This is a genomic window from Mesorhizobium sp. M0676 (assembly GCF_040320535.1).
In the GTDB taxonomy this organism is placed as follows: Bacteria; Pseudomonadota; Alphaproteobacteria; order Rhizobiales; family Rhizobiaceae; genus Mesorhizobium.
The window spans coordinates 1-115,343 of sequence record NZ_JAMYPU010000011.1; the positions used below are offsets into that span (position 1 = coordinate 1).

The window sequence follows — 115,343 nt, forward strand, 5'->3', positions numbered from 1 at the left end:
GTAAACGCACTGTGGGGTTTTTTGTTTTGTGGGGATTACATACCGTTTTACCCCCCCCATGGGGGGGTGGGGCTACCGGCTACGGTTAGGGGGGGGGGGGTTCTCGTAGTACGCAGTCCCCCACCCCGGCGCTTCGCGCCGACCCTCCCCACAAGGGGGAGGGTAAAGGAAGGCGACGGTAAGCTCTCAGAACGTCACCGCGATAAGCACCGCCGACAGCAACCCGAACAGCCCAATCAGCAGATAGTCCGCCACCTGGTACAATTTCAGCGCCTGCCTGATGTCCTGGCTTTCCGCCGCGCGCCTACCGCCTTCGCCCATATAGGCGTCCTCGATGATGACGCCGCCATAGCTGCGCGGGCCGGCGAGCGCCAGGCCGAGTGCGCCGGCCATTGCCGCTTCCGGCCAGCCGGCATTGGGCGAGCGGTGCTTTTTGGCGTCGCGCCGCACTGCTTGCCAGGCGTTGCGGGGATCGGCGCCGTCAACGAGAAAGGCGGCGGCAACGATCAGCAACGCGGTCAGCCGGGACGCCGGCAGGTTGATCCAGTCGTCGAAGAGTGCTGCCGCGCGGCCGAAGGCCTCGTGGTGCGGGGTGCGGTGGCCGATCATCGAATCGGCGGTGTTGGCGGCCTTGTAGGCCACGCCGCCGGCCAGACCGCAGACACCTGTCCAGAAGGCGGGCGCAACGATGCCGTCGGAGAAATTCTCGGCCAGGCTTTCGATGGCGGCGCGGCTGACGCCGGCATGGTCGAGCTTCTCTGGATCGCGACCGACGATGCGCGCAACCGCAATGCGGCCGAGCGCCAGCCCGCCGGTATCCAGCGAATCGGCCACCGCCTCGACATGTTCGGTAAGGCTCTTTTGCGACAGCAGCGACGAGGCCAGGATTGCCGTGATGATCATGCCGGCAGGAAAGAGCTGCCAGAGCAGGATTTGCACGATGAAGGCGATTGCCGCCGGCACCAGCACGATCACCAGCAGCGCCTGCACGCTGCGGCGGCGACGCAGCGCGTCGGAATCAGTGTCGCGGTTGAGCCTGAGGTCGAGAAAGGCTATCAGCCTGCCGAACCAGGTGACGGGATGGCCGACGGCACGGAACAGCCAGTCCGGGTAACCCAGGATGCGTTCGATGGCCAGCGACAGGAAAGCGATCAGGATCGACATGAAGCTTTCTGATGGAGCGATTACTGTGGTGGATCACGGTGGATCCCTTGGCCGGGCGAGGGCGCTCTTCCCTCACGCGCCACAACCTTTCGTCGATCTCTCGACAGGTATCAATCCGCACTCCTACCCGCTTTTCGAGCTGCCCGCCACCGCCCTGTCACGATTGCCGGAGGCCGCGCGCCTGTGTGAGCTGGCCAGGGTCGCGGCCGGCGCCTATGGCGCGCCTTCGGCCGAGAATGTGGCGGTCGCCCCGGGCACGCAGATCCTGCTGCCGCGCGTCGCCTCGCTGGTCAGCCCCGGCAAGGCGCTGGTGCTCGGGCCGACCTATGCCGAGCATGCCAGGGCCGCCGCGATTGCCGGCCATGCGGTGGCGGAGGTCGACGATTTCGAGGCGCTTGCGGGAGCCGAAATTGCCATCGTCGTCAATCCCAACAATCCCGACGGGCGCGTCGTGTCGCGGGAGAGGCTGCTTCGGCTTGCCGAGACATTGCGCGCCATAGGCGGTCTGCTGGTCGTCGACGAAGCCTTCATGGATGTCGGCCCGCACGCGGAAAGCCTGGCCGGCGATGTCGGGCGGGGCGGCATCGTCGTGCTGCGCTCGTTTGGCAAGTTCTTCGGTCTCGCCGGCCTGCGGCTCGGCTTCGCACTTTCCGATGCGGTGACGGTCGAAAGGCTTGAAACGCAATTCGGCCCTTGGGCGGTCGCCGGCCCAGCGCTCGAATACGGCATCCGCGCGCTTGCCGACAGCGGCTGGCAGGCCGGCATGCGGCGGCGGCTGGCGCAGGATGCGGCGCGGCTCGATGCACTGCTTTCGCGCTTTGGCGTTGCTGTCGCCGGCGGCACGACGCTGTTTCGCTATCTCCGGCTTGCCGATGCACCGGGGCTGTTTTCGACGCTCGGTGAGCGCGGCATATTGCTCAGGCATTTTTCCGAGCGTCCCCAGGTGCTCCGCGCGGGGCTGCCTGGAAGTCAGGAGGAATGGCAGCGGCTCGAATCGGCGCTTGCCGACTGGCACGCACGGCGCGACGATGGGTCGAAGGAGATCGCGCCATGATCCATATCTGTTCGCTGGCAAAGCTTGAGGAGACGGTGGCCAAAAGCGGCGCCGAGCGCGTGCTGTCGCTGCTCGCTGCCGGCACCGAGGTGACGCGGCCGGCCTCAATCGCGAGGGAAAACCACCTGCATCTGGTCATGCACGACATCGCGGTGGCGCAGGACGGCATGACCATGCCCGGCGAAGACCATGTGCGCAATCTGCTCGATTTCGCCCGGAAATGGGACCGCGCCAAACCCATGGTCGTCCATTGCTATGCCGGCATCAGCCGCTCGACCGCCTCGGCCTGTATCATTGCGGCGGCGCTCGCCCCGAAGCGCGACGAAGTCGAACTTGCGCAGACATTGCGGAAGCTTTCGCCCTCGGCGACACCCAATCCACGGTTGATCGCCGTCGCGGATGCTCTGCTCTCACGACAAGGCCGCATGATCGAAGCGATCGAGGCGATCGGACGCGGCGCCGATGCTTTTGAGGGTACGCCTTTCGTGTTGAAGATCGACGGCTAAGGCGGCCCGCTATGCCAGCCAGTCGGCAAGCTTCGCCTTGCGCACATCCTTCAACAGGGTGATGAAGCCGTTGGCCTGATGCTCCGCCGTCAGTCGGCCTTTCTCGGCCGTGGCAATGCTGGCATCGCCGACCACGCCGTTGGGGTTGAGATCCCCAGCGATCCAGGCGAAAGCGTGCGTTCCGGTGTGGCGCAGCAGCGCAAATTCGGTTTCGGCGCGGGCGACCTTGGAGGCGAAATTGTCGGCCTTGGCCATGTCGACTAACTCCGGGCGAAAATGCAGCATCAACGAGGTCTCGACGTCGCCGCCATGGATGCCATGGCGGTCTTCCAGCTCGGTGTACATGCCGGCGGGGCGGCCGAAGCGCTGCCAGCTGGTCTTCACCGCCAGCATCCTCTCACGCACGCGCAGCTCGCGCGTGACGATGCCCATGATCTCTTCATTGCCGCCATGCGAGTTGACGACGATCAGTTTCCTTACGCCTGCGCGGGCAACGGACAGGCCAAGCTCGGTCCAGGCATCGACCAGGGTGGCCGCCGGCAGGGTGAGCGTGCCCGGCGCCTGCAGATGCTCGTTCGACTTGCCGACCGTTTGGACCGGCAGGATGCGGATGTCGAGATCGCCGGGCAGGCGGGCGATGACCGTCTCCAGCATGCCGTTCATGATCGAGGTATCGGTTGATACAGGCAGATGCGGGCCGTGCTGCTCGATCGCCGCCACCGGCAGCACGGCAATCGTCGCCTCCGGATCGATCGCGGCGTATTCGGTGGTCCGGTAGTCGCCCCACCAAACGCGTCTGTTTGCAACGGTCATGTCATGCCTCTTGACTGTGAGGGAGACCTAGCGCGCCAAACGTCGCCTGTCGATCACCCAGCCGCAATCGCCTCGACCTCGACCTTGAACTCCGGCCGCGCAAAGCCTGACACGATCATCAGCGTCGAGGCGGGCGCGGGGCTGGCAAACAAGCGGTCGCGGACGTCCATATAGGGCCGCAGAAAGGCGCGGTCGGTGACGTAGGCGTTTATGCGCACGATGTCGCCTAGCCCCAGCCCGGCTTCAGCCAGAATCGCCGCTATGTTTTGAAAGCAGAGCTCGGCCTGCGCGCCGGCATCCTCGGGGATCTGGTCGTCCGCCGTGATCGCGACCTGGCCGGAGCACAGAACCAGCCGCTTGCCTGGCGGCACCTCGACGCCGTGGCTGTAGCGGGCGAAAGGCGGCTTGATCGACTTCGGCGCGAGGTATCTGAACATGGCAATCTCCTGTCTGCGAGACCAGCCTAAGACGTGACCGATAGTACGTTCAAGATGTGGTGCATGGCACAAGGGCGATTGTGGACAGGCGTCCAAAAAATAGGCACGATGCCTCCCGCACAGCATGACCCGTCCGGTGTTGGCAGTGACTGCCGCGCAAGCAGGCGGCCCGGGCGGTGGCATGTGTCTTGCTTCTTGGATCAATGGTGTCGAGCCCGGCGCGTGACGCTCCGGAGCCAACAAAGGGTGGTGTCGATGTACGGAAAACAGAAGATTTCAGCGCTTGCGGTCGCGCTGCTTGGAGCCGGCACGTTCGGCGCGGCAGCAAACGAGAAGGTCACCTTCGGCACCAACTGGCTGGCCGAGCCCGAGCATGGCGGCTACTACCAGGCCGTCGCCGACGGCACCTACGCTGCATGTGGCCTCGACGTGACGATTTCGCAGGGAGGTCCGCAGGTCAGCGGGCGGCCGCTGCTGCTGGCCGGCAAGCTCGATTTCTACATGGGCGGCAATCTGCTGTCGGCTTTCGACGCCGTCCAGCAGGGCATCCCGATGCGCGTCGTCGCCGCCGATTTCCAGAAGGACCCTCAAGTCATCATGTCCCACCCGGGGCAGGGGCTGGACAAGTGGGAGGATTTGAAGAACGCCGACCAGTACATTCTCGGCGACGAGGGCGTCCAGACCTTCTTCCAGTGGATGGTCATCGAACTCGGTTTCGATGCCGCCAAGCGCGTGCCCTACACCTACAACACCGCTCCATTCCTGGCCAACAAGAAGTCGATCCAGCAGGGTTACGTCACCTCGGAACCTTTTGCGGTCAAGAAGGAAGGCGGCTTCGTGCCCAACCAGTTCCTGCTCGCCGACTATGGCTGGGACACCTATTCGACGACGATCGAGGTGATGCAGGACACGATCGACAAGCGGCCGGAGGTGGTCCAGTGCTTCGTCGATGGCTCGGCCAAGGGCTGGTACAACTACCTCTACGGCGACAACAAGGCCGCCAACGAGATGATCAAGAAAGACAATCCCGACATGAGCGACGAGCAGATTGCCTTCTCGATCGAGCAGATGAAGAAGTTCGGCCTGGCCGATTCCGGCGACACCGAAAAGCTCGGCATCGGCGCCATGAACGAAGACCGGATCAAGAGCTTTTATGACAAGATGGTCAAGGCCAAGGTCACGCCCGAGGGCATCGATATCAAGAAGGCCTATACGCTGGCCTTCATCAACAAAGGTGTCGGAATCGAGCTGAAGAAGTAATCGTGAAGCTGGAAAAGATGGCGCAGGCGCCCATGACGGCATCGGGTGAAGGCCCGATGCTGCTGACGCTGCGCCATGTCGGCAAGGTGTTTTCCAATGGCGTGACTGCATTGAGCGACGTCGATCTCGCCATCCGCGAGGGCGATTTTGTCAGCCTGCTCGGGCCGTCCGGCTGCGGCAAGTCGACGGCGTTGAGGCTGATCGCGGGCCTGTCGACGCCGACATCCGGTCAACTCGACTGGGGCGGTTCGATCGACCGCGCCAATATCGGCTTCGTCTTCCAGGAACCGACGCTGCTGCCTTGGGCCGATGTCTTCGACAATGTCTGGCTGCCGCTCAGGCTGAAAGGCGTGTCGCGTGCCAAGGCGGCGCCGGTGGTGATGGAGATGCTGGAGCGGGTGCACCTGACCGGTTTCGAAAACGCCGTGCCGCGCGAACTTTCCGGCGGCATGAAGATGCGCGTCTCGATCGCACGCGCGATGGTGACGAAGCCGCGCATTCTGTTGATGGACGAGCCGTTCGCCGCCCTCGACGAGATCACCCGCTTCAAGCTCAACAACGACCTTCTGGAGCTGTGGCAGGAAGAGCGCTTCACCGTCGTCTTCGTCACCCACAGCGTCTTCGAAAGCGTGTTCCTGTCCAACCGCGTCGTCGTCATGGCGGCGCGGCCGGGCCGCGTCCATGCCGAGTTGGCAATCGATGCCGCCTATCCACGCGACGAGGTGTTTCGCACCTCGCCCGACTATGCCGCGCTCTGCCGCCAGGCCTCGGACATCCTGGTCAACGCCATCAACACATCAGCCGGACCGCACCATGACGGCCATTGACCAGAATGCCGCAACGCTCGACGCGGAGGAGGCCGGCCGCGTACGTCAGGAGCGGCTGGAGCGGATCGGCCGGTGGGTCTTGCCGCTGGCGATCATGATCCTGGCGATCTGGCTGTGGGACCGCATCTGCGTGTGGAACGCGATCCCGCAATATATTCTGCCGCGCCCCGGCGTGGTGCTGTGGACGCTCTATAGCGATGCCGGGCTCCTGTTCTCCGCGCTGCTGGTCACGTTGCGCATAACCTTCCTCAGTCTGCTGCTTGCAGTGGTCGGCGGCGTCGGACTGGCGGTGCTGTTTGCGCAATCGAAATGGGTGGAGATGTCGTTCTTTCCCTTCGCCATCGTGCTGCAGGTAACGCCGATCGTGGCGGTCTTCCCGCTCATCAACATCTATGTGGACAACCAGACGGTGAAGCTTTTGCTTTGCGCCTGGATCGTTGCGTTCTTCCCGATCCTGTCCAACACCACGCTCGGCCTCAATTCGGTCGACCGCAATCTGCGCGACATGTTCAAGCTCAACGGCGCGACGCGCTGGCAGCAATTGCGCTATCTCAGACTGCCGGCGGCCATGCCGTATTTTCTAGGAGGCTTGAAGATAGCCGGCGGCCTGTCGCTGATCGGCGCCGTGGTGGCCGAGTTCGTCGCCGGCGCGCAGGGGCAGTCGTCGGGGCTGGCGTCGCGCATCATCGAGGCCGGCTACCGCCTCAACGCGCCAAGGCTGTTCGCGGCGCTGATCCTGATCTCGCTCACCGGCATATTGATCTTCCTGGTGCTGTCGCTGGTGTCGCATCTCATCCTGCGCCGCTGGCACGAGAGCGCGCTGAAGCAGGAGCGGTAGGGGGTTGGGTGACGTGATTGAGATGCTGGCGCGAAACACCCCCCTCTGGCCTGCCGGCCATCTCCCCCTCAAGGGGGGAGATTGGACGTCATCCGGGATTTCGCCAATTATCGACGTTGGAAGACGGGTGCTGTCGGAAAAGCTGCCAATCTCCCCCCTTGAGGGGGAGATGCCCGGCAGGGCAGAGGGGGGCGGTCCTTGATACCGACCTCTGGCTCGTACCATCTCACCAACGTCCGCCTTCACCGGTCGCTGACATCAGGTCTTGCCGCCACTTACGACAGCGACGGCTTCGCCCTGGCCTACATAACGGTCGCCGATGGCAAGATCTCAGCCATCGCCGCGCACAAGAAATCAAAAGCGCCAGCCACCGCCATCGACCTTGCCGGCCGCATCATGCTGCCGTGCTTCGTCGATTGCCACACCCACATCGACAAGGGCCATATCTGGCCGCGCAAACCCAATCCCGACGGCAGTTTCATGGGCGCGCTCAATGCCACCGGCGCCGACCGTGCAGCGCGCTGGAGCGCCGAGGATGTGGCGCGGCGCATGGATTTCTCTTTGCGCTCGGCCTACGCGCACGGCACCAAGGCGCTGCGCACGCATCTCGACAGCGTGCCGCCGCAGGAGGAGACCTCCTGGCCGGTGTTCGAGGCGATGCGGGACAAATGGCGCGGCCGCATCGAATTGCAGGCAGCCTGCCTGCTCGGCATCGAAGGCGTGCGCGACAGAAAGTGGTTCGAGAGGCTGGCCAAGCGTGTGGCTGCGGCCAAGGGCGTGCTCGGCGTCGTCACCTATATGGTGCCGGATCTCGAAGAGCTTCTCGACAAGGTGTTCGCCGAGGCGAACAGGCACGGGCTCGATCTCGATTTCCATGCCGACGAGACCGACGATATCGCGGCGATCTCGCTGAAGAAGATTGCCGAGGCCGCACTCTGGAACGGTTTTGAGGGCAACATACTGGTGGGACATTGCTGCTCTCTGGCGCGCCAGCCGGACCTCGACGTGCTCGACACGCTGGACAAGGTCGCCAAGGCCAAGCTTGCCGTGGTGTCGCTGCCGATGTGCAATCTCTATCTGCAGGACCGGCGCGCCGACCAGACCACGCCTCGCTGGCGCGGCGTGACGCTGCTGCACGAGATGAAGGCGAGGGGCATTGCGGTCGCGGTCGCCTCCGACAACACCCGCGATCCGTTCTATGCCTATGGCGATCTCGACATGCTGGAGGTCTACCGCATGGCGACGCGCATCCTGCATTTCGACCATCCGGTCGGCGACTGGCCGCAGACGGTGGCGGCGACGCCGGCCAAGGTGATGCGGCTCGACGGTGTCGGGACACTGGCAGCCGGTGGCAGCGCCGATTTCATCGTCTTCAAAGGGCGGAGCTGGACGGAATTGCTGTCGCGGCCCGAATCGGATCGCATCGTCGTGCGCAACGGCCGAGCGATCGACAGGCAAGTGCCCGACTATGCCGAGCTCGACGAACTGATGGTGGAATGATGGATGTTTCGGCGCTCAAACGCGATCTCGACGGGATAAAGCTCGACGACAATCCGGCCATCGTCCAGCAGAAGAGCCGCGACTTCTACTGGTACAGCCCGGTGCTGAAGCAGCAGCTCGACCACGTCACCGGCGACCTGATCGTGACGCCCAGGAACGAGGCCGAACTGATCCGCGTGCTTGCCGCTTGCCACCGTCATGGCGTTCCGGTGACGCCGCGCGGCAGCGGCACCGGCAATTACGGTCAGGCGATGCCGCTGTCGGGCGGCGTGGTTTTGAACCTTGCCGAGATGAACGAGATCAAGGCCATAGCGCCGGGCCGCGTCGTCACCGGGCCGGGCGCGATCCTCGCCGACATCGACAGAGCGACGCGCGCGCATTCCGGGCAGGAACTGCGGCTGTCGCCGTCGACCTACAACACCGCCTCGATCGGCGGCTTCATCGCCGGCGGCTCGGGCGGCGTCGGTTCGATCAATTTCGGCGGTCTGCGTGATTTCGGCAATGTGCTGCGCCTGCGCGTCGTCACTATGGAGGCGGAGCCGAAGGCGCTCGAACTCACCGGCGAGGACCTGCACAAGGTCACCCACGCCTATGGCACGAACGGCATCATCACCGAGGTCGAGATGCCGCTGACTGCAGCCTATGAATGGATCGACGTGATCGTCGGCTTCGACGCTTTCATGCCGGCAGCCCGCTACGGCAACGCGCTGGCACGCCAGGACGGCATCCTGACCAAGCTGATCACGCCGATCGCCGCGCCCGTGCCGCAGCTCTATTTCAAGCGCCACCAGAAGTTCTTCCGGGACGGGCAAAGCATCTGCGTCGTCATGGTTGCCCGGCATGGGCTAGACGCGTTCCTCGCCTTCACCCGCCGCGCCGGCGGCGAGGTCATCTTCAATGCCGCGACGGCCACGGACGAAGAGAAAAAGGGCCTGCCGCCGGGCTTCGAGCTGGCGTGGAACCACACCACGCTCAGGGCACTGCGGGTCGATCCCGCGATCACCTATCTGCAATCGCTCTATCCGTTCCCCAACCAGCTGGCGCTGGTGGAGAAGATGGACGCGATGTTTCCGGGCGAAGTCTTTTCGCATCTCGAATTCGTGCGCCTCGACGGCAACATCACCTGCTTCGGCCTGCCGCTGGTGAAATTCACCACCGAGGCGCGGCTCAACGAAATCATCCGGCTGCATGAGGAGAACGGCTGCCCGATCTTCAACCCGCACCGCTACACGCTGGAAGAGGGCGGCATGAAGCAGACGGATGAAATCCAGCTGGCCTTCAAGCGCGAGACCGATCCGCAAGGCCTGCTCAATCCCGGCAAGATGATCGCCTGGGAAAATCCGGATTACGACTATCGCTCGGGCCGGACTTTTTTGTTCAAGGGTTTGCAGAAAGCAGAATGAGCAGAGGTTTGAGCTTGAGCACCCCCCTCTGTCCTGCCGGCACAGGCCCTACGCTGCCGCTTCGGGCGTTCGTCGTTTGGAAAGCCAAGCAATTGGCTTCCCATCGGCTTCGCCGACCACTTCTCACCCCCCGCAAGGGGGGAGATTGGCAGCCTGAACGCCGCAGCCAATCTGACACGCTGACAATTAGTGAAAGCGATGCGGCAGTCCGATCTCCCCCCTTGCGGGGGAGATGCCCGGCAGGGCAGACGGGGGTGCCTCGCGCCGACCCCAGCAATTTCCCATGAAAGTCCTCGTCCTTTACGCACACCCGGTGGAGACCAGCTTCAATGCCAGCCTGCACCGCACGATCGTCGAGCGGCTGACGGCGGCCGGCCATGAGGTCGACGATTGCGATCTCTATGCCGAGGATTTCGACCCCAGGCTGACGCGCGGGGAGAGGCTGGATTATCACAACCAACGCAGCCCTGCGGACCCGGCCGCGCCCTATGTCGAGCGGCTGCTCAAGGCCGAGGCGCTGGTGCTGTCATATCCCGTCTGGAACTACGGCTTTCCGGCTATCCTGAAAGGCTTTTTCGACCGCGTGTTTCTGCCCGGCGTGTCGTTCAAATTGGTCGACGGCAAGGCGCAGCCTTCGCTCCACAACATCCGCAAGCTGACCGCCGTCACCACCTATGGCGGCAGCCGCTTGCGCGCCATGCTGATGGGCGATCCGCCGCGCCGGCTGGTCAAACGGATGCTGCGCGCGACGATCAGGCCCGGCGCCTCGGTGTCCTACCTCGCGCATTATTCGATGAACCTGTCGACCGACGAGACGCGGGCAGCCTTCATCGCCAAGGTCGCGGCCGGGATGGATGAATTCTGATGCGCGTGCTGGTGGTCTATTGCCATCCGGTGCCCGAAAGTTTTTGCGCCGCGATCAGAGATACCGCCGTCGACGTGCTGAAGGCGCGGGGTTGGGAGGTACGGCTGCTCGACCTCTATGCCGAAAAATTCGACCCGGTGATGGGTAGCGAGGAGCGGCGCGCCTACAATGAGCGGGCGCCGGAGGATCCGGCCCTAAAACCGCATTTCGAGCATCTCGCCTGGGCTGAGGCGATCCTGTTCATCTATCCGACCTGGTGGTACGGGCTGCCGGCCATGCTGAAGGGCTGGCTCGACCGGGTCTGGGCGACCGGTGTCGCCTTCAAGCTGGGCAAGGGGCGCATCACGTCGCTGATGACACATGTCACCAGGGTCGGCGTCATCACCACCTGCGGCGCGCCGACCTGGTGGAGCGTCGTCGTCGGCCAGCCCGGCCGCAAGACCTTGCTGCGCGGTATGCGCGCGCTGTGCGCCCGCCGCTGCCGGACGCTTTTCCTGGCGCACTACCTGATGGACGCCTCCACGCCAAGGACGAGGGCGGCGTTTCTGGTGAAGGTGCGGGCGAAGCTGGAGCGGTTTTGAGCTTCTTCACCCTCCCCCTTGTGGGGAGGGTCGCGCAGCAAATGCCGCAAGGCGGCTTTTGCGAAGCGGGGTGGGGGGTCTCGTAGGGCGCACCCCCCCACCCCGTCTCGCAATCGCCGCTTCGCTCCGACTGCGAGCCGACCCTCCCCACAAGGGGAGGGTAAAAAGGTGCTACATCCTCGTCCGTTCCGCCTTGGGATCGTACATCGGTTTCAGCGATGCTTCCGCCGGAAAGCGCTCGCCGGCGATCTCGATCTCATAGGAAGAGGCCAGCACATCCGCCTCGCTCTCGCCCTGGCAGGGCACATAGCCCAGCCCGATCGCGCCGCCGAGATGGTGGCCGTAGTTGCCTGATGTGATCGGGCCGACGATCTTGCCGTCGCGAAGGATCGCCTCGTTGTGGAAGAGCAGAGGCTGCGGGTCCTTCAGCCGGAACTGCACCAGCCGGCGCGACAGGCCGGCTTCTTTTTTCTTCAGCACCGCATCGCGGCCGATGAACTCGCCCTTGGCGGTTTTGACCGCAAAGCCGAGGCCGGCCTCCAGCACATTGTCCTCGTCGGTGATGTCGTGGCCGAAATGCCGAAACGCCTTTTCGATGCGGCAGGAATCCAGCGTATGCAGGCCGCAAAGTTTCAGGCCGACATCGCCGCCGGCCTCGTCGATCGCCTCGAAGACATGAGCCGCCTGGTCGGTCGAGACATAAAGTTCCCAGCCGAGTTCGCCGACATAGGTGACGCGGTGGGCACGGGCGAGGCCCATGCCGATCTCGATCTCCTGGAAGGTGCCGAATGGATTGTTGTTGTTGGAGAAATCGTTGGGGCTGACTTTCTGGATCAGCTTTCGCGCATCCGGACCCATCAGGCAGAGCACGGCCTCAGCTGCCGTGACATCGGTGATGACTACGAATTCATCCCCGACATGCCGGCGCAGCCAGGCGAGGTCGCGTTGCAGCGTCGCGCCCGGCACGACGAGGAAGTAGGCGGTCTCAGATAGCCGCGACACCGTGAGGTCGCTTTCGATACCGCCGCGCTGGTTGAGCATCTGGGTGTAGACGATCTTGCCCGGCGCCACGTCCATATCGTTGGCGCACAGCCTTTGCAGGAAGGCACAGGCGTCGCGGCCTTCGACACGGATCTTGCCGAACGAGGTCATGTCGAACAGGGCGACCTTGTTGCGGACCGCCAGGTGCTCCTCGCGCTGGTTGTCGAACCAGTTCTGCCGCTTCCAGGAATAGCGGTATTCGCGCTCCTGTCCCTTGCGGGCGAACCAGTTGGCGCGCTCCCAGCCGGCGACTTCGCCAAACACGGCGCCGCGCGCCTTCAGGTGTTCGTGCAGGGGCGAGCGCCTGACATTTCTGGACGTTGCCATCTGCCGGTAGGGGAAGTGATCCGCATAGAGCAGGCCGAGTGTTTCGGAGACACGCTCCTTGAGATACCTACGGTTCTTCTGGAATGGCTGGGCGCGGCGGATGTCGACTTCCCAGAGGTCGAAGGGCGCTTCGCCATCGTTGATCCATTGCGCCAGTGCCATGCCGGCGCCGCCGGACGAGACGATGCCGATGGAATTGTAGCCGGTCGCCATCCAGTAGCCACGGAGTTCCGGGGCCTCGCCGAGATAATAGCGGTCGTCGGGGGTAAAGCTTTCGGGGCCGTTGAAGAAGGTGTGAATGCCGGCGGTTGCCAGCATCGGCATGCGGTTGACGCCCATTTCGAGGATCGGCTCGAAATGCTCCATGTCCTCCGGCAACTGGTCGAAGCAGAAATCCTCGCTTATGCCGTCCATGCCCCAGGGCTTGGCCACAGGCTCGAAAGCGCCGAGCATCATCTTGCCGGCATCTTCCTTGTAGTAGGCGCATTCATCGGGAACGCGCAGCACCGGTAGACGACCGAGCCCGGGGATCGGCTCGGTGACGAGATAAAAATGTTCGCAGGCATGCAGCGGGATGGTGACGCCGTTCTGGGCGCCGAGCTCGCGCGCCCACATGCCGGCGCAGTTGACGACGATGTCGGCCTCGATCGTTCCCTGATCCTCGCCTTGCGCCCACGACACACCGGTGACGCGACCGGCCTTGGTGTGGACCTTGGTGACCTTCACATTCTCGACGATGGCGGCGCCACGCTGGCGGGCGCCCTTGGCCAGCGCCATGGCGATGTTGGCGGGATCGCACTGGCCGTCGAGCGGCAGATGCACGGCGCCGACCACGTCGGACACGTTGAGATGCGGGTACATCTCCTTGACTTCACCAGGCGAAATCTCGCGCACATCGACATCGAAGGCGCGGGCGAGCGAGGCCTGCCGGTAAATCTCGTGCTTGCGCTCCTCGGTCAGCGCCACGGTGATCGAGCCGACCTGGCGCATGCCGGTGCCGACTTCCGTTTCGGCTTCCAGCTTGACGTAGAGGTCGGCCGAATATTTCGCCAGCCGCGTCATGTTCTGCGAGCCGCGCAGCTGGCCGATCAGGCCGGCGGCGTGCCAGGTCGTACCCGAGGTCAGCTGCTTGCGTTCGAGCAGCACGATGTCGGTCCAGCCGAGCTTGGCCAGGTGGTGGGCGACCGAACAGCCGGAGACACCGCCGCCGATAATAACCGCGCGGGCCTTGGTGGGAATGCTTCTGGTCATGCGGCCTCGCGGCGATAGCCGGATGCGAAGCGGCGCAGGCGTTTTGCGGCTTCCTGAAGCACCGGCTCCGGTTGGCAGAGGCTGATGCGGATGTGGCCGGCAGCGGCCTTGCCGAAGCTGGAACCCGGCATTACGCCGACACTCTCCTGGTCGAGAAAGGCCCAGGCGAATTTCTCGTCGTCGGGCTCGACGGCGGAGATGTCGAGCATGACATACATGCCGCCCTCCGAGCCGTGCACGCTGATATTGTTCATGCCGCGCACGGCGCCGAGCAGGACGGTGCGGCGCGCCGCATAGCGCTCGGCGATCTCCTTGACGCCATAGCGGTTCTCCAGCGCCTCGGCGCAGGCGATCGAGATGAAGGCCGGCAGGCCGTAGGTCGTCACCAGATTGAGATTGGTCAACAGCGTGATCATCTGCGCCGGGCCGGTCAGCCAGCCCATGCGCCAGCCGGTCATGCCATGGCTCTTGGACATCGAATTGATGACCAGCGTGCGCTCCGCCATGCCGGGCAGGCCGCGCGGCGAGATGTGCTCGCCGCCGCCGAGCGTCCAGTAGACCTCGTCCGACAGCAGCCAGAGATCGTGCTCGCGGCAGATCTCGGCCAGCTCTTCCAGACGCTCACGCGAATAGACGGCGCCGGTCGGGTTGTTCGGCGTGTTGATCAAAATGGCGCGCGTGTTGGGCTTGAGCGCAGCGCGGATCATCTCGGCGTGCGGCTGGAAACCGTCTTCGGCCGGCGTCTCGACGACGGTGAAGCTGGCGCCGGCGGCGCTGAACGTGTTGGGATAAGTCGCGTAGTAGGGCGCCACCACGATGGCGTGGTCGCCCTGGTCGAGAACGGCCTGCACGGCCGCGTAAAGGGCAGCCTGGCCGCCCGGCGTGGCGATGACTTGGTCAGGTGCCGTCTCGACCCCGGTGCAAGCGGTCGAGGCCGCCGCCATCGCCCTGCGCAGGCGCGGAACGCCGGGAAGCGGGGTGTAGTGATGGTTGCTGCCGCGAACCGCCGTCACGCAGGCTTCGATCGTCTGGCTCGGCGTATCGAAATCATGGTCGCCGACCGACAGCATGATGATGTCCTGGCCGGCCTCCTTGCGGGCCCATGCCTCGGTGTGGACCTCCCAGCCATCCTTGCCCGAAGGCACGATGCCGGAAATGCGCGATGACGGTCTGGGCATCAGGATACTCCCGAGATTTCGTGGCCGGCCTGTTCGAGCCGGTCGCGCAAGGCAGCGATGTGGGCAGGGCCGACTTCGCAGCAGCCGCCGACGATGGTGGCGCCAGCGGCGACCCAGCCGAGCGCCTGGTCGGCATAGGGATCCGGATCAAGGTCGTGGCGTGCGTGCAGCACTTCGACCGTTCCGCCATGCTTGAGCGCTTCGACAGAGGTGAAGCCGTTGGCATAGGCGCCGACCGGGCCGCCGAGAGCAATCAATTCGGGCAGTGCCGCGGCGATCGCTTCTGGCCGGCAGCAATTGACCAGGCGCGCTGCAACCGTCAGGCCGTCGAGGGCGCCCGCCGCTGCCGCTATTGTTTCGCCGCTGCGCAGGCGCGGCGCGCCGTGATCGGCGAGAGTCCAAGACACCCAGACAGGTTTGCCGCTTTCCGACGCAGCGGTGACGGCCGCACGGCCTTCCTCGGCTGAGGCCATGGTCTCGCACAGGAACAGGTCGACGCCATCGGCCTGCTCGGCGACGATGCGGCGATAGATGTCCAGCGTCTCCTGGAACGATATGGTCAGCGCCGGCGCATAGCTGCCGAACAGCGGTGACAGGCAGCCGGCGATCGCTGCATCGCCTGCCTCGTCGCGTGCCTGTCTTGCCAATTCGATGCCGCGCTTCTGCAAGGGCTTGAAGAGGTCTTCTGCTCCTTCCCGCGCGAGCCGCTCCGGCGTTGCCGAATAGGTGTTGATGGTGATGACGCGAGCGCCGGCCCGGATGAATTCGGCATGCAGGTCACGCACCAGATCCGGCTCGTCGATCAGCACCCTGGCCGACCAGAGCGGCGTCGGCTCGGAGCTGCTGCGGCGGACCAGTTCCTGGCCCATGCCGCCATCGGTGAGAATGACTTTCTTCATGCTCTCAGTCTTTCGTTTTTCGGATCCCACAGCGGCTCGTCTTTCTGCACGACTGCCTTGAAACGATCGCCAAAAATTTCAATCTCGATCGCGGTATCGGGTTCAGCCAGGTCGGCGCGCAGCATGCCGAGCGCGATCGATTTGTCGATGCGATGCCCCCAGCCGCCGGACGTCGTCTCGCCGACGATCTTGCCGTCATGCCAGAGCGTCGACACGGACGGCGCGTCGCAATCGCCTGGGTTTTCGACCACCAGCGTGACGAAGCGCTTCTTCACGCCTTGCTGCTTTTCGTTCTGCAGGGCTGCCTTGCCGCGGAAGTCGGGCTTGTCCCATTTGACGAAGCGCTCGAGCCCGCCCTGCAGGACCGTATAGTCGGTCGACAGGTCGCCCTTCCAGGTCCGGTAGCCCTTTTCGAGGCGCAGCGAATCCAGCGCATACATGCCGAACGGTTTCAGACCGTGTTTTTGTCCCGCCGCCCAGATGGCGTCGAAGATGGCGGCGGTGTCTCCCACCTTGGTGTGGATTTCCCAGCCGAGTTCGCCGGCGAAGGATACCCGCACCAGCTTCGCCCAGCGGCCGGCGATGGTGGTTTCCTGATGCGTCAGCCAGGGCAGCGAGAGATCCGCGCCACAGACCTCGGCCAGGATCTTGCGCGAATTGGGACCGGCGAGAATTTGCGTCGAATAGTCTTCGGTCCTGTCGGTGAGGGTGAAAGCTGCGTCTTTCGGCAGGCGCGACTTCAGCCATTCGAAATCGTGCCACTGCGCTACCGCCGCGGTGATCAGCGTCATCTGCTCTTCGCCATGGCGCACCACCGACATCTCGGTGACGATGCGGCCCTTGTCGTCGGCGAAATAGGCGAGGCCGATGCGGCCCGGCTTGGGCACCAGGCCGGTGACCTGCAGCGCCAGCCATTCGGCTGCGCCAGGACCTTCGAGGTTGAAGCGCGAGAAGCCGGGCAGGTCCAGAATGCCGGCGGCGTCGCGCACCGCCAGGCATTCTTCGCGCACGCGGTGCTGCCACGGCCCGTCGCGGCGGAAGGTGAGTGTTGCTTCTTCCGACGTGTCGTCACCGGGTTGCGCATACCAGGTGGCACGCTCCCAGCCATTATAGGCGTCGAACTGGGCGCCGAGGGCCTTGATGCGATCGTGGATCGGCGACAGCTTGCGGTCGCGCCCGGCCGGCCAGGCATGCCGCGGAAACTGGATGGCGTATTCGTTGCCGTAGATCTCCGTGCCCTTGGCAACGCTATAGTCGGGGGCGGCCGCAAAGCTGGTGAAGCGGCGCGGATCGCAGGACCACATGTCCCATTCGGTCTGGCCCTCGGTGATCCACTCGGCCAGCACCTTGCCGGCGCCGCCGCCCTGGGCGATGCCGAAGGTGAAGACACAGGCCTCGAACGCGTTGGGAACGCCGGGCATCGGACCGATCAGCGGATTGCCGTCCGGCGCGTAAGGGATCGGCCCGTTGATCACCTTGGACAGGCCGGCAGTGCCCAGGATCGGCACGCGGGCTACGGCATCGGCAAGGTAGTGCTCGAGACGGTCGAGATCGTCGGGGAAGAGCTGGAAGGAAAAGTCCTCCGGCATCGGGTCGTTGTGGGTTGCCCAATGCGCGCGGCAATTGCGCTCATAGGGACCGAGATTCATGCCGTTCTTTTCCTGGCGCAGATAGTAGGAGGTGTCGACGTCGCGCAGCAGCGGCAGCTTCTTGCCCTGCTCCTTCGACCACGCCACCAGTTCGGGGATTTCCTCGAACAAGATGTACTGATGGCTCATCACCATCATCGGGACGTCGCGGCCGAACATTTTGCCGACTTCCGCGGCTCGGTAGCCGGCGGCGTTGACGACGATCTCGCAACGGATCTCGCCTTGCGGCGTCTCGACAACCCATTCGTCGTTCTCGCGGCGCACACCTGACACCGGACAGAAGCGGACGATCCTGGCGCCTATGTCGCGCGCACCCTTGGCCAGTGCCTGCGTCAGCTGCGCGGGGTCGATGTCGCCGTCGTTTGGATCGTAGAGCGCACCTTTGAGGTCATGCGTCTCGATGAAGGGATAGCGGCGCTTGATCTCATCAGGGCCGACAATGGCGATGTCCATGCCCTGGTAGCGGCCCATGCCCTTGGCGCGCTGGAACTCCTGCATGCGCTCCTTGGTGTGGGCGAGGCGGAGCGAGCCGGTAACGTGGTAGTTCATGGGATAGTCTACGGCATCAGCCAAGCCGCGATAGAGCTCGGTCGAATAGCGCTGCATGTTCATCAGCGACCAGGACGACGAGAAGGTCGGCACGTTGCCGGCGGCATGCCAGGTCGAGCCCGATGTCAGCTCGTTCTTTTCAAGCAGCACGCAGTCGGTCCAGCCCGCCTTGCACAGATGGTAGAGCGAGGAGGCGCCGACGACACCGCCTCCGATGATTACCACGCGCGCCGTGGTCGGCAAACCGGCCATATTCTTCTCCCAAACCGGAAGCGCGCTGCGCTTCTATCTTTTTGCTTGACGCATGTCGTTTCCCAAAACCGCTGCACACTTTGGGCGACATGCATTCAATAAACAGGCGGCGAAACCACCCAGATGATTACGGCCGGCTCGGTGCCGGGATTGCGCCAGCGGTATGGCTTGCGCTCGAAGCGGAAGGAATCGCCTTCGCCGAGCCGGTGCCAGACGCCTGCTATCTCGATCTCGAAAACGCCAGAGGCGATGTAGCCGGCTTCCTCGGTCGGCCGCAGCTGCTCGCTCTTCATCTCGGCGCCCGGCGCGAAGATCGAACGCACCATCTCGAAACTACCGCCGAGATCGGGCGACAGAAGCTCCTCCACCAGGCCGGATTCGCTTGTGCCAAGCGTGCGCCGGCTGCCGGCGCGCACGACAACGCCGCGCTCCTTTTCGATCGGCACGTCGTGGCTGAAGAACAGGCTGAGCGGCACGCCGAACAGATCGGCGAAGGCCCTGAGGTCGCCGAGCGAAGGAATCGACAGGCCGCGCTCGACCTGGCTGACCCAGCCGACAGAGCGGCCAAGCTTCAGCGCGATCTCAGCAAGCGTCAGCCCACGCGTCTTGCGGAGCGCACGGATGTCGCTCGCCAGCAGGCGCTCGTCGGGTCCCTGCAATGTTTTGGGGATAGCTGGGGGCAAAAACGCTCACTTGATGAAAACCTGGAAACGAATTTCATGAGAGCTCATGTCCGTGAAAAAATCAAGCGAATTTTCATGGACACACAAGATTTGCTTGCGCGATTTTGGCGGTTCATGCAAAGGCTCTGGCACGAGTGGCGGTGTAGGAATGCGGGTCGGCGACCAAGGATTGAAATCTGCGCAAGGTCTTCTCCGATAGCCGGTTCGGCTTTCGAAGTGTGCGCAAAGGGACGGCCCATGCTGGAAAAAAACGGCCTGGCAGCGCATAACGCCGCTGTTGTCGACGAGGCGATCATCTCGCGCCGTTCAGTGCGCGCCTTCCTGCCCGACATGGTCGATGACGAGACGATCCGAGCCATTCTCGGCGTCGCCGCGCGCGCGCCTTCGGGCACCAATATGCAGCCTTGGCGGGTCTATGTCGTCAAGGGCGAGGTCAAGCAGCAGATCACCGATGCCATCCTGAATTCCGGTATCCGCGCCGAAAAGGCCGATTGGGACGAGTATCGCTATTACCCCACCCAGTTCTTCGAGCCGTATCTCACCCGCCGCCGCGCCAACGGTTTCGGGCTCTATGGGGCACTCGGCATCGGCCGCCGCGAGGTCGACAAGATGCGCGCCCAGCACGACCGCAACTTCGTCTTCTTCGACGCGCCGGTCGGCATGATCTTCACCATCGACCGGCGGCTGAACCAGGGCTCGTGGATCGACTACGGAATGTTCCTGCAGAACATCATGGTGGCGGCGCGAGGCAGGGGCCTGCACACCTGCCCGCAGGCCGCCTTCGCGCCCTATCACCGGCAGATCCGGCCGGTGCTCAACATCCCCGACGAGGAGATCGTCGTCTGCGGCATGGCGCTCGGCCTCGAGGATACGTCGAAACCCGAAAACGACTTCCGCACCGACCGCGTGCCGCTGGAAGAGTGGGTGACGTTCAGCGGCTAGGCCTCGGCTACCGGGGCCTTATTCCACGTTCATCTGCGGGCCATAGCCGCTGACATGGGCGCCGTCCTGCGGTGTCAGTCTGAGATAGGCGATCAGCGCGCACAGCGTGATGACGCCCTCGACCACGAACAGGATGCGGAAATCGTTGGTCACCGCCGGCCCGCCGCCAGCCAGGAACGACAACAGCGCCGCCGCCAGGCCGACGCTGATCGCCACCCCCAACTGCCACAGTATGTAGAAGAGCGCGCTGAAGCGGGCGAGCTGGTCGGGCGCGATGTCGGAATAGGCGAGGTTGCCGGTCGAAGCCCACTGCGCCGAGCGCAGAACGCCGAAGGCGAAGATATAGGCTAGCACAATCCAGACCGGCGTTGTCGCCTCAATCAAGGCGAAGCCCGCTACCATGGCAGCAACGATCGGCGTGTTGACGACCAGCACGCGGCGAAAGCCGAAACGGTTGAGCAGGCGCGGCATGAAGACACGCATGATCAGCGAGCCGATTGCGGCGACGAAAGTCAGCGATCCCGCCTGCACCGCGCTCATGCCGAAGCCGAGCTGGAACATCAGCGGCAAAAGGAATACGACCGAGCTCAGGCCGATCGTGTCCAGCCCACCACCGGTGAGGAAGGAGATGCGAAAGGTGCGGATGCGCAGGAGTTTCAGGTCAAGCAAGGGGTTGCGGGCGCGCAGGCAGTAGAAGGAGGCAAGCGTCAGGATGACGATCGCCAGCGCCAGCTCGGCCGCGATCATGCTGCCGGCGGCGTCTTTGGCCGCAAGCGAATCCATGCCGAAGACCAGCAGGACCATGCCGCCGCCGACCAGCAGGAAGCCCGGAAAATCGAACGGCGTGCGCACCGGCTTGGTGACCGTCGGAAACAGCGAGGCGGCAAGGACGGCGGCCGCCAGCGCGAACGGCACGTTGATGAAGAAGATCCAGCGCCATGAAATGTAAGTCGTCAGCGCGCCGCCGACGAGCGGGCCGACCAGCGGTCCGGACTGGCCGGCCAGTGAGATATACATGTTGATCTTCAGCGTGCGGCTGCGCGGGAAGGTCGACAGGATGACGACCTGGCCGAGCGTCCCGATCAAGGCGCCGCCGAAGCCTTGCAGCGCGCGGGCGCCGACCAGCGTCCAGATGTCGTTGGACAATCCGCACAGCGCCGATGACGCGGCGAACACCAGCAAGGCGAAGCAGTAAACGTTGCGCAAGCCGAAGCGGTCGGCGGCCCAGCCGCCGAGCGGCATCGAGATGATCAGGCTGGCGACATAGACGGTGATCAACAGGCCGAGCTGGCTCGGCGGCCGGCCGAGGCTGTCGCTGATACCGGGCAGGGCGGTGACCACGACATTCTGGTCGAGGCTGGTCATGAACACGCCGCAGGCGACCGTCAGCGGCAGCAGGAGCAAGGCTCTGGCCGACACATCGGCGCGATCCGTGGCGCCGGCGGATAGTGATGCGGTCATGGGGATGTTCGAACCAAACGAGGATGCCGACTCTAAAGAAGGGGTTTTCAGACCCCCTTTGGACCGTTGGGCGGCCACGTTTATCCATCATGAGCGTCTAGCGCGGGATTCTCTAGCGGCAGAGCCGGCTGGCCTTGATGCCAGTGGCGGAAGGCGGGACGGCTACTGCACCTCGTAGCCGACTTCCTCGCTGGCATGGCAGAGCGCCTTCCAGAACGAGCGGGCGAAGGAGCGGAAGACATAGATGTCGAACTGGTCGGCGCCGGTGCGCTGGATCTGCGCAAAGACGTCGTGATGGGTGGTCGAACGGCCGGCGCCGATCGGGAAGGCGGGCAGCGCAAAGTCGATGGCGAAGAATTTCGCCAGCACCCATTCGGCCTTAGGACCGGCGATGCGGATAGCGGTGCGGCCATGCGACAGGTCGGTGATCGTGCCGATTACCGGGGTTACGTCCCCGGCAAAACTCGCCGCCAGGCCCTCGGCATCGTCGACGACGGTGAATTTTCCAGGCGCGAAACCGAACACGGCCTTGCCGTCCTTGGCGAGACCGCCGCCCGCGCCATCGGGCAAATCGAGGCCGGTGACCTTCCGGATCGCTTCGATCAGCTGCTTTTCCGCGCCCGGCCATGCGGCCAGCTGCAGGATCGAGCCCGGCCTGGTCTCGGTCAGGATGACATCGACGCCATGCTCGAAATTGCCGTGCGAACCCGGATGGAACACCGGCTCGAGCGGCGAGAGGCGCTCGGGTGATTGGCGTTCGGGTGATTGGCGCTCAGCCATGCATGCGGCTCCCGTCCGGGTCGTAGAAATGGTTGGAGACGATCTCGACGGGCCCGAACCGCTTGCGCAGCGGATCGGAGACGAATGCCCGGGTACCATGGCGCGCCTTGCCGCCTTCGACCAGGGCCAGCGCGATGTGCTTGCCCAGCGCCGGCGAATAGCAGCAGGCGGTGATGTGGCCGATGGAATCGTGCGGATTGGCTTCGTCCAGTTCCTCGACGAGGTGGGCTCCGCCATTGAACGGCCGATTGTCGAGCGAGACCAGGCCGACCAGCTGCAGCCGCTCGGGCGCGATCAGGCCTTCGCGGTCCATCATCGCCGAGCCGATGAACGGCTTCTTCTTCGACAGCATCCAGTCGAGATGCAGGTCGCGCGCCGTAGTGCGCCCGTCGATCTCCGCGCCGGTGACATGGCCCTTTTCGATGCGCATCGTGCCCAACGCCTCCAGCCCGTAGGTGACCAGGCCGAACGGCTTGCCGGCTTCGACAAGGGCTTGCCAGACATGGGTGCCGTAGCCGGCGCCGCAATAGACCTCGAAGGCCATTTCTCCGGAGAAGGACAGCCGGCAAATCATCACCGGCACGCCTGATATCTCGCCGCGCACGATGCCCATGAAGGGCAGGGCCGTGTTGTCGACGGCGGTGCCGGTGACACAGGCGGCGAGGATGGCCCGCGCCTTCGGCCCGCCGATGGCCGCGCCCGCCCATTCGTCGGATACCGAGGTGACATGCACTTTGAGTTCCGGCCAGATGACGTCGAGGAAATATTCCAGATGCTGCATCACCTTGCCGGCGTTGGCCGTGGTGGTCGTCATCAGGAAATCCTGTTCGCCAAGCCGCCAGGTGGTGCCGTCGTCGAAGGCCAGCCCGTCCTCGCGCAGCATCAGGCCGTAGCGGGCCTTGCCGACGGGGAGGGTAGAAAACATGTTGGTGTAGACGCGGTCGAGGAATTCACCGGCATCCGGTCCCTGCACGGCAATCTTGCCCAGCGTCGAGACGTCGACAATGCCGGCACTTTCGCGCGTCGCCCTGGCTTCACGGACATAAGCCTGCTCGACCGTCTCGCCGGCAAGGCCGTAGATCATTGGTCGATACCAGAGCCCGGCGGAATACATGGTCGCACCATTGGCGAGGTGCCAGTCATGCATCGGCGTCAGCCGCTCGGGTTTCAGATCGCCGAAACGCTCGGCAGCGAGCGAGCCAATCGACACCGCGGAGTAGGGAGGGCGGAAGCGGGTCGTGCCGACTTCGGGGATCGGTTTGCCCAACGCCTCGGCCATGATGGCGAGGCCCGGAACGTTGGAGTTCTTGCCCTGGTCGGTCGCCATGCCGAGCGTGGTGTAGCGCTTCAGATGCTCGACGGAGACAAAACCTTCGCGATGCGCCAGCCGCACGTCTTCGGCAGTCACGTCATGCTGGAAGTCGACGAAGCTTTTTCCCTTGGCTTTGATCTCGAACACCGGCGCCGGATCGGGGTTTCCCGGGGCTGCTTCGACATCCGGCAAAGCTGCCGGCGCAGCCGCTCCGCCCGCGGCGGACAGGCCGGCTGCGCGGCCCTCGGCAATGGCTTCGACGGTGGAAAAGCCGCCGTTGAAGGCGCCCGCACCAATCCATTGCTGATTTGGCCAGCGATGTTGCGTCGGTTTCGGCGGCAGGAAGGCCTGGCGGGCAGGGTTCCACTCGGCTCTGGCGCCGGCCTGGCTGGCGAGGTGGATGGTCGGCGACCAGCCGCCCGACATCAGCAGGCTATCGGCGTGGATGCTGCGGGCGTCACCGCTGAGCGCGCCCGAGTTCATGTCGAAGCGCTGCACCTTCAGGCCGGAGAGCGCCTTGCCGCCCTCGGTGGCGACCACGGCATGGCCGGAGAGGATTTCGGCTTCGGCCTCGGTGGCGAGGCTGCGCATTTCGGCCGAAAGCTCGGGGCGCACATCGATGATGGCGACAATACCCGCGCCGGCCTTCTTCAGCGCCAGCGCCGAGCGATAGGCGCTGTCATTGTTGGTGAACAGCGCGATCCTGTCGCCGGGCAGCACGCCATAATCGTTGGCATAGCGCTCGGCGGCATGCGCCAGCATGACGCCTGGCCGGTCATTGCCGGGGAACACAAGCGGCCGCTCGAAAGAGCCGGTGGCCAGCACCACCGTTTTGGCGCGGATCGCCCAGTAGCGATGGCGCGGCTCGCCCTTGCCAGGCGTTTCCTTGTGGTCGGTGACGCGCTCGAGTGCCGCCAGCGTGTTGCCGTCGTAATAGCCCCACACCGTGGTGCGCGGCAGCAGGCGGACCGTGTCATGGCCTTCGAGTTGGCTGACGGTGCGCGCCGCCCAGTCGGCGGCCGGCGCGCCGTCGATGGCCTCGCCGGACCAGTTGGCCGAGCCGCCGAAACGCGGCTCGAGTTCGGCCAGGATGACCCGCGCGCCCTGGTCGGCAGCGGCCTTGGCGGCCGACAGGCCGGCCGGGCCGGAGCCGACCACCAGCACGTCGCAAAACGCGTTCATGCGCTCGTAGCGCGAGGTGTCGGCCGCAATACCGGCGCGGCCCAGGCCGGCGGCGCGGCGGATGAAATGCTCGCAGAACATCCAGAATCTGGTGCCCTTCAGCGGGCCGAAGACCGGACCCATGAAGGTCTTGTAGTAGAAGCCGGCGGCCAGGATCTTGCCGCCGAGCTGGTTGACGGCGTTGATGTCCCAGGCGAGCGAGGGAAAGCGGTTCTGGCTGACGGCCACCAGCCCGTCATAGATCTCGACCATGGTTGCGGCGATGTTGGGCTCGCGCACTTCGCCGCGCAGCACCGTCACCAGCGCGTTCGGTTCCTCGACGCCGGCCGAGAGCAGGCCGCGCGGGCGGTGGTATTTGAACGAGCGGCCGAAAAGCGTGACGCCGTTGGCAAGCAGCGCCGAGGCCAGCGTGTCGCCGCCATGGCCGGTGTAAGGCGTGCCGTCGAAGGTGAAGCGGATGGTGCGCATGCGGTCGACGCGGCCGCCGGTCTCGGTGCGGCGCGGGCTCACGACTTGCCTCCGGCCTTGTGCCGGGCGGCGGCATTGTGGTCGCCGCGGGCGAAACCGGTGCTGGAAATCTCATGCGTGACCGTGTTGCGCACCATCCTCAGATGGGTGCGGCAGCCGCCCGAATGCTGCCAGATCTCATTGTGGTCGCCGGCCGGGTTCAGCCGATCGTAGACATAGGCGTTCCAGGCGTCGAGGTCCTGCGAGTTGGGCTGCGGGCGCTCGCGGTTGCCGTCGCCCTGATAGGTGAACTCGATGACGTCGCGCGGGCCGCAATAGGGACAAGTGATAAGCATTTGTTTGAACCCTAATGCAGCCGGGGCGTTGCGCCCTGGCCCTTGTCGTCGATCACCAGGCCGCGATAAAAACGGTCGAGCGTGAACGGCGCGTTGAACGCGTGCGGTTCGTCCTTGGCGATGGTGTATGCGAAGCACCAGCCCGAGGCCGGCGTGGCCTTGAAGCCCCCATAGCACCAGCCGCAGTTGAGATACATGCCGGGCAGCGGGCCGGTGGTGATGATCGGCGAACCGTCCATCGACATGTCGCAGACGCCGCCCCAGGAGCGCAGCATGCGTACACGCGCAAGGCCGGGAAACAGCGCCAGCATCTCGCTCATCACCTCATCGACGATGGGCAGGTTGCCGCGCTGAGCGTAGCTGTTGTAGCCGTCGATATCGCCGCCATAGACAAGGCCGCCCTTGTCGGACTGCGACATGTAGAAATGACCCATGCCGAAGGTAAGCACCGTGTCGATGAAGGGTTTCAGCGATTCGGTGACGAAGGCCTGCAGTACATGGCTCTCGATCGGCATCCTGTCGATGCCGGCAAGCTGCATCACCCGTCCGGTGCTGCCGGCAACGGCCACGGCGACCTTCTTGGCGCGGATCTCGCCGCGCGTCGTCTGCACGCCGGTGATGCGGTCGCCGTCGCGCAGGAAGCCCGTGACCTCGCAATTCTCGACGATGTCGACGCCGCGGCGGTCGGCGCCGCGGGCATAGCCCCAGGCAACCGCATCGTGACGGGCGGTGCCGGCGCGCGGCTGCATCAGGCCGCCGACGATGGGAAAGCGCGCGGAGGCCGACATGTCCAGCGCCGGGACCAGGCGCGCGATCTCGGCGGTGCTCATCAGCTCGGCATCGACGCCGAGATGGCGCATGGCGTTGCCGCGCCTTGCCAAGTCGTCGAACTGGCCCGGCGTGTGAGCCAGATTCAGGCAGCCGCGCTGCGAGAACATGACGTTGTAGTTGAGGTCGTGCGAAAGGTTCTCCCACATCTTCATCGAATGTTCGTAGAAGCGGGTGTTGGACGGCAAAAGGTAGTTGGAGCGCACCGCCGTGGTGTTACGGCCGACATTGCCGGAACCCAGCCAGCCCTTTTCCAGCACCGCGACATTGGTGATGCCGTGCTCCTTGGCCAGATAGTACGCCGTCGACAGGCCGTGGCCGCCGCCACCGATGATGATGACGTCATAGGAAGCCTTGGGGTCGGGCTTGCGCCAGGCCGGCTTCCAGTCCTTGTTTCCCTTGAGCGCGTTAGTGAGAAGCGAAAGGGCTGAATATTCCGCCATTCTTCATGTCATCCCTAGAGCATGATGCCGAAAAGTGTGAAGCGGTTTTCGGACGACATCATGCTCTATATCTTTGATTTTTAGAGCCGGATGATTTCAGGTCCAACAGACCTGAAGCCATCCGGCTCGGGTGCGATGCGGCAGACTATAGAGCAGGCGGCGTGCGCAAAGCCAAGATTGCGCCATGGCTTTTCGACTGGCCGACTCCCGCAAGGCGCCCAACTGTCATGACTTCGCCACGACTTGCCCCACGGGATGAGCGTCTCTATCAAGGACCGCTTTAGAGGCGGCCTTTGCCGCCCTTTGAGTCGCCACCATTATGTTTTTTCGCTTCTTTCGCCTGATCCTGGTCCTAGCGCTCGTTGCCTTGGCGCCGCATTCGTTCGGCGCCATGGCGCAGGGGCTGGGCCAGGCGCCTGCCGGGCTGGTCGCCGACCAGCAGAAAATCCTGCAGGGTTTGACGACGAAGACCGACGCTCTGGAGAAGAAAGTCCAGGAGGACGGCGTCGACGACACCACCCTTGTCGAGATCCGCCTGCAGCTGGAAGAGCTGTCGCGCGCTGCGCTGAACAGCGCGCTGGCGTTCCGGTCCCGGCTGGGGGAGATCAATTCGAGGCTTGAGCAGCTTGGTGCGCCCCCGGCTGCCGGACAGCCGCCTGAACCGGATATCGTTACCGGCGAGCGCCAGGCGCTGGCGTCGGAAAAGGCGGAGATCAACGCCGTCATCGCCGGCGCGCAGAACCTGTCGATCCGCATCAATGCGCTGATCGAGAAGATCGGCAATATGCGCAGCGAGCTGTTTCGCAGCGGGCTGACCAAGCGCTATGTGCTGTCCGATGCACTGAGCCCGCAAGTGTTTTCCGACGCCAGGGACGAATACGCCAATTTTTACAGGGCGGTGTCGTCCTGGCTGAGCTTTGCCTTCAAGTTCAAGTTCCAGGCGATGCTCGCGGCGACCCTCATGGCGCTCGCGTTGGCCGTGGTGCTTCTGGTCGGTGGGCGCCGCCTGTTTGGGCGCATCTTCGAGGCCGACGCGTCGGTTGAAGATCCGACGTATCTCAGTCGCCTGTCGGTGGCGTTCTGGTCGACCTTGCTGCCGACGCTGGCGGTCAGCGCCTTCCTCGCCTCGACGGTGTTCCTGTACAATTACTACAATGTGCTTCGCGGCGACATAGGCGTTTTCCTCAACGCTCTGGCAGCCGTCATCGCCATAGTGTTCTGTGTCAACCGCCTGACCAATGCGGCGCTGTCGCCCAGCATGCCGAACTGGCGCCTGATCCAGGTCGAGACCGGCCCGGCGCGTTGGCTGGTGCGGCTGACGACGGCCATGGCAGTCGTCATCGGCATCAACAATTTCCTGTCGATCGTCAACGACAAGATGGGCTCGCCTCTGTCGCTGACGGTGGCCAGGAGTTTTGTCGCCACCGTGATCGTCGGGGTCATCCTGATCCTGATGGCGCTGCTGAAGCCTTACAAGGACGTCGCTGGGCGCTGGCGCCGCTGGCCGGCCTGGCTGCGCTACACCTGTGTCGCGCTCGGCCTGTTCACGATTGCGGCGGCGCTGTTCGGCTATATCGGTCTTGCCATCTTCGTCTCGTTGCAGGTCGTGGTCACCGGCACCATCCTGCTCACCGCCTATATCGGCTTCCTGTCGGCGCGCGAGATCGGCGAGGAGGGTGGTTTCGCCGGCACGTCCATCGGGCGCTGGCTGAAGACCAATTCCAGCTATGAGGACACCGCGCTCGACCAACTCGGCCTCGTCGTCAGCGTCGCCATCAACCTGATGATCGTGCTGGTGTTCCTGCCGCTGATCCTGTTGATGTGGGGCTTCCAGCCCGGCGATATCCAGGCCTGGGGCTATAAATTGGCGACAGGCGTCACCGTCGGTTCGGTGACGATTTCGGTCACCGGCATCCTCACCGGCATCGTCGTCTTCATCATCGGCTATTTCCTGACCCGCTGGTTCCAGGGCTGGCTCGACGGCTCGGTAATGGCGCGCGGCAAGGTCGATACCGGCGTGCGCAACTCGATCCGGCTGGCGGTCGGCTATGCCGGCGTCGCGCTCGCTGGGCTCGTCGGCATCTCGGCGGCGGGCATCGATCTCTCCAACCTGGCGCTTGTTGCCGGCGCACTTTCGCTGGGTATCGGCTTTGGCCTGCAGAATGTCGTGTCCAACTTCGTGTCCGGCCTGATCCTGCTCGCCGAGCGGCCGTTCAAGGTCGGCGACTGGATCGTCGCCGGCGACACATCAGGCACGGTCAAGAAGATCAGCGTGCGCGCCACCGAAATCGAGACCTTCCAGCGACAATCGGTGATCCTGCCCAATTCGAACCTCATCAACAACGCCGTCGGCAACTGGACGCACCGCAACAAGCTCGGACGCGTGGAGATCAAGGTCGGGGTCGCCTATGGCAGCGACGTCAAGCGGGTACACGCGGTCCTGCTTGAGATTGCGCGCGGCCATGCGCTGGTGCTGAAGAACCCGGAACCCTTCGTGCTGTTCACCAATTTCGGGCCGGCAGCACTCGAGTTCGAGATCCGCGTGTTCCTGGCCGATGTGCTGAACGGCGCCATCGTTCAGAACGATATCCGCTTTGCCGTTCTCGATGCTTTTGACGCCGAGCACATAGAAATCCCCTCGACGCCGCGCGCCGAGGTCAAGGTCAAGAAGACCGACGCATGGCCGATCGACGACGACAAGATCGAGGTCGAGTTCGCCGAGAAGGAGCAGGCGGAGGCCAGAGCCGCCGCCGAGGCGAAGCGGCTGGCCAAAACTGGTCGCAAGGCCCGCAAACCCGATCCCAGCTAAGGCCCCAAGCTCCTCCCAAACCAATTGCGGCATGAATGCGGCATTCAGTTGCGGTTCAGCTTGCATCTCATATAAGCTCACATGCAAAGGCGAGAATGCCTTGCGAAATGCAACAGAGGCGGTGTGGAAACACCGATATTGCAAAATGTGGAAGTCGCTCGTCGTCGCCATCGCTCTTACCGCAGCGAGTGGCTCGGCCTTTGCCGCCAGCGCGGTCAACAAGGATGCTGAGACCCGTACGCTGATCGTGACGGAAGGCGGCGGCAAGACGGAGTTGGCGCTGGCCGCTGGCGAAACCGTGGAATTCTGCCCGAACGGCTGTTTTGTCACCTTGCCCAATGGTGACCTCGAGGCCCTGACCGGCTCGGAAACGGTCGAAATCTCGGGTGGCGTTGCCCGCATCAAGTAAGTCGGCAGGCAAATGTAGTAGAGGCCGGGCAATGCCCGGCCTTTTCTCGTCTACGGCAACGGTTGCTTAACGATGACGAGGGAAATACCCCGGCGCATATCCGTTGCAACCAGACGTTTTAACGTTCGTTGCGCCGTTGCTCGCTATGCCGGATACCAAGACGCCGAAACGTGGCGCGACGGGTTTTTGAGCTGGGCAGGAAAGATATGGATGCGCGGTCGGACAAGAACGCAATCCCGCTTGCGGTCGACCTCGACGGCACGCTGATTGCGACCGATCTTCTTTGGGAAGGCTTGTTCATCCTGCTCAAGAAGAATCCGCTCTATGTTTTCCTGGTTCCGTTCTGGCTGGCCGCCGGCCCGGCGCGGCTGAAACAAGCGATTGCCGACCGCATCGACATCGATCCGGCCTCGCTGCCCTATCGCGAAGCGCTGCTGCAGCGGCTGCGCGCCGACCATAGCGACGGACGCAAGATCGTGCTGGCGACCGGTACGCCACGCAAGTTCGCCGAGACAATCGCCGCGCATCTGGGCGTCTTCGACTATGTGCTGGCGACCGACGGTCCCCACAACATGACCTCGGGCCGCAAGCGCGACGCGCTCATCGCCGCCTATGGCGACGGCGGTTTCGACTATGCCGGCAACAGCCGGCACGACCTCAAGGTTTTCGGAGCCGCACGCAACGCCATCGTCGTGGCGCCCGACCGCCATGCGAGGCGCTGGCAGGCCGCGCATAGCGCCGAAAGGATGCCGGCGCCGAAAAGGACATTGAAGACATTCGTCAAGATGCTGCGGGTGCATCAGTGGCTGAAGAATTCGCTGATAGCGGTGCCGATGGTGCTGTCGCATGAATACTTCAACATCAACATGATCTGGCAATGCCTGCTGGCGTTCGTCGCCTTCAGCGCCGTGGCTTCCGCCATCTACATCCTCAACGATTTCTTCGACCTTGCGCTCGACCGCAAGCATCCGACCAAACGCAACCGGCCTTTCGCCAGCGGCGCTTTGTCGATCCCGTTCGGTCTCGGCGCGATGGCCGCTCTGCTGACGATCGGCATCGCCGCCGGGCTTCTGTTGCCGACCGAGTTCCTGGGCGTGCTCGCCGGCTATCTGGTGGTGACCACAGCCTATTCGCTGTCGTTCAAGCGCATGCTCCTGGCCGACGTACTGACGCTGGCCGGGCTCTACACAGTGCGTGTGCTGGCAGGTGCTGCGGCGACCGGGGTCGAAGTCTCGTTCTGGCTGCTTGCCTTCTCGATTTTCTTCTTCCTGTCGCTGGCGCTGGTGAAGCGCTATGTCGAACTGCGCACCACAGCCATTCCGGTGGGCGAGCGCATTGCCGGTCGCGGCTACCGCATCGAAGATCAGGAGATCGTCGCCCAGGCGGGCATGGCGTCGGCCTTCTCCTCGGCGCTGGTGCTGGCGCTCTACATGGACAGCGTCTCCGTGCGCGAACTCTATCCGCATCCCTGGCTGGTCTGGCCGCTGGCGCCGATCGTGCTGTATTTGACCATGCGGGTCTGGATCCTGGCGCGCCGCAACGAGATGAATGACGATCCGGTCATCTTCATCATTCGCGACTGGCGAAGCCAGATCGTCGTGGTGATCGGCGCCGCCCTTCTGGTCGCGGGAGGCTGGTAGGGCATGGCCGGCGAACGGTACCGGAGTTTTGGCCTCGCCACGCCGGCCGCAAAGCGAGCCATCGCGGCCGACGATGCCATCGCGCTGATGCGAAGCGGCAAGGCGACAAAGAACGCTCTGCTCGCCTATGGCAATGGCCGCTCCTACGGCGATTCCTGCCAGAACGAGCCAGGTGCGGTCGTGGACATGCGGCCGCTGAACCGCATCGGCGCCTTCGATGCCGAGACCGGCCTGCTCGAGGCGGAGGCCGGCGTGTTCCTCTCCGATATCATTGCGCACACCGCACCTTACGGCTTCTTTCCGACTGTGGTCCCAGGCACCCAGTTCGTCACCCTTGGCGGCGCGATCGCCAATGACGTCCATGGCAAGAACCATCACCGGCGCGGCACCTTTGGCTGCCATGTCGAGTCGTTCACGCTGCTGCGCTCGGATGGGCGGACCTACACCTGCTCGGCAACCGACAATGCAAGGCTGTTTGCGGCGACGATCGGCGGCATGGGGCTGACCGGCCTGATCCTGTCGGCCTCGATCCGGCTGATGCGGGTGCATTCGCTCGATATCGCCGAGAAGGTAACGCGGTTTGCCGATCTCGGCGAATTCTTCGAACTGGCCGAGGCCGCCGACCAGGCCAATGAATATGCCGTCGCCTGGATCGACCAGCTTGCCGGCGGCCATGGCCGCGGGCGCGGCCTGTTGTTGACAGGCAATCATGCCGAGTATGGTTCGCATGCGGCGTCTCGCGCCGGCTCCCGTTTTTCAGTGCCGTTCCAGCCGCCGTTCAATGTGCTCAACCGGCCGTTCCTCACCGCCTTCAACGCCGCCTATCGGTGGAAGAAGGGGCGCTCGCCGGGGCCGAGCCAAACCGGCTACCAGGGCTTTTTCTTTCCGCTTGATGGTGTCGGCGACTGGAATCGGCTGTATGGCCCGAAAGGTCTCTACCAGCACCAGAGCGTGGTGCCGGAAAATGTCGCGCGTCAGACCGTGCCGGCGCTGCTCGAGGCGGCGCGACGGGCCGGGCAGGGCTCTTTCCTCACCGTGTTGAAGCGCTTCGGCTCGATCCGCTCGCCGGGGCTGCTGTCCTTTCCGCGGCCAGGCTTCACGTTGACGCTGGATTTCCCCAATCGCGGCGACAGGACGCTGGCCCTGCTCAGCGAACTCGACCGCATCACGGTCGCGGCCGGCGGCGCGGTCAACCCGTACAAGGATGCGCGCATGGGCGCTGATACTTTCGCGGCCTCCTTCCCGAATTGGCAGCGGCTTGAAGCGCTGCGCGACCCGGCGTTCGTGTCCAGTTTCTGGCTGCGGACGGCGAAAAAGCTCAACGACCGGCCAGGGCGTGTCAAGGCAGCTGAATAGGTACAATCCGAATAAGTCATGGTTAATAGATCGTAAGTTCCGTGGTTTACTCAAAGCATTGTCGTGACTTCACGAAATGTTTGCAGGTTAGTAATAGGACCGTTGCGAGTGGCGGGTGCAAAATATGAAATACATCGTCTTCATTCTGTTCACGGTCATGACCAATGCCGCCGCGCAGCTGATGCTGAAGCAAGGCATGATGTCGCTCGGTCCCATTTCGTTCGAAGGCACCAATCCGCTGTTGAAGCTGTTGCAGGTCGTTTTCAGCCCATGGGTGTTTCTCGGCCTGTGCACCTTCGTCATCTCGATGGCTTCGCATCTCTATGTGCTGTCCAAGGTCGAGCTCAGCTTTGCGTATCCGTTCCTCAGCCTTGCCTATGTCGCGGTTGCGATCTTCGCCTATTTCATCTTCCGCGAGGACCTCAATGCCTGGCGCATTGCCGGCATCGCCTTCATCTGCGTCGGCACCGTGCTGATCGCGCAAAGCGGTCGAGACTTGGGCGGGCGCGGGCATGACGACCAAACCGCTTCCATCATCCCCGACAAGACCAGCGAGATCGTTCGATGAGACATGTTATTTTCGGCGGCGACGGCTTCGTCGGCCGTCATCTTGCCCCGAAGCTTGTGGCCCATGGTGAAGAGGTTGTCGTTGCCGACATCGTCAAGAGCGACCTGACGCACTATCGCAACGTTCGCTTCGTCACCTGCGATGTCACGGATACGGCCTCGGTGGCCAACATCGGATTGAAGGCCGACGACATGGTCTACAACCTGTCGGCCAAAATGCTGTCGCCGATCCAGGTGCGGGCCAAGCGTCACGACTTCTTCTTTCCGGTGAATTTCCACGGCACCGAACACATCATGCAGGCGATGGGCAAGGCCGGCGCGTCCAAGCTCGTCCACTACACCACCGACATGATCTACGGCCACACGGTCACCCAGCCGATGACCGAGGAGCACCCGGTCGCGCCGCTCGGCGAATATGGCTGGTCGAAGCAGAAGACCGAGGAGCTCGCCGCTCAATGGCGCAAGCGCGGCATGTCGATCTCGCTGTTTCGACCGCGCCTGATCATCGGTCCCGGCCGGCTCGGGATCCTGGAAAAGCTGTTCAAACTGATCGACTGGAATTTTCCTGTGCCGATGATCGGCTCGGGCAAGAACCCCTATCAGTTCATCTCGGTGTTCGATTGCGCGGAAGCTGCCCGCGCGGCCTGGAAGGCAGGCGTGCCCAACCAGGCCTATAATCTGGGCTCCCTCAATCCGCCGCCGGTGAAGAAATTGCTGGGCGACCTGATCAAGCATGCCGGCTCGAAATCGCTGCTGATCCCGACGCCGGGCTGGGCGGTCAAGCGCACCCTCGACCTGCTCGATCTCATGAACATGCCGATCATGGATCCCGAACAATATCTGATCGCCGATGAGGAGTGCGTGCTCGACGTATCCAAGGCCGAGCGCCAGCTCGGCTGGGTGCCGCAATATCGCGACGAAGACATGCTGATCGCCGCCTACAGCGAATACCGCGCCAAGAAAGACGGGCTTGCCGTCACCGCCAATCATGCCCCCGCCGAATAAGTGGGACGACCAGGAGAACTCCGAAATGACCGTCATGGCCAAGCCTGAGCAGACGAACGCGCGCACCATGGTCGGCGCGCCGGCGTTGTCGCCTACCGCCATCGCCAAGCCCGACCTGATCAGCGTCGAGCAGGCGAAGGCGATGGATGTCGCGCGCATGACCGACCTGTTCAAGGCGCATCTCAATCCGGGCCAGCTGCATTTCATGAAACTGCTCGGCTTCCACAAGATCAAGATCGAGCGTGCCGAAGGCATGTTCTACATCGACCAGAACGGCCGCAAGATTCTCGACTTCTTCGGCGGCTTCGGTTCGCTGGCCTTCGGCCACAACCATCCGCGCATCCTGGCGGCCCGGCGCAAATTCCAGGAGGAGAAGCGCCAGGAAATCGCCATCGCCTTCATGTCGCAATATGCATCGGCCCTTGCGCACAACATCGCCAAATGCTCGCCCGGCGATCTCGACATGGTGTTTCTGGGCTCGTCGGGTTCGGAAGCGATGGAAGCGGCGGTGAAGCTCGCCGAGCGCGCCGCCGGGCCGAAGAGGCCAAAAATCGTCTATGCCGAGAATTCCTTCCACGGCAAGACCAAGGGCGTGCTCGGCATTACCGATGGCCAGCTCTACCGCGCGGACTTCAAGATGGCTGAGAACACCGTTCGCATTCCGTTCGCCGATATCGAAGCGGTCGAGCGGCTGTTCCGCTCCGACCCGGAGGTCGGCGTCATAGTGCTTGAGACAATCCAGGGCGGCGGCGGCATCATCCAGGCAGAGGCCAAATACTGGCAGAAATTGCGCGTGCTCTGCGACCAGTATGGCGTGCTGTGGGTGGCGGACGAAGTGCAGTGCGGCTATGGCCGTTCGGGACGCTTCTATGCCTTCGAGCATTATGGCGTCGTGCCCGATGTGACGGCGCTGGCGAAATCGCTCGGCGCCGGCAAGGCGGCGGTCGGCGCGATGATAGCCCGGCGCGAGGTCTATATGAAGGCCTATGGCACGCCGAAGACGGCGATGATCCATGCCATGGCCACCTTTGGCGGCATGGGCGAGGCCTGCGTCACCGCGATCGAGGGCATCAACGTGCTCTATGATGAGGCGCTGATCGACAACGCCGCCACTACCGGCGATTATCTGCTTCAGCGCCTGCAGGCGCTGAAGCAGAAGTACCCTAAGATCATCAAGGACGTGCGCGGCAAAGGCTTTATGATCGGGCTCGAGTTCCACGACTTCTCGCAGACCTTGCCGATGGTGCTGCGTCCGATCGTCAGCGTCCTCGACGACAAGCTGAAGGGCTCGCTGTCGGGCTTCGTCGGCGCGCTGTTGCTGCGCGACTGTGACGTGCTCGTCGCCTTCACCGAATACAACCGCAACGTTATCCGTCTCGAGCCGCCGCTGATCTGCCAGCGCGAGCATGTCGACCATTTCGTCGATGCCTTCGATAGCCTGCTGTCGCGCGGCATTGTGGGAATCGTGAAGGATTTCGTCAAAAGCCAGGTACGTTAAAAGAAGTCCGTTGAGCGAAGTCCTGAGTCCGACAATGCTGAGCAAGTCTCCCGCCCCGCAAAACACACTCGACCGGCTGACCGCGGCCGCTCTCGCGTGGGGCGAGGGGACTTATGCGCGATGGGCCGCGCCAATCGGCGCGATCGCGTTTTCGCTCTATATCCTGCTAACGGCGTTTACCGCCTGGACGATGCCCGATGCCAATTGGGACATGCTGCCTTATCTCGCAATCGCCGAGGAGGGCGCTTACCCAGATGCGCAGGCGCTACATGACTATGCCTACAGGACGGTCCAGGCCGGCGTTTCGGCCGCCGACTACAAGGCGCTGACAGACGATGGCGGCGGTTTCCGCAGCCATATGGCGCAAAATGCCGCCGACTTTCACTCGCTGCTTGGCATGTACCGGATCAAGTTCCTCTACGCCGAGATTCTTTCGACGATGAGTTCGGTGATGTCGCCTGTCGAGGCGATGCGGGTGCTGCAGGTGGTCTCGGTGCTGCTGTTCGGGATGATCACGCTGCTGTGGCTGCGAACCGAAGGCGCGTTGGCGCTGGCGCCGGTGGCCGGCGCGGTGCTGATCATGGCCGATTTCGGCGACGCGGCACGCGCCTCGACCCCGGATCTGTTGTGCTCGGCGCTGTTCCTCGGCGGGCTGCTTGCCTATGTGCGCGGCCGCGAGGCAGCGACCGCTGTCCTGCTTTTCCTGGCCTTCATGGCGCGGCCGGACAATATTGTTTTTCTGGCCATCTTCGCCGTGCTGCTGCTGGTCTTCCGGCAGCGGGCGTGGGGCGCGCTGGCCGGCTTTGCCGCGTCCTTCGTCGCTTATTTCGCGATTTCGCATTGGGCGCAGCATCCCGGCTGGTGGCCGCATCTGTGGTTCTCCAGCATCGAGCAGCACTACAATATGGATGGCTTCGAGCCGCCGTTCTCGGTTGGCGCCTATCTCAAGGCGTTCGCCGCATCCTTCATTCGCGCCATCAGCCTCAACAGTTGGGTCGGCGTCTCGGTTCTGGCGCTGGCCGGGTGGTTTGCGCTCGGCCGCGCCGGCTTCCGGCTCGATCGTCGCGCCGGCATTCTGCTTGCAGCACTGGTGCTTGGCGTGCTGGCGAAATTCACCGTCTTTCCGATCCACGACACCCGCATCTACTTCCCGAACCTTCTGCCGCCCTACCTTTTGCTCGTCGGCCCGATCATGGCGCTGTGGGCGTCGGCAAGCCTGAATGGAAGGCGGCCCATCGCCATACCTGGAGATAAGCCATGAGTTCCATTTCCGGGCTGGCGCGCATCGCCCTTTCACTCGGCCTGCCGGCCGGTCTGCTCGATCGCGGGCCGGCGTTGCGTGGCACGAAATTCCTGGCCAAGGCGGCGCTGAAGGCGCGGTTTGGCGGTGGGCAACCGTTCCAGATGGTCAATGTCGGCGCTTGCGACGGCGCGCTGTTCGACGACGTCACGCCGTGGCTGCATCGCATCCCGCGCGCAAAGGCCGTGCTGGTCGAGCCGATCCCGTACAATCAGAAGCGGCTGCGCGCCAACTACCCCGACACGAACCGTTTCATCATCGAGCCGGTCGCGGTGACCAAAACCAAGGGCACGATCACCGTCCACACTTTCGATGCCGCGGCACTCGAGGCCGGCACGCTGCCGGTCGAGTTCATCGGCTGCTCATCGGTCACCCACACCAATCTGATGTCGGGCAAGAATGCCTGGGGCGAGGCCGACGCCAATTTCAACAAGTTCGCGCCGCACCTCAGGGATATCGAGGTGCCGTCGGAAACGCTGCAGACGCTGCTCGACCGCAACGGCATCACGCATATCGACGCCTTCCTGGTCGATTGCGAGGGCGCCGACTGGATCGTCTTCGAACAGCTCGATCTCAAGCGCTATCGTCCGGGCATGATCAAGGTCGAGGTCGGCGCGCTGCCGGCGGCCGAAATCGGCGAGGTAGTGGTCAAGCTCAAGACATCAGGCTACCAGGTCGGCTTCCAGGCCGAGGACATCTGGGCCTTCGCCTGAGATAGATCGCCACTGGCGGCACGCCGGCGCGCCGGGTCGCGTCGCATCCGCGACGTGTCGCAAACAGGCGGTAGCTCCATCCACGTCCTCTGCATATTGTGCGCCATTCGAACGGGCGCGGACACGCCTGCTTTATCCCTTGGAGTCGCGGCAATGGCAGAGTTTCCGAAACAGGCGAAGGTCGTCATCGTCGGCCTGGGTGGCATTGTCGGCGCATCGATCGCCCATCATCTGATCGAACGCGGCTGGACCGACATTGTCGGCATCGACAAATCGGGCATTCCGACCGACATCGGCTCGACCGCGCACGCCTCGGACTTCTGCTACACCACCAGCCATGATTTCCTGTCCTGCTGGACGACGCTCTACTCCATCGATTTCTACGAGAAGATGGGCCACTATGCCCGCATCGGCGGCCTCGAAGTGGCGCGCGTCGGCGATGACAGCCGCATGGACGAGATCAAGCGCAAGATCGCCTCGGCGAAATCCTTCGGCACCCGCGCCCGGCTGATCGAACCGGCCGAGATCAAGGAAAAATTCCCGCTGATCGAAGAGTCCATGGTGCAGGGCGGCCTGTGGGATCCCGATGCCGGCCTGGTCATCCCGCGCTCGCAGACCGTCGCCGGCAAGCTGGTCGATCAGGCGGAAGCGTCGGGCAAGCTCAAATCCTTCGCCAACACGCCGGCCAAATCTCTCATCGTCGAGGAAGGCCGCATCAAGGGCGTCGTCACCGACCGCGGCACGATCATGGCCGATTATGTCATCGTTTGCGCCGGCATCTGGGGCCGGCTGATCGCCGAGATGGTCGGCGAGGACCTGCCGGTCATGCCGATCGACCATCCGCTGACCTTCTTCGGGCCTTACAATCAATTTGCCGGCACCGGCAAGGAGATCGGCTGGCCGCTGCTGCGCGACCAAGGCAATTCGGCCTATATGCGCGACACCGGCGATCCCAGGACCGCCGAAGGCGGCCAGATCGAATGGGGTTACTACGAAGAGAACAATCCGCGTCTTTGCCATCCGCGCGATTTGCTGGAAAAGGATCAGGCGCGGCTGTCGCCGTCGCAGCGCGATCTCGACATGGAGCAGATCCTGGCGCCGCTTGAGCGCGCCATGGAGCTGACGCCGATCCTGGGCGAACTCGGCTACAATGAAAGCCATTCCTTCAACGGCCTGTTGCAGGTGACCGCCGATGGCGGCCCGTCCATGGGCGAGAGCCAGAAGGTGAGGGGCCTCTGGTACGCCGTCGCCATCTGGGTCAAGGACGGCCCCGGCATGGGCAAGCTGATCGCCGACTGGATGACGGACGGCCGCACGGAAATCGACCATCACGCCATCGACTATGCGCGCTTCTATCCGCACCAGACGAAAGAGCAGTTCATCTGGGATCGCTGCACCGAGACGGCAATGAAGGTCTACAATCCGGCGGTGCATCCGCGCGAGCCGTTCTCCAAAGGCCGCAACATCCGCCGCTCGCCATTCTGGGAGCGCGAGAAGGAGCTTGGCGGTTACTTCATGGAGCTGGGCGGTTGGGAGCGCGCGCATGGCTATGCCGCCAACGAGCATCTGCTGGAGAAGTATGGCAACCGGGTTCCCATACGTGAGAACGAGTGGGACAATCGCCATTTCTGGCGGGTGTCCAATGCCGAGCACCTGGCGATGAGCGAGGATTGCGGTATCGTCAACCTGTCCCATTTCTCGATGTACGACATCGAAGGGCCGGACCATGTCGCGCTGCTGGAGTGGCTGTGCGCGGCCAAGATTGGTGGCGACAACAACATCGGCAAGGGCATCTACACCCACTTCCTCGACGAGGAAGGCATGGTGCGCGCCGACTTCACCGTCATCCGCATGGCCGACCGCTGCCGGCTGATCGACGGCGCCGACGCCGGTCCGCGCGATTTCCGCTATATGCAGCGCACCGCGCAGGACAAAGGCTTTGACGTCACCATCACCGACGTGACGGAAAAATATGTCACCATCGGCATCTGGGGACCGAACGCGCGGGCGACGCTGCAGAAAGTGGTCGAAAATCCGGATGGTCTCTCGCTCGAGAACTTCCCGTTCGCGGCGATCAAGCCGGTCAGGATCGGCGGCAAGGACGTCACCGCCTTCCGCATCTCTTATGTCGGCGAGCAGGGCTGGGAACTGCATATGCGTTACGAAGACGGCCTGGCCGTTTGGGACGCGCTGCGCTCGACCGGGGTCATGCCGTTCGGCGTCGAGACCTATGCCAACACCCGGCGCATGGAAAAGAGCCTGCGCCTGCAGAACGCCGACCTGTTGACCGAGTACAATCTGCTCGAGGCCGACCTTGCCCGACCGAAGGTCAAGGAGAACGATTTCTGCGGCAAGGCAAAACATGTCGAATACCGCGCCCGCGAGCACCAGCCGGCGATGCTGTGCACGCTGGTGATGACGGAAAACGTCGATTCGAAGGGTGTTGCCCGCTATCCCGTCGGCACCATGCCGGTGATGGATCCGAAGACCGGCGAGACGCTGGTCGACGAACTCGGCCGCCGCTCCTTCACCACATCGATGGCCTACGGCCCGACCATCGGCAAGAACATCGGCCTCGCCTATCTGCCCTGGGCCCATGCCCAGGAGGGCCGCAAGTTTGCCATCGAATATTTCGGCGAGACCTACCCGGTCGAGGTGGCTGCCGTCGGCTACAAGCCGCTCTACGATCCAGAGAATCTGAAGCCGAGGAGTTGAGCTTCATCGGTTCCAACCAACATATCGAAAAGCCGGCACCTCGCCGGGCTTTTTGCTTTGTCAGCAGCCGGTTTTCGCTTACCTTCGGGTATGTCTGCTTTTTCTTGCGCACGACATTTCCTTTCAGGCAGCGCCGCGCTGGCGCTGGGGCTCTGGCTGGTGCCGCCGGTTCAAGCCGCCGAGCCGGTCGACGTCGAGCTGGTGCTGGCCGTCGACGTGTCGCTGTCGATGTCGCCGGGCGAACTTGAAATCCAGCGTCACGGCTATGCTGCTGCGCTGACGCACGACAATGTTCTGCAGGCCATCGCCGACGGCGCCTATGGCAAGGTCGCCGTCACCTATGTCGAATGGGCCGGAGCGACCACGCAGCAGGTCGTCGTGCCGTGGACGGTGATCGCCAGCCGGGCCGATGCCGAGCGGGTGGCCGCGCAGCTTTCCGCCCATCCGCCGGCCAGCGCCCGGCGCACCTCGATTTCCGGCGCGCTGGAATTCGGCAGCGATCTGTTCGCCGAAAGCGGTTTTCAGGGGACAAAGCGCGTCATCGATATTTCCGGCGACGGGCCCAACAACCAGGGCGCGCCCGTCGACATCACCCGCGACGCGGTGGTCAAGCAAGGCATCATCATCAACGGCCTGCCGCTGATGACGCGCGGCGGGTTCGGCGGCGCCTATGACGTCAACAATCTCGACCGCTACTACAGCGACTGCGTCATCGGCGGTCCCGGATCCTTCATGATCCCGGTCAATGACTGGACGCAGTTTCCCGAAGCCATCCGCCGCAAGCTGGTGCTGGAGCTGGCCGGCGCCGCTTCGCCGCAACGGGCGCGCGAGGAGGCCGGGCATCCGCCGGTGGTGCTGGCGCAGGACCGGCCGACCGACTGCCAGGTCGGCGAAAAGATGTGGCGCGACCGCAGCTGGATGTTCGATGCGCGTTAGCGTGCGCATCATCACGCTGCCGTGAAGGGCCGGTTTCATTGACAAGCCCATGGGCGTCTGTGACACAATTCGGCATCCGAAAAAACAAGGGGAACCGACATGAACAAGACCATCGTCGCTGCCGCGGTATTGGCGCTTGCGGCTGCAATATCCGTGCCGGCCGAGGCTGCCACATCGGTCACCATCGGCATCAGCGGATGGACCGGCTTTGCGCCGCTGACGCTCGCCAAGCAGGCCGGCATCTTCGAGAAGCATGGCCTCGACGTGACCCTGAAGAAGGTGCCGCAGGCCAGCCGGCCGCTCGCCATCGCCAGCGGCGATCTGCAATGCGCCGCCACCACGGTCGAGACCTGGCTGGTGTGGAACGCCAGCGGCGTCACCACCAAGCAGATCTTCCAGCTCGACAAATCCTATGGCGCCGACGGCATTGTCGTGCGCAACGACATCAAGACCGTCGCCGACCTCAAGGGCAAGAACGTCGCGTCCTCGGCGCCGGGCACGTCGCCCTATTTCATGCTGGCCTGGGTGCTGAACAAGAACGGCCTGTCGACCAAGGATGTGACCGTCGTCAACCTGGAACCGGATGCGGCGGCGCAAGCCTTCCTCGCCGGCCAGAACGATGCGGCGGTCACCTATGAGCCGTTCATCTCGGCGGTGCGCGACAAGTCCGATCAGGGCCACATATTGGCGACCACGCTCGACTACCCGATGGTGCTCGACACGGTCGGCTGCACGCCTGAATTCCTCACCGCCAATCCCGACGCCGCCAAGGCGTTGGCCGACAGCTATTTCGAAGCGCTCGACCTGATCAAGAGCGATCCGCAGAGATCCTACGAGATCATGGGCGCCGACGTGAAGCAGTCTGCGAAAGAATTCGAGGATTCGGCGAAATACCTGAAATGGGCCGACAAGGCGGAGAACAAGCAGTTCTTCACCAAGGAATTCCAGGACTTTTCCAAGACCGCCGGCGAGCTTCTGCTGCAGATGGGGTTGATCAAGGAAGCGCCAGATGTTGCAGCGCTTGCCGATACCAGCGCGGTGGCGAACTGATAGTCCGGCCTTTGACCATCATGCGGCGGTGCCAGCGCGCCGCCGCTTTCTACCGGGCAACGCGACTGAGCATGGGGGCGATCTGACGATGCGGACGATCTGAAGATGCGCCCCTTGCATCCGGTGTCGCCGGGCATTCGAACCGTGCTTGGCATTTCCTTCTTCGTGCTGTTCGTCGCCTTCTGGGCGTGGATCACGCTTGGCGGCCACGTCAACCGCATCTTCCTCGCCGATCCGCTGTCAATGCTGCGGGATGGCTGGCGGCTGCTGGTCGAGGATCGCTTCTGGCTCGACATATTGATCACCATCTGGCGGGTCTTCGGCGGGTTCCTGCTGGCGTCGATCGTCGCCGTGCCGATCGGCATCGCCATGGGCGCCTGGAAGCCAATAGAGGCGTTTCTGGAACCGTTCGTCTCCTTCGCCCGCTACCTCCCGGCTTCGGCCTTCATTCCGCTGCTCATCCTGTGGGCCGGCATTGGCGAGCTGGAAAAGCTGCTGGTCATCTTCGTCGGCTCGGTGTTCCAGATCATCCTGATCGTCGCGGTCAAGGTCGGCTCGACGCGGCGCGACCTGGTCGAGGCGGCCTATACGCTGGGCTCGACCAACAATGGCATCGTCAAACGGGTCATCATGCCGGCCAATGCGCCCGAGATTGCCGAAACGCTGCGGCTGGTGCTCGGCTGGGCCTGGACCTATGTTATCGTCGCCGAGCTGATCGGTTCGTCCTCAGGCATCGGCTACATGATCATCAACAGCCAGTCGCGGCTGGCGACAGGGCAGATCATCTTCGGCATCATCGTCATCGGGCTGATCGGACTGTTGTCCGACTTCGCCTTCAAGGCGTTCAATCGCTGGCTCTTTCCCTGGAGCCTGGCATGAGCAAGTTGCTTATCGAAGGCGTCTCGCGAACCTTCGCCGGCGTGCGCGGCGGGCAGCCGGTCAAGGCGCTGATGCCGGTCGACCTTGCGGTCGCGGCCAACGACTTCATCACCATTCTGGGGCCGTCCGGCTGCGGGAAGTCGACGCTGCTCAGGATCGTTGCCGGCCTGGAAGCGCCGAGCGAAGGCCGTGTGCTGCTTGACGGCAAGGCGGTGACGCGGCCGGGACCGGATCGCGGCATGGTGTTCCAGTCCTACACGCTGTTTCCGTGGCTGACGGTGGCGCAGAATATCGCCTTCGGCCTGCGCGAACGTGGCATGGCCGAAAAGGAGCGAGACGGGATCGTCGCTTCCTATGTCGACCTCGTCGGGCTGAAGGGCTTCGAGAACCATTGGCCAAAGCAGCTGTCCGGCGGCATGCAGCAGCGCACGGCGATCGCCCGGGCGCTGGCCAACGACCCCGAAATCCTGTTGCTGGACGAGCCGTTCGGTGCGCTCGACAACCAGACGCGCGGACTGATGCAGGAACTGCTGCTCGGCATCTGGGAGCGGCGCAAGAAGACGGTGCTGTTCGTCACCCACGACATCGAGGAGGCGATCTTCATGGCTTCGCGGGTAATCGTGATGAGCGCGCGGCCAGGCCGCATCAAGTCGGATGTCGCCATCGACCTGCCGCATCCGCGTCACTATACGCTGAAGACCAGCCCGGAGTTCTCGGCGCTCAAGGCGCGGCTGACCGAGGATATCCGCGTCGAGGCTATGCGGACGGCGCAGGCGCAGTGACCTAAGCTGGGTCGCCTATGGAAAAGATGCTCGGTTCGCTCAGCAATCGCTTCAAGCGTGGTAGGTCACGCGCAGGAGTTTCCAACGCCGCCATGAATGCTGCCCATTTTTCGACGTCGAGGCGGAAACTCTGCCGGTCGGCGAGTTCTTTGGAGAGTGCCGTTCGCGCGGTCACGTGACTCTCAAACCGCCAGCAATTGCTTGCGGTCGACGCGCTCCTGCTGCGGCGAGCGGGCGTAGAGTTCGCGGTAGCATTTGGAGAAATGCGAGGCCGAGACGAAGCCGCAGGCGACTGCTACCTCGACCACCGGCATCGACGACTGAATCAGCAGGTGCCGGGCGCGGTCGAGGCGGATTTCCAAGTAGTAGCGGGCAGGGGATCTGCCCATCTCGGTGCGGAACAGGCGCTCGATCTGGCGGCGCGACAGGTCGACATGGTCGGCGATCTCGATCAGCGACAGCGGTTCGGAGAGATTGCCTTCCATCAGTTCGATGATGGTCAGCACCTTGGAATTCTGGACGCCCAGGCGCGCGCGCAGCGGCAGGCGCTGGCGGTCGGTCGGGCTGCGCACGCGGTCGGTCAGCACCTGCTCGCAGACGCGGTTGACCAGATTGTCGTCGAAGTCGTCGCCGATCAGCTTCAGCATCATGTCGAGTGCCGCAGTGCCGCCGGCGCAGGTGTAGATGTTCTGGTCGATCTCGAAGAGGTCGGCAAAGACGTTGGCCTTGGGAAAGGCCTCGGAAAAGCCCGGCAGGTTTTCCCAATGGATGGCGCAGCGCTTGTTGGAGAGCAGGCCGGCGGCGGCAAGGATATGCGCGCCGGTGCACAGGCCGCCGACGGCGACGCCTCTGTTGTATTCCTCGCGCAGCCAGGCGAAGGCCGACCTGTTCTGGTAGCGCTCGACATTCATGCCGCTGCAGACGATGGCCATGTTCGGCCGATCCGGCCCGGCCATCTTCTTGCGCTCTTCCTCGAGCGAGGTGTTGACGGCGCATTCGACGCCATTGGAGGCGCGCACCGGCTTGCCGTCGATGCTGGCGAGGCGCCAGCGATAGGCCTCATAGCCAAGCATGCGGTTGGCCGAGCGCAGCGGGTCGAGCGCCGTCGCAAAGGCGATCATGGTGAAGTCCGGGACAAGGAAGAATACAAACGATCGCTTGATCGGATGCTTTACGGCGTTCAAGGGAACCTCACGCAGCCATGGCGCGAACAGGATGTCGCGAACAGCACAGCGACATCAGGAAAAACCATTCCTGTCAATTGGCTAGGGGGCTAAGCGGAAACTATATTTGCGACATGGGTCGCAAATGGGCAATCGTCCGGGATGACAGGGACGGGCTGCCGACGGATTGGGCATGGTGGTGGCGGCATAGGTGCCAAAAACGAGAAACGCCGCTTCGGTCAAACCGAAGCGGCGCTGTTATCGACTATCGGCAGCGGCAGGGAAGCGCTGAGCGCTAGCCGTTATCTCAGGCAACGAAACCGAGGCGCACCGCATTCATGGCGCCGGTCTGGCCGGGCATGGTGTTGGCAAGGCGCTGGCGCTCGAGAGCGGTCGTCAGGTTCATTTCGCGGCGGGCAAAGAGGCGGGCAAAAAGCTTCATCATCATCTCCTATCGGTTGCTCAGACGGGTCGCCTTCGCTTGATGGAGTGGGGCAGCTCGTTTGCTGGCGTTGATATAGGCCTGCGTGAGCAGAAACTAAATCGCAAATGCGAAGCGCTTGAATGGAAATGCGACATCGGTTGCGACATTATTGGGCATGGTGCCCAAAATTTGCGATTACTTACAGCGTGTTACCGGCGACATTGAGGCGCATGCAAGTGACGCATATGCGCCATGCAGCGGCGACACGGCTCTGAAAATCATTTGAATGCAAATAAGTTGGAGAAGCCTGCGGGGCAAATAGAGAAGGCCTGCCGGGCTGGTCTGCGCGGCAGGCCTTCAGCACATGGTACACAATGGTTTACTTTGCTCCAGCCCAGGATCCGACGCCGTGGCGTGCACCGGTCTTGGTGTCGGCAGCTTCAGGCCAGCCGATATCCTTCTGCAGTTCGATCGGCAGCGAGCGGATCGCACGTTCGGTCTGGAAGCGGGCGCGGGCCGCGCTGAACTCGGTCGCAAGCCGACCGATGGATGACAGGATAGACATTTCATTCTCCTTTGGTTGTGGCACGTCCCGCATGAACGCGTTCCGTCGCCTGGATATTCCGCATCGAGTGCAATTCCGTGTCAGGAGCGTTGGAGCCATGGCACGTCCTGCCTTCGATGGAGTTGACTATCATCCCAATCTGATGTTCAATCAAACGAAATGGAATGATGCTTCACATCAGAAAAATTGAAGGTCGATCCCGATGAACGCCCCACTCAATCATCCGCTGCCGCTGCTCGATCTCGACGTTTTGCGCACCTTCGTGGCCATTGCAGAGACCGGCAGTTTCACCACGGCGGCCAATGCGGTGTTCCGCACGCCGTCGGCGGTCTCCATGCAGATCAAGAAGCTCGAGGACATTCTCGGGCGCTCTGTTTTCGCGCGGGATGCGCGCTCGGTGACGCTGACCACGGATGGCGAGATGCTGCTCGGTTATGCCCGCCGGCTGTTGTCGATCAACCGCGAGGTGGTGTCGAAGTTCATCATCCCCGAGATCGTCGGCGTGGTGCGGCTCGGCTCGCCGGACGACTATGGCGAGCGCGTGTTGCCGCATGTGCTGAAGCGTTTCGCGCAGTCGCATCCGTCGATTGCCGTCGACGTCACCATCGACCAGAGCAGCAATCTGCGCCGCCGCATGGACGACCGGGCGCTCGACATCACGCTGCTGACCAGTTCCTACAAGACCAGCGCACTCGGCGCCGAGGTGCTGCTCACCGAGCCGATCGTCTGGGCCGGCGCCAAGGGCGGCAGCGCGCATCTGCGCGAGCCTTTGCCGGTGTCGCTGTGGGAAGAGGGCTGCGCCTGGCGGGCCGGCGCGCTCGATGCGCTGAGCCGTGAAGGCCGCAATTACCGCATCGCCTATATGAGCGCCCACACGGCCGGCCAGCGCGCCGCCATCATGTCGGATCTCGCGGTTGCACCGTTGCCGAAGTCGTTCCTGGGCAACGACATGGTCGAGCTTTGCCCGAAGGACGGCATGCCCGATATCGGCACCTACAATCTGGCGATGGTGGTGTCGCCGGACGCCAGCGCGCCGGTCAAGGCCGTCGCCGACCATATCCGCGCGACCTTCGAACTGTTCCACGAAACCGGCAAGTTCTGAGCTATTCCGCTGCTTGGGCGGGGCGCGCCGCGAGAGCGGGTCGCGCTCTGCGCCGCGTGGTGGCGCGCCGCTTGGTGGGCTCACCTTCAAGGAAGGTGACGATGCTGTCCCTGGCGCGACGCGCCTCCGGCATCTCGATCAGCGGCCAGACGTGGAACATGCCTTCCTCATAGACGACGTCGATATCGATGCCGGCAGCGCGTGCCTTTTTGGCGAAGATCAGATTGTCGGGGCTGAGCAGGTCGTGCGAGCCGGTCAGAAGCAGGGTCTTCGGCAGCACCGAGAGATCGCCATAGAGCGGGCTGATGTGCCAGTCGCTGCGATCAATGCCGGCACTGTACATGCGGATCGCTTCCAGCCCGCCGGAAATGCCGAGCCACGGATCGTTGCGTTCCGCCTCGAACACTTCGGGGTTGGACAGCGACATGTCGAGGCCGGGTGAAATCAGCACGTGGCGCGACGGCAAGGGCAGGCCTTCCTCAGCCGCCATCATGGTCAGCACGACGGCCATGTTGCCGCCCGCGGAATCGCCCATGAAGACGATGTCTTCGGCGTCCGTCTCATCCAGCATCTGCCGGTAGACGTCGCCGACCATGCCGAACATGGCGTGGAAATCATGCTCCGGCGCAATGGGATAGATCGGCACGGTGATACCGAAACCCAAGCGCTCGGCCATCTCGGCGATCAACCCCCAATGATAGGATGTGATCTGGAAGACATAGGCGCCGCCATGCATGTAGAGGATGCGCCTGCGTTCGCCCGCCTTCGGCGCAATCTCGTAGACGGGAAAGCCATCGACGCTGCGCTCGGTGATATCGAGCCGCTCCCGCAGCAATGCCGGGGGATGATGATCCTCGGTCTTGCGCGCATAGGCGATCCAGCGCTGCAGGTTCTCCGGGCTGGCAAATGCCTTCTTGCGGCTGTGCCGGAGGATGAAGGAAACGAGGTGGCTTTTGAAACTGGGCATTCGAATACACAAGCTCGGCAGCAGCCGACTAAGAGAATTCCCCACTATCTCGAAGATCGTACCTCCAGCCGAAATGTCAAGATTCTGGCCCAAGCCAACACGGTTGTTTGATCAGCCACGTCCGCGGCTTTGCGCAGCGCGGCTCAGCGCCGGGGCAGCAGCGCGGCGCGCAGCTTGATGTCGGTCGCAGCCGGGACCACACGGCGGCCCCGGCGCTTGGTTAGCAATTTGCACTTGTCGGCGAAGGTCATCAGCGGCCCGAGCCCAGGATCAGACGCGACAGGTTGGTCTGGGCGTCGATGCGCGGCGACACGGGCCAGCCGATGTCCTTCTGGATTTCGGGTGGCAGGTTGTTCATGGCGCGCACGGCCTGTGCATTCTTCATGGCCGCACGAAAACGGCCGAGGGTCTCGAACATCTCTATTCTCCTTTGGAGCGTTGTGGCGGCGGAATACTCCGGTCCGCCATTCGATGTCCGTTAAATGCTTCACGTCTGTATCGGACGGATTGCGCCAAAACAGCGTTTCCGTTTCCAGACCGGTGCGATCTGGAAACATTTGCATACAAATGAAATTGGGCGAATTGGCGGCCTTCGTAAGGCGGCTTATTCCCGGCTGCGCCTGGCGGCATGGCCTTCGCGCGAACGCCGTCGCGGGGCGGCGTCGCCGGCGACGCCATCCTCGCTGACGGTCTTGCGTGGCGGCAATTTCACCGCCGCCGACAGTTTCGGGAACGGATCGACCTTGTTGGGAAGCGCCATCGCGTAGACGAAATGCTCCTGGAATTTCGGCTCCAGTGCCGTCTCGATCTTCTCGATGTGGCTGACTGTGTCCTCGATCTCGCGGCGATAGCCACGATTGAGCAGGGCCATGCGCGCACCGGCGCCGGCGGCGTTGCCGACGGCCGAGACCTTGTCGAGGTCGCAATCCGGGATCAGGCCGAGCACCATGGCGTATTTCGGATCGATGAACGAGCCGAAGGCGCCGGCGAAATGGATGCGGTCGACGTGTTCGGTGTTCTGCTTTTCCATCAAAAGCTTGGTGCCGGCATAGAGTGCTGCCTTGGCGAGCTGAATGGCGCGCACGTCGGTCTGGGTGATGGTGATCTTGGGTTCGCCTTCCTTCAAGACATAGGAGAAGGTGCGGCCATTGGCGGTGACGCGTGGGGAGCGGGCGGCCAGGGAGCCATCGACAACGCCATCCTCGGAGATGATGCCGGCGAGATACATCTCGGCCACGATCTCGATGATGCCCGAGCCGCAAATGCCGGTGACGCCGGTCGCCTGCACGCTGTCGAGGAAGCCCGGTTCATCGGACCACAGTTCCGAGCCGATGACGCGGTATTTCGGCTCCAGCGTATCGGGATCGATTCGCACGCGCTCGATGGCGCCGGGCGCGGCGCGCTGGCCGCCGGAGATTTCGGCGCCCTCGAAGGCCGGACCGGTCGGAGAAGAAGCAGCCACGACCCGCGCGCGGTTGCCGAGCACGATCTCGGCATTGGTGCCGACGTCGACGATCAGCATCATCTCGTCCTGGCGGTGCGGACCTTCCGACAGCGTCACGGCTGCGGCGTCGGCGCCGACATGGCCGGCGATGCAAGGCAGCATATAGAGGCGCGCGCCCTGGTTGAGCTTCAGGCCGATGTCGGAGGCCTTGATGCGCACCGCGCCCGAGACGGCGAGCGCAAAGGGCGCGCCGCCGAGCTCGGTCGGATCGATGCCGAGAAACAGATGGTGCATGATCGGATTGCCGACAAAGACGCTGTCCAGGATGTCGTTGCGCTGGACATTGCCTTCGGCGCAAACCTTGTCGACCAAGCCCGAGATCGCCTCGCGCACGGCGACCGTCATGCCTTCGCGGCCGTCCGGGTTCATCATCACATAGGAGACGCGGCTCATCAGATCCTCGCCGAAGCGGATCTGCGGGTTCGACGTGCCCGACGAGGCGGCGACGCGGCCCGACAGCAACGACACCAGATGCATGGCGATGGTGGTCGAGCCGATGTCGCAGGCCAGCCCATAGGCTTCGTTCTTGAGGCCGGGCCAGAGTGCTATGACGCGGGCGATGTCGCTTTCGGCGTCCTTGTGGATGGCGGCGGTGGCGGTCCAATTACCCTTGCGCAAGATGCCCTGCACCTGCGGCATCAGGTAGAAGTCAAATTCGAGGTTTTTGAAGCCCCAATCCTTCATCAGCGCGATCTTGAGGCGGTCGAGATCGCCGAGCGGCTTGTGCATGTCGGGCTCTTCGATCTCGACATAGCACATGCGGATCGCTGAATCGCGGGCGATGACGCGGGTGTCGGCATCCTTGCGGATGGTCTGTGCATTGATGACCGTGTCCTGCGGCACGTCGATGACGAGGTCGCCGAGGATCTGCGCCGAGCAGGAGAGGCGGCGCCGCTCGGGCAGGCCGCGGACGCGCTCGTAGCGCTCTTCCTTGGCGCCCTTGGGCGAGATGTGGTCGTTGGACGAGACGATCTTGTGCTTGGCGAAATTGCCTTCCTGCACTTCGATCTGGCAGCGACCGCAGGTGGCGCGGCCACCGCAGACGCTCTCGACATAGACGCCGAGCTGACGCGCGGCATCGAGCACCGGTGTGCCGACGGGAAACCGCCCGCGCTTGCCTGACGGCATGAACAGCACGAGCGGATCAGTAATGTTTGCAGGCGAGTTCACGATTGCGCGCTTATCCCCTGGCCATGCGGGCTTCACGGCCGCCGCGACGGCGCCCGCCATTGCCGCCGCCTTCGCCCGGAGCGTTAACGGCGGTGGGCGCTGCGACCGCCTGGCCGCCTTCGGCCGGTTTGTAATCCTTGTAGGTGCGGATCCAGTTGGTGCAGTTCTCGTCGGTGCCGTTGAGCACGTTGGCGCCGCGCACGGCTTCCATTTCCTGCGGCCGAACCGGGTTCATGATAGCGCTAGTCATGCCGGCGCCGATCACCATCGGGATGAAGGCGGCGTTGATGCCGTGGCGATGCGGCAGCCCGAACGAAATGTTGGACAGGCCGCAGGTGGTGTTGACCTTGAGCTCTTCGCGCAGACGGCGCAGCAGCGCAAACACCTGGCGGCCGGCATCGCCCAGCGCGCCGATCGGCATCACCAGCGGGTCGACGACGACGTCATGCGCGGGAATGCCGAAATCGGCGCAGCGCTGCACGATCTTCTTGGCGACGGCGAAGCGCACATCCGGGTCCATCGAAATGCCGGTCTCGTCGTTGGAGATCGCGACGACCGGAACATTGTACTTCTTGACCAGCGGCAGGATGGCTTCGAGCTTTTCCTCTTCGCCGGTCACGGAGTTGACCAGCGGCCGGCCCTTGGCGACCTTGAGCGCTGCCTCGATGGCGGCGGTCACCGACGAGTCGATCGACAGCGGCAGGTCGACCAGGCCCTGGACGATCTCCAGCGTCTGCACCAGCAGGCCGGGTTCGGTTTCGTTCGGATTAACGGAGGTGACGCCGGCATTGACGTCGAGCATCGTGGCGCCGCAGGCGGCCTGTTCCAGCGCATCCTTGATGACGGTCTCGAAATTGCCGGCGATCATCTCGGCGGCCAGCTTCTTGCGGCCGGTCGGGTTGATGCGCTCGCCGATGACGCAGAAAGGCTGGTCGAAGCCGATGATGATCTCTCGTGTCGCCGAGGCGACGATGGTCCGGGTCATGAAGTCTCTCCGCCTGATATAAAGATTTCTTTATATCGTTGTCTGGTTTCATTCAAGCGAATGGCTGGCCGTCCGCGCCGTCAGTGCGCGGTCTTCACCATATCCACCTGCGTTTCGGTAATGTCGTCGTGGAGTATGCTCTCTAGCCGGTCGGCGACCATCTGATCGTCGTGGCGGATCTCACGTTTCCATGGCTGGCGGCCTTTCAGCACACCCGATTCATCGACGATCTCGGCGACATATTCCTCCTGGCGGTAGGCCATCACATGGATGCCGGAGACACCAGGAATTTCCTTCACCTCGTTGATGATGTCGGTGCAGAGCTGCTTGCCTTCCTTCTTCTGGTCCTGGGCGCCTTCCAGCCGCTTGATGATGGCATCGGGAATATGGATCCCGGGCACGTTGGAGCGGATCCATTTGGCCGTCTTGGCCGAAGCCAGCGGGCCGACGCCGCACAGGATGAAAACTTTTTCCGTATGCCCCAAGTCCCGCGCCCTCTGCATGAAGGTTCTGAACATCGGCACGTCGAAGCAATACTGCGTCTGCACGAACTGCGCGCCGGCGGCGATCTTTTTGCCGAGATGGATCGGGCGGAAATCGAAGGGTGGCGCGAAGGGGTTGACGGCGGCGCCGAGGAAAATTTGCGGCGGCGTCGTCAACTTGCGGCCGGACAGGAACTTGCCGTTGTCGCGCATGATGCGGCAGGTTTCCAGCAACGACATGGAATCGAGGTCGAAGACAGGCTTGGCGCCGGGCTGGTCGCCGGCCTGGACGCCGTCGCCGGTGAGGCACAGCATGTTGGCGACGCCCATCGCCGCACCGCCCAGCACGTCGCCCTGGATGGCGATCCGGTTCCTGTCACGGCAGGCAATCTGCATGATCGGGGCATAGCCCATGCGGGTCAAAAGCGCGCAGATGCCGACCGAGGACATGTGGCAGTTGGCGCCGGAGGCATCGACGGCATTGATGGCGTCGACCCAGCCGTCGAAGATTTTCGCGCGGTTATAGACGTCTTCGGGATCGGCGCTGTCGGGCGGGTTGAGCTCGGTGGTAACCGCGAATTCGCCGCGCCGCAGCACACGCTCCAGTCGGCCACGTGAGGAGTGGCCGGGCAGGGGATCGAGCGGCAGATGGATGCCGGCCGGGTTTTCGTCGCGCTGGCGGCCGATCACGCGGCCGCTCCAGTGTTGGCTTTGGCAGCGGCTTCACGGGCCGCTGCCGACTGCGCCGTCACCCGCAGCCAGGCCGAGGTTTCGCGGAGCGACTGGTCTACGGGCTTCTGAACGGTCAGGATCCTGTCGCCATGCTCCATGTTCCGCGAACCTTCCCAGGCCTTGACCCAGACGCAAGGCATGTCGGGCTCGACCTCGCAATTGCCGTTGGCGCGCACGCCGCCACACGGGCCGTTGCGCAGCTGTTTGGGGCAGTTCATCGGGCACGACATGCCGGTCGAGGACAATATGCACTGACCGCACATGCGGCAGTCGAACATGAAGCCTTTTACGCGTTTTTCAACGAACTTGATCGGCGCTTCGACGCGGCCGTAGCCAAGGCCTTTCCACAGCGGATGGAGCAGCAGGAACATGTCTGCGAATCTGGAGTAGAACCATTCGAGCAATCGCGAATGGCGGATCGACCACAGCCTGATCGCAAACGAGCGCTGCACGCGCCGCTGCGGCGATACGTCGGCCGGCTTGTAGTCCGATTTCGGCGCTGCTTTCTTGACCTGAGTGGCCTGGGTAACCGGCTGGGTAACCCTTGGCCCCTCTTTGGCAGGAGTGGTTTCAGACATTTTCTTTCCCGCCCGCCTTGACCAGAGCGACCAGCCGCTCGCGGTCGTATTTCGCGTCGATGTCGCTGAATGCCTTCTCGACCTCGGCTTCGAGGTCGTCGCCGACCGGGATCGGATCGGCCTTGCGCCATTCGGCGAGGTAATCGTCGGTGCCGCCGGCGCCGGTGCGCATGGCGCACATATCGATCGCCTCGGTGAAGCGCAGCGGCAGTTCGCGCTTGGCGTTCTGCCGGCCCTTCTTGACGATGACCTGGGCGGGGATGTCGCGCCAATAGACGACAATCAGATCGGCCATGAATTCTCTCACTCCCTGTAGAGCGCCGTGCGTCCATGAGGGAAACGACGTTCCACCACTTTATCCAGCTGGTGCGAGCATTGCCGGATGCGCAGTGGGGCTGCTTGTTATGGGACGACGCGCGCGCATTCAAAAGCGACGCTATTGGACGTCGCAAAAAGAAAGGCGAGATTCCGAGGGAAGGCTGGCTACCAAACCCGCTTGGTCAGGCCGGTCCAGAGATAGAACCAGATCGTCGGATGGTACCATTGTTTCGACGGCAGGCCGGGGTCGATCGTGACAAGCTTGCCGTCCAAGGCACCGCGGACCGCTTCGACGCAGATGTCACGCGAGAACGCCGCCTGGCGCAACGCATAGCTCGAAATAGTGTCGCCGGGCTCCGGCTTGCCGCGCGCCTGTTTCAACACGCCGCGGGGGTCGACGCCGGCGTCGACCAGATGCACGGTGGTGCCGAAATTCTGGAGATCGCCGGAGGCCAGCGCCCAGTAGCCGCCATTCATGCCGCGGTATTTGGGCGCGATGCCGGCGTGGTAGTTGAGCACCGGGCAGGGCATTTGCGCCAGCGTCTGCCGGGACAAAATCCGGCAGCCGGCGAGCAGCACCACGCCCGGGCGGATGTCGGCGACCGCCTGCAGGCAATCGGGCCCGTCGGCGGAGGAGACGTGGATGATCTTTTGTCCCGGCCTCGGCTCTGTCTGCAGTTTTTGCGCTGCGATCAGCCGCTCCGCGTGCCCGGCGAAGAAGCGTTTGCCGAGCCTGGTCAGCACCATCGTGCCAAGCTGGCCGATGGCCGAAAACAAGCCTTGGCGGCGCGCCCGGCCGAGCAGCAATTGTTTTTTGGATTCAGGGCTTTCGAGGATGACGCTGACAGGACCGAACTGGTCGGCGATGGCGTTGACGATGGCCCAGGTGTGCGGCCCGCCTTCGGTGACGATGACGATCGCAGCACTTTTTTCAACCGCTGATGCCATGGCGCGCTTTCTTGCCGGCGCGCAACCATTTGCCGTGCGCTGCCCGGCTCAATTCTGTGCCGGGCGAGGATAAATCTTGATGACCGCCCGGCCAGCGAGAGACCAACGGATCAGCGCTTGAACTCGATGATGTCAAGTTTCGATTCGTAGTAGGGCGCCGGGAATTCGATGCGCCATTCATTGGCGCTGGTGCGGAAGGCATAGCCGACCTGGTCGCTTTCCGGGCCGCTGCCATAGGGTTTTGGCTTGTTGTCATTGACATAGCCGGAGCCGAGATAGATCGCGCGTTTTTCGCTATCGTCGAAGAAACGGCCCTTGGTGCGTTGCGAGCCGCTGACCTTTTCCAGCTGCCAGCCGGAGCCATCGTCCGTGACCTTGCACTTGAACCAGCCATAGATGACCAGCGGGCCGGTCAGGCCCACCTTGATGGTTCGGCATTGCCAGTTGCCGCTCAGGTCCTTGTCGGAAAAGGCCACTATCGGCTTTGCCAGCAGCGCGTCGAGTTGGCTGACCTCAGCCGGGTCTCCCGCTTTTGCCTCGGCCAGCGCCGCCTTGCGGGTCTCGCCATATTTGTCGAGGCGAACCTTGTCGGCAGGCGTGATGATCTTCTGCACCTCGCCGTCGGCGCGAGCGGGCAAGGCGAAACAGAGCAGGCAAACGGCGGCGAGCAGGACGCGAGCGGTCATCGGTGGTATCCATGTTGGCGCGGCTGGAGCAGCCGATTCTATCTTCCAGCGCACAACTTACCCATTCGCGGCGGCCTGTCATCCGTGCTTAAACAGCGGTATGTTCCGCGGGAGGTGCGCGTGGGGGTTACAATCCATTTTGAGGGACAACTGCGCGGAGAGGAACAATATCTTGCGCTGTTGCAGGAAGTTGAAGCGCTTGCCATCGCTCGAGACTGGCGATTTCGGCCGATAGACGAGGCCGAAATGGTTCTCAACCGGGTCATCGACGAACGCAGCGTTGACTATATCGGCCCGGTCTTGGGGATAGAATGCCTGCCGCATCCCAAGTCGGATCGCCTAAGGTTCGAGTTCGACAGGGACCTCTTCATGCAGCAATATTGCAAGACCCAGTTTGCGGGGTCGGAGGCGCATATCGAGATCATCGAGTTGCTTCGCAAAGTTGCTCCTTTTTTCGACAAGTTCGACGTCTTCGATGAAGGCGAGTACTGGGAACTGGGCGACCGCACAATTCTGCAGGTCAATCTCGACACAGTCGACGCTCTGCTTGCAGAGGCTTTGCGCAAGGATCCAACTGCAAGAGGGCCGATCCGGTTAGACAACGGCCGCGTTGTCGATTTCGTGTCGGATCCGCAACCGGAGAGCAAATAATCCGAAAGTCGGGCGCCTAACGCACTTCTTCTGGATGTGCCGCCACCCGCGCCAATTCAGTCGTCAGGTCGCCATAGCCCGTCGAGCGGCGCTCATAGGCGAGGCCAAGCATCTTCGCGGCCTTCTCGGCGACCTTGTCGAGTTCCGGATCGTCGGTCTGGGCGATGTAGATCAGCTTCTGGTAGTTGCCGAAATAGTCCTTGATCAGCTCCGGGTGCTTGTCGAGGCCGAGCGGCTTCATGAAGAAGGCGTCGAACTGGCGGCACAGGAAATCGGTCATGTAGAACGACATCATGTCGTCGTCGGCGACCTTCGCATAGGCGTCCATGCCCTGGTAGAAGGCAAAGCAGTGCGGCCCGGCCATGCGCTCGACGCCGTGCTTCTCCAGAACCCGGTCGAGCATGCCGCCGGTACCGCAATCGGCATAGCCAACGAAGATGTTGCTATAGCCTTCCGCCTTGGCCTTTTCGATCGCCTTGTCCATCGCCGGTGCGATGCGGTCGGGGTAGAAATGGAACTCCGCCGGCAGGCAGGTCAGGTCGAGATGGTCGAGCTTGAGCTGCTCCTTGACGGCCAAAACTTCGCGCGCAATCATTCCACAGGCGATGACCAGCAGCCTGTCGTCCTGATTCGGTTTCGTTTTTTGCATTCTGGCCATGGAACCCGGTCGAAGCGGCCTTCGTTGCTGTGGGGCGAATCTATCGAGAGAGGGATAAACCGTCCATGAAACTGTTACGCGTTGCGCCGATTGCAATCCTTGCCTGCGTCCTGGCGCTTACGGCCTGTGCCAACACCGTCCGTGGTGTCGGCCGGGATATCAAATCGACTGCCAAAGCCGTCGACGACACCGTCACCAAACCCTGACGCAGCCATCCGTTCCAATAGCTGGGAACAAAAAAGCCGCGCTGCAAGGCGCGGCTTTCGATTGTGGGCCAGACGCCTTACGGAAGAGATCAGGCTGAAGCGCGCATATTATGCTTGCGCTTCATGAAGTCCTTGGCGGTCTCGACCGCCACAGCCGCGTCGCGGCAATAGGCATCGGCGCCGACGGCCTTGCCGAATTCCTCGTTGAGCGGCGCGCCGCCGACCAGGACCACATAGTCGTCGCGGATGCCCTTTTCCTTCATCGTGTCGATGACGACCTTCATGTAGGGCATGGTCGTGGTCAAAAGCGCCGACATGCCGATAATGTCGGGCTGGTGCTGCTCGATGGCGTCGAGGTATTTTTCCACCGCATTGTTGATGCCGAGATCGATGACGTCGAAGCCGGCGCCTTCCATCATCATGCCGACGAGGTTCTTGCCGATGTCGTGGATGTCGCCCTTGACGGTGCCGATCACCATCTTGCCCTGCTTCGGCGCGCCGGTGGCGGCCAGCAGCGGGCGCAGGATGAACATGCCGGCCTTCATGGCGTTGGCCGACAGCAGCACCTCGGGAACGAACAGGATGCCGTCGCGAAAGTCCTCGCCGACGATGCGCATGCCTTCGACCAGAGCTTCGGTCAGCACCTTGTAGGGCACCCAGCCGCGCTCGAGCAGGATGTTGGTGCCTTCCTCGATCTCTTCCTTCAGCCCGTCATAGAGATCGTCGTGCATCTGCTGCACCAACTCGTCGTCGGAAAGCTCGGAGAGGATGATCTCGTCGTCGGCCATTTTTCTCGGGCTCCTTGCCGCACGGGATGCGACCACGGCGGCTTAAAATAATCGCGTCAATACCTAACCCGGCGGGGGCAGGTATCCATAGCTGATTTGCGACTTCCCGCAAAAGGAAAGCGACCGCAAATCTATTGGAATTCTTGTCGATTTTGCGACAGGCGTTGGCGCTGGCGGGCCGTTTCGAATAGGGTGCATGGCTACGATCCGGGCGAGAAGCCGCCATACGCGGCCGCAAACGGTTTTTAGGGAAAAACGATCATGAGTGAAAACGCGTCAGTCGACCAGGAAGCGTCCAATGCGCGACGTGGACGTGCTGCCAGCGGCGGCGCGGCTGCAAGGCGGGCGGCGCGTTCGGGCGGCGGACCGGGCACCCAGCTCACCTATATCAAGCGCAAGATCAACATCTATGAGGTCCTCAACGAGGAAGGCCTGGCGATTATCGAAAACAACACCGATACGGTGCTGGAAGAGATCGGCATCATCTTTCGCGACGACGCCGAGGCGCTGCAGCTTTGGAAAGAGGCGGGCGCCGACGTCAAGGGCGAGCGGGTGCATTTTCCCAAGGGCCTCTGCCGCTCGCTGCTGAAGACCGCGCCGTCCATCTACACCCAGCATGCGCGCAACACCGAGCGTTCGGTGCAGATCGGCGGCAATGCCACGGTCTTCGCGCCGGTCTATGGTCCGCCCTTCGTGCGCGATCTCGACGGTGTCAGGCGCTACGCGACGATCGAGGATTTCCGGAATTTCGTGAAGCTCGCCTATATGGCGCCGTCGATCCACCATTCGGGCGGCACGGTGTGCGAGCCGGTCGACGTGCCAGTCAACAAACGCCACCTCGACATGATCTACAGCCACATCAAATATTCGGACAAACCGTTCATGGGTTCGGTGACGGCGCCAGAGCGGGCCGAAGACACCGTGGCCATGGCCAAGATCGTGTTCGGCGACGATTTCGTCGAAAACAACACCGTGCTGACCAGCCTGATCAACGCCAATTCGCCGATGGTGTTCGACGAAACCATGCTGGGCGCGCTGAAGGTTTATTCGCGTCACAACCAGGCTTGCATCGTCACGCCGTTCATCCTTGCCGGCGCGATGAGCCCGGTGACGGTGGCCGGCACGCTGACACAGGTTCTGGCCGAGGTGCTGGCAGGCGCCTCTTTCACGCAGTTGATCCGCCCCGGCGCGCCGGTGCTGTTCGGCACCTTCGCCTCGTCGATCTCCATGCAGTCTGGTGCGCCGACCTTTGGCACGCCGGAGCCGTCGCTGGTTTCCTACGGCGCAGCACAGCTTGCCCGCCGGCTCGGCCTGCCGTTCCGCACCGGCGGATCGCTCTGCGCCTCCAAGGTTCCGGACGCGCAGGCCGCCTATGAGAGCGCCAACACGCTGAACTCGACCATTCTTGCCGGCACCAATTTCGTCCTGCATTCGGCAGGCTGGCTCGAAGGCGGACTGGCGTCCTGCTACGAGAAATTCATGATGGACATCGACCAGCTCGGCATGACGCAAAAGTTTTCCGAAGGCGTCGACCTCTCGGAAAACGGCCAGGCGATGGACGCCATCCGCCAGGTCGGCCCGGGCAGCCACTATCTCGGCTGCGACCACACCCAGGCCAATTTCCAGACCGCCTTCTACCGCTCCAGCATCGCCGACAACAATTCCTACGAGCAGTGGCTGGCCGAGGGCGAGAAGACAGCGCCGCAGCGCGCCAACGAACTCGCCCGCCGCTGGCTGGAGACCTATGAGGCGCCGTATCTCGATCCGGGCATCGACGACGGGCTGAAGGACTACATCGCGACGAAGAAGGCGTCGATGGCTGACGCCTTCACCTGAAAGGAGCCCGAGTCAGGCGGGGCTAAAGTCGCCAACATCATCCACAAGGAAGTCTGGCGGAGCGCTTTCTCCGACCCGGACAAGAAGGGATGATTGCGCGGCGCCGGGCTGACGAGATAGCGGCCGCGCTTTCCGCCGACGGCCTCATCCTGCGCGGCGGCTTCAATTTCGCAACAAGCGAAACGCCGCCGCATGGCCCTTCAGTTGCCCCCGCCAAATCCGTGCTGTTGGTGGGGCAGGCGGGAGCGGCACCCTGGCCGCATTTCCTGCGCTGGCGCGACCGGCAACCGCAAACCATTGCTAATCCGCTCGACACATGGTCGCGCGCAGTGATCGGTGCGGTGGCGGAGAAATTCGGCGCGCGCGCCGTTTCGCCTTCGGACAGACCTTATCTGCCGTTCCAGCAATGGGCGATGCGAGCGGAGGGGCTGAGACCGTCGCCGCTGGGCATCCTGATGCATCCGCAGTACGGGCTCTGGCATGCCTATCGCGGCGCGTTGCTGTTCGAGGATGAGATCGCGCTTCCTGAACGTCGCGAAGCGATTCACCTTTGCGACGCCTGTGTTGCAAAACCTTGCCTGAAATCCTGTCCGGTTGACGCCTATTCCGCGGATGGTTTCGCTCATCGGGCTTGCCTGGCGCATGTGCGGGGATCGAAGGGCGAACCATGCCGCGGCGGCGGCTGCCTCGACCGCAACGCCTGTCCGTATGGCACGGCCCATCGCTATCCGCCTGAGGTTCAGGCCTTTCACATGACGGCGTTTGCGGGCCTGTAGCCGGGTCGAAAGCCCGCACAAAGTGTGAACGGGATTGTCAGGGGACGGCTTGCCCTGACAATGCCTGCTTATATGTATCGCACGACAATCAACGGGGCGCGCCATGGCGAAGCAGGACATTGAGATAAAAACCGAGGACGGCGTAGCGAAAGCCGGGCTGTTCCGTTCGACGACCCCTTCCCCGTCCAGGGCCGGTGTCATTCTCTATATGGACGCCTTCGGTCCGCGACCGGCGCTCAACGCAATGGCGGAGCGGCTGGCTGGCGAGGGCTGTGCGGTGCTGGTGCCGGATCTTTTCTATCGCAACGCACCCTACGGGCCGTTCGAGCCCAAGACCGCTTTCGTCGTCGAGGAGACCAAGGTCGCGCTGACGGCGTTGGTCCACGGCACGACACAGGACATGACCATCCGCGACAGCAGGGCGTTCCTCGACACGCTTACCGCTGAAGGTGTCACCGGACCGGTCGGTGTCGTCGGTTACTGCATGGGCGGGGCGCGGGCTTTGAATGCGGCTGCAACCTATCCCGATCGCATCCTGGCGGCGGCAAGCTTCCATGGCGGCAATCTGGCCAGCGATGCCGCCGACAGTCCGCACCGCAAGGCTGCAATGATCAAGGCGCGGGTCTATGTCGGAACGTCTGGGGTGGACCGCAGCTTTCCGCCGGAGCAGTCGGCGCGACTGGCCGAGGCGCTGCGCGTGGCGGAAGTCGACCACGTCATCGAAAACTATGCCGGCATGGCGCATGGCTGGTGCGTGTCGGATCACAGCGTGTTCAACGCGGCCGGCGCCGAACGTCATTGGAAGCGATTGACGACGCTGTTCGCCGAGACGCTGATCTAACGAGGCGTTGCCTGAAGTCGCAACGAACGGGTAGAGACTGCACGATTGGCGCGGCCTGTTAAAACAGCGCCAGTCGAGCGGGAACGAACAGCCTGATGCAATCCTATGATGTCGTGGTGATCGGCGCCGGTGCGGCCGGAATGATGTGCGCCATCGAGGCCGGCAAGCGCGGCCGCTCGGTCCTGGTGCTCGATCACGCGGCAAAGCCCGGCGAGAAGATCCGCATCTCCGGCGGTGGCCGCTGCAACTTCACCAACATCCATGCGAGCCCGAAGAATTTCATCTCCGGCAATCCGCATTTCTGCATCTCGGCGCTCAGCCGCTACACGCAGCGCGATTTCATCGAGCTCGTCGAACGCCACGGCATTGCCTATCACGAGAAGACGCTGGGACAGCTGTTTTGCGATGGCTCGGCGCGGCTGATCATCGACATGCTGGTCTCTGAAATGCAGGATGGCGGCGTGGAACTGGCGCTGTCGACCGAGGTGAGGAACGTCAGCAAGGCCGCGGACGGTTTTGTGCTGACGCTCTCCACTGGCAGCGTCGCCTGCAGCTCGTTGGTCGTGGCTTGCGGCGGCAAATCGATCCCCAAAATGGGCGCGTCCGGTTTCGGCTACGAGCTTGCGGCGCAGTTCGGCCTGGCGGTGGTGGAGACACGGCCGGCGCTGGTGCCGCTTACCTTCGACGCAAGAACGCTGGAGCGGCTGGCGCCCTTGGCCGGCAATGCCGTCGATGCCGAAGTCGCCTGCGGCAAGACGCGGTTTTCAGAAGCGATGCTGTTTACGCATCGCGGCTTGAGCGGGCCTTCCATCCTGCAGATCTCGTCCTATTGGCGCGAGGGCGACGAGATCCGCATCGCCATGCTGCCGGGGATGGATGTGGCGGAACTGCTTCGCGCCGCCCGGCGCGTCAACGGCAGGCAAGCGGTGCAGACGGTGCTGGCAAACCATTTGCCGAAGCGCCTTGCGCAAGCGGTCGCCGAGCGTAGCGGGATCGATGGCAATCTCGCCGATTTGACAGACCTGCAAATGAAAACCGTCGAAGCCGCCGTCAACGACTGGCGCATCAAGCCGGCGGGTTCCGAGGGTTACCGCACGGCGGAAGTGACGCTTGGCGGTGTCGATACCAACGGGCTCGATCAGAAGACGATGCAGGCGAAATCCGTGCCGGGGCTGTTTTTCATCGGCGAAGTCGTCGATGTCACGGGCTGGCTGGGCGGCTATAATTTTCAGTGGGCTTGGTCGTCCGGCTGGGCCTCGGGCCAGGTGTGCTGATATTCAGGTGAGGCCGGCCTGCAAACGACGGCTTTCTGTGCTTCCGGTGCTCGCGTACCAAAAGTACGCTCCGCTCCGGTTCTCGAAATCCGTCGTTTTAGGCTCGGCCTGACCTGAATCTCAGCGCACCTGTTGCGCGTGCATCCGTCGCCTCGGAAAAAAATCTTTCCATAACCCCAAGGATTGGCCATTAGCCTTCGTCCAACAGGCAAATGATGGCGATGATGCTGGATGAAAGCGAAGCCTCCGACGCCGAATTGATCGGGCGGGCGAAGGGCGGAGACAGGGGCGCCTTCGGCAAATTGCTGGAGCGGCACTACGACTTCGTCTATCGCGCCGCCTATCGCTGGTGCGGAAAAAAGGCCGATGCCGAAGACATCGCCCAGGAGGTCTGTGTCCGTCTCGGCAAGGCGATCTGCGACTATCGCGGCGGCGGCGCGTTCACGACATGGCTCTATTCCGTGACGCTGAACGCGGCGCGCGACATGATGCGCAAGACCACGCGCGAAAACGTCAAGACCGAGGCTTTCGGCGCCTACAGCATGATTTCGGGAGAGGCCTCGGCCGAGCCCGAAGATCCCTCTGAGGCGCTCTGGGCAGCGGTGCGGCAATTGCCGGACAAGCAGCGCGATGCAGTACTTCTGGTCTATGGCGAAGGGTTGAGCCATGCGGCCGCCGCCGAGGCGATGGCAATCTCGGAGACGACAGTTTCCTGGCACATCCATGAAGCGAAGAAACGGCTGAAGACGCTCATGCGTTCAGCCGGGGAAGTGTGACCATGGTCGACGACAACGAACTCAACAGGCTGCACGATGCAGCAATACCGGCGCCGGGCGAGAGCGCGAAGGCACGCGCCTTCGAAGCCGCCATGCGCGCTTATGATCAGGAAAATATTTCTGCCGTCACCCAAGGATCGGTTGGCAGGCTTCGTCTCACAGAGCGAGCACAAAAGCTCTGGAGCGAGATCATGCAAAAGAAACTCATCGCCACGCCAGCCATTGCCGGGCTCGTCGCCCTGCCGATCGCCGGATACGCCACCTTCCACATGCTGAGGGAACAGCCGTCGCCGTTCGGTAACGACGAGAAGATCACCGAGACGCTGGCCGACAAGCCGGCAACCAGTGGGCCGGCAACCAGTGGGCCGGCAACCAACGCGCCGTTAAAGGAAAAGCAGGCGCCCGAAGGCGACAAGAAGGCCGACGCCGATGTGCGAAGCCGCGACACCACTACGCCGCCGGCACCGCCGAAGCCCGAATCGACCGTTGCTGTCGCCCCGGCGCAGCAGGATGCGCTGGGACGCGGCGTGTTGGCCGAGCCTGCGCCGGTTGAGAGCCGCGAGTTTTCGCTTGACGGCACCGCTGCCCCGGCCGGCACAGCGCGGGTCGACCGCATGGCGGGTGCTGGTGAGTCCAAGTACCTGGCGCAGCCCTCGACCATGCCGGCGGACCAAATTGCGCCGCAGGAGCCAAACCGCGACCGCGTCGAGGATTTCAAGACCAATCCGGTGCATGCAGCGCTTCAGGATCCGGTCTCGACCTTCTCGATCGACGTCGACACCGCCTCCTATTCCTTCGTGCGCGGTTCGCTGAAGCAGGGCTACCTGCCGCAAGCCGATACGGTGCGCGTCGAGGAGATGGTCAATTACTTCCCCTATGACTGGAAGGGTCCGGACTCCGCGTCGACGCCGTTCAACTCGACCGTCAGCGTCATGCCGACGCCGTGGAACGGGCACACCAAGCTGATGCACGTCGCCATCAAGGGTTTCGACATCAAGCCGGTCGAGCAGCCCAAGGCCAATCTGGTGTTCCTGATCGACGTGTCGGGTTCGATGGACGAGCCGGACAAACTGCCGCTGCTCAAGTCAGCGTTCCGGCTGCTGGTCAGCAAGCTCAAGGCGGACGACACCATCTCGATCGTCACCTATGCCGGTGACGCCGGCACCGTGTTGATGCCGACCAAGGTCACCGAGAAGGACAAGATCCTCAACGCCATCGACAATCTGTCGCCCGGCGGCTCGACGGCCGGCGAGGCGGGCATCAAGGAAGCCTACAAGCTTGCCCAGCAGTCCTTCGTCAAGGATGGCATCAACCGTGTGATGCTGGCCACGGACGGCGACTTCAATGTCGGCCAGACCGATGACGACGATCTGAAGCGGCTGATCGAGCAGGAGCGCAAGACCGGCGTCTTCCTGTCGGTGTTCGGCTTTGGACGCGGCAATCTGAACGACCAGATGATGCAGACCATCGCCCAGAACGGCAACGGCACCGCCGCCTATATCGACACGCTGGCCGAGGCCGAGAAGGTTCTGGTCGAGGATGCCTCCTCGACGCTGTTCACCATCGCCAAGGACGTCAAGATCCAGGTCGAGTTCAATCCGGACAAGGTCTCGGAGTACCGGCTGATCGGCTATGAAACCCGCGCCTTGAACCGCGAGGACTTCAACAATGACCGCGTCGATGCCGGCGATATCGGCTCCGGTCATTCGGTGACCGCCATCTACGAGATCACGCCGAAGGGCAGTGGCGGCGAGCAGATGGATCCGCTGCGCTACGGCCAGGCCGCGGTCGACAATGGCGGCGTCGCCAACGCCGACGAATATGCCTTCGTGAAAATCCGCTACAAGCTGCCGAACGAAGACGTCTCGAAGCTGATCACCACGCTGGTGACGTCGGCCAACGAGGTCGCGTCCTTCGACCAGGCCAGCACCGACCAGCGTTTCTCCGTCGCTGTCGCCGCCTTCGGCCAGAAGCTGCGCGACGAGGATGCGACCGCGAAGTTCGGCTACGACAAGATCATGGAGATTGCCACCGCCGCCCGAGGAGCCGACCCGTTTGGGTACAGGTCCGAGTTCCTTTCGCTTGTGCGCCTTGCCTCGGCGCTCGGCGGTAACCGGTAGTGGCAATACAGCCGGTTCCTTTCAGACGGGGGTCGTTCTGATACGGGGAACCGGCTACGGGCGGGTGAGGCAGGCCGGCGGGGGAAACCCTGCCGGCCTTTTTTTCGGATCGATTGATCCGAAGCGCACAGATGATCCGCCTGATCGTTAAATTGCGCAGCTTTTCCGGAACGTCATCGCAATGCCCTGCTATTATTGCATGGGGTCGGGACTGGGCTTGGGGAGCCGGGAATTGCAGATCATGAACATTGGAAACACGACGCCGGCGGTGAGACACACGCAGGCGTCGGGAACGCTGTCGCCAGAATCCAGGCGCATCATGGATGACGTCGACGCAGCCCGGAATACCGCAAAGTCGGCGCTGACCAATGACCGCTTTCGCGTCATGCTGGAGCAGATCGGCAATCCGCAGTCGTCGGGTGACCTGGTGACGATGAATGAAAGCGCCGACAGCACCGCCCTGGATTTCAAGACGGCGCTATCGCGTTACGCTGAAAACAGCGAATAAGTTCGATATCAGGCCCGGGTGCGGCGGCGTTCGCGGCGGGCTTCGCTGGTCTCGGCGGTGTTTTCCGTCGCCACCTTGTTGCGCATCGGACCGATGCGCTCGACGATCGCCGCGACGGTCGGGCGTTCGGATTTGGTGTGCGCGTCGAGCGCCTTGCGCATGGCGGCAAGGTGCTGGAACGACGTGCCGCAGCAGCCACCGATGATCTTCGCGCCGCCATCCACCGCCAGCCGGACATAGTCGGCCATCAGCTCCGGCGTGCCGGAATAATGGATCTCGGTGCCACGAAATTCGGGAATGCCGCAATTGCCCTTGACGATCACCGTCGCTTCCGGCTTCGCCTCGGTCATGTCGAGCAGCGAGGCCAGGATGTCGGAGGCGCCGACACCGCAATTGGCGCCGACACCGAGCGGTGTCTCTGAAAGTCCGTCGACGACGCCGTGGATATCCCTGGGCAGCAGGCCCATCATGGTGCGGCCGGCAGTGTCGAACGAACCGGTATAGGTGTAGGGCAGGCCGACGCGGATGGCGGCCTCCGCCGCGGCGCGGATTTCGTCCGGCGCAGACATGGTCTCGATCCAGGCGACTTCGGCGCCGCCTTCCTTCAAGCCTTCGATCTGTTCGGCGAAGGCCTCGACCGCCTCGTCATAGGTCATGGCGCCGAGCGGCACCAGCAACTCGCCGGTCGGCCCGACCGAGCCGGCCACGATGACTTTTCTGCCGGCCTTGTCGGCGACCGCGCGGGCAATCTCGGCAGCGCGCTTGTTCAGCGCATGCACACGGTCCTGCGCATGGTGCAGCTTCAGCCGGTGGCGGGTGCCGCCGAACGAGTTGGTGAGAATGATATCGGCGCCGACGTCGACGAAATTCTGGTGCAGGCTGGTGATGGTGTCGGGCGCTGTCTCGTTCAGCAACTCCGGCGCTTCGCCGGCCTCCAGACCCATGGCGAACAGATTGGTGCCGGTGGCGCCATCGGCGAGCAGCACGCCCTTTTCGGCCAGCAGAGCATCGATGGGATTGTTCGCGGTCATCGGATCGACTTTCAGATATTTGAATGGAATAAGGATATAAAGAAGTCTTTATGTCCAGTCAATGTGTTTGCGACCGGCAATTGCCGCGCGGCGCACCTTTCCGGGGCGTTGGGGATCAGGCAGAACCCGATGGAAATGACGCGCCGGCCAGATTGCGCGCGTAGGCGGCGGCCTCATGCGGGTTGATGTCGGCGGCCCGGATCAGATTGTCGAAATGCTGGGTCAGCGCTTGGACCGGCTGGGTGGCGTTCAGCACGACATACATGTCGCCGACATAGATGGCGGCGCGATAAGGGCCGAAGATGGTCAGCGGGATGGAATAGCGCATGCGGCCGTCATAGAGGAACAGGCGGAAGGTGGGGTAGAGATCGTCAAGCAGCGTCGCCATATGGGCAAGCTGCTGCCGGCGGTCAGCCTCGGGAAAGCGGTCCCAGACGCCCAGGCCGCGGGCAAAGATCTCAAGCGTATGGCGCGGCATGCAGACCTCCATGTCGGTCTCAGGGCGCCGGTTGTACTCGATGCGGTACTGCGTCTCGCTGGCCTGCGCCAGACGGCTGCGGTTGGTGATGTTGGCTTCGTAGTCGACCAGCTGGCGTGTGCGCAGGAGATCGGGAATGCCGGCCGGCACATAGCGGATCTTGGTGCCTGCGGCCTCGGCGAACCATTTGGCGAGCAGCGTGCGGTCGAAGCCGTCGGGCGCCTCTTCGATCTCCAGGCTTTCGCGGATTTCGCCGGTGACGCCTTCATCCTGGGAGAGGCCGAGCAGCCAGTCCAGCGAGATCTTGAATTCGGCGGCGATGTTGAGCAGCGTTTCGGCACGTGGCAGGCGCGTCGAGGCGCCGGACATCAGTTGCGACAGCGCCGACCGGTCGATGCCGACTGCTGACGCGAAAGCTGACTGGTTGAGATCGGACCGTGTCAGGAGCAGCTTCAGGCGCTCCCGGAAGATTGCCGAAAGGTCCCGTTTGTCCACTGTTCGTTCTCCGCACTCTCTTAGGAAAAATTTGCGCCCGAGCCGTCGAATCAGCACTTCCAGCGTAAATGAATCCGTAGGGTTGTTTACAATGTATAACATCTGCGGTCAAAAATGCGCAATCGCAACATTTTGCACACTTTGTCTCGTTGAGCGGAATCGCTTCTCCTGACACTATGCTGTCAGGAACCAATTCCGGCGACTGAGGGACAGTGGTCGATAGCATGACAGGCAAGCGCATCAAGCGACGCGACGCAGCGGCCATCGAGTGGCCGACCGTGGTCCTCGCTTTCTTCTGTTACGGAATGTGGCTCGCTGCCGGGCTCCTGCTCTGGCCCTCTTATCCGGTCCTGGCACTTCTTCTCCTCGGCTTCATCCTGGCCTTGCAGTCGTCGATCATGCACGAAGTGCTGCATGGCCATCCGACGCGCAGCGCGCTCATCAACGAAGCCTTCGTCTTCCTGCCGATCGGCGTGGTCTGGCCGTTCCGTCGCTTCAAGACGCTCCATTTGCGCCACCACGCCGACGAGCGCCTGACCGATCCGCTCGACGATCCCGAGAGCTATTACCAGGCGTTGTGGATGCATGACGATCTGCCGCCGACGATGAAATTCCTGCTCAAGATCAACAACACCATGGCCGGCCGTTTCTTTCTCGGCCCCTGGCTGTCCTGCATCGGTTTCTTCGTCGACGACGCCAGGCATGTGATTGCCGGCGATAAGATGATCGGCAAGGCATGGCTGCTGCATGCGATCGGCCTCGCCATCGTGGTGCCGATCGTGCAGTTCGGCTTCGGCATTCCGGTATGGCTCTACATTCTGGTGCCGGTCTGGCTCGGCCAGTCGCTGATCGCGGTCCGGACTTTCGCCGAACATCAGTGGTCCGAGCACCCTGAAGGACGCACGGTGATCATCGAGCGCTCGCCGCTGTCGTTCCTGTTCCTCAACAACAATCTGCACTTCGTTCACCACAAGACCCCGACCGTTGCCTGGTACAGGCTGCCAAAACTGTTTGCCGACCGCCGCGACGAGTGGCTGCGGATGAACAATGGCTACGCCTATCCGAACTATTTCGCACTGATCAAGGCCTACGCCTTCAAGGCCAAGGAGCCGATCGTGCACCCGGTGCTGCGCCGCCAGGCCGAGCCGGGCAGGGCGTTCAAGCCGCGCATCAGGGCGCGCAGCATCAGCGGGCTTGGCAGCGCGCCGGTTCCGGCCGAGCCGCCGAAGGAATAATCCCCGGACTTCCCGAACCCGTGTCGGCCAATTCTGATTGGACGCCGCGTTTTTGCGATCCTTTCCCGAGCCATGATGATTGAGTGTCGGCATGAGTGATTTGGTTGCGGCATTGCCGATGTATGACTGGCCTGAAGTGCGCGGCGAGGTCGACGCGCAATGGGCAGCGTTGCGCGATGCTTTTCGGCACAAGGGCGTCGATGGGCCGCAGACAATCGTGCGCCGCAATGGCGACCTGCCGCCGGTGCCGGGCGGTATCCACGACGCCGAGGGCAGACTGATCGCGCCCGATCCGGCGACACTGCCGCCGGACGAACTCGACCATCACCAGCTTTGGCTGCATCCGGCGCTGCTGTTCGCGCAGACCTGCTGGGGGCCGATGGAACTCGGCCTGAGCAAGCATGTGCAGGTGGTCGGCCAGCCGAGCTACGACGCTTACGAGGGCGGCGAAGGCGAACTCTATTCGAGCGCGCTGGTGATGCGGACGGGCGAGGGACCGGAGGTTCGCTCGCCCGCGGATGGCAAAGCCTTGCTGCCGCTCGATCTGATGCGTGGCAAGTGTTTTACCTACAACAGCCTCGATTCGATGTCGGGCATCATCGCGCTGACGCGCGACCTGCAGGCCGCCGGCGAGAGCATGGATATGTTTCCCTCGCGCAGCGAGAGCGGTGGCCATCGCGGCTCGATCGTCGCGGTCGCCGAGGGCAAGGCGGATATAGCTGCCATCGACTGTGAGAGCTGGGCGCTGGCGCAGCGTTTCGAGCCTGCGGCAAACGCCGTGAAGGTCGTCGGCTGGACGGCAAGGCGCAAAGGCCTGCCCTACATCACCGCCAGGACGACGCCGGAAAAGACGCTCATGGCTCTGCGCGAGGCGCTTGCCGGATCAGCCGAGCAGCCTCGCATCCAACGGGTAGGTTGAAAGCTGCTCGTTACCGGTCTCGGTGATCAGGATCTGTTCCTCGATCTTGACGCCCTCATGGTCGCCGAGACGGCCGATATAGCTTTCCACGCACAGGACCATTCCCGGCTCCAGCACGCCATCGGGCGTGTCCGGCGTCCAGTCGCTGGCATGTGGCAGGGTTGGATACTCGTCGGCGAGGCCGACGCCGTGATAGAGCACGCCGTAGCGCGCCGGGAAGCAATCTCCCGGCGGCACCACGGAGCGTTCGACCAGGTCGCGAAAGGACATGCCGGGCTGCATCAATTGCGTGTTGTGGGCGATCTGGTCGGCGGCAATGCGGAACAGGTCGCGCTGCTCGTTCGACGGCCTGGCGTCACCGCAAAGCCAGGTGCGCGAGAGATCGGCGCAGAAGCCGTAGGGGCCGATCAGGTCGGTGTCGAAGGCGACGAGGTCGCCTTCCTCGATCACGCGCGATGAGCATTCCTGGAACCACGGATTGGTGCGCGGCCCCGAGGCCAGCAGCCGGGTCTCGATCCATTCGCCGCCGCGCGCAATGTTGCCGCGGTGGAGTTCGGCCCACAATTCGTTTTCGGAAATGCCCGGCTTCAACGCCGCTTCCATCTCGCCCATCGCCGCCTCGCAGGCGACGATGGCGCGGCGCATGGCGAGGATCTCGTCCGGCGATTTGATCAGCCGCGCATTTTCCATCACCGCTTCGCCATTGCCGATCGAAATGCCGAGCCGGGCGAGTTCCTCGACGCCTTCCGGGTTGATGTGGTCGACCGCAATGCGGCTGTTGCCGCCGCCATGCTCCTTGACCAGATCGGCGATGCCGGCCGCCCAGCGGCGGACTTTGTGCTCGGTCAGCTCGCCGCCATAGAGATACATCCACGACACTGCCGGCCGCACCTCGTCGACGACGCCGGAATGATCGGACAGATGCTCGCAGGAGAAATAGTCGAACAGCACCACGGGTCCCTCAGTGGCGACGAAGCAGTGGCGGGTCGGATTGTGCGCGACCCACAGCTGCATGTTGGTCGAATCGGTGGCGTAGCGGATGTTGACGGGGTCGTAGAGCAGCGCGCCGGCGTAGTTTCGGCGCCTCAGTTCGGCGCGGAGGCGCTCGAGCCGGTATTTGCCCATCGCGGCAAGATCGGGCGCGGCGATGCCTGCCGCTTGCCATTCGGCTTCAGCCAGCGCGCCATAGCCCAGCAGATGCTGGTTCAGCGACGCCGCCTTCTGGCGCGATGTTTCGCGCAAGGCTTCGACGGAGCCGGGCTCGAACGGCATGATCTTGCGGTGACGGCCGAACCCTTGTTTCTCCACCCGACGCCTCCCTGCCGACTTACTGTGGCGCTGCGCCCGCGGCCGCTTTCTTCAGCCGCGTGACCGTCAGCGTGCGGGTGGGCGGCTCGCTGTCGAACAGCATCGGAACGACCAACTGCTGCGGCGAGCCGTCAGCGACATAGCCGGCCTCGCTCAAGGCCCGCAGGATGCCCTCGGGAGGTTCCTTGTCATTGGCCATCACGAGCACCGCCGGCTCGATCAGCAAATGGCCGAAGTCCGGCATCTCGTCGTCGAGCACGACCAGATCGGGATCGACAAGACGCAGATTTCCCACCCAGTGCCAGCTCGATATCGCCGTGCGAACCGGACCGTTTGCCGTCAGCTGGCCATAGAGCGACTGGTAGTCGACACGCACGATGCTGCCGCGGCTGTCGCCGCCATTGAGGTGCGTGTACCAGGTCACCGGCAGCACGAGGATGGCAAGCGTTGCGCCGACAAACACGACGACGTCCTGCACCTTCCTTCCCTTGTCGCCTCTGGCATCCATCCGCAAGGCCAGCGCGACCGGCAGCAACACAAGAATGGGAAGCATCCAGCGATCGCGAAATTGCGTCGTCCCGCTCGCCAGGACGAGCACGATGGTCATCGCCAGGGCAAAAGCAATGGTGCGCCACACCAGTTTCTCGGTCCATGGCGCCGGTTGCAGCGCGGGCGCCGGCTTTTTCCATGCGATGAGCAAAGCCGCGACGAATATGCCGGCCGGCAACACGGCGAAATACAGGATAGCCTTGCCCAGTCCGCGCATTCCGTAGAATGCGGTTTGTATGGCGCTTTCTCCTCTGCCCATGCCGAAGCCGCCGCTGTGCGACAGCAACTGGTCGGTGTAGGTCAGGTTCCAGTAGAGCGTCGGCAGGCAAAGCAGCACCGCCACGACAAGGCTGATCGAAAACCGGCGGTTGAGGATGACGCCGCGCGTTTCGCGCAGCGACAGGGTGGACAGGATCAGCGCGCCGAGAAAGATCGCGTTGTTGTATTTCGACAGGATGGCGGCGGCCATCGCCACGCCAAACAGCACATAGGTGGCCAGCGAACGCCGCTGCACCAGTTCAACGAGCGCAAGAAACAGCACCACTGAAAAACAGAAAGCGGCGATCGAGTGGGTGAGGGCGTGCTGCATCTCCCACACCATCTGCGGAAACAACAGCAGGCCGAACAATGCGGCGGCGCCAGCGCGGCTGGAATAGCCCAGGCGGCGGACAGCGATGAAAACCGACGCCAGCGCCGCTCCGATCAGCAGGTACTTCACGATCTTGAGCGCCAGGATGTTCGTTCCGACCACGACGGCGACGAGGCGGGCAAGCCAGGTGTAGAGCGGCGGCTGCGAGCCGCCATAGCCAGCCCAGAGGTAGCGCATGTACATCAGCTGTTCGGAATCGTCTACGCCGACACCGGTTCCCACGACATGGGACAGCAGCGCCATCACCACGATCTGGACGACGCAATAGACCGCGACGCAGACCAGTGCGGCGTTGAAGGGACCGACCTTGCCTTCGCCGAGCCAGTCCGTCCATTTCTCTAGATACTGCAAGGGGATCGTCTTCTCATCGAGGGAAAATGCCTGCGGCCAACTGCCGAAGGCCCCTTACACGATCTCACGCTCCCTGTCGCCTTTTCAGGTCCGCATCTTCTCGCCGCTGGGGTCGAAGGGCGCCTCGACATTGATGCGCGCCGGACGCCGGTGGCCGAGGATCTCGATCTCGAACAGTCCGGCACTTTCGTCCTCGGCGAGTGCCGCCGGCACATAGCCCTGCGCCATCGATTTCTGCACATAGTGCGCGTAACCGCCCGAGGTGACCCAGCCGACCACGCGCCAGTCGCCGTCGACGATGCCGCGCACGGCGGAAGCGCCTTCGGCAGCCTTCGAGCCACGCACTTCCTTGCCCGCCATGTCGAAGCGCGGCGCGCCATAGCCATGCGGCTTTTCCACCGTGCCATAGTCCTTGCCGACCTTGGCCCAGATCGGCTCGTCGCCCATGACATCGGCGTCGGCCGCATCGATGATGAAGGAGACACGGCGCAGTTTCGGTCCTTCCGCCTGTTCCTTGGCGGCGGCCTCGCGGCCGATGAAGTCGTTCTTCTCCAGCTTGATGAAGCGGTCCATCCCGCCTTCGAACGGGCCGTAGATCGGCCGCAGCTCGCGGTACCAGGTCGGGAAGTTCTTCTCCAGGCGCATGGAGAGCAAAGCGCGCATGCCGAAATCGACGAGGCCGAACTCCTCGCCGGCGTCCTTGATCGCCTTGTAGACCAGGCGCTCATAGGCCGGCGCCATCCAGATTTCATAGCCGAGATCACCGGTATAGGTGATGCGGTTGACCATGCAGGGCGCGCCCCCGACCGCCATTTCGCGGAAATCCATGAAGCGAAACGCCTTGGTCGAGATGTCGACATCGACCAGCTTCTGCAAGAGATCGCGCGATTTCGGCCCGGCGATCGACAGGCCGACGAGCGTCTGATCGAAGCGGTGGATGCGCACCGAACCATCCTTCGGCAGGTGCTTTTCGAACCAGCGCATGTGGTACTTCTGCGCGGCGGACGAACCCCAGATCATAAATCTGTCTTCGCCTGCCTTGGCGATGGTGAAGTCGCCGATCAGCTTGCCGAACTCGTTGATCATCGGCGTCAGCACGATGCGGCCGATCTTCGGCATGCGGTTGGTCATCAGCCGGTTGAGGAAATCCTCAGCCGCAGGTCCCGACACTTCGTATTTGGCGAAGTTGGCGATTTCGGTGACGCCGACGCGTTCGCGCGTGGCGCGCACTTCCTCGCCGATAGGACCGAAATCGTTTGAGCGGTGGAAGGAGACGACGTCCTTCGGCTCCTTGCCCTTCGGCGCGAACCACAGCGGGGTCTCCAGGCCCCAGCTATCGCCCATGACGGCGTTGTTGGCGAGCATCGTGTCATAGAGCGGCGTCGTCTGCGCCGGACGCGCAGCCGGCAGCTCTTCATTGGGGAAGCGGATGGAGAAGCGGCGCGAATAGTTTTCGCGCACCTTTGCGTTGGTGTAGCGCAGGCCGGCCCACTCGCCGAAGCGGGCGACATCCATGCCCCAGACGTCGAAGCCGGGATCGCCATGCACCATCCAGTTGGACAGCGCGAGGCCGACGCCGCCGCCCTGGCTGAAGCCGGCCATGACGGCGCAGGCGCACCAGAAATTGGTCAGACCCTGCACCGGCCCGACCAGCGGATTTCCGTCGAGCGCGAAGGTGAAGGGGCCGTTGATGATCTGCTTGATGCCGGCTTTCTCGATGCCGGGGAAATGCTTGAAGCCGATCTCCAGCGACGGCGCGATGCGGTCGAGGTCGGGCGGCAGCAGTTCATGGCCGAAATCCCACGGCGTGTTGACCGGCGACCATGGCTTGCAGGCCTTTTCATAGGTGCCGAGCAGGATGCCGTTGCGCTCTTGTCGGGTGTAGATCTCGCCCTTGAAGTCGAGCACGCCGATCATCTCGCGGCCGGTCGATTTGTTGAACTCTTCGACCTCGGGCATCGGCTCGGTGAGCAGGTACATGTGCTCCATGGCCAGCACCGGCAGTTCGACGCCGACCATGCGGCCGATCTCGCGCGCCCACAGGCCGCCGCAGTTGACGACATGCTCGGCGTGGACGGTGCCCTGTTCGGTGACGACGTTCCAGGTGCCGTCAACTTCCTGCGTCAAGTCGACGACGCGGTTGCGCAGCACGATCTCGGCGCCCAGCTTCTTGGCCGCCTTGGAGTAGGCGATCGTCGTGCCGGAGGGATCGAGATGGCCTTCGACCGGATCCCACATGGCGCCGACGAAATTGGTCTCGTCCATCAGCGGGAACATCGCCTTGGCTTCGGAGGGCGTGATCAGCTCGGTGTCCATGCCGAGATAGCGGCCCTTGGCGTGGGCCAGGCGCAGAAAATCCATGCGCTCGGGCGTATCGGCCATCATCACGCCGCCGGTCAGATGCAGCGAGCAGGACTGGCCGGAGATTTCCTCGATCTCCTTGTAGAGCTGCACCGTATAGGCCTGCAGTTTGGCGACGTTGGGATCGCCGTTCAGCGTGTGGAAGCCGCCGGCTGCGTGCCAGGACGAGCCGGAGGTGAGCTCGGACCGCTCGATCAGCATGATGTCGGTCCAGCCGGCCTTGGCCAGGTGATAGAGCACCGAGCAGCCAACGACGCCGCCGCCAATGACAACCGCTTTTACATGAGATTTCATGAGAGATAGGTCCGTTTTTGCGTAAATTGAATCAGGTGTGTCGGTTGGCAGGATGCCGCCAGTTGCTTGCCGATCAAAAATCGGTCGGCGCGCCGCCTTCGGCCGTGCGCTTTTCGACGAAGTCGTTGAGCTCTTCACGGATCGCCGGGTCCATATAGGGTTCCTCGTAGGATGCCAGCCGCTCCTTCCAGACCTTGTTGGCCTTTTCCAGCGCGGTCGGCGATCCGGCTTCGGCCCAGGTCTCGAAATTGCGCCAGTCGGAGAGGATGGGCGAGTAGAAGGCTGTCTTGTAGCGGTCCTGCGTGTGCTGGGTGCCGAAGAAATGGCCGCCGGGGCCGACCGACTGGATGGCGTCGAAGCCGAGCGCTTCGTCGGACAGGTCGAGCGGGGTGAGGAACTCGGCCACCATCTGCAACAGGTCGATGTCCAGCATGGTCTTCTCGTAGGAACAGCGCAGGCCGCCTTCGAGCCAGCCGGCGCCGTGCATCATCAGATTGCCGCCGCCCTGGATGGCGCCCCACAGCGAGAACACACTTTCATAGGCTGCCTGCGCGTCGACGGTGTTGGCGGCGCAGGTATTGGAGGTGCGGTAGGGGATCTTGTAACGGCGGGCAAGCTGGCCGCCGACAAGCTGCGCCTTCATATATTCAGGCGTGCCGAAGGCCGGCGAGCCCGACTTCATGTCGACATTCGAGGTGAAGCCGCCATAGCCAACCGGCGCGCCCTTTCTCACCATCTGGGCAAAGGCGATGCCGGACAGCGCCTCGGCATTTTGCTGCACCAGCGCACCGGCGATGGTCACCGGCGCCATCGCGCCGGACAGGGTGAAGGGCGTGATGACGACGACCTGACCCTTGCTCGACATCTGGATGATGCCTTCCATCATCGGCACATCCAGTTTCAGCGGCGAATTGGTGTTGATGATGGTGAAGACGGACGGCTCTTCGAGCATCTGCTCATGGCTGATGCCGCGGGCGATCCTGGCGATCTCGATGCCATCGACATTGCGCTCCTTGCCGAGCGAATAGATGTGGAACACCTTGTCGGTCAGCGTGGCGAGGTCGCGGATGCATTCGAGGTGGCGCACGGAAGGATGGATGTCGGTCGGCTCGACCGGATAACCGCCGGTGCAGTTCAGGATGTTGTGCATCTGCGCCAGGCGCAGGAAGTTGCGGTAGTCCTGCTGGTTGCCCGGACGGCGGCCGCGATCGAGGTCGGAGCAGTTCGGTGCCGACGCCATCATCGACAGGATCACATTGTTGCCGCCGAAGCGCACATTGTGCGCCGGGTTGCGGGCATGGAGCGTGAATTCCGACGGGCAGTTGGAGATGAGATCGAGGATCATGTCGCTGTCGAAGCGCACGCGCTCGCTGCCCTCGCGGACATCGGCGCCATTTTCCTTCATGATGCGGCGCGCTTCGTCATGCAGCACGTCGACGCCTATTTCCCTCAAGACGCGCAGCGAGGCGAGGTGGATCGATTCCAGCTCGTCGTCAGAGACCAGCTTGGTCGGCGTTAGCGGATTTCTCAGTTGCCGAAAAGCCGGCTGTTCGAAGGCGGCCGAGCCGCCGGCGCGCTTGCCCGCACGGCCACCGCGACGGGCGCGGTCGGTTGCCAAAGGCGGTTCGGCTGGGTGCAGGGCGGCGGTCATGATGGTCCTCGTACGATGCTGGTAGCGGGCGGCATAATGGACCGGCGGCTGTCCGGCCATTGCGGAGGCGGCGACCACTAGGACGAGGGAAGCGACATGCCCGAACGGCAGTCCGACAGCTGACAACCTTGCCGGGATTGGCGGACAGGACGCGCCCACTGCGGCTCTTGGCGCAAGGGGATTTCAGGCGCGGCCCTTCCTTTCCCTAAATCGAACCGCTAGCTCAGTGGTTTGCCGCTGGATGGGCCGGCAATTCATGTGGAAGGCATCATGGCTGCGACCGGTTCGAGCGATGGCGAAGCGGGGACGCAATGGGCAGCGCTTGCCGGCGTAACTGCCGCCCTCGCGATGTTCGGTGCGGCGCAAGGGCTGAGCTCGCCGCTGTTTACGCTGCTTATGCAGAAGCAAGGCATGTCGCCGGCGCTGATCGGCTTGTCGGCAGCGATGATGCCGCTTGGCCTGATCCTTTCGGCCTCGTTCGTGCCGGCAGCCGTTCGGCTGGTCGGCGCGCGCAACCTGGCTGTGGGTTGCTCATTGATTGGGGCGCTGTGCTTCCTCGGCATCGGCTACCTGCAGGACTGGGTGGGCTGGTTCGTCATCCGCTTCATTATCGGTATCGTCATCAACCCGCTCTATATACTGGGCGAAGTATGGGCGCTGTCGCTGGCGCCGCCGTCGCGCCGCGGCAGGGTGATGGGGGCATTCAACACCGTGCTGGGCGCTGGCTATGCTGCGGGGCCTTTGGTCCTGACCGCGGTAGGGATATCGGGCTGGGTTCCTTTCCTGGTCGGCATGGCCGGCTTCATCCTGTGCGCCGCGATCCTTCGTGCTGTTTCGTCAAGCCTCGCCGGCTTCGAGGATGACGGCCAATTGCCCGGCGGCTTTTTCGGTTTCGCCAGGCTGGCGCCGGCGCTGTTGTTTGCCGTGCTGGTTTCAGCGGCGGTCCAGCAGGGCACCTACGCATTGATGCCGGTCTTCGGTGCTGCCTATGGCCTGCCCGAAAGGACGCTGGCGGCCCTGGTGATGGCACTGTCGCTGGGAAACATCTTCCTGCAAATCCCGCTCGGCCTGCTTGCCGAGCGTTTCGGCGGGCGGGCGATGATCATCTTCTGTGCGTTGGCGACAACGGCCTGCGCGGTTTTGCTGCCGTTGTTGATCACGACGCCGGCGATCTGGCTCGTCCTTCTCGTCATGGGAGCGCTCGGCTATGGCGTCTACACCATGGCGCTGGTGGAGCTCGGCAGCCGCTTCAAGGGAACCGTGCTGGTCGCCGGTAACGCCGCCTTTGCCTTGATGTGGGGCGCCGGCGGCATTGTCGGCCCGCCCGGCGCCGGTGCGCTGATGCAGGTCATCGGTCCGCTCGGCCTGCCGGTGGTGATCGCCGGACTCGACGCGCTGCTGGTGAGCTTCGCGCTCTACCGATCGTTCAAGCGCCAAAACTCCTGACGGCCCAAAACTCCTGACGGCCCAAAACTCCTGACAGGCCAAAAACTCCTGACAGGCCTTGTCTGGAGCAAACGGTTTTTCCCAGGGCGGGGCTTACCCGCGTCGGACAGAAAAGCTAGTCCTGAGCCTGGTTTAGGTGCCAATGATGAACCTGGCGGAAGCTGACAACGAGAAGATGCAGTGGGCGGCGATCAGCGGCGTGATCGCGACCGTCTCGGTGTTCGCCATCGCGCAAGGCCTGTCCTATCCGTTGCTGAGCTTCATCCTGCAACGCCAAGGCGTTTCGCCGGCCATCATCGGGCTCTCGGCGGCAATGACGCCGATCGGCTTCATCGTCTCGTCGCCGCTGATCCCGGCACTGGCGCGCCGGTTCGGCGCAGGGCGCACCGCGCTTACCTGCGCGGCGCTTTCGGCTATTGTGCTTGCGCTGATCGGCTGGACGCAGAATGTCTATCTGTGGTTTCCGCTGCGCTTCTTGATCGGCGTGGTGACCAATCCGCTCTATGTCTTGAGCGAAATCTGGGTCATCGCACTGGCGCCGCCATCGCGCTGCGGTCGCGTCATGGGTGTCTATCAACCATCATCTCGGCCGGCTTCGCTGCCGGGCCGCTCTGCCTGCTCGCTGTCGGCACCGTGGGATGGCCGCCATTCCTGGTGGGGATCGCCGCCTTCATCCTTTGCGGCGCCTGCCTGGGGCTGGTGCTGCCGCGACTGCCGAAGGTCGACGAAGCCGGGCGCAGGGTTTCGGTCATGGGCTTCATGCCACTGGCATGGCTACTGCTGTCGGCGGTGGTCGTTGCCGCCGGTTTCGAACAGGGCGTGCTGGCGCTGCTGCCGGTCTACGGCACGCACCATGGCATCGCGGAAGCGCGCATGTCGGCGCTGCTGTCGGTGATGATCGCAGGAACATCGCCATGCAGGTGCCGCTCGGCTTGCTGGCGGAACGGCTGACGGCGCGGCTGGTGCGATTCATCTGCGTCGTGGTGACGGTGCTGGGCTGCGCCCTGTTGCCGCTGCTCATCGAGACGCCGCTGATCTGGCCTTGCGTCTTTATCTGGGGCGCGGTCTCCTATGGCATCTACACCATGTCGATCATCGAGCTCGGCGAGCGCTTTACCGGCTCGGCGCTGGTCGCCGGCAATGCCGCCTTCTCCCTGATGTGGGGCATCGGCGGCATCGTGGTGCCGCCGCTGGCGGGTGGCGTCATGGATGTGATCGGCGCCTCCGGCCTGCCGATCACGCTGGGCACGATTTGTCTGGCATTGGCTGTGGCCACGGTCCTGCGCCGGCGGATGGTTTGAGGTCGCATTCCCCCGATGACCTGACGTCACCATCTTGAATAAAACCGCTTGCAACGCGATGTAGGCAGGGCTGCCCGCCACTAGCCTGGAGACCATGCGTGACCCAATCGACGACAAAACGCCAGACGGATGCCACCGCGGAGGACAAGTTCCTCTGGTTGGAGGACCGGACCAGCAAGGAATCGCTCGACTGGGTGCATCGCCAGAACGAGATCACCATGGCCGAACTGCAGGGCGATCCGTCCTACCAGGCGGCGTTCGAGACGGCGCTCGACCTGATGACGGCCGAGGACAACATTGCGGTCGGTGCCGCGCTCAACGGTCAAGTCTATAATTTCTGGCAGGACAAGACCAATGTGCTCGGCCTCTGGCGCCGCACGACGGTTGCTTCCTACAAGACCGAGAAGCCTGTGTGGGAGACGATCATCGACTTCGACGTGCTGTCGGCCAAGGAGGGGGTGAAGTGGGTGTTCAGCGGCGCCAGCCGCCTTTACCCCGATTTCAACCTTTGCCTGGTGGCGATGTCGCCGGATGGCGGCGATGCCAGCGAGATGCGCGAATTCGACATCGAGACCAAATCCTTCATCGAGGGCGGCTTCCGCGCTCCCGCTTCGAAATCCGGCTTTTCCTGGCTGGACAAGGACACGGTCATTGTCTCGGCTGCCTTCGATGAAGACGACAAGACCCAGTCCGGTTATCCGCGCGTCGTCAAGCTGTGGAAGCGCGGCACCCGGTTGGAGGAGGCGACGCCGATCTTCGAGGCCGAGAAGCAGGATCTCGCGGCCGGCGCGGGGGTCGAGCATGATGGCGACAGGCAGTATTTGTTTCTGGCCCGCACGATCGCCTTCTTCTCCTCGCACAGTTTTCTGCGCCTGCCGTCGGGCGAAAACCGCCGCATCCCGTTGCCGGACGATGTCACCGACAGCACCCTGTTCAAGGGTCGGTTTGTGTTCGGCGTGCGCAGCCCGTGGACGGCGCCGGATGGCACCGAATGCCTGCCGGACGGCCTCTATTCCCTGGATTTCGAACGCTGGATCGACACCGGCGAACTGGGTCCTGTCGAAACCATGCTTCAGCCGGCGCATCGCGTGTCGATCGCCGGCATTGCCCGCACGCAGGACCGGCTGTTCATCAACCTGATGGACAATGTGCGCGGCAAGGTCATCGTCGCCCAGCGCAGCGGCGACCGCTGGTCGCTGAAGCCGGTGGCGCTGCCCGAGAACGGCAATGTCGGCATCGCGCATGCCGAGCATTTCGGTTCCAGCGTCTCCTTCTCCTTCACCGATTTCCTGACGCCGAGTTCGATCATCTGGTCGGACGATGACGGGGTGACGCTGGCCACCGTGAAATCGCAGCCGGCGCGGTTCGACGCCGCGCCGCTGGTCTCCGAACAGTTCGAGGCGCGCTCGAAGGACGGCACCATGATCCCGTATTTCGTCGTCAGGCGGCGCGACCAGAAGGGTCCGGTACCGACGCTTCTCTATGGTTATGGCGGCTTCGAAATACCGCTGCTGCCCGGCTATGCCGGCGTGCGCGGCAGGCTGTGGCTGGAGAAGGGCAATGCCTATGTGCAGGCCTGCATTCGCGGCGGCGGTGAGTTTGGGCCGGCCTGGCATCAGGCGGCGCTGAAGGGCAATCGCCAGACTGCCTTCGACGATTTCGCCGCGGTGGCGCAGGACGTCGTCAGGCGCGGCATAGCCACGGCTGCTTCCCTCGGCATCCAGGGCGGCTCGAATGGCGGCCTGCTTACCGGCGTTTCCCTGACGCAGCATCCCGAACTGTTCGGCGCCGTCATCATCGAGGTGCCGCTGCTCGACATGCTGCGCTACACCGAACTGCCGCCAGGCGCCTCGTGGATCGGCGAATATGGCGATCCGGCAAAACCGGAAGAAGCCAAGTGGCTCGCCGCCTATTCGCCGTACCATCATGTCTCGGCCGATGCCGTCTATCCCCCGGTGCTGCTCACGACATCGACCGCCGACGACCGCGTCCATCCCGGCCACGCCCGCAAGATGGCGGCGAAGCTGCAGGAAGCAGGTCACGGCAAGACGTTGTTCTTCGAGGAGACGGAAGGCGGCCATGGCGGTCGCGGCGACCGCCGGCCGCAAGCGGCGCAAACCGCCATGAAATACGTGTTCCTGCAAAGGGTATTGAGCGGCACCGCTTGAATTCCGGGCCTCGGGCGGCATAGACTGCCGCCATGGTCTACATGAGCACATCCGGCGCCTTCGGGGTCGCGGTGACACCGTCGCCGCGCACGCTGCGCGCCGAACTGCTCAGGCTGTGCGCCCGCATCGGCTATTCGCCGCCCGCCGTCCTCTGACGAAGTCGCCCCGGCAGCTTGCCGGTTTGATTCCAGAGGAAAGAGCAAACCCATGACTTACCAGAACTATTCGCTGAAGCAGCTTCAGCAGATTGACGCCGCGCATCATCTGCATCCCTTCACCGACCACAAGGAATTGCGCGAGACCGGCTCGCGCATCATCACCCACGCCAACGGCCCGTTCATCTACGATGCCGACGGCACCGAAATACTCGACGGCATGGCCGGGCTGTGGTGCGTCAATGTCGGCTATGGCCGCGACGAGCTGGCCGACGCCGCTTACGCGCAGATGAAGGAATTGCCCTACTACAATTCCTTCTTCAAATGCTCGACGCCGACGCCCGTGCTGCTGTCGAAGAAGCTGGCCGAGCTGGCGCCCAAGGGCATCGCCCAGGTGTTTTACGGCTCCTCCGGCTCGGAGGCCAACGACACGGCGCTGCGGCTCGTGCGCCACTATTGGGTGCTGGAAGGCAAACCGGAGAAGAACCGCATCATCTCGCGCAAGATGGGCTATCACGGCTCGACCGTCGCCGGCACGTCGCTCGGCGGCATGGATTTGATGCACAAGCAGCTCGGCGGGGCGGTTCCCAACATCGTCCATGTGATGATGCCCTATGCCTATGAGTTGGCGCTGCCTGGCGAAAGCGACCATGATTTCGGCCTGCGCGCGGCCAAGGCGGTCGAGGATGCCATTCTGGAGGCCGGCGCCGACAAGGTCGCCGCCTTCATCGGCGAGCCGGTGATGGGAGCGGGCGGGGTGAAAATACCGCCGATGAGCTATTGGCCGGAAGTGCAGCGCATCTGCCGCAAATACGATGTGCTTTTGATGCTGGACGAGGTCATCACCGGCTATGGCCGCACCGGCGAATGGTTTGCGGCGCAGACCTTCGGCATCGAGCCGGACACCATCACCACGGCCAAGGCACTGACCTCGGGCTATCAGCCGCTGTCGGCGCTGCTGGTCGGCGACCGTATCGCGGCGACGCTGGTCGAAAAGGGCGGTGAATTCTACCACGGCTATACCTATTCGGGTCACCCGGTGGCCTGCGCGGTGGCGCTGAAGAATCTCGAGATCATGGAGCGAGAAGGCCTAGTCGACAGGGTCAGGAACGACACCGGACCTTACTTCGCCCAGGCGCTGCAGGAGCGCATTGCCGGCCACGAACTGGTCGGCGAGGTGCGATCGATCGGGCTGATGGGCGCGATCGAGATCGTCAAGGACAAGGCGACCAAGGAGCGCTTCCTGCCGGCGGGCAGTGCCGCCGTCACCATTCGCGACCACGCCATCGCCCAAGGCCTGATGCTGCGCGCCACCGGCGACACGATGATCCTGTCGCCGCCGCTGATCTGGACCCGCGCGACGATCGACATGGCTTGCGATCGCATCGCCAAAGCGCTGGATCTGGCGCAAGCGGATTTGCGCAAGAAGTAGATGAAACGAGCGCCGGGCGCCTTGCAAACAGGGCGCCCGGACTGTGCGCCTGCTTATCGTCAGGGTCGACGGGGTCAGCGCACCGATCGTGCTGGTCAATGAAGACCATGAGGCAATTCCGAACGCTGCAATCGGAATAATAATTCAGACCGAGCAGTATAGTACTGCAAAACGCAAAAACCGCGTTCCATGGGAACGCGGCTTTGCCAGATACGCACGGCATTTCGCCAACAATACACTTGCGAAACTTACGGGCTCCGGTACGCGAGACCTTATCCGGGGCGCCGGGCGGATGCGATATGTCCGCCTCGCCATCCGTTATATAGGCACATCGTTACCGCCGGGTTATCGAGAGCTTAAGCAAATCTAAATTTGCAATTTTTCCGCGCAATAAAAATCGAGAAAAGCGCTGCCAAATTCGAAACTTATAGAGAACTGCCGCGAAGGAAATTTATGATGCCGGAAAAATCCGATCCGCCATTTCCCTGGGCGTTGAACAGCGCATAAAGCTGGGCTGCTTCGGCCCCCATTGGCGTCACCGCGCCGGCGCTTTGGGCCGCCTCCTGCGCCAGCTTCAGGTCCTTCAGCATGAGTGCCGCGGCAAAGCCCGGTTTGTAGTCGCGGTTGGCGGGTGAGGCCGGCACGGGACCCGGCACCGGGCAATAGGTGGTCAGCGACCAGCACTGGCCCGACGAGGTCGAGGCAACGTCGAACAGGGCCTGATGCGAGAGGCCGAGCTTTTCGGCCAGCACGAAGGCCTCTGCGACGCCGATCATCGAAATGCCGAGCATCATGTTGTTGCAGATTTTGGCTGCCTGACCGGCGCCGTCGTCGCCGCAATGGACGATGCGGCCGGCCATCGGCTTCAGGACCGGTTCGGCCTTAGCGAAGGCATCCTTGGCGCCGCCGGCCATGAAGGTTAGCGTTCCCGCAGCAGCACCGCCGGTGCCGCCGGAGACGGGGGCGTCGATGGAATGCAGCCCGTGCTCCCTTGCTACGGCATGCGCCTTGCGGGCCGACTCGACATCGATGGTCGAGGAATCAATGAACAGGGCGCCTGGTTTGGCCTTGGGTGCGATGTCCTCGTAGACCGAGAGCACGTGCTTGCCGGCGGGAAGCATGGTGATCACGACATCGGCGTCTTTCACCGCCGCCACGGCATTCGCCATGGCCGTCACGCCATGTTCCCTGGCGACGGCGAGGTTCTCCGGCATGAGGTCGAAACCGTTCACGGCATGCCCCGCCTTGACGAGATTGGCAGCCATGGGGTTGCCCATATTCCCCAAGCCGATGAAGGCGACAGTGGTCATAGCGGTGCTCCATGATGAGTAGGCAGTAGGCAGTAGGCAGTAGGCAGTAGGCAGTAGGCAGTAGGCAGTAGGCAGTAGGCAGTAGGCAGTAGGGCGACCTATTCGGGTGCGAGTTTGAGAATAAGTTGGCGAAGCATTTTCCGATGGCCTCGGCCGCCAGAAGCAGGTGCTCAGCTTGCCCATGCGTGGCAACGCCAATGCGTTGAGCGACTTGGAGGTGTGTCTCGAACTCCTTAAGCGAGCCTTGGGCTATCCTGAGAAATTGCTGATAGGAGCCTCGGTTGTCTCGGCCATAGCCTTCCGCGATGTTTGCAGGGATAGAGGTTGCTGAACGGCGGATTTGGCTGGTCAGCCCATATAATTCCTCTTTGGGCCATGTCTTGGTCAATGAGTAGGTGCTGACAGCCAGATCCATCGCCTGCTGCCATACGATAAGATCCTTGTACGAGTTGATCTTGCCGGTCATCCTTTGCCTACTGCCTACTGCCTACTGCCTACTGCCTACTGCATACTGCCTACTGCCGTCCGATCAACGCCCGCGCGATGATGACGCGCATGATCTCGTTGGTGCCTTCGAGGATCTGGTGAACGCGCAGGTCGCGCACCAGTTTTTCGATACCGTAATCATGAAGATAGCCATAACCGCCATGCAGCTGCAGCGCCTCGTTCGCGACGTTGAAGCCGATGTCGGTGACGAAGCGCTTGGCCATGGCCGACCATTTGCCGGCATCCGGCCCCTTGCGGTCGAGTTTCGAGGCGGCGGCGTAGAGAAAGATCCGCGCTGCCTGCAATTCGGTCTCCATGTCGGCCAACCTGAACTGCAGCGCCTGGAACTGGTTGATCTTCGAGCCGAAAGCCTTGCGCTCGGCGGTATAGGACAGCGCCTTGTCGAGTGCAGATTGCGCGCCGCCGAGCGAACAGGCGGCGATGTTGAGGCGGCCGCCATCGAGCCCGGCCATTGCGATGCCGAAACCGGCGCCTTCGCCCGACAGCAGATTCTCTGCAGGCACCTTGCAGTCCTCGAAGATAACTTGGCGGGTCGACTGCATGTGCCAGCCCATCTTGTGCTCGTTGGCGCCGAAGGACAGGCCGGGCGCATCCTTTGATACAACGAAGGTGGAAATGCCTTTCGGCCCGTCGGCGCCGGTGCGCGCCATGACGACATAGAGGTCGCTGTCGCCGGCCCCGGAGATGAACTGCTTGGCGCCGTTAAGCACATAGTCGTCGCCGCTCTTCACCGCGCGCGTCTTCAGCGCCGCGGCATCCGAGCCTGAGCCCGGCTCGGTCAGGCAGTAGCTCGCCAGCCATTCCATCGAGGTCAGCTTCGGCAGGAAGCGTTGGCGCTGCTCGTCGTCGCCGAAGCGGTCGATCATCGACGCCGCCATATTGTGGATCGAGATGAAGGAGGAAAACGCCGGATCGGCGTGCGACAGTGCCTCGAAGATCAGCACAGCGTCGAGCCGGCCGAGCGCCGAGCCGCCGACATCGTCCCTGACATAGATGCCGCCAAGGCCAAGCGGGCCGGTCTCGCGGATTACATCGGCGGGAAAGTGTCTTGCCCGGTCCCAGTCGAGCGCATTGGGCGCAACGCGATCGGCGGCGAAGGCCTGTGCCATCTCCTGGATGGCGCGCTGTTCCTCGTTGAGCTCGAACTGGCTGGTGCTCGCATCGACCGCGGCGTCCATGGCGTGCTCCCTGTGTTCCCCATTGGGGGTTGGCTTGCTGGCCTGTTGTTTTTGGCTTTGCGCGCCGCCCAATCTAGACCAATGATGCCGCCGCGCAACCCGGCTCGCCGCGCAGCCGCTGTGCATGAATGGATCAACGGAGCATTGCGTGCCGACACATTTCGACGAATTGCTCGACCGCTTCCATGACTATCTCCGAGGCGTGGACAACGCGCTGGTGCGGGACGCCGTGACCCGGATCGGCTGGAATATGACGGCGCGCGTGCTCGAAGCGCATCCGCTGCCGTGCCTCGGTCTGCTCGACCGCATTGTCGAACTGGCGCCGCCGGACCCGCAGCCTGTGGTGCAACTGCTGGCGGAGCTTCGTGACGATCTGTGCTGGGGGCAGACCTACAACGCGAGCGATTTTGGTGAAGCGTTCTTGCAGAAATACGGCTGGCTGGAGGTGTTTGGCACGCGCGGCCATTTCGCCAATGAAGAGGTCGCGGCCGGATTGCTGATCCTGGGGCCTGGCATCACCTATCCCGACCATCATCACATTGCCGAGGAGATCTACATTCCGCTGACCGGCGGCACCGAATGGCGCATGGGCGAGGGCGGCTTTCATGTTCGCCAGGCGGGCGAAATTATCCATCACGCCTCCAATGTCAGCCATGCCATGCGCACCGGCAGCGAGCCGCTGCTGGCGCTTTACATCTGGCGCGGCGGGCCGCTGTCGCAGAAATCGACCGTTTCCGGCGCGCAGGGCAGGGGCTGAGCATGGCCAAGGCGATCATGCTGCAAGGCACGGGCTCGGATGTCGGCAAGACCGTGTTGGTGGCGGGTCTCTGCCGCGCGGCCAGGAATCGCGGGCTGAAAGTCAGGCCGTTCAAGCCGCAGAACATGTCGAACAATGCCGCCGTCGCCGACATTCCCGGCGACAACCGCGCCGGCGGCGGCGAGATTGGCCGTGGGCAATGGCTGCAAGCGCTGGCGTGTGGTGTTCAGCCGACCGTGCATATGAATCCGGTGCTGCTCAAACCCCAGAGCGACATCGGTTCGCAGGTGATCGTGCAAGGCAAGGTGTTCGGCGAGGCGCGAGCGCGCGACTACCAGACAATGAAAGCGGGGCTGATGGACGCCTTGCTGGAGTCCTGGACGAAGGTCGGTGAGGGCGCCGATCTGGTCATCGTCGAGGGCGCCGGATCGCCGGCCGAAATCAACCTGCGCAGCCGCGACATCGCCAATATGGGCTTTGCCACGCGCGCCGACGTGCCGGTCATCTTGGTCGGCGACATCGACCGCGGTGGCGTCATCGCTTCGGTCGCCGGCACGCATCTGATCCTGCCGGAGGAAGACAGGCGCATGATCGTCGGCTACCTCATCAACAAGTTCCGCGGCGATGTCTCGCTGTTCGACGACGGCATCCGGTCGATCGAAAGCTTCACCGGCTGGCGCTGCTTTGGCGTCGTGCCGTGGCTGAAGGCGGCGGCGCGATTGCCGTCCGAGGATTCGGTCGTGCTCGAACGCGTGACGTCGGGCGAGAAGCGGGCGTTGAAGGTCGCGGTGCCGATGCTGTCGCGCATCGCCAATTTCGACGACCTCGACCCGCTCAAGGCCGAGCCGCAGGTCGAAGTGGTGTTCGTGCCGCCGGGGCAGCGCTTGCCGGAGGATGCCGGCCTGGTGGTCATTCCCGGTTCCAAATCGACGATCGGCGATCTCATGAAGTTCCGCGAGAATGGCTGGGATCGCGATCTCCTCGCCCACCGCAAACGCGGCGGCCATATCGTCGGCATTTGCGGCGGTTTCCAGATGCTCGGCCGCCTGGTGCGCGATCCCGATGGCATCGAGGGCAGCGTCACCGAGGCGGAAGGTCTTGGTCTGCTCGACATCGAGACGGTGATGGAACCGGAAAAGACGGTGCGCAATGTCAGCGCGCGCTCGGTGCCGTTCGGCCTGGCGCTCGAGGGCTACGAAATCCATCTCGGCCGCACCACCGGGCCGGACATGGCGCGGCCGTCGGCTGTGATCAACGGCATCGACGACGGTGCCATTTCCGCCGATGGCAAGGTTTTTGGCAGCTATCTGCACGGCCTGTTTTCCGCCGACGCTTTCCGGGCGAGATTCCTGGAAAGCCTCGGCGTGAAAGGCGGCGGCGTCGACTATCGGGCGGAGGTGGAAAACGCTCTGGACGAGATCGCAGCCGAACTGGAGCGCCATCTCGATTGCGATGCGATTTTTGGGTTAGCGAGGTAGGGCCGTCCACCGTTTCGTCATCCTCGGGTCTGCGCGTCCGCTTTGCTTCATGGTCAACCTCCGCGCGGAAGAGCCTAACAGACCATGCATCCAAAGCAAAAGCGCCCGGCTTTTGACCGGGCGCTTCGAATTGCAGAGGTCGCGGGTGCCTAGGCGCCGCGCATCAGGCAGGCGGCGGCAAGCACGATGTATGCGATGAGGACAATCCACACCGCAGCCAGAGGAATGAACGCAAGAACGCCAAGCGCGGCGAGCACGCCGATGATGGCGATGACAAGGGATATGATGAAAACAAGCTGAGTGGGTGCACTAAGATTCATGTGTGGTCCCTCCAACATGATTCGTACAACGGCACTCTATCAGGCGTGAGGCTTATACACCAATCAGCTGGCGCAATGGGTTTGCCGGGTCGGCCAGCAGCTTCACCGCCAGCGCCAGGCAGATGATCACCAGCAGCGGCTTGATCAGCCGGGCGCCGATGCGGATGGCAAGGCTGGCGCCGGCCGGGCGCCGAGGAACTGGGCGACGCCCATCATCAGCCCGATCTTCCAGTAGACGACGCCGGCGACGGCAAAGACGATGAAGCCGCCAATGTTGGAGGCGAAATTGAGCAGCTTGGTGTGTGCCGTGGCCTTGAGCACGCCGAAGCCGGCGAGGCTGACGAAGGCCAGCATGTAGAAGGAGCCGGCTCCCGGCCCGAACAGCCCGTCATAGAAGCCGACCAAAGGGGCGATGACCAGCCCGAACAGGAAGGGCGACAGGCGCTCGGCGCGGTCGACATCGTTCATGTTGGGTTTCACGGCGAAGTAGATCGCGATGGCGATTAAAAGCAGCGGCAGCAGCGCCCGCAGGAGATCACCCGGCACGAATGCCGCCAGCAAGGCGCCGACGGCACTGCCGGCAAGGGCCAGAAGCGCCGATGGCAGCTGTCGGCGCAGATCGACATGGCCATTCATGGCGTAGTGGATGGTCGCCGAAGCGGTGCCGAAAATGCCCTGCAGCTTGTTGGTTCCAAGTGCTGCGACCGGCGGGAAGCCGGCAAGCAGCAGGGCCGGGATGGTGATCAGCCCGCCGCCGCCGGCTATCGAATCGACAAAGCCGGCTGCAAAGGCGGCGAAGGCAAGCATGATGACGGTCTGGGTAGCGAGGTCGAGCATCGGGATTTTCTGAACATTCCGGCGGGAAAGGTGGTGCCGCGCCTTCTCATGGCCATCCGGTTTGCGCAAGGCCGATTCCGCGCTACGTCCATCCAAGCGCGTTGCGCTTGGATTTCCTGTGGTGCATGTCATTATCTCAGTACCGCTGCGCAGTTTTGGGTCATGTGCGCTGGGCGGACGCGGAAAAGGGGACACTGTTGGCGATGGCATTGCTCGACCAGATACGCTCGATCTTCGATGGTGACCCCGGCGTGCGCAAGGTTGCCGACGACCCGGTGCTGTCGGCGGAACTCTTGATGCTGTTTCGCATGATCCTGGCCGACGGCTCGGTTTCGGAGAGCGAAATGGTCGCCTTCCGGCGTATCTGCAAGGACGCCTTCGGCATCCCGGAAACCAGCATCGACGCGGTCATCGAATATCTCAATGACTTCGGCTACGAGACCAACGGTTCGCAAGCCATTGCGCTGTTCCGCGATCTCGATGTCGAACGGCGCAAGTTGCTGGCGCTCCACATGGCGGAGATCGCCAAAGCCGATTCCAAACTGGCAGAGAGCGAGGTGCGGCTGTTGCGCCGCACGCTCGATTTGCTCGACATAAGCCCGGTCGATGTGGTGAAGCCGGAGGAGTGAGGCAGACCAGGGGCAACGGCCGCCCAGCCGGGTCCCCGCTGCTTCGCAGCGTCCCAGCGTTCGTGACCTTTCATCGTGCCACTGGCACGATGAATTCGCTGCGCGAACCGGTCACTCACCCCTGTTCCTGCATACGGTGAGCGATCGCCCGATGCAGATCGGGCGCAGCCGCGACCAGCGCCCTGGCCGCCTCCGACTGCGGATGATCGAGCACGTCACCGGTCTTGCCGCGCTCGACGATCCTGCCGTCATGCATGACCAGCACCTCATCGGTGATGGAGCGGGCGACGGTCAAATCGTGAGTGATGAAGAGATAGGCGATGCCGAGCTTCTGGTTGAGCTCTGCGAACAGATCGAGGATCTGGGCGCGGATCGAGACGTCGAGCGCCGAGACCGGCTCGTCGGCGACGACCAGCTTCGGCCTGGTGATAATGGCGCGGGCGATCGACAGGCGCTGGCGCTGGCCGCCGGAAAACTCATGCGGATATTTGTCCATGTCGCTGACGCCGAGGCCGACCTCGTGCAGCGCATGCGCCACCATCTCGCGCCGCTCGGCCGGTGTCGGCTTCTTTTCCAGTATATGCAGCGGCTCGGCGACCAGTTTCTCGACCTTCTGGCGCGGGTCGAAAGAGCCGTAGGGATCCTGGAACACCACCTGCATGTCGCGCCGCGCGGCTTTGAGCTCCGCTTCGCTTTTGCCGGTGATGGTCTCGCCGCGAAAGCGGATCGTGCCCGATGTCGATTTGTCGAGCGCCAGGATCATGCGGGCAAGCGTTGACTTGCCGCAGCCGGAGCGGCCGACCAGCGCCACCGATTGGCCCGGCGCCAGCGACAAGGAGACGTCGTCGACAGCGCGGATCGGGGGAGCGGGTTTGAACAGGGATGTACGCCGCCCGGGATAGTCGCGGGTCACGCCTTCGACCTCAAGCAGCGGCTTGGCCGATCCGGTGGCGTGAACTTTGGCGCGCGCGGGCACGTGCATCGAGGCCAGCGCCAGCTGGCGCGTGTAGGGATGCAGCTGTTCAGACAGCGTGCGTGCGGTGTCGCCGGCTTCCATCACTTCGCCATGGCGCAGAATGGTGATGCGGTCGGCCATCTCGGTGACGACCGCGAGATCGTGCGAGATCAGAAGCAGGCCCATGCGGTTTTCGCTGACAAAGCCGCGCAAGAGGTCGAGGATCTGCGCCTGCAGCACCACGTCGAGCGCCGTGGTCGGCTCGTCGGCGATGAGCAGCTTGGGTTTCAATGCGCAGGCAATGGCGATGACGACGCGCTGGCGCTGGCCGCCCGACAGTTCGTGCGGATAGCGCGACAGCGGGAATTTGGCCTCCGGCAGGCCAACGCGGTCGAGCATTTTGCGCGCGCGGTCTTCGGCGTCGGCACGGCTTGCCCTAGTGTGCCAGCGTATGCCTTCGGCGACTTGCTCGCCGATGGTCTTGACGGGGTTGAGCGCCGTCATCGGCTCCTGGAACACCATGCCGATGTCGTCCCCACGCAGCGCGCACATCTGGTCCTCGGTTGCGGCCAGAATATCGATGCCGTCGAAGGTCACGCGGCCGGTGGCGCGCGCCGCATGCGGCAGAAGCTGCATGATCGTCAGCGCCGTCATCGATTTGCCGGAACCGGATTCACCGACCAGGCCCATCACCTCGCCGGGCGCGACGGAGAGCTCGACCCCTTTCAGGATCGGCGCGTCGCCGATCGCCAGCGACAGGTTCTCGATCTGCAGCAGGCTCATCGCTGCCGCCGCGATTTCGGGTCGAGTATGTCGGCGATGCCGTCGCCGAGCAGATTGAGCCCAAGCACGGTGACGACAATGGCCATGCCGGGGAAGATCGCCATCCACGGCGCCACCACCATGCGCGTCTGGGCGTCGAACAGCATGCGGCCCCAGCTCGGCATTGGCGGCTGGGCGCCGAGGCCGACATAGGAGAGACCGGCTTCGGCCAAAATGCCGAGCGCGAACTGGATGGTGCCTTGCACCAGAAGCAGCGTGGCGATGTTGGGCAGCACGTGCTCGATTGTAATCTGCGTCTTGCTCTTGCCGGCGGCGCGCGCGGCGAGGATGAACTCGCGTGGCCAGATCGCCAGCGCGCCGGCGCGGGCGACGCGCGCAAACACCGGGATGTTGAAGATGCCTATCGCGATGATGGCGTTGATGGCGCCCGGTCCGAAGATGGCGGTGATCATGATCGCCGACAAAAGCGCCGGAAAGGCGAAGACAAGGTCGTTCAGCCGCATCAGCGCCTCGTCGACGAACCCGCCGCGCGCCGCGGCGAAGGCGCCGAGCGGCACGCCGACGCCCATGCCGATGCCGACCGCGACCAGCGCCACGGCGATCGAGTTGCGGGCGCCGACCATGATCATCGACAGGATGTCGCGGCCGAAATGATCGGTGCCGAACCAGTGCGCCGCAGAGGGCGCGAGCGTCTTGTCCGAGATCACCAGTTTGGTCACGTCGTAGGGCGTCCAGACGTAGGAGATGACCGCTATTGCAGCCACCAGCACCGTGATGGCGAAGCCGATGAGGAAGGAGCGGTTGCGGAAGGCCTTGGCCAGAATGCTGCCCAACGTCTCCTGCGGGATGTCGATGTGCAGCGTCATTGCCGGCCTCGAAGGCGCGGATCGACGATGGCGTAGGAGACGTCGACAACGAGGTTAACGGCAATGACGGCGACGACCAGCAGCATGACGATGCTTTCCACCACGATCAGGTCGCGCTGAGTGATCGCCTGGAACACCAGCCGTCCGAGGCCGGGGAGATAAAAGACGTTCTCGATGATGATGGTGCCGGCGAGCAGGAAGGCGAATTGCAGGCCCAGAATGGTCAGAACCGGGATCATCGCGTTGCGCAGCGCGTGCCGCCATAGTACGGCACGATAGGGCAGGCCCTTGGCGCGGGCGGTGCGGATATAATCCTCGTTCAGCACCTCGAGCAGCGCGGAGCGGGCAACGCGCGCCAGGATCGCCGCCTGCGGCAGCGCAAGTGCTACGGCCGGCAGCAGCAGCGATTTCAGCGCCGGCCAGACACCGGCGCTCCAGCCGGGAAAGCCGCCGGCCGGCACCAGCCGCAGCCAGACGGCAAAGAGGTAGATCAACATCAGCGCGAACCAGAAGTTCGGGATGGCAACGCCAAGCTGGGCGGCGCCCATGGCGATCGTATCGCCGGCCCGGCCGCGCCGGCTGGCGGAAAAGAGCCCGACGGGAATGGCGATGACGGTCGAGAGCGCCAGCGCGATCAGCGCCAGCGGCAGGGAAACCGCCATGCGTTCGCGGACAAGGTCGATGACCGGCACCGAATAAGTGTAGGAGCGGCCGAAATCGAGGCTGAGCAGACCGCCGACCCAGTGGAGGTAGCGCAGGAAAAGCGGCGCGTTGAGGCCCATCTGGTTGCGCAGGAGTTCGACCTGCTCGGCGCTGGCGTTGAGGCCAAGCATCAGCCGCGCCGGATCGCCGGGCAGGATTTCGAGCACGGCGAAGACGACCATCGAGGCCAGGATCAAGGTGGCGATGGCAATGGCGAGGCGTTGGAGGAGGTAGGCGGTCATGGTGGAGGGAATGGTGCGTTGCCAAGTGCGATGACTGAGCAAAGGCAGCGTTCTGTCACACCCCCCTCTGTCCTGCCGGACCCGGCCCTTCGCTGTCGCTTCGGGCGTTCGTTGTTCGGAAAGCCAAGCAGTTGGCTTTCCGTCCGCTGCGCGGACCACTCCTCACCCCCCGCAAGGGGGGAGATCAGCAGTTTCCGTGTCGTCGACCAGCGTTCAACGTTCGCGATAGGCGAAAGCGGAGATGAGAGCCCAATCTCCCCCCTTGCGGGGGAGATGCCCGGCAGGGCAGAGGGGGGTGTGACGGAGCGCAAACGCCGCCCTTTGGCCCGCCGCCTCAATCCGCCCACTTCACCTTGGTCAGGTCATTCGCCTGGATCGGCGCGTTTTCCCACAGGCCCTGCAGCTTGGCGTCCCAGACGCCGACCTTCGGCAGTTCATAGAGGAACCCCACCACGGCGTCGTCGGCCAGGATCTTCTGGGCCTCGCCGAGCAGCGTGTTGCGCTTGGCGTCGTCGGAGGTGAGGTTCAGCTCGGCGATGATCTTGTCGAAGGCCGGATTGTCGTAGTTGAAGTAATAATCCTTGCGCGAGTAGATATCGATGTCGTTGGGCTCGGTGTGGGAGACGATGGTCAGGTCGTAATCCTTCTTGGTGAACACCTGGTCCAGCCACTGCGCCCATTCGACCGGAATGATTTCGAGGTCGATGCCGACGTCGCGCAGCTGCGAGGCGATGATCTCGCCGCCAAGCCGTGCGTAGGAAGGCGGCGGCAGTTTCAGCGTCGCCTTGATGCCGTTTTCAAGGCCGGCCTGCTTCAGCAACTCCTTGGCCTTGTCGACATTGTGCGGGTAGAGGCCGGTGAGGTCGACATAGGCCTTGCTGGCGGGCGACATGTGCGAGCCGATCGGCACGCCGAGGCCGGCCGAGGCGCCGTCGATGATCGCCTTGCGGTCGAGCGCGAAGGCAATCGCCTGCCGCACCTCGAGCTTGTCGAAAGGCGGCTTCTTGTTGTTGATCGCCAGAATGGTCTCACCCTCGGTCGAGCCGATCACCACCTTGAAGCGCGGATCGTCCTTGACCTGCGCGACGCTGTCGGGATCGAAGAAAGGGAAAGCCTGGATGTCGCCGGAGAGCAGCGCCGGCACGGCGGCAGCAGCGTCGGGAACGATGCGGAACTCGGCCTTGTCGAGGGATACCGGGGCGCCCCAGTAAGTGTCCGATTTCACCAGCGTGATCGACGAGCCCTTGGCCCAGCTCTGGAATTTGAACGGGCCGGTGCCGATGGGCTTTTCCTTGTTGGTGTCTGCGCTCTCGGGCGCCACGATCACCGCGTCGCCCCAGCCCATATTGTAGAGGAACGACCCCTGCGGGTTCTTCAGCGTCACCTTGACCGTCGTCGGATCGACGACTTCGACCGTATCGATGGCGGCGAACAGGGCCTTTTGCGCGTTTACGGAATTGTCGGCGCGGGCGCGGTCGAGCGAGAACTTCACGTCGCCGGCGTCGAAATCGCTGCCGTCATGGAATTTGACGCCGGTGCGCAGCTTGAAGGTGTAGACCTTTCCATCGTCGGAAATGGCCCAGCTCTCGGCGAGGTCGGGCAGCACTTCGCCATTCGGGCCGATGCGGGTCAGGCCCTCGAAGACGTTGGCGTAGAGCACTTCGTCGATCGCCGCGGCAGCACCGGCGGTCGGATCGAGATGCGGCGGCTCGAGCGGAATGCCGATCACCAGGTCGGTGCGTGCGGCAAATGCCTGACTGCCGGCCAGTGCCAGCACCGTGGCGGCAAGAATGGTTTTCCACAATTTCATCGTGCAACTCCCAAATGCTCGAACCCTGGTGCGATAGAAGCGTGATTTCGAGGTGGAGTAAATTGCGTTTCGTGCTCTGCAGCGGCGCGGGGAGGAATGTTTTTTCAGCGAAGTCGATGGTTCAGTCCGCGGCCGTGCCCCTAAGCAGCACATTCAGCCCGATCGCCATCACCTTGGCCGACTCCACCATATCAGAGATGCCGACCCATTCGTCGGGCCGGTGGGCGAGGTCCAAAATGCCCGGGCCATAGGCGATGCAATCATAGATGTGGCCGACGCGGGCGATGTGCTTCTGGTCGTAAGTGCCTGGTGAAATGACATATTCCGGCTCGCGGTCGAAGATCGCCATGATGCCTTGCGCCACCGCCTTGACCACCGGCGCATCGCGCTCGGTCATCAGCGGCAGCACCTCCATCAGGTCGCGAATCTCGTAGTCGAACTTTTTGCGCTCGCGCTTCAGCCGGTCGAGGATATCGGTCACCTCGCTCTTGACCGTGGCAAGGTCCTCCTCGAGCAGGAAGCGGCGATCGATGGTCAGCCGGCAGGCGTCGGGCACGTTGGGTGAGGGCAGGCCGGGGCGGAAATCCTCAGTCTGGCCGCCATGGATCGAGTTGATGTTCATGGTCGAGCGCTTTGCGCCTTCGGGCACGACAGGCATGCGCGTCACCTTGCGGTCGAGCGCCGGAAACAGTTCATCCTCGAAGGCCTGCAGCACGGCGCCCATGTGGCGCACGGCATTGTCGCCGAGGAACGGCATCGAGCCATGCGCGATCTCGCCCTTGGTCTCGATCTCCGCCCACCAGACGCCCCGATGGCCAAGACAGATGCGGTCCTTGTTCAGCGGCTCGGGGATGATGACGTGGTCGACCTTGGGTTTCGAGAAATAGCCAAGCTTCGCCAGATGGGCGACGCCGCCGAAGCCGCCGGACTCTTCATCGACGGTGCCGGAGATTTCGATGGCGCCAGGAAAGTCGGGGAATACCTCCATGAAGGCTTCCGCCGCGATGATCGAGGCGGCCATGCCCCCTTTCATGTCGCAGGCGCCGCGCCCGTAGACCTTGCCGTCCTTCACCACGCCGGCAAAGGGATCGACGCTCCAGCCCTCGCCGGCTTCGACCACATCGATGTGCGAGTTGAAATGGACGCAGGCCCCAGGCGAGCGGCCGTCGAAGCGGGCGACGACATTGACGCGGGGATAGCGGTCGGTATCGCCGGGCGTGCCTTCGGCGCGGATGAATTCGGTTTCGAAGCCAAGCCTGCCTAGGCGCGCACCTATATATTCGACGCAGGGGCGATAGGCTTCGCCAGGCGGGTTGATGGTCGGGAAGCGGATCAGGTCGGCGGTCAGTGCGACCAAGTCATCAACACGAGCGTCTATCGCTTTGAAGAGTCGTTCGTTCATTCCCGGATTTGAGCAGGCAAGGGGGTGGTTTTGCAAGCATCGCGCCACTGGCGCCGAAACTTTGTGTCGCAGCGGCAACTATGGCGGGAAAATCGTTCAAATTCGCTGCTTTAGATTGGCGAATTTATCAACGACTGTGTGTTAGATCACTCACCTGTCGTTAAGAAGATGAAAAACACCGTGATGACAGAGCAGGCAAGGGGCATCAAAGGGGTTTGATCTCATGACTAAAATTGTTCTCATGGCAGCTGCTTTTGCTGCGATGCTGTTCGGCACGTCCATCGAAAGCAGGGCTGCCTCGCTGGTGGCTAGCATCGACGTCTCGTCGCAGACCATGACCGTCAGCCAATACGGCCAGGTGCTTTATCGCTGGAGCGTGTCGACCGCCCGCAGTGGCTATTTCACGCCGCGTGGCACCTATCGGCCGCAACGCACGGCGCGGATGTGGTATTCGAAGAAATACCACATGTCGCCAATGCCTTACTCGGTGTTCTTCCATGGCGGCTACGCCATCCACGGCACCGGCGCGGTCAGGCAGCTAGGGCGTCCGGCATCGCATGGCTGCGTGCGGCTGCACACCGCCAATGCCGCGATGTTCTATGCGATGGTGCGCGAAGTCGGCTTCGGCAATACGCGGATCGTTGTGACGAACTGAGGCTTTCGACGACTTAAGATTGACGCTGCCCCTGGCTGGTGGCGTTGGCCTGTCCGCGCCGGCGGCGACGCCGGCCTGAGATTTCCCACCTTTTGTGGAACCACATCCACTGTCCCGGATCCTCGCGCACCCAGCGCTCGACCACGTTGGCGAGCAGTTGGGTGGTGGCCGCGACATCGACGCTGCCGCTTTCATTGCGCGGCAAGGTCAGCTTGTCCTCGATCTCGAGGCGGAAGCGGTTGCCAGGCAGCCGCACACATCGCGCCGGATAGACGTCGCAATCATAGTGACGGGCGAGCATGCCCAGAACCGGATTGCTCTGGCATGGGCGGTTAAAGAAGATTGTCTCCAGTCCGCTGGAGAATTTCTGGTCGACCAGCACGCCGATATTGCCGCCTTTCTCCAGAATCGACGCCAGCGCGAAGGAGGCGCCGGTCGAAGACGGCAGCAAGGCGCCCATGCTCGAACGCCGCGTCGAATGGATATAATCGGCGAGGTAAGGATTGTTCGGCGGACGAAACAGCGCCGTGATCTTCATGCCGAACGTCGCGGCCGCGACCGGCAGCAGTTCGAAATTGCCGAGATGGCCGGTGAACAGGATATGCGGTTTGTCCTCGCCAGCTATCTGATGGAAATGATCGGCGCCGCCGACTTCGACGCGGCCGGGCCTCGCTGCATTCGGATCATAATCGAAGAGCGCGTCAAGAAAGATGTATTCGGCGGCGAGCCGGGCCATGTTGCCCCACATGTCGGAGGCGATGGCCTCGATCTCGACATCGCTCTTTTCGGGATAGGCAAGGCGCAGATTGTTGATGGCGACACGGTGGCGCCCGACCCGCGGACCGATGCGCCGGGCCGCCCGGTCGGCGAAATTGAGCGCCCTGTCCGCGGGCAAGAGGCGCAGCAGCGATATGATCGTCATCGCCACGCGCGCCACCAGCCAGTGCTCCATCTGGCGCAGTCTTCGGCCATAGCGGAACATGAAGTCCCGGCGGGCTTTCTTGAACACCGAGCCGGCCATAGCCTAGGAAACGCGCAGGATGATCTTGCCGAACACGTCGCGGCCTTCCATGCGCTTCAGCGCGGCGTCGATGCCGTCGAAGCCGACCTCGGTGTCGATGACAGGTGCTACCTGTCCCGCCGCCATCTTCTGCATGGCGTTGGCCATGTTCTCCATGCGGCAGCCGAAGGACCCGAGCAGCTTCAGCTGCTGCTGGAACAGCTGCATCAGATTGATCTGGGTCGACACGCCCGAGGTCGAGCCGCAGGTAACGAGGCGGCCGCCGCGCTTGAGGCACAGCATCGAGGCGGCAAAGGTGTCGGCGCCGACATGTTCGAAGACAACGTCGACGCCCTTCTTCCTGGTGAGCTTGCGCACGACCCCTTCGAAACGGTCGTCGCGGTAGTTGATGACATGGTCGGCGCCGAGCGCCTTGGCCTTGTCGATCTTGTCGTTGGAACCGACCGTGGTGATGATGGTGCAACCCATGCGCTTGGCCAGCTGGATCGCCGCCGAGCCGATGCCGGAGCCGCCGGCATGGATGAGGATGGTTTCGCCGGGCTGCAGCTTGGCATTGTCGAACAGCATGTGCTCGACGGTGCCGAAGGTGACAGGGGCGACGGCAGCGCCGACATCGGTCACGCCTGGAGGGGCCGGGACCAGCAGGCGCGCCGGCAGGTTGATCTTCTCCTGCGCAAAGCCGTCGAGATGGAAGCCGTGGACGCCCGAGACATGTTCGCAGAGATTGTCACGGCCTTCGCGGCAGGCGCGGCAAAGGCCGCAGGTGCGCGCGCCGTAGATCGACACCAATTGTCCGGGCAGCAGGCTGGAGACGCCGGGGCCGACAGCTTCGACCTCGCCGGAGGCTTCGGCGCCGACGACCAGCGGCAGCTTACGCTTGGCGAAGGCCATGCCACGCCAGCCCCAGACGTCGATATGGTTCAGCGCCACCGCCTTGATGCGCAGCGTGACTTCGCCCAATGTGGGGGGCGGCGGGGGCGGCAGGTCCACCGTTTCAAGACGGCGGTCCTCGATAAGTTGCAGTGCGCGCATGGAGCCTGTCAGTTCAGTCTGGCTGAAAAAGGTCGCTTAGACCGGTTCCCGCGCCATGACAAGGCAAGTGTTCTGGCCGCCGAAGCCGAACGAGTTCGACAGCACGGTGCCGACTTCGGCATTGCGCTTCTTGTTGGGCACCACGTCGAGCACGATCGCCGGGTCGGGATTGTCGTAGTTGATGGTCGGCGGAATGACGCTTTCGCGCATGGTCATCAGCGAAAACGCCGCTTCGACAGCACCCGCCGCCGACAGCGTGTGGCCGATCATCGACTTGTTGGACGAGACCGGCATCGAGCCGATGCGATCGCCGAACACGGTCGACAGCGACAGATGCTCCATCTTGTCGTTTTCCGGCGTCGAGGTGCCGTGAGCGTTGACGTAGTCGATCTCGTCCTTGCTCAAGCCGGCATCGGCAAGAGCGGCGCGCACTGCTGCGATCGCCGGGGAACCGTCGGGCTTGGAACGGGTGCGATGGAAATCGTCGGCCTTTTCACCGCAGCCGCGCAGGATGCCGAGAACGCTTGCGCCCCGTGCAAGGGCCGCCTCAAGCGATTCCAGCACCAGAGCGCCGGAGCCTTCGGCCAGCACAAAGCCGTCGCGGTCCTTGGAGAAGGGTTTTGACGCCTTTTCCGGGATGTCATTGTGGGTCGACAGCGCCGAGAGCAACGAAAAGCGGATCAGCGCCTCGGCGGTTGCCGAACCGTCGGCGCCGATGGACAGCGCCCGGTCGCATTCGCCGCGGCGGATCGCCTCGACCCCGAGCTGGATGGCGGTGGCGCCCGAAGCGCAGGCCGTCGACAGCGTGATCGGCAGGCCGCGCGTGCCAAAGCGGTCGGCCAGCCGGTCGGCGATCGCGCCGAACTGCGTGCTTGCGAACGTATCTGTTTCCTTCAGCCCGCGCGCCACCCTGAGCAGCCTTTCGGCGCCGGCGCCTTTGCCGTCGGAATTGTAGAGCGCGAAGCGGTCGTGCCAGTCGAGTTCGACCGGCGGCGAGGCGAGGAAGAGCGGGCCACCGAAATCAGAGGAATCGAGGCCGGATTCGGCCACCGCCTCATTCGCGGCGGTTTCGGCCAGTTCGTAGGTCAGCAGGCTGGCGCCTTTCGAGCTTGAGTCGAGGAAATCGACCATACCGGAGATGCGGGTGTTGAGGTGGTCGACGGGAAAGCGGGTGATCGGGTGGATGCCCGATTTGCCGGAGGTCAGTGCCGCCCAATTGTCTGCCTTGCCGATGCCGAGCGAGGTTACCACGCCGATGCCGGTGACGGCGACGATCGGCCTGCCCATGTGATCTCTGAGATTGGCCATCCGGAACCTCTTAACTTTGCAGCATGATCGCGCAGCGCTGCATCAAGCAGCGTTGACCAGCGCCATGCCCTCGAATTGGTGATAGCCGATTGCCGTTGCGAGCACGGTTTCGGGAATGCCTTCGAACGGCTTCTCGGCCGCGGCGTCGAAAACGGGGTAGGCGGCCTTGCGGTCGACGGCCAGGGCGGCGAGGGCGACCGCGAATGGAAACTGCGCTTCCTTCATATGCCCGGTCAGCGTCGCGAAGCCGCGCGCCGATATCGCCGGATTGGCATCCAGCGCTGCCTTTTCGGCTGACGTTGCGGTATGCGCCCCGGATGCGCCCGACAGGGCCAGCAACTTGCCGTTCGGGAGAGTTGCCTGTTTGAGCAGTGTCGCGATCTCGGCGTCAAGCTCGCCGCGCGAACGCCGGGCGCGGCCTGAGACGACCGGTCCGAGCTCGGCATAGATTTTGCGGCCGCGGCTTTGCGCGTGTTCGCGCTGCTCCAGCACCAGGAACGCGCCGCCGGAGCCGGAGACCAGGCCGCCGCCCTCGGCGCCCTGTCTCTGCCAGACCGGCTTCCATGGGCCGCGATGCAGATAACCGGCCAGCTCATAACCGAGCAGCATGTCGGAATGTTCGGTCTGGAAGGCGCCGCCGACCAGTATGTGCGTCGACTGTCCGGAGCGGATGCGCGCGGCGGCGGTCTCGACGGCGGCGACGCCGGCACCTTCCTCGCCCATGAAGGTCCTCGACGATCCCGTCACCTTGTGGACGATGGAGATGTTGCCGGCGAGCAGATTGGAGAGCTGGGCCAGGAAAAGCGTCGGCCGCAATTCGGTGGTCAGTTTCTCGTTGAGCAGCACGTCGCGGTCGTTGCGGCTCTCGGACGCTGCGAGGATGGCGGCATCGACCGCCTCGTCCCGCTCGCCGCCGCCGGCGGCCACCACCATGTCCATCGTCGTGCAGAGATCGTCATTGCCCTTGATGCCGGCGTCATCCAGCGCCATGCCGGCGGCATAGGTGCCCAGCCTCTGCCATGTTTCCATCTGCCGCTGGTCGCCGCGCTTGGCGATCTGCAGGTTCCAGTCGATCTCCGGCAGGGGATGCACGGTGTAGGGCGCAAAGCGCGCGGATTCGAGCACCGGCTGCAGGCCCGGCTGCGCCAGCTTCTGCCAGTGGGTATCCGGACCCTCTCCCAGCGAGGAGACAAGGCCGATACCGGTGATGACGACGTCGCGAGGGCTGCTCATGAGCGGCTTTGTGGGTCAGGCGGCGCAGCCCGTCAAGGCCGCGCGCCAGCCGATATCAGGCGGTCTTGGCGGCGACCAGCGCGTCGATCTTGGCGCACAGGTTCTTCATGACGAAGTAATCGTCGGTCGAAGCCTTGCCGTCATTGACTTCCTGGGTCCACTTTTCCAGCGGCACCTTGATGCCGAATTCCTTGTCGATGGCAAAGACGATATCGAGGAAATCGAGACTGTCGATGCCGAGATCGTCGATCGTGTGGCTCTCGGGAGTGATGGTGTCGATATCGATCTCGCTGGTGTCGGCAATGATCTTGGCGACTTTGTCGAACGTGGTGGACAAGGGCTCTTCCTTCGGTTGCGGGCGGAATCTGTCCGCATCTGGTTTGGGCGCTGTCTAATCGGTTTTTTCCGGCAGGAAAAGGCCTGATGCGCCGGGCGCAGATGGGATGGCCCTCCCGTGAAGACAAGAAGGGCCGCCCGACAAGCCGGCGGCCCTCCCAGTTGACGTCACGTCAGCTTAGTTTTCACGGAGCTTGACCACTGGCTTTCTCAGAACGTGACGCGGCCGAGCACGCGCAAGCCATCGCCCTGCGGCTCGACCACCACCGCTTCGCCCTCGCGCGGCGAGACGCCGGTCAGCGCGACGATGTTTTCGAGATGCGTGACCATGACCAGATTGTCGGAACCGGTGTAGGCGCGGATTTCCTTCATCACCGCGTCGAGCTGCGCGGCCTTCTCGGTCGGATCGCTCCTCAGGAGGTCGAGCGGCGCAAAGAGCTCCGGCTCCGCTTCGAAGGCGATGCGGGCAGTGTCGAGGCAGCGGCAATAGCGGCTGGACAGCACCCGCTCGATGGGGGCGGCGCGGGCGCCGAACAGCGCGCCGATCTTGCTCGCCTGCTGCTTGCCGCGCGCCGATAGGTTGACCTGGGTGGCGCAGTTGTCGATGACGAAATTGGCGGGGTCGGTGGTGCCGGTGACCAGTGCGTGGCGAAGCAGCACGACATGGCCGCCGTCACGCAGCAGCGCCCAGCCGGCGTCGGTCGCGTGGGCGACGGCGGGAACAGCAAGCAGGAACAGCGACAGCACAAATCGAATCATCGAAACCTTTCCGGGAGCCGGATGCCGCTCCGGTCATTCTGATATAGGGATCGGAAAGCCGGCACAAAGACAAGCGAAAGGCGAACCCTCGGTTCGCTTCACATTTTCGCCATTTGCTTCTTCGCCAGCTCGATCTTCTGATCGGTGAGCGGGATAGGGATCGTGTAGCCGGCTTCGGTGAAGCCCTGCTTGGCGTTCTCGAAGAATTCGATCGCCTTGAGATATTCCGGCTTGCCCGCGCCATAGCTGGCGCGGTTCCAGTGGACGTCGCCGATATTGTTCTGCTCGAAGGCCCACTGCAGCGGCTGACTTTCGCGCGTAAACACCTTCAGCGCCGCCGTGAACGCCGCTTCGGCGTCGTTGAGATATTTGTCGGTCCGCTGGAGATTGCCGAGATTGAGCAGGCTCATACCGATGCCATTTTGAGCGTTGGCCCAGTCGACCGGCGCGGCCTCGACGGTGAGTATTTCGAGCGCTGCCCGCCGCGCCGCAATCGAATCCTGCAGCGTCTTGGCATCGCCATTGCTCATGCTCAACCAGTGCATCGTCGAGCCAAGGCCGGCCTGGGCCATTGCCCATTGCCGCGGGTTCGTCTCGCGCTTGTACTCGCGCAACGCATTGCCGTAGGCGTCGACCGCCTCGCTGTAATGCTCGGGCTTGTCGGTGACGCCGCCGAGAAGCTGCAGCGTGTTGCCGAGATTGTAGTAGCTCATCGCCCAGTCCTGCGGGAACTTCCGCCTGACATAGACCTGCCGTGCCGCCTGGAAGGCTGCCGCCGACTGTTCCAGCTTGGCCGCATCACGCGTGCGCTGGCCCAGCGTCTGATAGATCGAGCCGAGATTGTTCTGGGCTGACGCCCAGTCCATCGGGAAGCGCTTGCGGGTAAACACCGTCAGAGCGTCGTCATAGGCAGCAGCAGCTTCTTCGAGCGTAGCCGTGCCCATATCGAAGCGGGCGATACCGCTCAGCGCATTGCCCAGGTTGAGGCGGCTGGTCGCCCAGGACACCGGGAAAGTTTCGCGGGTTCGCACTTCCAGCGCGGCGCGAAACGCGTCGGCCGCCTCGTTGATCTTCGCCTTGTCGTTGAGCTGGATGCCAAGCGTTACAAGCGTGTTGCCGAGATTGTTCTCGACCATCGCCCATTCCACGGGTGCTTTCTCGCGTGTGTATTCCTCAAGCGCCAGCCGGTAGGCTGCTTCCGCCTGGGTGAGATGCTCGCCGGCAGGCTCACGCTCGGAGAGTGCATAGAGCGCGAGGCCTAGATTGTTCTGCGAACCGGCCCAGTCCAACGGCAGCTTGTCGCGCGGACGCTTCTCAAGGGTGGCGCGCGTCGCCGCCACCGCTTCATTGAGACGCTTCGGGTCGCTCTCGCGTTCGCCGATCTTCAGAAGCACGTTGGCCAGGTTGTTCTGCGCCGCGGCCCAGTTGCGATCATCTTTCTCGCGCTCGAACACCACCAGCGAATCGCGGAAAATCACCGCTGCTTCTTCGAGATGCGCAGTCTCGGTTTCGCGCTCTCCAATGGTCTGCAGCACCACCGCCATGTTGTTGCGGGTGATTGCCCAGTCGCGATTCTGTTCGCCGTTGGGGATGAAGTTCAAGATGGTGCGATAGGCCTCGATGGAGTGCTGCAGCGCATCGAGGTCGCCGGTGGCGTAGCCATGAGCGTTCAACGCCTCGGCCTCCTGGTTCTTGTAGTTCCAGCGCTGCTTTTCGTCCCACTTCTCGACCAGCGAATACGCCTTGGCATAATCGCTGGCGGCGGATTTGTAGTCGAAGACCAGCGCGGCGGCGTCGGCGCGTTTGGCATAGATGGCGGCGTCGGCGATGCGCTTTTGCCGGAGCAGGTCCTCGGCCTCGTCCACCGCACCGCTGTTTTCCTCGATCCGGCCGACCGCGTCGTCGAGGAATTTGCGCGCCGTCACCATGGCGCCCTGGCCGATGGCTGTGTCGGCGGATGCGACGAGGCGACTGATCTCAGGATCGTCGGTGCGCAGCGCGGCGCGCTCGGCCATCATCTTCTTCAGACGCTCGGCCTGGCTGTCCAGCACCTTCTGCAGGTCGTTCGGGTCCTCCGGGATCTTTTCCGTGCCGAGCGCCTTGAGCACGCCGTAGAGAGCGTCAAGGGGCACGCCGTCCTGCAGAGAAGCCAATTCCACCTGAGCCCGTTTGGGATCGGGCAGGTCGGAAATGGTCAGCAGCAATTGCCGCCTCTCACCGGTGATCAGCCCGTCGTCGCCGGTCGGTTCCGGCGGCGCGACGCCGAAATAGAGCAGGCGGCGCAGGCTCTCGCTGACCCAGGGGCGCTGCTTTGCCTTGGTGTCGAGATAGACTTCCTCGGTGACCATGCGCATGACCGAGCCGAACTCGGTGCCTTTCATCGCCGTGAGGTGGCGCAGCAGGGCGGCGGCGTAGGGGCTGTTTTCGCCGGCGGCGCCATCGAGCGCCGGTCGGCCCGGCTCGGCGGCGAAGCCGACCACGGTTCCCAGGCTGGCATCATCCACTGAGGCACTGGCAAGCGCCTTGGCGCCGCGGACCGGTTCCAGCCCGCCGGCGCCGACAGGCTCGGCGGAAGCCGTCGGCCCGCGTCGCACGACCGCGTCCGGCGGAAACGGGTTGGTGCGGCAGGCGTCAAGCAGCACGATCGTCACCGGCACGGTCTTTTTCAGCTCGTCCATGACGGCTGAAATCGGCACCAGCGCCTCACCGGCATTTTTCAGCGACGAGACGTCGGCGTCGACCGGCACCAGATAGTTCTCGCCGCCCGCCTCGATGCCGTGACCGGAATAATAGATGAAGGCGACGTCGGCGCCGTCGGCATCCTCGACAAACCGATCGAGATCGCGCTTCAGCTTGGCGGCATCGCGATCGGTGACGTTGCGGGCGTCGAAGCCGAGATCGGTCAGCATCTTGGCCATGTCGCGGGCGTCGTTGGCCGGGTTGGCAAGGGCTGCGATGTGTTCGTATTTCGACTGGCCGATGATCAGCGCAACGCCCTTGAGGCTTTTGGTCTCGGCGGCCTGAGCCACAGATACGGCAAGGCAAAGCAGCATAGCGACGAAACCCGCCAGCCACCCCTGTCTGAAATGACGCTGTTTCGGCGTCGCACCCATTCGCTGTCTATCCGCCCTGATGATCCCAAACCTGTATAGCGCTGCCACCCGACCATGATCAAATTCAGGCGCCGGGCGGATCGAGGAGCGGTTTCTGAAGATCATGGCGATTGCGCTGGAATCCGGGCTCGCCTATCCCTGAAAAATGTCTCCGCTCACCGAAACCGTTCTTTTCGTCTTCAGCCTCGTCGCGCTCGGCTATGTCACCGGGCTCACCGGCTATCTGAAACCGGCCAGCGGGGACGGCATCTCCGAATTCGCCATCAACGTCGCGATGCCGCTGCTGCTGTTTCGGACGATGGTGAATTCCGATTTCCACGGCGTGGCGCCCTGGTCGCTGTGGGGTGCTTATTTCGCGGCGGTTGCAATGACATGGGCCGCCGGCCATCTGGTGACGACACGGATCTTTGGGCGGGACGCGCGCACCGGCATCGTCGGTGGAGTGTCGTCATCCTTCTCGAATGTGGTGTTGCTGGGCATTCCCTTCGTTCTCGGCGTATTCGGGTCCAGCGGATTCGAAGTGCTGTCGCTGCTCGTTTCCGTGCATCTGCCGACCATGATGATGGCTTCGATCATCATGTTCGAGATATTTGGCCGCGGCGGCAGCGAGCCCGTACACCCGCTGCGCATCATCCAGAGCTTTCTGAGAAGACTGTTCACCAATCCGTTGATCATCGGCATCCTGGCCGGGCTGGCATGGCGCCTCACCGGCGCGCCGCTGCCGAACCTTGCCATGCGACTGGCCGATGCGCTGGCTAACACCGCCGGGCCGGTGGCGCTGTTCGCCATGGGGCTCAGCCTGCGCCGTTTCGGCATTTCCGGTAACATCCGACCGGCGCTGGCGCTGTCGACGCTGAAACTGTTCCTGATGCCGGCGCTGGTGCTCGGCCTGGTCTGGCTGTTTGGCCTGCCGCCCTTGACGGCCAAAGTGGCGGTCGTGGTGGCGGCGCTGCCGTCCGGCATCAATTCCTATCTCATCGCCGTGCAGTTCAACACCGGCCAGGCGCTGGCGTCGAACCAGATGACCATCGCCACGGCAAGCGCGGTTGTTACAACCGCCTTTTGGCTGACGGTGGTGGTGCATGTCTTTGGGTAGGCTTGGTCTTCTGTAAGGCTGGTCTTTGGCAAGGCTGGTCTTTGACAAGGCTGCGGCCCAAACTAATTTACATGTGAATTTTCTCTGGCGTTGGGCTGGCCCAAAGCCTATATGCCATCTTGCAATTGCTTGCCGGGCTTGCCCTAGGTAAAGAGCAGTGGCTTCAGCGTGTCGGCTCCGCCGCCATTGTGCACGCTCGTTCAAGAGATCCAGGAAACCGGCCCGTCAGTGCGCCGAACGGAGGCTAGACCATGCTGCAGAAAACCAGCCATTTCATGCGCCAGGCCAATCTCATCAACGGCGAATGGGTGCAGGCCGACAGCGGCCAGACGGTCGACGTCAACAACCCGGCCACCGGTCTCAAGATCGGCACCGTGCCGAAGTCGGGCAAGGCGGAAACCCGCCGCGCCATCGAAGCCGCAAGCGAAGCCTTCAAGACCTGGCGCAAGACGACCGCGCTTGAGCGCTCGAAGCTGTTGCGCAAGCTGCATGACGCGATGATGGACAATCAGGATGTGCTGGCCGAACTGCTCACCATCGAGCAGGGCAAGTCGCTCGCCGAATCCAAGGGCGAGATCGGTTCGGCCGCCGCCTATATCATGTGGTTTGCCGAGGAAGGCCGCCGCACCTATGGCGATGTCGTGCCATCGCCATGGGGCGATCGCCGCATCCTGGTGACCAAGGAGCCGGTCGGCGTCATTGCCGCCATCACGCCGTGGAATTTCCCCTCCTCAATGCTTGCCCGCAAGCTTGGCCCCGCGCTTGCCGCCGGCTGCACCGCCGTGGTCAAGCCGGCCTCGCAGACGCCGTATTCCGGCCTTGCATGGGGCGCGCTCGCCGAGGAAGTCGGCTTCCCCAAGGGCGTCATCAACATCCTGACGGGTGCTGCCGGCGAAATCGGCGACGAGATCTGCGCCAATCCGCTGGTGTCGAAGATCACCTTCACCGGCTCGACCGAGATCGGCAAGCTGCTGATTCAGAAGTCGTCCGTCACCGTCAAGAAGGTCTCGATGGAACTCGGCGGCAATGCGCCGTTCCTGGTCTTCGACGATGCCGACCTCGATCGCGCCGTCGCCGGCGCCATCACCGCCAAATACCGCAATTCAGGCCAGACCTGCGTGTGCACCAACCGCTTCCTGGTGCAGGCCGGCATCTACGACAAGTTTGTCGAGAAGCTGGCCGCTGCCAGCAATGCGCTGAAGGTTGGCTCGGGCCTGGAAGAGGGCGTGCAGCAGGGACCGCTGATCGACGTGAAGGCGGTCGAGAAGGTAGAGGAATTCATCGCCGACGCCACGTCGAAGGGCGGCAAGGTCGTTGCCGGCGGCAAGCGCCACGCGCTTGGCGGCTCATTCTTCCAGCCGACCGTCATCGCCGATGCGAAGCCTGACATGCGCTTCATGAAGGAAGAGATTTTTGGCCCGATCGCCCCGGTGTTCAAGTTCGAGACCGAGGAGGAAGCCATTGCACTCGCCAACGACACCGAGTTCGGCCTGGCCGCCTATTTCTATACCGGCGATCTCGGCCGCGCCTTCCGGGTCATGGAAGGCCTGAAATACGGCATGGTCGGCGTCAATGAAGGCCTGATCACCACGCCGGAAGCGCCGTTCGGCGGCGTCAAGGAATCGGGCCTCGGCAAGGAAGGCGGACATCAGGGCATCGAGGACTATCTCGACACCAAATATGTCTGCATCGGGGGTCTCGGCCTCTAAATCATTGACGGGCAGGGCAGGGCGCGGGCCGGCCCTTGCCAGACGACATTCAGCCGGACTGGAGCGGTTCAGCGTTTCACGGAAACGCCGAACCGCTCCAGTTCTTTGTTTTTTGCAATTCCGGACGGAAAACCGTTTCACACTTTTCCTGGAATTGCTCTAAGTCGATAGATCGACGAATTAGCATTTGGACATAGCGATGAAGGACGGCGAAGTCTTCGGCACGACGCAGGCAGGCGAACCCGTTCGCCGTTTCACCATCCGGGGCGGCGGCGTCAGCGCCAACATCATCGGGCTCGGCGCAATCATCCAGGATCTGCGGCTCGCCGGCCACGATGCGCCGCTGGTGCTGGGCTACGACCGCTTCGAACCTTACGAGACCGACCGGGCCTTCTTCGGCGCGGTCGTCGGCCGCTATGCCAACCGCATCCGCGACGGCCGCTTCACCATTGCCGGCCAGCGCTACCAGACTGAGCGCAATTTCCTCGGCAAGCACACGCTGCATGGCGGCTCGGAGGGCTTCTTCCACCGGCCGTGGACGGTTTCGCTGCACGGCCGGGATTTTGTCACGCTGACCCTGCACGATCCCGAGGGCACGATGGGCTTTCCCGGCGCGCTCGACGTCACCTGCACCTACCGGCTGAAGATCCCCGGCACGCTCTCGATGGAACTGACCGCCACTTGCGAGGAGCCGACGCTGTGCAATCTGGCGCAGCATTCCTATTTCAATCTCGACGATGGCGGCGCCGGCGACATTCTCGACCACCGGCTGATGCTGAACGCCGGCGCCTATACGCCTGTCGATGGCGAGATGATCCCGACCGGCGTCGTCAAACCTGTCGACGGCACGCCCTTCGACTTCCGCCAGGCGCGGCCGCTGCGCATGGAAACGGAAGGCGAGCAGCTTCCCTACGACGTCAATTTCTGCCTGGCGTCAGCCCGGGGCCCGCTTCACCAGGTGGCGTGGGCGCAAGGCGCCAATTCCGGCGTCGAGATGGAAGTCTGGACCACCGAGCCGGGCCTGCAGCTTTACACTGGCCAGTACGTCGCGCCGACCTCGGGCGGCCTGGACGGACGGCGCTACAAGGCGTTTTCCGGCTTTTGCCTGGAAGCGCAGACGTGGCCCGACGCGCCGAACCGGCCCTATTTCCCACAGGCCACGCTGTGGCCGGGCCAAATCTATCATCAGGTGACGGAATATCGTTTCAGGCTTCCCTAAGGTCTTAGCCCTCGAAAGCGGTTCTTAGAACCTCGAACGGCGCCAGCGCGCCTCGCACCTGGACGACTGTGGCGGCGACGCGATGCGCGCGCTGCACGGCATCCGCCGGGGCATGGCCGGCCAGCCGGGCGGCGAGATAGCCGCCATTGAAGGAATCGCCGGCGCCGGTGGTGTCGACCGGGGTGGCGACATGCTGGGCCGGAACCGGCTGCAGGGCTCCGCCAGTGGCGATCAGCGCGGGCTTCTCGCCATTCTTGACGACGACTTCGCCGACGAGTTTTCCGAACCGTTCGGCGGTCGCTTGCGGTGCCGAGTCGCCAAACAGCATCTGCTCGTCGGGAAAGGTCGGCAGCGCGATGTCGGCGACGGCAAGCGCGTCGAGGATCGCGGCTTGCGCCTCCTCGCGGCTCTGCCACAGGCGCGGCCGGTAGTTGGGGTCGAAGGCGACGAGCGAACCGGCAGCCCGCGCCTTGGCCACTTCCGCCAGCAACGTCTTGCGCGCGGCGGCATCCAGAATTGCCAAAGTGATTCCGGAAAAATACACAAGCGCCTGGTTTTCAAGGCTTTTTGCCAAGGCGGCCGGGTCCGAGGCAAGCCGCCTGGCCGCCGCGTCGCTGCGCCAATAGGTGAAGGCGCGTTCGGCGCCGGTCAAGGTGATGGCGTAGAGGCCGGGCCGCGCGCCTGGGATGACCGGGCTGGCGCCGATGCCGATGCCGTTTTCGGCGAAGAACGAAATCTGGCCCTGCGAGAAGGGATCGTCGCCGAAGGCCGAGACATAGGTCGCCGGCCGCTCGCCGCTCAGCGCATGCAGCGCCCACAGCGTGTTGAACGTGTCGCCGGCAAAGCCCATGCGCCAGTTCGGCCCGGCCTGGCCGGACAGTTCGAGCATGCATTCACCGATCGAAGCGACGCCGTCTGCTGCCATGTATCTGTCTCCGGATCAGTTCGCTGCTGTAGCTTTTTGCGGCCGGCAGCGCCATGCTTGGCGGCGGCGGTTTTTTGCGCCAGAAGCGTTTTCCCACAGAAGCGGGGACGCGAATTGCTTCCCGAGACGTTATGCCCAGAAGAGGAACCGGTTTGGCATCGATATGGCGTTATCTTCTTGCGGGCGTTGGTCTGGCCGCCTTGCTGGCTGGCATATTGGCGATCGTCTATCTGACCGCGCCGCAGTCGGCGCCGGGCCCGGATATTTCGCGCTCGAAGAAGACGGCGAACGGCTTGTTTGTCGCCAGCATTCAGCCGGAACGCGGCGTTATCCGGCAAGGCGAACTGCAATCCTGGTTGCTGACCCTGAAGACGGTCAACGGCGATTCCGTGGAAGGTGCGGCGATCTCGGTGTCCGGCGGCATACCGCAGCACAATCACGGCTTGCCGACCAGTCCGCAGGCGACCGACTATCTTGGCGAGGGGCGCTACCGGATCGAGGGGCTCAAATTCACCATGAGCGGCGTGTGGCAGTTGCGCTTCGCCATTTCGGCGGCGGCCGGTTCCGACACGGTCGTCTTCAACGTGGTGCTGTGAGCGAATGAGCCGCCTGTTGCGCCTTCTGGCATTGGCGGCGGTCGTGCTCGTTGCCGGCTGCGGCAAACCGGATTTTTCCGATGCCGAGAAGAAGACCATCGCCTCGCTGGCGCTGAACACCTTGCCGGCGCTCAAACCCGACACCACCAACCGCTTCGCCGACGTGCCAGCCGCCGCCGCCCTGGGCTCCACTCTGTTCTTCGACCAGGGCATGAGCCGTGACGGGAACGTATCCTGCTCGACCTGCCACAAGATCGACCGGCAATTCCAGGATGACCTGCCGCAATCCGTCGGCGTTGGCCGAACCAACAGGCGCTCGATGCCGCTGGCCGGCATTGCCCGCAATCCGTGGTTCTTCTGGGATGGACGGCGCGACAGCCTGTGGGCGCAGGCGCTGACGCCGCTGGAAAACCCGCTTGAGCAGGCGGGGAACCGCGCGGCCTTCGCGCATTACATCCAGAAGCGGTTCGGCGAGCGCTATGAGCGCATCTTCGGGCCACTGCCGGATCTTTCCGCCGTGCCGGCCAACGCCAGCCCGCTCGGCAGTGAGGCCGAGCAGGCGGCGTGGAAGGCAATGACCGCGGCCCAAATGGACGACGTCAACCGCGTCTTTTCCAACATCGGCAAGGCGATCGCCGCCTTCGAACGGTCGATCGAACCGGCACAGACGCGCTTTGACCGCTTTGCCATCGATCTTGTGTCAGGCGCCAAGCCGAAAGCCGACGATGCCTTTTCGCAGGAGGAGATGCTCGGGCTGAAACTGTTCATCGGCAAGGCCAATTGCGTCACCTGCCATAACGGCCCGCGCTTCACCGACAACGCTTTCCACAACACCGGCGTGCCGCCGGTCAGGGATTTGCCATTGGATCGCGGCCGTTTCGATGCGGTGGCCCAGGTTCAGGCCGACCCATTCAACTGCTTCGGCGCCTTCCGCGATGGCGACGCCGGCGCCTGCGGCGAGCTGCGCTTCATCGTCAAGGCAGCACCCGAACTGATGCGCGCCTACAAGACGCCGTCGCTGCGGGGCGCGGCAACGCGGCCGCCCTATATGCATGCCGGACAGTTTTCCTCGCTGGAGGAGGTGGTGGCGCACTACGCGAAGGCGGAGGCGGCCGTTGAAGGCACCTCCGAAGTGCACCCGTTGCAACTGTCGGATCGCGAACGCGCGGCGCTGGTGGCGTTTTTGAAGACGCTGTCGGAGTGAGCTAGCGATCCTTCACCGTCTCCATGGCCACGAAGGTCGAGGTCTGCGCAACATGCGGCAGTGCCGAGATGCGCTCGCCGAGCACGCGGCGATAGGCGGCGATGTCGGTGGTACGGACTTTCAGGAGATAATCGAAGCTCGACGCCATCATGTGGCACTGCTCGATCTCCGGCACGGCCTGCACCGCACGGTTGAAAGCATCGAGCGCGGCCGAGCGCGTGTCCGACAGTTTGACCTGGACGAAGGCGACATGGCCTTCGCCCATGCGCTCGCGATCGATGATCGCCTGATAGCCCCTGATATAGCCGTCCTTCTCCAGGCGCTTCACCCGCGCCTGCACGGGCGTCTTCGACAGGCCGACCTTGCCGGCCAGTTCCGACATGGACAGCCGCCCGTCGCGCGCCAGCGCCGACAGGATGTTTCTGTCGATGCGGTCCAATTGGTCTTCTGTCACGGATATCACAGCCCATCTGATAACAATTGAGCCGCAATGATAGATTATTCGGCCTGCCATGTCGATTTCTTTGGACCGGCCGAAAATGCGGCTCTGTGCTAGCTTGCGCCATTCGGTCCGGCGACCGCCGGCCCGCTCCCAGATGCTTGCTCCGCAGGACCGCCATGCCGCTCGACACCATCCGCCAGCAGATCCGCGCCAACTACCTGCCCGACGAAGACGCGGCTGTGAAGCGCTTGGCTGCCGCGACAGAACTTTCGGCCGATGACCGCAAAGCCGTCTCGGCCCGTGCCGCGGATCTGGTGCGCGCGGTGCGCGGCTCGTCCGACCCGCGGCTGATGGAGGTTTTTCTCTCGGCCTACGGCCTCTCCACCAAGGAAGGAGTGGCGCTGATGTGCCTGGCCGAGGCACTGCTGCGCGTGCCTGACACCGAGACTATGGACGACCTGATCGCCGACAAGATCGCACCGCATGACTGGTCGGCGCATTCGGGCGGTTCGAGCTCGATCTTCGTCAACGCCTCGACCTGGGCGCTGATG

101 protein-coding genes and 3 pseudogenes (1 of these 104 running past the window's edge) are annotated in these 115,343 nt (G+C 63.4%); 51 read left to right on the forward strand and 53 right to left on the reverse strand.

The window, feature by feature from the left end:
* Positions 1-186: 186 nt before the first annotated feature.
* The gene (gene cbiB, locus NKI35_RS14075; protein WP_023706117.1) at positions 187-1,164 is read right to left on the reverse strand and encodes an adenosylcobinamide-phosphate synthase CbiB; all 978 of its coding nucleotides are present in this window, start codon (positions 1,162-1,164) and stop codon (positions 187-189) included.
* On the opposite strand from cbiB, the gene cobD reads away from it, so the two are divergent.
* The gene (gene cobD / locus NKI35_RS14080; protein ID WP_023707848.1) at positions 1,163-2,218 is read left to right on the forward strand and encodes a threonine-phosphate decarboxylase CobD; all 1,056 of its coding nucleotides are present in this window, start codon (positions 1,163-1,165) and stop codon (positions 2,216-2,218) included. The two genes, cbiB and cobD, sit on opposite strands and share 2 nt — an antisense overlap.
* Positions 2,215-2,724 (forward strand): tyrosine phosphatase family protein, encoded by a 510-nt coding sequence (locus NKI35_RS14085; protein ID WP_352740463.1) that lies wholly within the window; start codon positions 2,215-2,217, stop codon positions 2,722-2,724. The genes cobD and NKI35_RS14085 overlap by 4 nt, the downstream gene beginning before the upstream one ends.
* Before the next feature lie 9 nt (positions 2,725-2,733).
* On the opposite strand, the gene NKI35_RS14090 is transcribed toward NKI35_RS14085, so the two are convergent.
* Together NKI35_RS14090 and NKI35_RS14095 are read right to left on the reverse strand one after the other, a co-directional pair.
* A complete protein-coding gene (locus NKI35_RS14090; RefSeq protein ID WP_023706114.1) occupies positions 2,734-3,537 on the reverse strand; it encodes a creatininase family protein in 804 nt (267 codons plus the stop codon).
* A gap of 53 nt (positions 3,538-3,590) precedes the next feature.
* Positions 3,591-3,974, reverse strand: a complete 384-nt coding sequence (locus tag NKI35_RS14095) for a RidA family protein (protein WP_023670775.1) — start codon at positions 3,972-3,974, stop codon at positions 3,591-3,593.
* A gap of 255 nt (positions 3,975-4,229) precedes the next feature.
* Here NKI35_RS14095 and NKI35_RS14100 point away from each other — a divergent pair, with 255 nt between their 5' ends.
* The 7 genes from NKI35_RS14100 to NKI35_RS14130 all read left to right on the forward strand — a co-directional run bounded on the left by NKI35_RS14100 (position 4,230) and on the right by NKI35_RS14130 (position 11,248).
* Positions 4,230-5,234 (forward strand): ABC transporter substrate-binding protein, encoded by a 1,005-nt coding sequence (locus tag NKI35_RS14100; RefSeq protein WP_023670774.1) that lies wholly within the window; start codon positions 4,230-4,232, stop codon positions 5,232-5,234.
* Positions 5,235-5,236: 2 nt separating this feature from the next.
* The gene (locus tag NKI35_RS14105; protein ID WP_023670773.1) at positions 5,237-6,061 is read left to right on the forward strand and encodes an ABC transporter ATP-binding protein; all 825 of its coding nucleotides are present in this window, start codon (positions 5,237-5,239) and stop codon (positions 6,059-6,061) included.
* Positions 6,048-6,899 (forward strand): ABC transporter permease, encoded by an 852-nt coding sequence (locus NKI35_RS14110; protein ID WP_023670772.1) that lies wholly within the window; start codon positions 6,048-6,050, stop codon positions 6,897-6,899. Before NKI35_RS14105 ends, NKI35_RS14110 begins: the two co-directional genes overlap by 14 nt.
* 198 nt (positions 6,900-7,097) lie before the next feature.
* Positions 7,098-8,399 (forward strand): cytosine deaminase, encoded by a 1,302-nt coding sequence (locus tag NKI35_RS14115; RefSeq protein WP_352740465.1) that lies wholly within the window; start codon positions 7,098-7,100, stop codon positions 8,397-8,399.
* Positions 8,399-9,802: an FAD-binding oxidoreductase gene (locus NKI35_RS14120; RefSeq protein ID WP_352740654.1), complete on the forward strand. Its 1,404-nt coding sequence runs from the start codon at positions 8,399-8,401 to the stop codon at positions 9,800-9,802. Before NKI35_RS14115 ends, NKI35_RS14120 begins: the two co-directional genes overlap by 1 nt.
* Before the next feature lie 283 nt (positions 9,803-10,085).
* Positions 10,086-10,667, forward strand: a complete 582-nt coding sequence (locus NKI35_RS14125; protein WP_352740467.1) for an NAD(P)H-dependent oxidoreductase — start codon at positions 10,086-10,088, stop codon at positions 10,665-10,667.
* Positions 10,667-11,248, forward strand: coding sequence for an NAD(P)H-dependent oxidoreductase (locus NKI35_RS14130; RefSeq protein WP_352740469.1), 582 nt, complete (start codon positions 10,667-10,669; stop codon positions 11,246-11,248). Before NKI35_RS14125 ends, NKI35_RS14130 begins: the two co-directional genes overlap by 1 nt.
* Before the next feature lie 171 nt (positions 11,249-11,419).
* Here NKI35_RS14130 and NKI35_RS14135 read toward each other — a convergent pair whose 3' ends face one another.
* The 5 genes from NKI35_RS14135 to NKI35_RS14155 form a co-directional block, all read right to left on the reverse strand.
* Positions 11,420-13,867 carry a GcvT family protein gene (locus tag NKI35_RS14135; RefSeq protein WP_352740471.1) on the reverse strand — a complete coding sequence of 816 codons (2,448 nt, stop codon included), beginning with the start codon at positions 13,865-13,867 and terminating at the stop codon, positions 11,420-11,422.
* Positions 13,864-15,045 carry a pyridoxal phosphate-dependent aminotransferase gene (locus tag NKI35_RS14140; protein ID WP_352740473.1) on the reverse strand — a complete coding sequence of 394 codons (1,182 nt, stop codon included), beginning with the start codon at positions 15,043-15,045 and terminating at the stop codon, positions 13,864-13,866. The genes NKI35_RS14135 and NKI35_RS14140 overlap by 4 nt, the downstream gene beginning before the upstream one ends.
* The gene (locus NKI35_RS14145; protein WP_352740475.1) at positions 15,045-15,944 is read right to left on the reverse strand and encodes a homocysteine S-methyltransferase family protein; all 900 of its coding nucleotides are present in this window, start codon (positions 15,942-15,944) and stop codon (positions 15,045-15,047) included. Before NKI35_RS14145 ends, NKI35_RS14140 begins: the two co-directional genes overlap by 1 nt.
* Complete coding sequence (locus NKI35_RS14150) at positions 15,941-18,394, reverse strand: GcvT family protein (protein ID WP_352740477.1); 2,454 nt, start codon at positions 18,392-18,394, stop codon at positions 15,941-15,943. Before NKI35_RS14150 ends, NKI35_RS14145 begins: the two co-directional genes overlap by 4 nt.
* A 95-nt stretch (positions 18,395-18,489) precedes the next feature.
* Positions 18,490-19,032: a helix-turn-helix domain-containing protein gene (locus tag NKI35_RS14155; protein WP_352520570.1), complete on the reverse strand. Its 543-nt coding sequence runs from the start codon at positions 19,030-19,032 to the stop codon at positions 18,490-18,492.
* Positions 19,033-19,314: 282 nt separating this feature from the next.
* On the opposite strand from NKI35_RS14155, the gene NKI35_RS14160 reads away from it, so the two are divergent.
* On the forward strand, positions 19,315-20,019 hold the full coding sequence (locus tag NKI35_RS14160; RefSeq protein ID WP_023670762.1) for a nitroreductase: 705 nt from the start codon (positions 19,315-19,317) through the stop codon (positions 20,017-20,019).
* Between the two features lie 18 nt (positions 20,020-20,037).
* On the opposite strand, the gene NKI35_RS14165 is transcribed toward NKI35_RS14160, so the two are convergent.
* From NKI35_RS14165 to NKI35_RS14185, 5 genes are all read right to left on the reverse strand, one after another.
* Positions 20,038-21,480, reverse strand: coding sequence for an MFS transporter (locus NKI35_RS14165; RefSeq protein WP_352740479.1), 1,443 nt, complete (start codon positions 21,478-21,480; stop codon positions 20,038-20,040).
* Positions 21,481-21,642: 162 nt separating this feature from the next.
* On the reverse strand, positions 21,643-22,260 hold the full coding sequence (locus tag NKI35_RS14170) for a sarcosine oxidase subunit gamma (RefSeq protein ID WP_352740481.1): 618 nt from the start codon (positions 22,258-22,260) through the stop codon (positions 21,643-21,645).
* Positions 22,253-25,264, reverse strand: coding sequence for a sarcosine oxidase subunit alpha (locus NKI35_RS14175; protein WP_352740483.1), 3,012 nt, complete (start codon positions 25,262-25,264; stop codon positions 22,253-22,255). The genes NKI35_RS14170 and NKI35_RS14175 overlap by 8 nt, the downstream gene beginning before the upstream one ends.
* A complete protein-coding gene (locus NKI35_RS14180) occupies positions 25,261-25,557 on the reverse strand; it encodes a sarcosine oxidase subunit delta (protein ID WP_023670367.1) in 297 nt (98 codons plus the stop codon). The genes NKI35_RS14175 and NKI35_RS14180 overlap by 4 nt, the downstream gene beginning before the upstream one ends.
* 11 nt (positions 25,558-25,568) lie before the next feature.
* Positions 25,569-26,828, reverse strand: a complete 1,260-nt coding sequence (locus tag NKI35_RS14185; protein WP_352519662.1) for a sarcosine oxidase subunit beta family protein — start codon at positions 26,826-26,828, stop codon at positions 25,569-25,571.
* Positions 26,829-27,147: 319 nt separating this feature from the next.
* Between NKI35_RS14185 and NKI35_RS14190 the strand changes: the two genes are divergently transcribed.
* The 14 genes from NKI35_RS14190 to NKI35_RS14255 all read left to right on the forward strand — a co-directional run bounded on the left by NKI35_RS14190 (position 27,148) and on the right by NKI35_RS14255 (position 44,487).
* Positions 27,148-29,637: a mechanosensitive ion channel family protein gene (locus NKI35_RS14190; protein WP_352740485.1), complete on the forward strand. Its 2,490-nt coding sequence runs from the start codon at positions 27,148-27,150 to the stop codon at positions 29,635-29,637.
* 145 nt (positions 29,638-29,782) lie between these two features.
* Positions 29,783-30,046, forward strand: a complete 264-nt coding sequence (locus NKI35_RS14195) for a hypothetical protein (protein ID WP_023670370.1) — start codon at positions 29,783-29,785, stop codon at positions 30,044-30,046.
* 206 nt (positions 30,047-30,252) lie between these two features.
* Complete coding sequence (locus NKI35_RS14200) at positions 30,253-31,686, forward strand: UbiA family prenyltransferase (RefSeq protein ID WP_352740487.1); 1,434 nt, start codon at positions 30,253-30,255, stop codon at positions 31,684-31,686.
* A 3-nt stretch (positions 31,687-31,689) separates the two neighbouring features.
* Positions 31,690-33,042 carry an FAD-binding oxidoreductase gene (locus tag NKI35_RS14205; protein ID WP_352740489.1) on the forward strand — a complete coding sequence of 451 codons (1,353 nt, stop codon included), beginning with the start codon at positions 31,690-31,692 and terminating at the stop codon, positions 33,040-33,042.
* 124 nt (positions 33,043-33,166) lie between these two features.
* Positions 33,167-33,610, forward strand: coding sequence for an EamA family transporter (locus NKI35_RS14210; RefSeq protein WP_023699265.1), 444 nt, complete (start codon positions 33,167-33,169; stop codon positions 33,608-33,610).
* Complete coding sequence (locus NKI35_RS14215; RefSeq protein WP_352740491.1) at positions 33,607-34,614, forward strand: NAD-dependent epimerase/dehydratase family protein; 1,008 nt, start codon at positions 33,607-33,609, stop codon at positions 34,612-34,614. The genes NKI35_RS14210 and NKI35_RS14215 overlap by 4 nt, the downstream gene beginning before the upstream one ends.
* 67 nt (positions 34,615-34,681) lie before the next feature.
* Positions 34,682-36,112, forward strand: coding sequence for an aspartate aminotransferase family protein (locus NKI35_RS14220; protein WP_352740657.1), 1,431 nt, complete (start codon positions 34,682-34,684; stop codon positions 36,110-36,112).
* A 34-nt stretch (positions 36,113-36,146) separates the two neighbouring features.
* On the forward strand, positions 36,147-37,373 hold the full coding sequence (locus tag NKI35_RS14225) for a hypothetical protein (RefSeq protein ID WP_352740493.1): 1,227 nt from the start codon (positions 36,147-36,149) through the stop codon (positions 37,371-37,373).
* Entirely contained in the window at positions 37,370-38,125 is a 756-nt protein-coding gene (locus NKI35_RS14230; protein ID WP_352740495.1) for an FkbM family methyltransferase, read from the forward strand. Before NKI35_RS14225 ends, NKI35_RS14230 begins: the two co-directional genes overlap by 4 nt.
* A gap of 153 nt (positions 38,126-38,278) precedes the next feature.
* Positions 38,279-40,840 carry a GcvT family protein gene (locus NKI35_RS14235; RefSeq protein WP_352740497.1) on the forward strand — a complete coding sequence of 854 codons (2,562 nt, stop codon included), beginning with the start codon at positions 38,279-38,281 and terminating at the stop codon, positions 40,838-40,840.
* A gap of 90 nt (positions 40,841-40,930) precedes the next feature.
* A complete protein-coding gene (locus NKI35_RS14240) occupies positions 40,931-41,776 on the forward strand; it encodes a DUF1194 domain-containing protein (RefSeq protein ID WP_023691008.1) in 846 nt (281 codons plus the stop codon).
* Between the two features lie 99 nt (positions 41,777-41,875).
* On the forward strand, positions 41,876-42,826 hold the full coding sequence (locus NKI35_RS14245) for an ABC transporter substrate-binding protein (RefSeq protein WP_023670382.1): 951 nt from the start codon (positions 41,876-41,878) through the stop codon (positions 42,824-42,826).
* 105 nt (positions 42,827-42,931) lie between these two features.
* Positions 42,932-43,705: an ABC transporter permease gene (locus NKI35_RS14250; protein WP_023670383.1), complete on the forward strand. Its 774-nt coding sequence runs from the start codon at positions 42,932-42,934 to the stop codon at positions 43,703-43,705.
* A complete protein-coding gene (locus tag NKI35_RS14255) occupies positions 43,702-44,487 on the forward strand; it encodes an ABC transporter ATP-binding protein (RefSeq protein ID WP_023741590.1) in 786 nt (261 codons plus the stop codon). Before NKI35_RS14250 ends, NKI35_RS14255 begins: the two co-directional genes overlap by 4 nt.
* A gap of 1 nt (position 44,488) precedes the next feature.
* On the opposite strand, the gene NKI35_RS14260 is transcribed toward NKI35_RS14255, so the two are convergent.
* From NKI35_RS14260 to NKI35_RS14275, 4 genes are all read right to left on the reverse strand, one after another.
* Positions 44,489-44,662 (reverse strand): type II toxin -antitoxin system TacA 1-like antitoxin, encoded by a 174-nt coding sequence (locus NKI35_RS14260; RefSeq protein ID WP_352740500.1) that lies wholly within the window; start codon positions 44,660-44,662, stop codon positions 44,489-44,491.
* Positions 44,663-44,669: 7 nt separating this feature from the next.
* Positions 44,670-45,608, reverse strand: a complete 939-nt coding sequence (locus tag NKI35_RS14265; RefSeq protein WP_352740659.1) for a GlxA family transcriptional regulator — start codon at positions 45,606-45,608, stop codon at positions 44,670-44,672.
* Between the two features lie 349 nt (positions 45,609-45,957).
* The gene (locus NKI35_RS14270) at positions 45,958-46,092 is read right to left on the reverse strand and encodes a hypothetical protein (RefSeq protein ID WP_023681787.1); all 135 of its coding nucleotides are present in this window, start codon (positions 46,090-46,092) and stop codon (positions 45,958-45,960) included.
* 361 nt (positions 46,093-46,453) lie between these two features.
* The gene (locus NKI35_RS14275; protein WP_023700331.1) at positions 46,454-46,639 is read right to left on the reverse strand and encodes a hypothetical protein; all 186 of its coding nucleotides are present in this window, start codon (positions 46,637-46,639) and stop codon (positions 46,454-46,456) included.
* 202 nt (positions 46,640-46,841) lie between these two features.
* Between NKI35_RS14275 and NKI35_RS14280 the strand changes: the two genes are divergently transcribed.
* On the forward strand, positions 46,842-47,741 hold the full coding sequence (locus NKI35_RS14280; protein ID WP_352740502.1) for a LysR substrate-binding domain-containing protein: 900 nt from the start codon (positions 46,842-46,844) through the stop codon (positions 47,739-47,741).
* Position 47,742: 1 nt separating this feature from the next.
* On the opposite strand, the gene NKI35_RS14285 is transcribed toward NKI35_RS14280, so the two are convergent.
* The 9 genes from NKI35_RS14285 to NKI35_RS14325 form a co-directional block, all read right to left on the reverse strand.
* A complete protein-coding gene (locus NKI35_RS14285; protein WP_352740504.1) occupies positions 47,743-48,708 on the reverse strand; it encodes an alpha/beta hydrolase in 966 nt (321 codons plus the stop codon).
* 250 nt (positions 48,709-48,958) lie between these two features.
* Positions 48,959-49,126, reverse strand: coding sequence for a hypothetical protein (locus NKI35_RS14290; RefSeq protein WP_196813564.1), 168 nt, complete (start codon positions 49,124-49,126; stop codon positions 48,959-48,961).
* 186 nt (positions 49,127-49,312) lie between these two features.
* Positions 49,313-51,442 (reverse strand): ASKHA domain-containing protein, encoded by a 2,130-nt coding sequence (locus NKI35_RS14295; RefSeq protein WP_352740506.1) that lies wholly within the window; start codon positions 51,440-51,442, stop codon positions 49,313-49,315.
* Complete coding sequence (locus tag NKI35_RS14300; protein ID WP_023670394.1) at positions 51,393-52,367, reverse strand: methyltetrahydrofolate cobalamin methyltransferase; 975 nt, start codon at positions 52,365-52,367, stop codon at positions 51,393-51,395. Before NKI35_RS14300 ends, NKI35_RS14295 begins: the two co-directional genes overlap by 50 nt.
* Before the next feature lie 80 nt (positions 52,368-52,447).
* Positions 52,448-53,539 carry a methylenetetrahydrofolate reductase gene (locus tag NKI35_RS14305; protein ID WP_023681780.1) on the reverse strand — a complete coding sequence of 364 codons (1,092 nt, stop codon included), beginning with the start codon at positions 53,537-53,539 and terminating at the stop codon, positions 52,448-52,450.
* Entirely contained in the window at positions 53,536-54,159 is a 624-nt protein-coding gene (locus NKI35_RS14310) for a methylenetetrahydrofolate reductase C-terminal domain-containing protein (protein WP_023696447.1), read from the reverse strand. Before NKI35_RS14310 ends, NKI35_RS14305 begins: the two co-directional genes overlap by 4 nt.
* Positions 54,152-54,454: a virulence factor gene (locus tag NKI35_RS14315; protein ID WP_023670397.1), complete on the reverse strand. Its 303-nt coding sequence runs from the start codon at positions 54,452-54,454 to the stop codon at positions 54,152-54,154. Before NKI35_RS14315 ends, NKI35_RS14310 begins: the two co-directional genes overlap by 8 nt.
* A 188-nt stretch (positions 54,455-54,642) precedes the next feature.
* Positions 54,643-55,425, reverse strand: a complete 783-nt coding sequence (locus tag NKI35_RS14320) for a formyl transferase (protein ID WP_352740509.1) — start codon at positions 55,423-55,425, stop codon at positions 54,643-54,645.
* Between the two features lie 110 nt (positions 55,426-55,535).
* Complete coding sequence (locus NKI35_RS14325) at positions 55,536-56,111, reverse strand: DUF4893 domain-containing protein (protein ID WP_023833837.1); 576 nt, start codon at positions 56,109-56,111, stop codon at positions 55,536-55,538.
* A gap of 120 nt (positions 56,112-56,231) precedes the next feature.
* On the opposite strand from NKI35_RS14325, the gene NKI35_RS14330 reads away from it, so the two are divergent.
* The gene (locus NKI35_RS14330; RefSeq protein ID WP_155923533.1) at positions 56,232-56,762 is read left to right on the forward strand and encodes a hypothetical protein; all 531 of its coding nucleotides are present in this window, start codon (positions 56,232-56,234) and stop codon (positions 56,760-56,762) included.
* Positions 56,763-56,778: 16 nt separating this feature from the next.
* Here the strand turns inward: NKI35_RS14330 and NKI35_RS14335 are convergent, their stop codons facing one another.
* On the reverse strand, positions 56,779-57,420 hold the full coding sequence (locus tag NKI35_RS14335; protein ID WP_023688116.1) for a DUF1638 domain-containing protein: 642 nt from the start codon (positions 57,418-57,420) through the stop codon (positions 56,779-56,781).
* A gap of 65 nt (positions 57,421-57,485) precedes the next feature.
* Between NKI35_RS14335 and NKI35_RS14340 the strand changes: the two genes are divergently transcribed.
* Positions 57,486-57,626, forward strand: coding sequence for an entericidin A/B family lipoprotein (locus NKI35_RS14340; RefSeq protein WP_023670401.1), 141 nt, complete (start codon positions 57,486-57,488; stop codon positions 57,624-57,626).
* 89 nt (positions 57,627-57,715) lie between these two features.
* Here NKI35_RS14340 and NKI35_RS14345 read toward each other — a convergent pair whose 3' ends face one another.
* The gene (locus NKI35_RS14345) at positions 57,716-58,414 is read right to left on the reverse strand and encodes a cobalamin B12-binding domain-containing protein (protein ID WP_023670402.1); all 699 of its coding nucleotides are present in this window, start codon (positions 58,412-58,414) and stop codon (positions 57,716-57,718) included.
* Positions 58,415-58,675: 261 nt separating this feature from the next.
* On the opposite strand from NKI35_RS14345, the gene NKI35_RS14350 reads away from it, so the two are divergent.
* The 7 genes from NKI35_RS14350 to NKI35_RS14380 all read left to right on the forward strand — a co-directional run bounded on the left by NKI35_RS14350 (position 58,676) and on the right by NKI35_RS14380 (position 66,545).
* Positions 58,676-60,250 carry a trimethylamine methyltransferase family protein gene (locus tag NKI35_RS14350; RefSeq protein ID WP_352740511.1) on the forward strand — a complete coding sequence of 525 codons (1,575 nt, stop codon included), beginning with the start codon at positions 58,676-58,678 and terminating at the stop codon, positions 60,248-60,250.
* 89 nt (positions 60,251-60,339) lie between these two features.
* Complete coding sequence (locus NKI35_RS14355; RefSeq protein ID WP_352740513.1) at positions 60,340-61,026, forward strand: hypothetical protein; 687 nt, start codon at positions 60,340-60,342, stop codon at positions 61,024-61,026.
* A gap of 103 nt (positions 61,027-61,129) precedes the next feature.
* Positions 61,130-61,867: a dienelactone hydrolase family protein gene (locus tag NKI35_RS14360; RefSeq protein WP_352740515.1), complete on the forward strand. Its 738-nt coding sequence runs from the start codon at positions 61,130-61,132 to the stop codon at positions 61,865-61,867.
* A gap of 95 nt (positions 61,868-61,962) precedes the next feature.
* On the forward strand, positions 61,963-63,141 hold the full coding sequence (locus tag NKI35_RS14365) for a BaiN/RdsA family NAD(P)/FAD-dependent oxidoreductase (protein ID WP_352740517.1): 1,179 nt from the start codon (positions 61,963-61,965) through the stop codon (positions 63,139-63,141).
* Between the two features lie 215 nt (positions 63,142-63,356).
* Positions 63,357-63,917, forward strand: coding sequence for an RNA polymerase sigma factor (locus NKI35_RS14370; protein ID WP_352740519.1), 561 nt, complete (start codon positions 63,357-63,359; stop codon positions 63,915-63,917).
* 2 nt (positions 63,918-63,919) lie between these two features.
* A complete protein-coding gene (locus tag NKI35_RS14375; protein ID WP_352740521.1) occupies positions 63,920-66,037 on the forward strand; it encodes a vWA domain-containing protein in 2,118 nt (705 codons plus the stop codon).
* Positions 66,038-66,278: 241 nt separating this feature from the next.
* Positions 66,279-66,545 carry a hypothetical protein gene (locus NKI35_RS14380; RefSeq protein ID WP_023753429.1) on the forward strand — a complete coding sequence of 89 codons (267 nt, stop codon included), beginning with the start codon at positions 66,279-66,281 and terminating at the stop codon, positions 66,543-66,545.
* 8 nt (positions 66,546-66,553) lie between these two features.
* Here NKI35_RS14380 and bmt read toward each other — a convergent pair whose 3' ends face one another.
* Positions 66,554-67,576 (reverse strand): betaine--homocysteine S-methyltransferase, encoded by a 1,023-nt coding sequence (bmt, locus tag NKI35_RS14385; protein ID WP_352740523.1) that lies wholly within the window; start codon positions 67,574-67,576, stop codon positions 66,554-66,556.
* A 115-nt stretch (positions 67,577-67,691) separates the two neighbouring features.
* Positions 67,692-68,549, reverse strand: a complete 858-nt coding sequence (locus tag NKI35_RS14390; RefSeq protein WP_023681768.1) for a helix-turn-helix domain-containing protein — start codon at positions 68,547-68,549, stop codon at positions 67,692-67,694.
* Between the two features lie 224 nt (positions 68,550-68,773).
* On the opposite strand from NKI35_RS14390, the gene NKI35_RS14395 reads away from it, so the two are divergent.
* Positions 68,774-69,784 carry a fatty acid desaturase gene (locus NKI35_RS14395; protein WP_352740525.1) on the forward strand — a complete coding sequence of 337 codons (1,011 nt, stop codon included), beginning with the start codon at positions 68,774-68,776 and terminating at the stop codon, positions 69,782-69,784.
* Between the two features lie 91 nt (positions 69,785-69,875).
* Positions 69,876-70,703 carry a phosphate/phosphite/phosphonate ABC transporter substrate-binding protein gene (locus NKI35_RS14400; RefSeq protein WP_352740527.1) on the forward strand — a complete coding sequence of 276 codons (828 nt, stop codon included), beginning with the start codon at positions 69,876-69,878 and terminating at the stop codon, positions 70,701-70,703.
* On the opposite strand, the gene NKI35_RS14405 is transcribed toward NKI35_RS14400, so the two are convergent.
* The 4 genes from NKI35_RS14405 to NKI35_RS14420 form a co-directional block, all read right to left on the reverse strand.
* Entirely contained in the window at positions 70,668-71,975 is a 1,308-nt protein-coding gene (locus NKI35_RS14405) for a M24 family metallopeptidase (RefSeq protein WP_352740661.1), read from the reverse strand. The genes NKI35_RS14400 and NKI35_RS14405 overlap by 36 nt on opposite strands.
* A gap of 55 nt (positions 71,976-72,030) precedes the next feature.
* Positions 72,031-73,560, reverse strand: a complete 1,530-nt coding sequence (locus NKI35_RS14410; RefSeq protein WP_352740529.1) for an ArnT family glycosyltransferase — start codon at positions 73,558-73,560, stop codon at positions 72,031-72,033.
* Between the two features lie 84 nt (positions 73,561-73,644).
* A complete protein-coding gene (locus NKI35_RS14415; protein ID WP_023688129.1) occupies positions 73,645-76,215 on the reverse strand; it encodes a GcvT family protein in 2,571 nt (856 codons plus the stop codon).
* A 73-nt stretch (positions 76,216-76,288) separates the two neighbouring features.
* Positions 76,289-77,866: a trimethylamine methyltransferase family protein gene (locus tag NKI35_RS14420; RefSeq protein WP_352740531.1), complete on the reverse strand. Its 1,578-nt coding sequence runs from the start codon at positions 77,864-77,866 to the stop codon at positions 76,289-76,291.
* A 270-nt stretch (positions 77,867-78,136) separates the two neighbouring features.
* On the opposite strand from NKI35_RS14420, the gene NKI35_RS14425 reads away from it, so the two are divergent.
* From NKI35_RS14425 to NKI35_RS14445, 5 genes and pseudogenes are all read left to right on the forward strand, one after another.
* On the forward strand, positions 78,137-79,312 hold the full coding sequence (locus NKI35_RS14425) for an MFS transporter (protein WP_352740533.1): 1,176 nt from the start codon (positions 78,137-78,139) through the stop codon (positions 79,310-79,312).
* Positions 79,313-79,454: 142 nt separating this feature from the next.
* Positions 79,455-80,613, forward strand: a pseudogene (locus NKI35_RS14430) (MFS transporter).
* A 98-nt stretch (positions 80,614-80,711) separates the two neighbouring features.
* Positions 80,712-82,781, forward strand: coding sequence for a prolyl oligopeptidase family serine peptidase (locus tag NKI35_RS14435; protein ID WP_352740535.1), 2,070 nt, complete (start codon positions 80,712-80,714; stop codon positions 82,779-82,781).
* Between the two features lie 32 nt (positions 82,782-82,813).
* Complete coding sequence (locus tag NKI35_RS14440; protein WP_023670422.1) at positions 82,814-82,936, forward strand: hypothetical protein; 123 nt, start codon at positions 82,814-82,816, stop codon at positions 82,934-82,936.
* A 52-nt stretch (positions 82,937-82,988) separates the two neighbouring features.
* The gene (locus NKI35_RS14445) at positions 82,989-84,368 is read left to right on the forward strand and encodes an aspartate aminotransferase family protein (RefSeq protein WP_352740537.1); all 1,380 of its coding nucleotides are present in this window, start codon (positions 82,989-82,991) and stop codon (positions 84,366-84,368) included.
* 425 nt (positions 84,369-84,793) lie between these two features.
* On the opposite strand, the gene mmsB is transcribed toward NKI35_RS14445, so the two are convergent.
* The 3 genes and pseudogenes from mmsB to NKI35_RS14460 form a co-directional block, all read right to left on the reverse strand.
* Positions 84,794-85,678, reverse strand: a complete 885-nt coding sequence (gene mmsB, locus NKI35_RS14450; RefSeq protein WP_352740539.1) for a 3-hydroxyisobutyrate dehydrogenase — start codon at positions 85,676-85,678, stop codon at positions 84,794-84,796.
* Positions 85,679-85,776: 98 nt separating this feature from the next.
* Positions 85,777-86,144, reverse strand: a pseudogene (locus NKI35_RS14455) (four helix bundle protein).
* Positions 86,145-86,193: 49 nt separating this feature from the next.
* Positions 86,194-87,363 carry an isobutyryl-CoA dehydrogenase gene (locus NKI35_RS14460; protein ID WP_352740541.1) on the reverse strand — a complete coding sequence of 390 codons (1,170 nt, stop codon included), beginning with the start codon at positions 87,361-87,363 and terminating at the stop codon, positions 86,194-86,196.
* Positions 87,364-87,511: 148 nt separating this feature from the next.
* On the opposite strand from NKI35_RS14460, the gene NKI35_RS14465 reads away from it, so the two are divergent.
* Positions 87,512-88,120 (forward strand): dimethylsulfonioproprionate lyase family protein, encoded by a 609-nt coding sequence (locus tag NKI35_RS14465; RefSeq protein WP_352740543.1) that lies wholly within the window; start codon positions 87,512-87,514, stop codon positions 88,118-88,120.
* A 2-nt stretch (positions 88,121-88,122) separates the two neighbouring features.
* On the forward strand, positions 88,123-89,598 hold the full coding sequence (locus NKI35_RS14470; protein WP_352740545.1) for a cobyric acid synthase: 1,476 nt from the start codon (positions 88,123-88,125) through the stop codon (positions 89,596-89,598).
* Positions 89,599-89,747: 149 nt separating this feature from the next.
* Here NKI35_RS14470 and NKI35_RS14475 read toward each other — a convergent pair whose 3' ends face one another.
* Positions 89,748-89,918 (reverse strand): hypothetical protein, encoded by a 171-nt coding sequence (locus NKI35_RS14475; RefSeq protein WP_023670429.1) that lies wholly within the window; start codon positions 89,916-89,918, stop codon positions 89,748-89,750.
* 52 nt (positions 89,919-89,970) lie between these two features.
* Positions 89,971-90,755: pseudogene (locus NKI35_RS14480) on the reverse strand (TSUP family transporter).
* 197 nt (positions 90,756-90,952) lie between these two features.
* On the opposite strand from NKI35_RS14480, the gene NKI35_RS14485 reads away from it, so the two are divergent.
* Positions 90,953-91,384, forward strand: coding sequence for a TerB family tellurite resistance protein (locus NKI35_RS14485; protein WP_023688142.1), 432 nt, complete (start codon positions 90,953-90,955; stop codon positions 91,382-91,384).
* A gap of 115 nt (positions 91,385-91,499) precedes the next feature.
* Here NKI35_RS14485 and NKI35_RS14490 read toward each other — a convergent pair whose 3' ends face one another.
* The 5 genes from NKI35_RS14490 to NKI35_RS14510 all read right to left on the reverse strand — a co-directional run bounded on the left by NKI35_RS14490 (position 91,500) and on the right by NKI35_RS14510 (position 98,144).
* A complete protein-coding gene (locus NKI35_RS14490; protein WP_352740547.1) occupies positions 91,500-93,122 on the reverse strand; it encodes an ABC transporter ATP-binding protein in 1,623 nt (540 codons plus the stop codon).
* A complete protein-coding gene (locus NKI35_RS14495) occupies positions 93,119-93,988 on the reverse strand; it encodes an ABC transporter permease (RefSeq protein ID WP_023700306.1) in 870 nt (289 codons plus the stop codon). The genes NKI35_RS14490 and NKI35_RS14495 overlap by 4 nt, the downstream gene beginning before the upstream one ends.
* Positions 93,985-94,932, reverse strand: coding sequence for an ABC transporter permease (locus tag NKI35_RS14500; RefSeq protein WP_352740549.1), 948 nt, complete (start codon positions 94,930-94,932; stop codon positions 93,985-93,987). Before NKI35_RS14500 ends, NKI35_RS14495 begins: the two co-directional genes overlap by 4 nt.
* 334 nt (positions 94,933-95,266) lie before the next feature.
* Positions 95,267-96,742, reverse strand: coding sequence for an ABC transporter substrate-binding protein (locus NKI35_RS14505; RefSeq protein ID WP_023741561.1), 1,476 nt, complete (start codon positions 96,740-96,742; stop codon positions 95,267-95,269).
* A gap of 121 nt (positions 96,743-96,863) precedes the next feature.
* Positions 96,864-98,144, reverse strand: coding sequence for an acetylornithine deacetylase/succinyl-diaminopimelate desuccinylase family protein (locus tag NKI35_RS14510; protein ID WP_352740552.1), 1,281 nt, complete (start codon positions 98,142-98,144; stop codon positions 96,864-96,866).
* 223 nt (positions 98,145-98,367) lie between these two features.
* Between NKI35_RS14510 and NKI35_RS14515 the strand changes: the two genes are divergently transcribed.
* A complete protein-coding gene (locus NKI35_RS14515; protein ID WP_023681747.1) occupies positions 98,368-98,799 on the forward strand; it encodes a L,D-transpeptidase in 432 nt (143 codons plus the stop codon).
* 13 nt (positions 98,800-98,812) lie between these two features.
* Here NKI35_RS14515 and NKI35_RS14520 read toward each other — a convergent pair whose 3' ends face one another.
* The 7 genes from NKI35_RS14520 to NKI35_RS14550 all read right to left on the reverse strand — a co-directional run bounded on the left by NKI35_RS14520 (position 98,813) and on the right by NKI35_RS14550 (position 107,601).
* The gene (locus tag NKI35_RS14520; RefSeq protein WP_352740554.1) at positions 98,813-99,820 is read right to left on the reverse strand and encodes a lipid A biosynthesis lauroyl acyltransferase; all 1,008 of its coding nucleotides are present in this window, start codon (positions 99,818-99,820) and stop codon (positions 98,813-98,815) included.
* A 3-nt stretch (positions 99,821-99,823) separates the two neighbouring features.
* Positions 99,824-100,852, reverse strand: a complete 1,029-nt coding sequence (locus NKI35_RS14525) for a zinc-binding dehydrogenase (RefSeq protein ID WP_023706062.1) — start codon at positions 100,850-100,852, stop codon at positions 99,824-99,826.
* A gap of 36 nt (positions 100,853-100,888) precedes the next feature.
* Positions 100,889-102,160, reverse strand: coding sequence for a beta-ketoacyl-ACP synthase (locus NKI35_RS14530; protein WP_023706061.1), 1,272 nt, complete (start codon positions 102,158-102,160; stop codon positions 100,889-100,891).
* A 42-nt stretch (positions 102,161-102,202) separates the two neighbouring features.
* A complete protein-coding gene (locus NKI35_RS14535) occupies positions 102,203-103,393 on the reverse strand; it encodes a beta-ketoacyl-ACP synthase (RefSeq protein ID WP_023741558.1) in 1,191 nt (396 codons plus the stop codon).
* 55 nt (positions 103,394-103,448) lie between these two features.
* Entirely contained in the window at positions 103,449-103,730 is a 282-nt protein-coding gene (locus tag NKI35_RS14540; protein WP_010909964.1) for an acyl carrier protein, read from the reverse strand.
* 209 nt (positions 103,731-103,939) lie between these two features.
* Positions 103,940-104,488 carry a histidine phosphatase family protein gene (locus tag NKI35_RS14545; protein WP_023670442.1) on the reverse strand — a complete coding sequence of 183 codons (549 nt, stop codon included), beginning with the start codon at positions 104,486-104,488 and terminating at the stop codon, positions 103,940-103,942.
* A 98-nt stretch (positions 104,489-104,586) separates the two neighbouring features.
* Positions 104,587-107,601 (reverse strand): caspase family protein, encoded by a 3,015-nt coding sequence (locus NKI35_RS14550; protein ID WP_352740557.1) that lies wholly within the window; start codon positions 107,599-107,601, stop codon positions 104,587-104,589.
* Between the two features lie 145 nt (positions 107,602-107,746).
* Between NKI35_RS14550 and NKI35_RS14555 the strand changes: the two genes are divergently transcribed.
* From NKI35_RS14555 to NKI35_RS14565, 3 genes are all read left to right on the forward strand, one after another.
* Entirely contained in the window at positions 107,747-108,697 is a 951-nt protein-coding gene (locus tag NKI35_RS14555) for an AEC family transporter (protein ID WP_023681741.1), read from the forward strand.
* Positions 108,698-108,948: 251 nt separating this feature from the next.
* Complete coding sequence (locus tag NKI35_RS14560; protein ID WP_023670445.1) at positions 108,949-110,406, forward strand: NAD-dependent succinate-semialdehyde dehydrogenase; 1,458 nt, start codon at positions 108,949-108,951, stop codon at positions 110,404-110,406.
* Positions 110,407-110,599: 193 nt separating this feature from the next.
* Positions 110,600-111,625 carry an aldose epimerase family protein gene (locus NKI35_RS14565; protein ID WP_023681740.1) on the forward strand — a complete coding sequence of 342 codons (1,026 nt, stop codon included), beginning with the start codon at positions 110,600-110,602 and terminating at the stop codon, positions 111,623-111,625.
* Positions 111,626-111,629: 4 nt separating this feature from the next.
* Here NKI35_RS14565 and NKI35_RS14570 read toward each other — a convergent pair whose 3' ends face one another.
* Positions 111,630-112,550, reverse strand: a complete 921-nt coding sequence (locus NKI35_RS14570; protein WP_352518701.1) for a sugar kinase — start codon at positions 112,548-112,550, stop codon at positions 111,630-111,632.
* Positions 112,551-112,702: 152 nt separating this feature from the next.
* On the opposite strand from NKI35_RS14570, the gene NKI35_RS14575 reads away from it, so the two are divergent.
* Complete coding sequence (locus NKI35_RS14575; protein ID WP_023681739.1) at positions 112,703-113,146, forward strand: FixH family protein; 444 nt, start codon at positions 112,703-112,705, stop codon at positions 113,144-113,146.
* Positions 113,147-113,150: 4 nt separating this feature from the next.
* Complete coding sequence (locus NKI35_RS14580; RefSeq protein WP_023681738.1) at positions 113,151-114,350, forward strand: cytochrome-c peroxidase; 1,200 nt, start codon at positions 113,151-113,153, stop codon at positions 114,348-114,350.
* Position 114,351: 1 nt separating this feature from the next.
* On the opposite strand, the gene NKI35_RS14585 is transcribed toward NKI35_RS14580, so the two are convergent.
* Complete coding sequence (locus tag NKI35_RS14585) at positions 114,352-114,804, reverse strand: Lrp/AsnC family transcriptional regulator (protein WP_023681737.1); 453 nt, start codon at positions 114,802-114,804, stop codon at positions 114,352-114,354.
* A 164-nt stretch (positions 114,805-114,968) separates the two neighbouring features.
* On the opposite strand from NKI35_RS14585, the gene putA reads away from it, so the two are divergent.
* Positions 114,969-115,343 carry the start of a bifunctional proline dehydrogenase/L-glutamate gamma-semialdehyde dehydrogenase PutA gene (putA, locus tag NKI35_RS14590; protein WP_352740560.1) on the forward strand. It continues 3,234 nt past the right edge of the window, so 375 of the gene's 3,609 nt are visible here — the first part of the coding sequence; the start codon lies at positions 114,969-114,971; its stop codon lies beyond the right edge, outside the window.

Coding starts and splice junctions, on each gene's coding strand:
- cobD (WP_023707848.1), top strand. CDS start 1,163: ATGAAGCTTTCTGATGGAGCGATTACTGTGGTGGATCACGGTGGATCC.
- cbiB (WP_023706117.1), bottom strand. CDS start 1,164: ATGTCGATCCTGATCGCTTTCCTGTCGCTGGCCATCGAACGCATCCTG.
- NKI35_RS14085 (WP_352740463.1), top strand. CDS start 2,215: ATGATCCATATCTGTTCGCTGGCAAAGCTTGAGGAGACGGTGGCCAAA.
- NKI35_RS14090 (WP_023706114.1), bottom strand. CDS start 3,537: ATGACCGTTGCAAACAGACGCGTTTGGTGGGGCGACTACCGGACCACC.
- NKI35_RS14095 (WP_023670775.1), bottom strand. CDS start 3,974: ATGTTCAGATACCTCGCGCCGAAGTCGATCAAGCCGCCTTTCGCCCGC.
- NKI35_RS14100 (WP_023670774.1), top strand. CDS start 4,230: ATGTACGGAAAACAGAAGATTTCAGCGCTTGCGGTCGCGCTGCTTGGA.
- NKI35_RS14110 (WP_023670772.1), top strand. CDS start 6,048: ATGACGGCCATTGACCAGAATGCCGCAACGCTCGACGCGGAGGAGGCC.
- NKI35_RS14120 (WP_352740654.1), top strand. CDS start 8,399: ATGGATGTTTCGGCGCTCAAACGCGATCTCGACGGGATAAAGCTCGAC.
- NKI35_RS14125 (WP_352740467.1), top strand. CDS start 10,086: ATGAAAGTCCTCGTCCTTTACGCACACCCGGTGGAGACCAGCTTCAAT.
- NKI35_RS14130 (WP_352740469.1), top strand. CDS start 10,667: ATGCGCGTGCTGGTGGTCTATTGCCATCCGGTGCCCGAAAGTTTTTGC.
- NKI35_RS14135 (WP_352740471.1), bottom strand. CDS start 13,867: ATGACCAGAAGCATTCCCACCAAGGCCCGCGCGGTTATTATCGGCGGC.
- NKI35_RS14140 (WP_352740473.1), bottom strand. CDS start 15,045: ATGCCCAGACCGTCATCGCGCATTTCCGGCATCGTGCCTTCGGGCAAG.
- NKI35_RS14145 (WP_352740475.1), bottom strand. CDS start 15,944: ATGAAGAAAGTCATTCTCACCGATGGCGGCATGGGCCAGGAACTGGTC.
- NKI35_RS14150 (WP_352740477.1), bottom strand. CDS start 18,394: ATGGCCGGTTTGCCGACCACGGCGCGCGTGGTAATCATCGGAGGCGGT.
- NKI35_RS14160 (WP_023670762.1), top strand. CDS start 19,315: ATGCTGGAAAAAAACGGCCTGGCAGCGCATAACGCCGCTGTTGTCGAC.
- NKI35_RS14165 (WP_352740479.1), bottom strand. CDS start 21,480: ATGACCGCATCACTATCCGCCGGCGCCACGGATCGCGCCGATGTGTCG.
- NKI35_RS14170 (WP_352740481.1), bottom strand. CDS start 22,260: ATGGCTGAGCGCCAATCACCCGAACGCCAATCACCCGAGCGCCTCTCG.
- NKI35_RS14180 (WP_023670367.1), bottom strand. CDS start 25,557: ATGCTTATCACTTGTCCCTATTGCGGCCCGCGCGACGTCATCGAGTTC.
- NKI35_RS14185 (WP_352519662.1), bottom strand. CDS start 26,828: ATGGCGGAATATTCAGCCCTTTCGCTTCTCACTAACGCGCTCAAGGGA.
- NKI35_RS14190 (WP_352740485.1), top strand. CDS start 27,148: ATGTTTTTTCGCTTCTTTCGCCTGATCCTGGTCCTAGCGCTCGTTGCC.
- NKI35_RS14195 (WP_023670370.1), top strand. CDS start 29,783: ATGTGGAAGTCGCTCGTCGTCGCCATCGCTCTTACCGCAGCGAGTGGC.
- NKI35_RS14200 (WP_352740487.1), top strand. CDS start 30,253: ATGGATGCGCGGTCGGACAAGAACGCAATCCCGCTTGCGGTCGACCTC.
- NKI35_RS14205 (WP_352740489.1), top strand. CDS start 31,690: ATGGCCGGCGAACGGTACCGGAGTTTTGGCCTCGCCACGCCGGCCGCA.
- NKI35_RS14210 (WP_023699265.1), top strand. CDS start 33,167: ATGAAATACATCGTCTTCATTCTGTTCACGGTCATGACCAATGCCGCC.
- NKI35_RS14215 (WP_352740491.1), top strand. CDS start 33,607: ATGAGACATGTTATTTTCGGCGGCGACGGCTTCGTCGGCCGTCATCTT.
- NKI35_RS14220 (WP_352740657.1), top strand. CDS start 34,682: ATGGTCGGCGCGCCGGCGTTGTCGCCTACCGCCATCGCCAAGCCCGAC.
- NKI35_RS14225 (WP_352740493.1), top strand. CDS start 36,147: ATGCTGAGCAAGTCTCCCGCCCCGCAAAACACACTCGACCGGCTGACC.
- NKI35_RS14230 (WP_352740495.1), top strand. CDS start 37,370: ATGAGTTCCATTTCCGGGCTGGCGCGCATCGCCCTTTCACTCGGCCTG.
- NKI35_RS14235 (WP_352740497.1), top strand. CDS start 38,279: ATGGCAGAGTTTCCGAAACAGGCGAAGGTCGTCATCGTCGGCCTGGGT.
- NKI35_RS14240 (WP_023691008.1), top strand. CDS start 40,931: ATGTCTGCTTTTTCTTGCGCACGACATTTCCTTTCAGGCAGCGCCGCG.
- NKI35_RS14245 (WP_023670382.1), top strand. CDS start 41,876: ATGAACAAGACCATCGTCGCTGCCGCGGTATTGGCGCTTGCGGCTGCA.
- NKI35_RS14250 (WP_023670383.1), top strand. CDS start 42,932: ATGCGCCCCTTGCATCCGGTGTCGCCGGGCATTCGAACCGTGCTTGGC.
- NKI35_RS14255 (WP_023741590.1), top strand. CDS start 43,702: ATGAGCAAGTTGCTTATCGAAGGCGTCTCGCGAACCTTCGCCGGCGTG.
- NKI35_RS14265 (WP_352740659.1), bottom strand. CDS start 45,608: ATGATCGCCTTTGCGACGGCGCTCGACCCGCTGCGCTCGGCCAACCGC.
- NKI35_RS14270 (WP_023681787.1), bottom strand. CDS start 46,092: ATGAAGCTTTTTGCCCGCCTCTTTGCCCGCCGCGAAATGAACCTGACG.
- NKI35_RS14275 (WP_023700331.1), bottom strand. CDS start 46,639: ATGTCTATCCTGTCATCCATCGGTCGGCTTGCGACCGAGTTCAGCGCG.
- NKI35_RS14280 (WP_352740502.1), top strand. CDS start 46,842: ATGAACGCCCCACTCAATCATCCGCTGCCGCTGCTCGATCTCGACGTT.
- NKI35_RS14285 (WP_352740504.1), bottom strand. CDS start 48,708: ATGCCCAGTTTCAAAAGCCACCTCGTTTCCTTCATCCTCCGGCACAGC.
- NKI35_RS14290 (WP_196813564.1), bottom strand. CDS start 49,126: ATGTTCGAGACCCTCGGCCGTTTTCGTGCGGCCATGAAGAATGCACAG.
- NKI35_RS14295 (WP_352740506.1), bottom strand. CDS start 51,442: ATGGCGGGCGCCGTCGCGGCGGCCGTGAAGCCCGCATGGCCAGGGGAT.
- NKI35_RS14300 (WP_023670394.1), bottom strand. CDS start 52,367: ATGACCCGGACCATCGTCGCCTCGGCGACACGAGAGATCATCATCGGC.
- NKI35_RS14310 (WP_023696447.1), bottom strand. CDS start 54,159: ATGTCTGAAACCACTCCTGCCAAAGAGGGGCCAAGGGTTACCCAGCCG.
- NKI35_RS14315 (WP_023670397.1), bottom strand. CDS start 54,454: ATGGCCGATCTGATTGTCGTCTATTGGCGCGACATCCCCGCCCAGGTC.
- NKI35_RS14320 (WP_352740509.1), bottom strand. CDS start 55,425: ATGGCATCAGCGGTTGAAAAAAGTGCTGCGATCGTCATCGTCACCGAA.
- NKI35_RS14325 (WP_023833837.1), bottom strand. CDS start 56,111: ATGACCGCTCGCGTCCTGCTCGCCGCCGTTTGCCTGCTCTGTTTCGCC.
- NKI35_RS14335 (WP_023688116.1), bottom strand. CDS start 57,420: ATGGCCAGAATGCAAAAAACGAAACCGAATCAGGACGACAGGCTGCTG.
- NKI35_RS14340 (WP_023670401.1), top strand. CDS start 57,486: ATGAAACTGTTACGCGTTGCGCCGATTGCAATCCTTGCCTGCGTCCTG.
- NKI35_RS14345 (WP_023670402.1), bottom strand. CDS start 58,414: ATGGCCGACGACGAGATCATCCTCTCCGAGCTTTCCGACGACGAGTTG.
- NKI35_RS14350 (WP_352740511.1), top strand. CDS start 58,676: ATGAGTGAAAACGCGTCAGTCGACCAGGAAGCGTCCAATGCGCGACGT.
- NKI35_RS14355 (WP_352740513.1), top strand. CDS start 60,340: ATGATTGCGCGGCGCCGGGCTGACGAGATAGCGGCCGCGCTTTCCGCC.
- NKI35_RS14360 (WP_352740515.1), top strand. CDS start 61,130: ATGGCGAAGCAGGACATTGAGATAAAAACCGAGGACGGCGTAGCGAAA.
- NKI35_RS14365 (WP_352740517.1), top strand. CDS start 61,963: ATGCAATCCTATGATGTCGTGGTGATCGGCGCCGGTGCGGCCGGAATG.
- NKI35_RS14370 (WP_352740519.1), top strand. CDS start 63,357: ATGGCGATGATGCTGGATGAAAGCGAAGCCTCCGACGCCGAATTGATC.
- NKI35_RS14375 (WP_352740521.1), top strand. CDS start 63,920: ATGGTCGACGACAACGAACTCAACAGGCTGCACGATGCAGCAATACCG.
- NKI35_RS14380 (WP_023753429.1), top strand. CDS start 66,279: ATGAACATTGGAAACACGACGCCGGCGGTGAGACACACGCAGGCGTCG.
- bmt (WP_352740523.1), bottom strand. CDS start 67,576: ATGACCGCGAACAATCCCATCGATGCTCTGCTGGCCGAAAAGGGCGTG.
- NKI35_RS14395 (WP_352740525.1), top strand. CDS start 68,774: ATGACAGGCAAGCGCATCAAGCGACGCGACGCAGCGGCCATCGAGTGG.
- NKI35_RS14400 (WP_352740527.1), top strand. CDS start 69,876: ATGAGTGATTTGGTTGCGGCATTGCCGATGTATGACTGGCCTGAAGTG.
- NKI35_RS14405 (WP_352740661.1), bottom strand. CDS start 71,975: ATGCCGTTCGAGCCCGGCTCCGTCGAAGCCTTGCGCGAAACATCGCGC.
- NKI35_RS14415 (WP_023688129.1), bottom strand. CDS start 76,215: ATGAAATCTCATGTAAAAGCGGTTGTCATTGGCGGCGGCGTCGTTGGC.
- NKI35_RS14420 (WP_352740531.1), bottom strand. CDS start 77,866: ATGACCGCCGCCCTGCACCCAGCCGAACCGCCTTTGGCAACCGACCGC.
- NKI35_RS14425 (WP_352740533.1), top strand. CDS start 78,137: ATGGCTGCGACCGGTTCGAGCGATGGCGAAGCGGGGACGCAATGGGCA.
- NKI35_RS14440 (WP_023670422.1), top strand. CDS start 82,814: ATGGTCTACATGAGCACATCCGGCGCCTTCGGGGTCGCGGTGACACCG.
- NKI35_RS14445 (WP_352740537.1), top strand. CDS start 82,989: ATGACTTACCAGAACTATTCGCTGAAGCAGCTTCAGCAGATTGACGCC.
- mmsB (WP_352740539.1), bottom strand. CDS start 85,678: ATGACCACTGTCGCCTTCATCGGCTTGGGGAATATGGGCAACCCCATG.
- NKI35_RS14460 (WP_352740541.1), bottom strand. CDS start 87,363: ATGGACGCCGCGGTCGATGCGAGCACCAGCCAGTTCGAGCTCAACGAG.
- NKI35_RS14470 (WP_352740545.1), top strand. CDS start 88,123: ATGGCCAAGGCGATCATGCTGCAAGGCACGGGCTCGGATGTCGGCAAG.
- NKI35_RS14475 (WP_023670429.1), bottom strand. CDS start 89,918: ATGAATCTTAGTGCACCCACTCAGCTTGTTTTCATCATATCCCTTGTC.
- NKI35_RS14490 (WP_352740547.1), bottom strand. CDS start 93,122: ATGAGCCTGCTGCAGATCGAGAACCTGTCGCTGGCGATCGGCGACGCG.
- NKI35_RS14495 (WP_023700306.1), bottom strand. CDS start 93,988: ATGACGCTGCACATCGACATCCCGCAGGAGACGTTGGGCAGCATTCTG.
- NKI35_RS14500 (WP_352740549.1), bottom strand. CDS start 94,932: ATGACCGCCTACCTCCTCCAACGCCTCGCCATTGCCATCGCCACCTTG.
- NKI35_RS14505 (WP_023741561.1), bottom strand. CDS start 96,742: ATGAAATTGTGGAAAACCATTCTTGCCGCCACGGTGCTGGCACTGGCC.
- NKI35_RS14510 (WP_352740552.1), bottom strand. CDS start 98,144: ATGAACGAACGACTCTTCAAAGCGATAGACGCTCGTGTTGATGACTTG.
- NKI35_RS14515 (WP_023681747.1), top strand. CDS start 98,368: ATGACTAAAATTGTTCTCATGGCAGCTGCTTTTGCTGCGATGCTGTTC.
- NKI35_RS14520 (WP_352740554.1), bottom strand. CDS start 99,820: ATGGCCGGCTCGGTGTTCAAGAAAGCCCGCCGGGACTTCATGTTCCGC.
- NKI35_RS14525 (WP_023706062.1), bottom strand. CDS start 100,852: ATGCGCGCACTGCAACTTATCGAGGACCGCCGTCTTGAAACGGTGGAC.
- NKI35_RS14530 (WP_023706061.1), bottom strand. CDS start 102,160: ATGGCCAATCTCAGAGATCACATGGGCAGGCCGATCGTCGCCGTCACC.
- NKI35_RS14535 (WP_023741558.1), bottom strand. CDS start 103,393: ATGAGCAGCCCTCGCGACGTCGTCATCACCGGTATCGGCCTTGTCTCC.
- NKI35_RS14545 (WP_023670442.1), bottom strand. CDS start 104,488: ATGATTCGATTTGTGCTGTCGCTGTTCCTGCTTGCTGTTCCCGCCGTC.
- NKI35_RS14550 (WP_352740557.1), bottom strand. CDS start 107,601: ATGGGTGCGACGCCGAAACAGCGTCATTTCAGACAGGGGTGGCTGGCG.
- NKI35_RS14555 (WP_023681741.1), top strand. CDS start 107,747: ATGTCTCCGCTCACCGAAACCGTTCTTTTCGTCTTCAGCCTCGTCGCG.
- NKI35_RS14560 (WP_023670445.1), top strand. CDS start 108,949: ATGCTGCAGAAAACCAGCCATTTCATGCGCCAGGCCAATCTCATCAAC.
- NKI35_RS14570 (WP_352518701.1), bottom strand. CDS start 112,550: ATGGCAGCAGACGGCGTCGCTTCGATCGGTGAATGCATGCTCGAACTG.
- NKI35_RS14580 (WP_023681738.1), top strand. CDS start 113,151: ATGAGCCGCCTGTTGCGCCTTCTGGCATTGGCGGCGGTCGTGCTCGTT.